This window comes from Shewanella corallii, assembly GCF_023349125.1.
Taxonomy (GTDB): domain Bacteria; phylum Pseudomonadota; class Gammaproteobacteria; order Enterobacterales; family Shewanellaceae; genus Shewanella; species Shewanella corallii.
In genome coordinates this window covers 115,344-230,686 of the sequence record NZ_JAKIKT010000006.1, presented here as the reverse complement: position 1 = coordinate 230,686, position 115,343 = coordinate 115,344, and the positions used below count along the sequence as shown (strand labels likewise).

The window sequence follows — 115,343 nt, the reverse complement described above, 5'->3', positions numbered from 1 at the left end:
CCTGAAGTATCTTTGTCAGCCAGAGCGATCAGCTCTGCCTTTTGAGCGACAACAGAATCATAGTCAAAGCCGAAACAATACTTGTCGATAAAAGGTTTAGATTTGCTGTTAAACCAATTGGTTGAAGAAATCATTACATAGGCAACCGCTTCAGCAAATGCGGCGTCAGTACCCGGACGGATAGGCAGCCACATGTCCTCTTTACCCAACATGGAGTCGGTGTAACGAGGATCAATCATCACCATTTTCTTCAAACGGGTGTTACGCTTCAGCGCCTGAACGAAGTCATAGCCTTCGCCTGAGCCGGACTGACGAATTTCATTTGGGTTATAGGCAATCCCCAGGAAGAAGTCGCTGTAATCCAAAGTTGCAGTAGCGGAGCCCATGGTACTGCCGGTACCGAAGGTGTGCTTGGCCGCTTCCATCTGCTGCGCCCAGGAGTAGTTACCATAGGCATTCAGGTAGCCACCACACAGGTTAAACAGGCGGTTGAAGTTGGCATTGGAGGCAAAGCCGTAGTAAGCACCAGAGCCATAGCTGCGGAATACAGACTTAGGGCTAACGGCGTAAGCTTCCTTCAGCTTCTGAGCAATAGTGCTGACAGCTTCTTCCCAGCTGATAGGTACGAAACCAGCCGCATCACCACGCTCACCCACACGCTTCATTGGTCTTTTCAGACGATCCGGCGCATAGGTACGCTGACGCAGAGAACGACCACGGGCACAGGCGCGAACCTGATGCAGGCCGTACACGTCTTCAACTTCGTGGTCGGTTTCAACGCGGGTGATCACGCCATCACGGCTGAATACCTTAATTGGGCAGTTAGAGCCACAGTTCACCAGACAGGAAGACCAGTTCACCTTCTCTTCGCCAACCGGAGGCTGTGGAGGTACCACGTCTGCGTCCTTCGAGCTGGAGTTACAGCCGGAGACGGTGGCGGCCGCGCTCAGAGCAGCACTCATTTTCAAGAAACTTCTGCGTTCCATTATCTTTATCCTCAAAGAATGTAGCTGAAGGACAACATCAGCTGATGGGCGTTGTAGTTATGGTTACCCAAGCCCAGAGTCGTTAAACCGGTAATTGCATCCACGCCAACTTCGCTGGCGTCGGTGTCATAGAAGCGTTCGTACTGGTAAGCCAGCTTCAACTGCATGGACTCGCTCAGGGCGTATTCACCATAGAGCTCAACACTGTGGTTAAAGCTGTAGTAGTCGCCGTAGCTGGTGCTGCCAGTCAGGTTGGCGTCGACCAGGGTTTCACCATTGGAGTTGGCAAACAGGTAGTCGGCACCGACAGTCAGGCGGTCATCCAGCAGGCCACTGTAGGCCACACCGGCACCCAGGTTGATAAAGCTGTCGTTGATATCCGCGTACCAGATATTGGCTTGATCACCCGCCTGCTCAGAGTCGATCCACTGCTGACCGGCAAAGCCGTAGGCCGTCAGGTTGTCGCTCAGGAACAGGTTCAGGTTCAGGTCATAGCCGTAGTCACGGGACTCATGAAGACCAAGAACGGTATCGTCACCCTTTCTCTCATCAAAAGAATCAATGGCGTAATGCACAGTCAGATCCAGCGACATCCAGTTGGCCGGGGTGTACTGGGTACCCAGTTCCAGCTCGGTGCGATTGCGGTCAGCCAGGTTGAACTTGCGCAGCAAGCTTTGTTCTTCGCTGGAGGTCAGCTCACTGGCTTCGTAGGCGCTGCCACCACGGATACCGTGACTGGCCTTGATTTCGAAACGAACAGTGTCGAACTTGCGAATATCCAGCTCGGCCCACAGGGTGTTGTCGCGGGTCTGCTCACGCTCGCCATAGCTGCGTTCAACCTGCTTGTAGTCGTAACCGGCCTGCAGGCGGTAGCCCTGAGCCAGACGATAGGCGGTGTTCAGCTTGACGGTCTGACGCTCGATATCCAGCACAGTGTTCTGCTTGAACGAGTTACTCAGCGGATCATAGCTCAGGCGTGGCTGCATAAACTCATACACAGATGAGTCGTTGTCGCGCTTGGAGTAATCGACACTGCCGCCAACACGCAGGCGCGGGGTCAGCATTGAGGTGGCTGCCAGTTTGGCATCCAGAGTATCGACCTGACCGTCCCAGTTTTGCAGTGGGTTACCAGCAACCTGGATCAGGTTGTCGTCCTGGATCATACGACCCGCTACCACACGGCCATTGAGCACAGTGGCATCCAGACGGTACTGACCGGCTACTGCCAATTGATGCGCCTGGTTGTCTGGCGTCGCTGCGTATACGTCATAGGCGTATGGCAGGCTCATGTGATTGATATTGTTCTTGTACTGGCTGCCGTGATAGCTGATATCCGTCATCCAGTTGGCACCGCTCAGCACCACACCGGCACTCAGCTTGTCAGTGCTTTCATCCACTGGCTGAGCAAAGTTGATTGGGCGAGGGCTCATCAGACTGGCGCTCTTGCTGCCTGTCTTGTCTTCGCGGTCGTAACGGACATAGGTGTTCAGATCTTCATTAATCTGATACTCAAAGCCGAGTCCGGCCTGCTGACGCTCCAGCTTGAGGTCAACAAAACGCACTGACTCACTTGGAGTCAGCATGCCGCCGTGATGCCACAGCTGAGTTTGAGCCTCATCCTGCCAGGTGGTGATGTTGCGGTAGTCCAGCTCAACCTTGTACTCGCCAATCTTGCCGCTGCGGGCAGAAACAAAGCCGTTGTCCATCCCCAGCTGATGGGCCTGCAACTGACTGCGGTAGCCCTCAGCGTTCAGGTAACTGACATTGGCATCAACACCGGCAACCACACCTTCATCATTAGTGCCAAAGGCGTTACCGGCATGGCTGTCGCTGCTGTCTACATAGCCCAGGCTGGCAGTCACGCTGCCGGTATGGACTGCAGGGATTTTGCACTGCTTGCACTGGTAAGCAGCCTGCTTCACCTTGGCGGTGTTGGCATGCTGAATACCAAAGTCGGCAGCAGTCACGGCACCGGTCGCAGACAGCAGTGCCAGGGTCAACAGATTCAAAGAAAATCGCATCTCTCGCACTCCTTGTTAGCGGCCAAACAGGCTGCCGCCCGGATGGTTGGAACCGTGGATCTGGTTGTGACAGTTCAGACAGCTCTTGCCACCACCGAAGGAGCTCATGCCATCCTGTGGTACCACGCGGGCACCGTGGCCATCGTCGGCGTGACACTGCTGACACAGCTGGGGCACACGCTTATCCAGCAGGTCTTCATTTACACTGCCGTGGGCGTTGTGACAGTTGGCGCAGTTTTCCACTACCGGAGCATGCTCAAACAGGAATGGACCGCGCTTGTCGGCATGACACTCGTAACAGGTGTCGTTCAGGCTTGGTTTCACCAAGGCGCTTTCTGTCATGCTGCCGTGTGGGTTGTGGCAGTCGGTACAGGTCATCTGATCCCACTTCAGCGGGTGAGATGAGCGCTTGTGCATATCCGCTTTTTCCTGGGTGTGACAGCTTACGCAGGTGTCATTCACCTTGAGTGGATTCAGCGCAGGATCTTCAGCAGCGTGGATCTGGTGACAGTCAGCACAGGCAATCTCTTCCAGATTGTGGGTGCTGTTGTGCCATGCCATCTGCTGTGGGTCGTTGTGACAGCCCAGACACACACTGTTCTGGCTTTGGGCTGGCAATTTAGTGTCACGACCAAAGGTGATCATCGGCTCTTTGCCGCCGCGGTTATGCTTGCCCATTGGGCCGTGGCAGGATTCACACTGCAGCTGTGCCATAGGCGATGCACTGCTATTGGTCGCGCCGTGCACGCCTTTAAACAGGTCCATCACCTTTTCGTTGCGCTTGTGGCACATCAGGCAGGAGTCTGCCCCTTTAGGAGAGTATTTGCCTTCGGCAAACTTCTGAGTCAGCTGCTGTTCCAGCTCTTCCCCGGTCAATTTATCCCAGGGAGCAGCAGAAACTGAAAACGCCATGGACAATCCCATGGCGAACAGTGCGCTCAGACTTATTTTTAAGCCCCGCTTTACACGCTCAATCATTCTCTGGCCTTTCACTTCTTGTTATTAATTCACGAATCGGAATTTGGGGCTGGCTACCCCGGTAGAGGTATTTTAAAAGACAGAAATATAGAAACTGGGTTTGTTATTTTTCAGAAGGGGAAAAATGCGACATCGCATACACAAAAATAATATTCGTGATTAAACACTCACTCAATGACTATAAAAAGCACTACAAATGCTTTTTATAACCTTATGTTTAGTAATGTTTTTATATTTTACGCCGGAACAACTCAAGCCAAGATTGTTAATGGCTGTGAGCAGACTTGTGAACGGGACGGGGAAATCGCGAAATATTAAAATATGACCAAGGTCAAAAATAAGTGTCATACCTCCATTGAGATAAATAAAAACTTATCCCAAAAGAGTTAATGAAAATAGTTCTCAAATGCAGTGAGAGCAGGAGCTGCAGTTAAAACAGCGTCGGCTAAATCACAATATCAGCCGACACTGAACTAAGGGAGAGTGCAACGCAATAATAGTGGTTACATTCTTAGACTCCGGAATAGCGCCTGTCCCAGTCTTTCCACACCACTTCAAAACCCGCCTGTTTTACTGTCTTTGCTACCTCGACCACACTGCGCTCATCACTGATGCTGAACTGTTCCAACGCGGGTTCGGGATTGGCGTAACCGCCGGGCTGTGTGCTGGAGGCGGCTGACAGAGCTGTTACCCCTAAAGGCAGCAAATTATCCCTCAGCCAGGGGGATTCACGGGTCGACAGAGACAGCTCCACACTGGGGTTAAATAAACGGTAGGCACAAATCAGCTGTACCAGATGCTTGTCCTCCATAATGGACTTTATCTCTGTATTACCTGCGCAGGGACGCAGACGGGGAAAAGAGATGGAGTAACGACTCTGCCAATAGTGGCGTTCCAGATACTCAAGGTGAGCAGCGACATACAGGCTGTCGGTGCGCCAGTCCTCCAAACCTATCAAGGCTCCCAAACCTATTTTGTCGATACCTGCCCGCGCCAGCCTGTCCGGGGTTTGCAGCCGATAGCCAAAGTCAGCCTTTTTCCCCCTCAGGTGATGCCTGGCATAAGTCACAGGATGATAAGTTTCCTGATACACCATTACCGCATCCAGCCCCAGGGCTTTGAGTTCGGCATAGTCATGGCTTTGCAGCGGCTGCACCTCCATCGCCAGATAACTGAAATAGCGCTTAACCACAGGCAACACCTGACGGAAATAGTCCATGCCCACCTTGGTTTCATGCTCGCCGGTGACCAGTAATATGGAGTCGAATCCCATGGTTTTAATGGCCCGGCACTCTGCCTCGACTTCGTCCAGAGTCAGGGTTTTGCGCTTGATGCGGTTATCCATGGAGAAGCCACAGTAGCTGCACACATTGGCGCAAAGGTTAGACAGGTATAAAGGCAGATACATGCCCAGGGTATGGCCGAAGCGCTGCCGGGTAAGGAAGGCACTTTGCTGCGCTATCTGCTCCAGATAAGGCTCTGCCGCAGGCGAGATCAGTGCTTTGAAGTCTTCCAGTGTGCGCTTGCCCGACTGCAGGGCGCGCTCAACATCCGTCGCCGTTTTGGCATAGATACTTAAGCGCTGTGCATCCCAGTTGAGCCCGGCAAATGTACTGGCAAAGCCCTCGGCAATGTCATGCTCATTCACAGGACAGGCTCTCCAACAGACAGAAAGCCAGTAAGCGGACTGGACGCCACCGCCTGGGTGTGCTCAGTTGCCAGACCTGACTCGAAGGCTATACGTCCGGCTTCCACAGCCAATTTAAAGGCACTGGCCATAGCAGTGGGATTGGCAGCAGTGGCGATAGCGGTATTCACCAACACGGCGTCAGCCCCCAACTCCATCGCTTCTGCGGCATGGGACGGCGCACCAATACCTGCATCCACCACCACAGGCACCCGCGCCTGATCGATAATGATCTGCAGAAACTCTCTGGAAGCCAGTCCTTTATTGCTGCCGATAGGTGAGCCAAGCGGCATCACTGCGGCGCAGCCCACCTCCTCTAAACGCTTACAGAGCACAGGGTCGGCATGACAGTAGGGCAATACCACAAAGCCCTCCTGCACCAGCTGCTTTGCCGCTTTAAGGGTTTCGATGGGATCCGGCATCAGGTATTTGGGATCCGGATGGATCTCCAGTTTGAGCCAGTGGGTCCCCAAAGCCTCCCGCGCCAGCCGGGCAGCAAATACCGCTTCTTCAGCACTCCTGGCGCCTGAGGTATTGGGCAGCAGATTGACCCTGGCAGTCAACAGAGGCGAGAGAATATCGTCGTGCTTGTTCTGGGACTCCAGTTCCAGCCGCTTAAGCGCCATGGTCACCAGCTCTGAACCTGACGCCTTCAGCGCTGCTGCCATCTGGCGACTTCCGGCAAACTTACCTGTGCCGGTAAACAGCCGGGAATGAAAGGTTTTATCGCCAATGGTTAACATGGTCAGCCTCCTGCAATTACCTGAAATACGGCGAGATCATCTCCCGGACTGAGCCGGGTATGGGGCCACTCACTTTTGGGCAGCACCATGCCATTAATGGCCAGAGCATAGCCCAGGGGGGTCAGCTCGAGCGCATCAAACACTGCGGTGACATCACTGCCCAAAGGCAGCTCAATCTGTCGGTCATTTACCTGTATCAACATATTCGCTTCTCCTTTGTGAGCTTCCCCTGTTCTGTGGACTGCTGCTCCCCTGATATCCACAAACAGGACAATCAGCATCTCTGGCAACCGCCAGCGTCTGCCACTCCATTGTCAGGCCGTTGAAACGTCTCAAGTAGGACATTCCACTGTCCGCATCCAATCCCAATATCAGCTTGATCGCCTGCAGCGCCTGCAAGGTGCCAAGGGTGTTAACCATAGGCCCCATAATCCCCAGAGTGCGACAACTGCCAATCGGCATTGCATCGTCCGGGCTTAGATTGGCATCAAAGGGGAACAGGCATTGATAGCAGGCCGCGTCAGACCGCCGGAAATCAAAGGTCATCAGTTGTCCCTGCCAGCCGGTCGCTGCACCGCTGACAAGCGGCTTTTGTCCCTCTGCACAGCTTTGATTGACCTGATATCGGGTGCTCAGGTTATCCGAGCAATCCAATACCAGATCCACGCTCGCCACCTGCTCAGCAAGCAGTTCGCCCCGCAACGCCAGAGGCAAAACCTGCACCTGAATATGAGGGTTCAGACGCGTTAACCTGGCTGCAGCGGCCTTGGCTTTATTGATACCGACGTCCCCACTTTCAAATGCCAGCTGCCGTTGCAGATTGGACAGCTCCACAGCATCCGGATCGGCAATATGTATCTGGCCGACGCCAGCGGCCGCAAGACTCAATAAGGCGGCACTGCCCAGCCCTCCGGCACCGACCACCAGCACCCTGGCCCGTTTAAGTTGCAACTGCCCTTCTTCACCCAATTCCGGCAGCATTAACTGGCGGCTATAACGCAGAAACTCGGCGGCGCTCAGCTCCTCTGTCGCGCTTGTCTCATCAATCACAAACCACCTCCTTGCGGCGTGCCAGCAGGGTGTTAAAGCGTGCCAGATCGCCTGTCAGATCACGTGACTCTGTCACCGCCCTGACCACTGCGACTGCATCAACACAGGTTTGCCAGACATCGGCGGCGCGGCCGAGATCGATACCGCCAATGGCAACTGTGGGTATCTCACCCGCGACCGTTTGCACATGCTGCTTCAGGGTTGCCAGTCCCTGTGGTGGCGTGCTCATCTGCTTGGTGGGAGTGGGAAAGATATGACCTATAGCCAGATAGCTGGGGCGCATCCTGACAGCTGCAATCAACTCATCGGCTGTCCGGGTTGATACCCCAAGACGCATACCGGCGGACGCTATCCCGCTCAGATCTGCCCCGGGCATATCGGTCTGCCCGAGATGCACGCCATAGGCACCGTGCTTCAATGCCAATTGCCAGTAATCATTGATAAATACACAGGCATTGTGCTCCCGCCCCAGCGCGATCGCCCGGCAGATCTCCCTCTCCAGTTCGCTGGGATCGCTCTGCTTTATTCTTAGCTGCACAGTGCGTATGCCCATGGGCAACAACCGGGCAATCCAGTCGGCGCTGTCCACCACAGGATAGAGATGATCCAGACCGGCTGGCTCATCACTGTTACCGTCACTGGCCTCAAAGCTGTGCCGGGCAAATTCAATATTGGCCTGAGTCATATCAGGCCTCCGCTTTGGGTCGGTATAGCTCTGCGCCGGAATCTCGAAACTCTTTGGCTTTATCGGCCATGCCCTGCTCTGCTATCCCGTGCTCTGCTATTCCGTATTGGTCGACCTGTGCCTGAGCCATGGAGGCGGCAGCCTGCTCAGCACTCATCATGGTGACTGCGTCACCCGCCAGGGTCTGCAACGATGGGTTTTCGGCGGCATACTGACGTACCTCCTGACTGATCTTCATAGAGCAGAACTTGGGGCCACACATGGAGCAGAAGTGAGCCACCTTACCCGACTCTTGAGGCAGGGTTTCATCATGGAAACTGCGGGCGGTATCAGGGTCCAGTGACAGGTTGAATTGGTCTTCCCAGCGGAATTCAAATCTGGCCTTGGACAGCGCATTGTCCCTGACCTGCGCGCCGGGGTGCCCCTTGGCCAGATCCGCAGCGTGGGCCGCCAGCTTATAGGTGATAAGGCCGGTTTTAACGTCCTCTTTGTTAGGCAAGCCCAGATGCTCTTTGGGGGTCACATAGCAGAGCATGGCGCAGCCATACCAGCCGATCATCGCCGCCCCAATGCCAGACGTTATGTGGTCGTAACCCGGAGCAATATCTGTGGTCAGCGGGCCAAGCGTATAGAAAGGCGCTTCATCACAATGCTTGAGCTGCTCTTCCATGTTCTCTTTGATTAGATGCATAGGCACATGACCCGGCCCCTCAATCATCACCTGCACATCATATTCCCAGGCGATTTTAGTCAGCTCTCCCAAAGTTCTGAGCTCGGCAAACTGTGCTTCGTCATTGGCATCGGCAATGGAGCCGGGACGCAGGCCGTCCCCCAGTGACAAGGAGACATCGAAGCGAGCACAGATTTCACAGATCTCACGGAAGTGGGTATAGAGAAAGTTCTCTTTATGGTGGGCCAGACACCACTTGGCAATGATGGAGCCGCCGCGGGAAACAATGCCCGTCATGCGTTTGGCCGTCAGTGGCACAAACCGCAGCAACAATCCGGCATGAATGGTGAAGTAATCCACCCCCTGCTCAGCCTGCTCAATCAGGGTATCGCGCATCACCTCCCAGGTCAGATCTTCGGCAACCCCATTCACCTTCTCCAGCGCCTGATACATGGGCACTGTGCCTATGGGCACCGGGCTGTTTCTCAAAATCCATTCCCGGGTCTCGTGGATATTGCGACCGGTGGACAGATCCATCACGGTATCGCCGCCCCAACGGGTGGACCAGAGCATCTTCTCCACCTCCTCCTCAATAGAGGAAGTCACTGAGGAATTACCTATATTGGCATTCACCTTCACCAGAAAGTTGCGGCCGATAATCATGGGTTCAGATTCAGGATGGTTGATGTTGGCGGGAATGATCGCCCTTCCCTCTGCCACCTCTTTACGGACAAACTCCGGGGTGATCTGCTCAGGCAAGTTGGCACCAAAACCCTGACCGGGATGCTGATGATTCAGGCTGTCATCTTTAAACCGCTGAGCCGCCCGCCCCATATTCTCGCGGATGGCGATGTACTCCATCTCCGGCGTAATCACGCCCCGGCGGGCATAGTGAAGTTGAGTGACACACTTGCCCAGCTGACCGCGGCGAATGGCAGGCAAGGCTGGGAATCTGAGTTCGTCCAGAGTGTCATCGGCCAATCGTGATTTGGCAAACTCAGAACTGACGCCCGCTGTCAGCTCAGTGTCATGGCGCTCTTCAATCCAGGATTGCCTGACTTTAGGTGCTCCGCGATAGATATCGATTTGATGGTCAGGATCTGTGTAGCAACCCGAGGTGTCATACACACGAATACGCTCATTGGGCTCAAACACAGGCTTGTCTTTATCGCCCCCCACCAGGCTGGGGGCCAATGTGATTTCACGCATGCCAACGTTAAGGTCGGGTCGTGAGCCCTGCACATACAGCTTGTTTGAGTTGGGAAAAGGTTGGGTCGACAGGGTGTCGAGGTAAGTTTTGGCTTCAAGCCGGGTTTGTTTTCTGGTCGACATAGCATCACTCCAATTTTATGGGAATTAATGCTTGTCGGATGGCGTTGATGGCAGGTGATTACTGACTGGCGTTTCAATCGCTGTTGAAATGAAACCTCAATAAAACAGCAGTTGCTAATATTGATGCGTCATATCCAATAGCAAACTGCAGATATGACACGGCCTGTCAGCCACACTTGTTCCCTTCGCAGGTATTAGCCTGATCAGGTTCAACGGATCCCACTTTCGTGGTCTCAGCCCTATGCCTGTTGATAAGACAATTAGCGGGCACTCCGACAAGTAGTAAAGACACAGCTTTCAAGCCTATGTCTCAGGGCACCCAGTATATTTACCGGCTGAAATTTAACAAGTGATGATATTTCAATTAACACCTTCGCCTGAGAATTGTTCGATTATTCCTGCCCTCTGTGCTCAATTCATTGCTCAGGTCACAGACAGAAGTAAAAAAAACGCTAAATTAGCGCCCCCGATCATGTGTGATATTGATGGAACACAATTGAAAACCACAACAACCTATTTAAATAACAATAAGATGAGAAACATTTTCAGGCTTGGTCTGGTGGCTTCTCTGACCCTGACTGGCGCTGCATTTGCAGATGACGATTACCGCAGAGTAATGGAAACCACAGATGACTTTGTTGCGGAACGGGTTTCCATCGCGCCTGTGGATGAGATCTTTTTCGGTCGTGCCAACCCCAAAAACCTGTTTGAGCCCTATGCCAATCTGACCGAATCCGATGCGGATTATACAGATGAGCCTGCGGCTGCACGTCGTAATGCTTCATACGCCTGGGGCGTGGCTCAGGTAGGTGAAGAGATCTGGTTCGGCAGCCTGAACAACGGCTGGTGTGGCTGGATGATGAAACATCTCAAGTTGCCAATGCTGGTCACCGCTTTCGACTCTGAAGTGCAAGCCTGTAACCTGGTGGATATCGACCGCCCGGGTCAGCTGTACATTTATGATGTGAGCAATCAGCAAACCAGCGTAATCAATCCATACGATATTCTAAATGCGCCGGGTCAGGATTACGCCCGGGATATCTCCCGTGGCCCAACCAAGCATCTGGGCAATGGCGTATTTGAAGGCGAAGCCAGCAAGATCTATGGTTTCCGTTCTGCCGGTGCCCACAATGGCGTGGTGTTCTTTATTGGTCATGCCAACCTGGACAGCCAGAGTGCCACTGAATCTGCCGAGGGTTTCCTGCGGGTGTTCGCCTTCGACAGTCAGACCCGCACCTATTTGGGTAAAGCTGACTTCCCATACGACTCTTCCCGTCGCATGACAGTGCTGACTCATCCTGATGGCAGCAGCGCCCTGTATACCTTTATGGGCCCGGATACCTCTTTGGGTCAGGCGGGCACTTCAGGCACAGTGGGCCTGCGCTGGGTCGGCACTAAAGACGCGCCATTTGCCGGTGGCGATACCCATGGCTTTGATCTGGTTACCCCTGACAGCTTCCAGTATGAAGGTCTGCCGGGAGAGTTTGTGACAACTCAGGATGAAAAAGGTAAAGAGCGACTGGTGGTCAGTACCTGGGCCCACCCCAAGGCGGCCAAAGATCCAGCCTATCAGGGTGGCAACCTGTTGGCGTCCAACCCTATGCCAGCTGCCGGTTTCAGCAAAGCTGAGCCTATGCAGTTCACCACTATCTTCAAGACCGAAGATTTCGATGCTGACCCTGTGATTGCCAAGACCTATGAAATGGGTGCCATGACAATGTTTGATGGCTACCTGTACTTCGGCACCATGCACGTGGGTCACTCAGGGGGTTATGACAAACTGAAAGCGGCATACCCTGAGCAGTTCCCTGCAGTACAGGATGGTGAATACAGCGCTGTCGAAGAGGAGTTGGCTATCAAGAGCTGGCGTGCGTCGTCTATCTTCCGTATGAAGATGAACCGCTTCTACAAACCTCACAAGTTCAAGCCTGAGCTGCTGTACGGTGATAAAAAACAGTGGGCTTTCAACGGTCGTAAATGGCGTAAGCAGCCCAACCGTATGGGTCTGGAACCCAAGTACGGCCCAGCAGGTTGGGGCGAGGTACTGAACGTTTATGCCTGGACTGCCGTGGTTCACGACGAGCAGCTTTACATTGGTGGCTTTGATCTGGGCAGTGGTATGCGCGATTACTATGACAATATCGAAGCGATTCAAAGTAAAGCCGCCAGGCTACCAAGACTGGCACCGGATCAGTTCTGTCTTGCCGGTAGCTGTTTCCCTGTCGATATGATGGGTGGCAACAGCTGGCAGGATCAGGCTTACAACAATCCAATGGGCTATGTGTACCGCTGGGCACAACAGGTTCGTGGCAACAGCAACCAGTCAGGTGCCGACCTGATTGTGTTTGAAGAGTCAGACGAAGCTGCCGAGCGCATCACTGCCGATGGTTTTGCCAACCCTGACAATAACGGCATCCGTAACGCCGCAGTAGTAAATGGTGAGCTTTATTTCGGAACTTCAAGCTTCTCAAACCTGGGCAATAATTCCGGCTTTGAGTATTACAAAGTCACCGAGAAATAATAACTGTTATTAATCTCATCAAGATATTTGAGTTAATTCACGAATAAAGTTCAGGGCGACATTAAGTCGCCCTGATTTTTTAGTAATTAACTAATTTAGTTATCACTTTGCAGATACCTGCTCCATGATGTAGCTCTTCAAAGCAGAAATAAGCAGAGGTGGGATTTTCTCTCTGCGGTCCTGACGACAGATAAAGCCATATTTGGGGGCTGGTACTTCTAAATGCAATTTAGCAAACTCTTCTGCAGGCAGTGCCATAGACCTCATACCCGGGAAGCGGGTAATAAACTCAGAGGCACATGCGGTACCCAACAGGGACACACCCTCAGACAGGGTCAGGCTCTCCAACAAGGTCGCTAGGCTGGCAGTACGCTGCGCCACACTCAGCGGCAGACCCTGCCTGCTACAGAACACCTCAAAGGGATCAGTTTCATCGTTAAAGCCAGGCATCTGGGTAATCACATAAGGATGCTGAGCCAGGTTTTCCAACAGCAGCTCCTGCTGCCACAGCGGATGAGATTCAGCGGCAACCACATACACGACGCTGCCATTACAGACTGGCTCTGCGGTGATCATTGAGACCCCCTGCTTGCTGCAGTCAGCAGTACGGGTGCACTCTCTGTGGGTCAAGGCAATACAGACATTGCCCTTGACCACATCTTCACAAATTCCTCTGCGGGTTGGTTTCAGCGAAAAAGACAGGCCGGGATAGATTAGCTTGAGAGTCTTATCCAGATAGTCAGGCAGGCCCACAGAGAAAGTCGGAGGCACAGCGATAACACATTCGCTGACATCCACATCCCGGCTGTTTTGCTGGATCAGTTCTTCAGTCAAAGAGACAACCTGGCTGATCACAGGGTAAAGCTGGTGCGCCCGGGCAGTAGGAACAAAACCGGTTTTTTTACGAATAAATAAAGTATCCGCGTATAAATCTCGTAAACCAGATAAATAACGGCTTACTTTTGATTGCGAAATATCATACATTTCGGCAACGAGTCGGGCGCTGCCGGTTTCATATATCGATTTAAAGACAAAGAATGCCCTGATTTCCTGATCCAACATCTCCACTACCAAGCGTCTTATAGTTATATATTTTGGGCGCTAATATAGCTCTGAATTTCAATTTATAAAATTAAAATGTTGTGAAACAAAAGCGGCCTCTTAAAAATTTAATTATAGAATTCTGAAATAAAAGTCGGCGTTCACAAACTGAGCGATATCACATTTCTTTTTTTTAGAAGTTGGCTATTATCCCGCCAGTTCCAACACCGGAGGTTCGCTCATGAAATGGATTGTCTTAGTGTGTCTGTTGTGGCTTCCCCAGGCCTGGGCCCTGGATGACTGCAGCGAGTGTCATGATGAGAAGTGGCAGGTAACACCGGCCCATGTATGGATAGAGACAGAACACCATATTGATGCTGTGGTTTGCGTCGACTGCCACCGCTGGAAAGACGGTAAGGACTTGCCGCCAGTATTGCCGAGTATGGCCAACCTCCAAAAGGACTGTGGCAGTTGCCACAACGCACCTCAGGATCTGGCTGGCATGATGGATATGGAACACTATGAACAACTGACCAATTAGTCAGAACAATTTCCCTGCAAGGTTCGTACGCTTCATCACGTACGGGCCTTTTTTCTTTTTTGCCGTAAGCAAAAACTCCCAAGTTTAAGTTAGAATCTCAAGCAACTCTTTTTACTGTCATTACGCTTGGGCGCAAGGCAGTTCGATAGATATGGTACAGACCTATGCAAACCCATCAAATCGCCGAGCTCAATCTGCTTTGGGGCGCCTTGATACTGGAAGAACTGGCCCGTCTGGGTGTTAAGCACGTATGCATGGCACCGGGTTCACGTTCAACCCCACTGACACTGGCTGCCGCCAGACAGCAAAAGCTCAAACAACATCTGCATTTCGATGAGCGCGGTCTGGGTTTTCTGGCGCTGGGGCTGGCCAAAGCCAGTCGTGCGCCGGTTGCCATTATCACCACTTCAGGTACCGCGGTGGCTAACCTGTATCCTGCAATTGTTGAGGCCTGGTTGACCCATGTGCCCTTGATTGTTCTGTCCGGTGACCGTCCGCCTGAGTTGCTAGACTGCGGTGCCAATCAGGCCATTGTGCAGCCCGCGATTTTCGCCGGTTATGCCAAACAGATGAATCTGCCAACGCCGGATATCGCCATCGCGCCACAGGCCTTACTGAGCGCCATTGATGATGCCGTCAGCAACCAGTTTCAGCCGCTGCATATCAACTGTATGTATCGCGAGCCCCTATATCCCAATGAAGCTCACACCGACACCTTTACCGACTATCTCGCGCCGCTGAATGACTGGCAGCAAGATGACCAGCCATGGTGCCGGGTTGCAACCTGTCAGCCCTCCAGCCTGCCTGCTGACCATCAACTACAGGAGTTTGTCAGGGGTAAAGGGGTGATTGTGGCGGGCACTCTGTCACCCGAACAGGATCCCGCAGAGCTGCTGGCCCTAAGCCAAAAGCTGGGCTGGCCACTGCTGACCGATGCTCAGTGTCAGCTGCGCCAGCATCCCCAAGCGATAGGGCATATAGACCAACTGCTGCAGGAGCCCAACGCCAGAGCTTTATTGGATGAAGCCGATAGAGTATTGGTGGTTGGTGGGCGTTTACTGTCAAAGCGCTTGATCAGCTATCTGGCCAACCATAAGTGGAGTGCTTACTGGCAACTGCTGTTCCGTCAGGAGCGACTGGACCCAAGCCATAACAGCAAGCAGCTGTTCACCGCACCACTGGCACAGTTTGCGGGCCTTCAGTGGCCTGAATCCAGCCACCGGCAGTGGGCTAATGCACTGAGCCAACATAATCAGGCTCTGGAGCAACTGCTGCAGCAACAGATAGATTTGGGTGAGTTTGGCGAAGCCCTGGTGATTAGAACCATAGCCAGAGCCCCGGCCCATCAGCTGTTTATCGGTAACAGTCTGCCGGTCAGAATGTTTGATATGTTTGCCCCTAGCGCTGAAGGCGACACCAGTGTAACTTACACCAACCGGGGCGCGTCGGGTATTGACGGTCTGTTGGCAACGGCCTGCGGCGTAGCAGCCCATGAGGATCAGCCAATCACTTTGGTGATTGGTGACCTGAGCCAGCTCCATGATCTGAACTCCATGGCGATTGCCCGCACTGCAAGCGGGCCATTTATATTGGTTATTCTCAACAATGATGGCGGCAATATCTTTAACCTGCTGCCGGTTCCCAATGAGGCGCTGCGCAGCCAGTACTATCGTCTCAGCCATGGTCTGAGTTTTGAGGGGGCCGCCACTATGTTTGGTCTGCCTTACCACAGGCCCACTGATGCCGATGAGTTTAAACAGACCTACCTGCAAGCGTTGCAACACAAGGGCACCACAGTGATTGAAGTCGTTGTCAGCTCAAATCAAGCCAGCGACCAGATCGCGGCTATCGGTCAACTGGTGAGACAGGGCCTGTGAGCAAAGAGCTGACGGCAACCGGGTCAGGACTGGCGCTGAGTCGACATGGCGATCCTTCGCTGCCGGCTCTGGTGCTGCTTCATGGCTTTCTGGGCAATGCCGATGACTGGCAACCCTTGCTGCCTTTGCTGACACCTGACTTTCACTGCCTGTGTGTTGATCTTCCCGGTCATGGCAACAGCGAGCAATTCAGGCTGCCGACGCCGGGTTTCGATACCTGTGCCGATCTGATTATCAGCACGCTGGACAGCCACGGCATTCATGAGTTTTCTCTGCTGGGTTATTCCCTTGGGGGCCGGGTGGCGCTGCATTTGGCCAACCGCCTGAATCAAACTGCTCCCACCCGACTCAAAGCTCTGATGCTGGAATCCTGTCATCCGGGTTTGCTGACTCAGCAGGAGAAAGATGCCAGGGCCATCAATGATAACGCCTGGGCTAATCGACTGGAGAGTAGTCAACTGGAAGAGGTACTTCAGGACTGGTATCAACAACCTGTGTTTGCCGACCTCTCTGACAGTCAAAGACAGGCTCTGGTAGCCAAACGTCGCCATGCAAACCCTCAGGCTCTGGTGAATTGCTACCGGGCCACCTCTCTGGCGCTGCAACAGGATATGTGGCAGTTGCCCACCAGGCTTGGTTGTCCGGTTTGGTTTTTTGCCGGAGAGAGAGACACTAAATTCTCCGCCCTCGCCGACAGCTGGGCCAGCCAAAGCAGGCTATGCAAACTAAACATCAGGGACGCAGGCCACAATGTTCATATTGAGCAGCCCGCGCTGCTCGCCGATGCCATCATGGAGCAGATAAGAATGACAATGGATGCCACCCATGGCGCACAGCATGAAGTTCAACCTCAGCAATCGGGGCATGAACCAACAGAGGCGCAACGGATCAGCACAGTCTCGCTATACCGTTATCAAATCCCTTTGCAGCCCAGCTTGCCCGTCGGCGCGGCCCGCATAGACAACAGACAGGGCTTGCTGCTGAGTATCAGCAATCAGATGGGCGAGACCTTCCACAGTGAGATCGCGCCCCTGTCAGGCGTGGATGTTGACGCAAATCCCCTGACTGGCTTCAGCCGCGAGTCTCTGCAGCAGGTAACTGACTATCTGCAAAGTAAACTGGCATCCTTGCCGGGACAGAGTTATCAACAACTGCTGCAACTGGCAGATGAGAGCCCCTTTCCCAGTGCCGCGCTGGGCCTTAGCCTGCTGGCAGCCAAGCTGACAGCGCAACTGCCGGAGGTGAGGATTCCACAGGTGGAGATTCCTCTGGTCTACTTCGATAAAGAAACGGCCAGTCAGGATATTCAAGCCGTTGGTGCTGAGGTCAGAGCCAGAGTCTCAGCTCTGCCGCCACAGCTGCACAGCGTTAAAGTGAAGGTGGGACAACTGCCGATGGCGCAGGAGATTGAGCTGATTCATCAAATCCTGGCCGCCAATCCCAGACTCAAACTGCGTCTGGATGCCAATCGGGCATTCAGTCTGGAGCAGGCGATAGATTTCTGCGCCTGTTTACCACTGGATGCCATCGAGTATATTGAAGAGCCTTGCGCCGATCCGGCGGACAATCCCGCTGTTTATCAAGCCACAGGCTTACTTTACGCGCTGGACGAAACCCTGAACGATCCGGACTATGAATTCGCCGCCACAGAGGGACTGACTGCGCTGGTGCTCAAACCCATGCTAATCGGCAGCCTCTATCGTCTGAGTGAGTTGATACTCACGGCCGACTCCCATGGGGTGCGCTGTATTCTGAGCAGCGCGTTGGAAAGCTCACAGGGAATCGCCGATATTGGTCGGATTGCCGCCTGGCTGACGCCACAGGAATCTCCGGGAGTCGACACTCTGTCTGCCTTTACCCAGGGCTTGATTGAGCCTCTGGCAGATAAGCCCACGCTGCTACAGGCTGATCTGACGCTGGTACGGGAGTGGAACGCCTGATGGTCAGCACTGTGCCCACCACTTTGCCCAACAAGGTGTCGCCACTGCATCTGGCAGCCCTGACAGCCCCTGACTCACTGGCGATTAAGTGTGGTGAGCTGGAGCTGAGTTATCAGCAACTGAGTGAGCATGTACTTGCGCTGGGGCAACAGCTGACCGAGAAGGGGTTAACAACTGGCGACAAACTTGGGGTTATTTGCAGTAACAGGCCGGAAGCGCTGATGCTCTATTGGGCGTGTATCGATCTGGGCTTGCTGTTCTGCCCCATCTCGCCAAAATTTCCTCAGACCCAGATATTGGCTTTGCTACAGCAGTACAATATTCGCCATCTGTGGAGTGATGACAGCAAGCTTCTGGACAGCACGGAAAGTAAACACACACTTTCACCAGAACCACTGACTGACTTAAATTTCAGTGCAAAAAGTGAACTACCGCCTGCTGAGACTGTTCCTCAAATAGATCCGGATACCCGGGCCAATATCATCTTCACTTCAGGCTCCAGCGGTACGCCGAAGGCCGCCGTCCACTGCCTGAGTCAGCACATCGCCAGTGCTAAGGGTTCGGCCTCGCTGATCTCGCTCAACAGCGGCGACAGATGGCTGGCCTCATTACCCCTGTTTCATATAGGTGGACTGGCGATATTCAATCGTTGCGCGCTGGCCACAGCCTGCGTGGTGTTTGCCACCGAGGGCCAATCTCTACCCCAGCAATTGATAACCAACAAGGTCACTCATGTGTCCCTGGTGTCGACTCAATTGCAGCGCCTGCTGCAGCACCACAGCGGCAGTCTGCAGTACAGCAAAACCCTGTTGCTGGGTGGCGGCGCCATTCCCCAGCCTTTGCTCGACAAGCTGGCCGACATGGGGATCCCGGCATTCACCAGTTATGGCATGACTGAGATGGCTTCCCAGATAACTACTGGTAAAGCGCTGGGAGATGGCAGTAGTGGTAAGTTGCTGCCAGGCCGGGAGCTGGAGATCCGCAACGGCGAGATTTGGGTTAAAGGCGATACCCTGTTCTGCGGCTACTTAACCACAGACAAACAAGGCGAAGCTGGTGAACAGCTCCAGTTGTCAATAGACCAAGATGGCTGGTTCTGCACCCGGGACAGGGGCTATTGGGATAACAAGGGTAATCTGCATATCACAGGGCGCAGCGACAATATGTTTGTGTGCGGCGGCGAAAATCTGCAGCCGGAAGAGGTAGAAGCTGTACTGAAACGCTTCCCCGGTGTAGAGGATGCCCTGGTGTTCCCAGTGGCTGATCAGGAGTTTGGCTGCTTGCCTGTGGCTGTTATCAAGGGGGAGTTACCGGATCAGCATAAGCTGGATGAGTTTGTGGCTGAGCAGATTGCCAGATTTAAACGCCCCAGAGCCTGCTTCCCCTGGCCTGAGCAAGAGCAGCCAACCGGACTTAAGGTAAACCGCAAACAGGTTATTGCGGCGGTCAGGGCTCAGTTTAACCTGGCTGAATAGCCCCAAATTCTCATTCAGTCGTAACTTGTATATACAGGTAATACGACAGCAGACGCCAGAAACAACAAAGCCCGCATCAGCGGGCTTTGTTTTAAATAGAGGTTATCAGAAAGATTCCAGACACAGCTGCTGTTTCAGCTTGTTCATGGCGTTCTTCTCCAGCTGACGAATTCGCTCAGCTGACACCTGATATTTATCTGCCAGTTCCTGCAATGTGGCCTTGTTTTCGTCCAGCCAGCGGGTCTGCAGAATATACTGACTGCGCTCATCCAGTGTCTTGATAGCAGACAACAGACGAGTCTGAGAGTCGTTTTCCCAGTTGTCATTCTCGACCTGGGCTGCGATATCAGAAGAGTGGTCTTCCAGATACAGTGCCGGGGCGAAGTCATTGGAATCATCATCATTGTCACTGGCCAGATCAAACGCGGGATCCTGAGCCGACATACGGGATTCCATCTCGGTGACATCCTGTTTGGACACGCCGAGGTTTTCGGCCACCATGGACACTTCATCGTCGGTAAACCAACCCAGGCGCTTCTTGGCTTTACGCAGGTTGAAGAATAGCTTGCGCTGCGCCTTGGTGGTCGCGACTTTAACAATACGCCAGTTTTTCAGCACGTATTCGTGGATTTCAGCTTTAATCCAATGCACGGCAAATGAGACCAGACGTACACCCACTTCAGGGTCGAAACGCTTTACCGCCTTCATCAGGCCGATATTACCTTCCTGAATCAAATCGGCCTGTGGCAGTCCATAACCTGAGTAACCTTTGGCTACATGCACAACGAATCTCAGGTGGGACATAATCAACATCTTTGCCGCCTGCAGGTCACCTGTTTCCTGCAAACGCTTGGCGAAACGATACTCTTCCTCGGCATCGAGAACAGGAATACTGTTTACCGATTGGATATAAGCATCGAGACTGGCGCTCCCCTGAGGAACCATCAGTGCCATTGATTGCGTTTGTTCAGTCATTCACGCTCCTGTAAAAAAATCGTTGTTTTAGGCTAAGTTAGACCAGCCCAAGCTCGCTAGAGCCTGCCAATTGATGCTTTTTGCAACAATTCATGCAGCTGAACTATCGTTGAATTAGTGGCCGCTGTCAACTTCACCGGCACCACATCTGCTCTGTGTAAACCAAAGTTCATCCGCATCTTCACGCTGTCAGCACACCAGCTGACAAGACAGCATTTGGTAAGCAGTTGTTACTGGGGCTCAATCGCTCTTAAATGCTGGCGAACCGAAATATATGAGCCCAGCCATCCCAGGAAGGATGCAACCCCCACCAACTGCAGTAACTCATTAAACGACAGCGCTTGCATGGACATCTGACTGCCATACAGCCCGAGGAGTTCCGCAAGCGCACCGTCCAGATACCAGACCAGCAAGTTGATAATAATCCAGGCCAGCACACCGCCAATCACACCGTACCAGATACCGGTATAAAGGAAGGGACGCTGAATAAAGCCCTCGGTAGCCCCCACCAGTTTCATGACTTCAATTTCGGTACGACGGTTCATAATCGCCAGTCGTATGGTGTTACCAATAATCAGCACTACGGCCAATATCAGCAGAGCAGCCACGGCTGAGACAGTACGCTCCAATAAACTCACTACCGCCTGTAAACGTTCCAGCCACTCGATATCCAGTCGGCCAAAGCTGACTTCAGGCTGTTGCTGCAGTTTTTGCAGCAGTTCCCTTGCTCCTTCAGGGCTGGAGTATCGGTTGGTCGGGGTAACCATCACTACCGCAGGCAGTGGATTACGATCCAGATAAGAGAGAGCATCACCAAAGCCGGACAGGGTCTGAAACTCTTCCAGCGCCTGATCCCGGCTGACGTAACTGACATCAGCGACTTCCGGGAACACCTTGATGCGAGTGATCAGACTTTGAATCGCCTGTTCGCTGCGTCCCTCATCAATAAACAGGGAAATTTGCGCGGCGCTTTCCCAGCTGCGGGTAATGGATTCGGCATTCTTCACCAGTACCTGCAGGGCGGCCGGTAAGCTGAGGCTCACTCCCAATACGGCCATGGTCATAATGGACGAGACAGGGTTGCGCCAAAGCTCTCCCATACTCGCCATCGCCTGCTGGATATGACGGATAAAGAACATCACGATTCTGCCGGTAAATGGCAGCTTACTGCGATTGAGTTGCGGCTGGCTCATCCCTGTATCCTCAATATCCCGGTCCAGCCGGCTCCAGTTCATTGGCACCCAACATACGACCCTGCTTGAGTGTCAGAGTTCGGTACTTCATCCGGGCAATCAGCCCCAGATCGTGGGTGGCGATAAGCACACTGGTACCCGCATCGTTGAAGGTTTCAAACAAACGCAGAATATCCATGGAGAGCTTGGGATCCAGGTTACCTGTTGGCTCATCCGCCAGCAGCAAGGGAGGCTTGTTCACAATCGCGCGGGCGATACCCACACGTTGCTGCTCACCGCCGGACAGCATGACAGGCGAGTGCTTGTCTTTACCATACAGGCCAACCATATCCAGCGCACCATCCACCCGCTTGCGAATCTCCCCCAGAGAAAAGCCTTCGATAACCAATGGCAAAGCCACGTTGTCAAATACGCTCTTGTCCATCAACAGATGGTGGTTCTGGAAGATCATGCCGATATGACGGCGCAGATAGGGCACCTGGTTGCGGCTGATGTCAGCAATATTGTGGCCATTAATCCACACTTTGCCGGCACTTGGCCGCTCAATCACAGTCATGAGTTTGAGCAGGGTACTCTTACCGGCCCCTGAGTGACCGGTTAAAAATGCCATTTCTCCCTGCTTGAGGTGAAAACTGACATCTGTCAGCGCTTTCTGCCCACCCGGGTAGACCTTGCTTACCTGCTCAAAGCGAATCATGGCTTTGTTACTGTTCCTTGTCGTGGCTGAATAGCGCGTCGATAAAGTCTTTGGCGTTGAACTGACGCAGATCATCAATCTGCTCACCCACACCGATATAACGAATAGGAATACCAAACTTATCGGCAATCGCAAAGATCACCCCGCCTTTGGCCGTACCATCCAGCTTGGTGATACTGATACCTGTCACGCCAACCGCTTCCTGGAACAGCTGTGCCTGACTGATGGCGTTCTGGCCTGTGCTGGCGTCCAGAGTCAGCATCACTTCGTGTGGTGCATCCGGATCCAGCTTCTTCATTACCCTGACCACCTTCTTCAGCTCTTCCATCAGATGGCTCTTGTTCTGAAGACGACCGGCGGTATCTGCAATCAAAACATCAACGTTACGGGCTTTTGCAGCTTGCAGCGCGTCAAACAGTACTGAGGCACTGTCTGCACCTGTGTGCTGGGCAATCACAGGGATATCATTACGCTGACCCCAGACCTGCAGCTGCTCCACTGCAGCAGCACGGAAGGTGTCACCGGCAGCCAACATGACAGACTTGCCTTCACGCTGATATTGCTTGGCCAGTTTGCCAATGGTGGTTGTCTTACCCACACCATTTACCCCCACCATAAGGATCACAAACGGGCCATTGGCATTGTCCGGCACCAAAGGCACATCCACAGGTTCGATAGTGTCATGCATCTCTTTACGCAGCAGTTCATACAGGGCTTCTGCATCTTTTAACTGCTTACGGCTGGCATGGTCAGTCAGGTTATTGATCAGCTTGGTGGTAGTTTCCACGCCCACATCGGCGATCAGCAGTTGCTCTTCCAGCTCCTCAAACAGATCGTCATCGATCTTCTTGCCACGGAACAGGCTGGCGAAGCCACTGCCGATGTTCTCACTGGTGCGCATCAGGCCACGTTTCAAGCGGGCAAAGAAGCCCTCTTTAACCGGCTTTTCCTGCGGTTCTGGCTGAACTTCTGCCTGCTCCGCTTGCTGGCGGGCTGCTTCCTCTTCAACCTGACGCTGAGTTTCTGCTTCAGCCTCTAAACGTGCCGCTTCTTCTGCCTGACGCTGAGCTTCCGCTTCAGCGGCCAAACGCGCAGCTTCTTCGGCCTGACGCTGGGCTTCCGCTTCAGCCTCTAAACGTGCCGCTTCTTCGGCCTGACGCTGGGCTTCCACTTCAGCCTGCAAACGTGCTGCTTCTTCTGCCTGACGCTGGGCTTCTGCTTCAGCCTCTAAACGTGCCGCTTCTTCGGCCTGACGCTGAGCTTCTGCCTCAGCCTGCAGACGTGCAGCTTCTTCAGCCTGGCGGCGAGCTTCTGCTTCTGCCATTTCACGAGCCTGAGCTTCAATGCGCTCCTGCTCGATACGTGCAGCTTCGGCAGCTAACGCCTGCTGCCGTTCAGCTTCAATACGAGCCTGCTCTTCAGCCTCCAAACGTGACTGCTCAGCCGCTATTTCCGCTTGCAGTCTGGCGGCTTCTTCAGCCTTCAAGGCTTCTGCCTCTGCTGCCAAACGTGCAGCTTCTTCGGCCTGGCGATGAGCTTCTGCCTCCACTTGCAAGCGTGCCGCTTCTTCAGCCTGACGCTGGGCTTCTGCCTCAGCTTGCAAACGTGCAGCTTCTTCAGCCTGACGTTGAGCTTCGGCCTCAGCTTGCAAACGTGCCGCTTCTTCAGCCTGACGCCGGGCTTCTGCTTCAGCTGCCAAACGTGCCGCTTCTTCTGCCTGACGTTGAGCTTCGGCTTCAGCCGCCAGACGTGCCTCTTCTTCGGCCTGGCGCTGGGCTTCTGCCTCAGCTTCCTGGCGCGCAGCCTCTTCCTCTGCCTTCAGACGGGCAGCTTCCTCAGCAGCCTGCTGTGCAGCAAGCTCCGCAGCTTTGTCTTCTTCTTTTGATTTATCTCTGCGGAACCAGGAAAAAAAACCTTTCTTTGCCATGTGTGCTACCAATACTCAAGGAGTTGTAATTCAGTGATTGCGCTGCCTAACGCGGAAACGGCTCAAGTTGCCATTCTCCGGATTAAACAGCCAAACCAAGGGCCACAGGGACTCCCCCGCCACCCTCAGTTCATGTAAAATAGCGCCCCTTAAACCAGCTGCAGACCCGTTTTTGTCGAGGTCAAATTGCCGGCTGGGCAGGAGGCTGCATAGTCTACCACTTTCTTTCTTCAGGCAAAATCACGGGGGCATGATGGCCAGAAATCGACCAGGCAGTGGCCAGGTAAGAATCATTGCAGGACAGTGGCGTTCCCGCCGTTTGCCGATCCAGGATCTTGAGGGCTTACGCCCGACAACAGACAGAGTCAGAGAGACGCTGTTTAACTGGCTGAGTGGCGAACTGTCTGGTGCCCGTGTGTTGGACTGCTTTGGTGGCAGTGGCGCATTGGCGATGGAAGCTTTGTCTCGTTATGCTGCCTATGCCAGAGTTTTTGAGCTGCAAAAAAGTGCCGTGGTGCAACTGCAGAACAACCTGAAAACCCTGAAATGTGAACATGCCGATGTGGTTGCCGGTGACAGCCTGCATCTGCTGGCACAGGGGCCAAAGGGACAGGCTGCACGTCAGGACCCAGCTTCAGGCGAGGGTTTCGATATCATCTTTATCGATCCGCCGTTCAGAAAAGGGCTGGCAGAGAACAGCATCAAAGCACTGGCGGCTCACAACTGGCTGAAACCTGATGCGCTTATCTATGTGGAAACCGAATCAGAGTTACAGGCCTTGCCTATCCCAGCTGATTGGCACCAGCTGAAAGAGAAAACCGCAGGCCAGGTGTGCTATCGCCTGTATCGCTTCGAACCCGAATCAACAGAAGAATAAGAGACACAGATGAAATACGTGATGCTACTGGGAAAATGTATGACTGGCTTTGCCTGGGCAGTGATGGTGTACAACCTGTTTATGCCATTTGAAGGCAACACAGGCCTGGCGCTGAATATCCTGTTGCTGGTCACCGCCTTTATGCACGGCATTCAGGTAATCATGTTTTACGGCATGTTCAGCCAATATATGACACTGACCAAAAAAGACTTTCTAAAGGTGTTCGGTTTCGGGGTTTTCGCCCTGCTGGAGTATCGTCAAAAACTGATGCAAAAACTGCAACAGCAAAACGCCTGATCACTGAATATGGATAGTGCCTGCAGTGCAGTGGGCACTTTTATCCTTTCTCTATCCTGCTTTTTAGGAGTCGTTCGGCGCCGTGATTGATTATCGTGTTCGGTAAAACAACAAAACTCGCCAGAGCGCATCACCAGAAGCCTGAAAACAAAAACCCCCGCCAATTGGCAGGGGTTTTTCGTATCAGGGTACCCTAAGGTCCAAATTAGTTCTTTGGATATGGGTGAGCCACGCCTTTGTGACAGTCGATACAGGTCTTTCTGTCTTCAGGTGCTTTCTTGAAGTTCATGGCGTGCATTCTTACGGCCATCTTCTTCATTTCTGGAGACGGATCTTCATAGATACGGTTGTGACAGTTCTGACAGGTAGAAGAGTCGATAGAACGCAGGTAGTTGCGGGCCAGTTCAGCCTGCTCTTTGCGGTTTTCTTCCAACCATTCCTGAGTTTCAAAACCATCAATAGTCAGGTAACCGATGATGTCTTTGGACACAACGATTTTCTTAACCAGGTAGTTGAATGGTTCCTGCGCAATGTGACACTGCTGACACTGAACCACGATACCTGCACTGTTAGCGCCGTGTGGAGATTCCAGCACTTCATCTTTCAGTGAGTGACCAGCGTGACAAGTCATACAGAAAGCATCTGTACTGGTTGCATGCAGGGTCTGTTGAGTAGCAAAAAAGCCAACCGCGCCGACAACGATACCAACGATCAGCAGGGCCAGTACTGAGTATTTTGCGCTGGGCTTTAAAAGTGCACGCCAGTTCATCACTCTTCTCCGATTTTTTCAGTAATTAGAAAACTATAGAATTCTTTTTTTTATAGTATGCGTTTTACATTTTCAGAAAATTGACTCCAGGCCAATAAACGAAAATTTATACAAACTTAGTGTAAAAATGAGATCTGGATCCTACTGCTGTCATTGCAATGACATTCACAAGCATGTGCTCTAATTTAAACATCAGGAATTTATAATGATCTCAATGCGATAATTTTATCATCAGCAATCTGGACGATATTCCACAACCTTGGTGATCCGGCTCACATTTCATTAGTCGCAGTAAAAAGTTTTCTCTCCTCTGAAACGACAACCTGCTCCCTCTGGTCTTGTTTTACAAGCCGGCCACAATTTCCGGGCCGAGAACAAAACGGACACGCTGTCCACACTCAATTATCGGGCTGTGGCACTCAAGCCGAACGGACGCTGACATACCAGCAGCAACAACTGCAATCTACGCAGAGTGGAGAAGTAACAAATGAAAGCACAACATATTGTTTTATATAGCATCCTTTTATTAATGGCTTCACAGGTTCAGGGCGCAAGCTTAAGCGTTGGCGACAACCTGAAGATAGAGTCGATTAATGGACAACGGGTTAACGCCCAGGAAGTAGAGTTAAAAGAAGGGATTCATATGGTAGCGCTTAAGTTCAGCGACTTTTACGTTATCAATGCGGAAGACTCAGGCTGGGTGCGCTCAGAACCTCTGTTTACCAGAGTCCAGATTGAGCAAGGTGAGGCAGTAATGCTGCAAACCCATCCTCTGCATTCAGAGGAAGAAGCGCAGGAGTTTTTAGAAGATCCTGTGGTGAACCTGGTGTCGAATAAACGCGCTGATGGAAGACAAATGCTGATGAATCAGTCACAGATTGTTACCCATTTGCTACAGGGCAAATAGCAGCAGCCGATAGAGGGCTGTTTTTTTGGAGCTTAAATGAAACTTTCTCCATACAGCCCCTGTCATAGTCATAACTCAGGTGATAAACCATTTTTCAATGAAACAAAACGCAGGCAAACAGCTACTACTTATCGTACTACTGTGGCAATTTTTGATTGCCACAGTGTTTGCTATGCCAGCCGCGTCACTTGAGCAGATTCATCATGCCAATTCAGGTTCACATCACACTGAACTGAAAGGATCACACACAGCTGAAGAAGACGAATGCTGTCAGCCCTCCGCAACTGAACATTGTGGTCACCATTGCGTAACTCTATGGCTAAATACAGATAAACCATTAGTTCGTTCTGAATCTCCCGGTAATGACAGAATACTCCAGCCTCATCAGCTCGCGATGACCGGATTACCTGCGGATATTAATCGCCCTCCAATTAAAAGTTAGTTCACTGCACTCTTGGTGCAGATCACTGTTTAGACACAATTAACTAACTATGATTCAACAGCAGATCGAAAATGGCAGGGCTATTTCCCCCTTCTTTTACGCCATTCGATTGCAACTTTTATTGGAGAATAATAATGAAATCAACTATCCGTTTTTTTACTGCAATCACTATGTCACTGGCCACGCTGGGCGCTCACGCCGCAACCCTGAGCGTTGGCGATAACCTGATGATCGAATCCATCAATGGCAAGGTCGTTGAAAACCTGCCTGCCACCCTGGCTGAAGGCACCCATCTGGTGGAACTAAGATTCAGTGACCGTTACTACACCAATGCCGGTTCATCCGGAACCTGGGTGCAATCTGCTCCGCTTTTTACCCAGGTTACAGTTACCCGCAATGAGGTTTTGCAACTGGCAACGCCTGAGCTCAAAACCGAGGCTGACGCGAGACAATATGTAAAACAGCCGCGTGTATTGGTTAGCTCAGACACGGGCCGTAATGAGCAGTTGCAGCTCAATACTCAGGCGCAGTTGATGACTCAACTGCTGACCCGTTCGTAATCTTAACTGTGAACAAGATCAACACCCTATGTTGATCTTGTGATAGACTCAGGTCGTCCATTACCCGGAATGATTATGATTAACAGATTCAAATCACCACTGCTGTCACTACTGACCATGCTTGCTCTTCTGGTGCAAGGCGTGGCTTTTGGTGCTCAGACGATGGACTTGAATCAACAGGTCAGTCATCAGGCCATGATGATGGACGACATGCATTGTGCCCCCCACAGCGCTATGGATATGTCGGCGATGGACTGTTGCTCGACAGACATCCAGGCCAGCAGCAACTCCTGTTGCGAAGGTCAGGGAAGCTGTAGCGGTGACTGTGTCCATTGCTTAAGCATTTCAGTGACTGGCACTCTGCTCAGCGACAGCTATTGGCCCGAGGCGCTGCCTCACGGCATATTGCTGAGCGCATATATACCTCACTTCCACTCCATATCTTTACCAATGGCACTTCGGCCTCCAATCGCCTGAAGCTGCTATTCCCTGCCTGTTGTTTAAGGCCGGGGAGCGAAACCGGTACACCACCGGACATTTCAATACTGGTAATTAATTCAAGCCGTTTTCTCTGGCGGGTTAGCTGCACATGCGCTGCCACCATATGAAGTACACGGCCATCGACTCGATGGAGTGATAATAATGAAGACCCTGATCAACCTGGTTTTAACCGCTTTTATTCTGTTCTCTGCCGCGCCTTCCATGGCGATGGACCATCATGCTGCTCATCAGGGCTATGAGTGTCCTATGCACCTTGAAGTAACCGGCGAGAAAGGCGACTCCTGCCCCAAGTGTGGTATGGACCTGGAACCGGCAGCCAAGGCAGCAACCCACCACTGTCCTATGTGCCCCGGTGTTGAAGGCCATGCCGGTGACAGCTGCCACAAGTGCGGTATGGACCTGGAGCCAAAGGCAGCCTACGCCTGCCCTATGCACCCTGAAGTAACCGGAGAAAAAGGCGACTCCTGCCCTAAGTGTGGCATGGACCTGGAAGCGACCGCTAAAGGCCATGGCCACGGTCATATGAAGCACCACAAGCATCATTAATCCCGGGTGGAAGTGAGGTATCAATTATGAAGATCATCAAACCTGCAATAACCGCACGCAGCAAACATTCGGGTAAGGCCAGTGCCTGCCTGTTGGGGCTGTCTTTGGCATTCTCTCCTGTATATGCTGTGGCTGCCCAGCAACATGAACACAATCATAAAGCCGAGGCCACGGCTGAAGCTGCTCATTACTACTGTCCCATGCATCCGCAGGAAACCAGTGACCAGCCAGGTCGCTGCTCTATCTGCAAGATGTTTCTAGTAAAAGATGAGGCGGATTCCAGTTCAGATACAGCCAAAGCTGCCGACCATTACTACTGTCCCATGCACCCGGAAGAGACCAGCCACGAGCCGGGCCGCTGCTCTATATGCAAGATGTTCCTGGTAAAGGATGAAGAGCAGGAGGAGGAGACACATTCGGCTGCAGAGCACACTGGCCATGACCATGCTACTCACCAGAATCAGAGTACTACTCCTGCCGCTGACAAGGTATTCAATACCCCTCAGCCAGAGCCTCTGGTCAAAGGCGGCGCTGCACATCAGGGTGAGGGCAAAATCAAATATGTGTGCCCTATGCATCCACAAATCGTCAGTGATGAACCAGCGTCATGCCCTATCTGCGGCATGGATCTGGAGCCAGTTACCATGGCCGCTGATGCCCAGGAGATAGAGATCAATGTTTCCGGCAGCATGCAGCAGGCGTTGGCCCTGCGCACTGAAGCGGTTAAACGCGGCACCATGTGGAAATATGTTCGCACAGTGGGTCAGGTGGATTATGACGAAAGCCAGATCGAACATGTGCACGCCAGAGTCACCGGCTGGATAGAGAAGCTGCAGGTCAGCGCCGCCGGTGAAGAAGTGAAAAAGGGCCAGTTACTGTATGAACTCTACTCTCCAGAGTTGGTCAATGCTCAGGATGACTACCTGCTGGCAATGGAGACGCTGACTCAGTCAAAGAACAGCAAGAACTATCAGGAGCTGGTGCGCAAAGCCGGCCTGCGGCTGGAACTGCTGGGCATGAGCAAAGCCCAGATAGAACGACTGGCCAAATCCGGCAAGAGCCAGTACCGGGTGCCCTTCTATGCCCAATCAAACGGCGTGGTGAAGAAGCTCAATGTTCGCGACGGCATGTATATACAACCTCAGACAGAGATCCTCTCCATGGTGGATCTGTCCAAGGTATGGGTCATTGCCGATGTGTTTGAAAACGAACAAAGCTGGCTGGAAATAGGCCAGGAAGCTGAAGTTTCGGTTCCCGCTATGGGACTACAGGATATCAAGGGCAGAGTTGATTATATCTATCCCGAACTGGACCCTGTGACCCGTAGCCTTAGAGTCCGTATCGTACTGGACAACCCCGGTGCCGATCTGCGCCCCAAGACACTGGCGAAAATAGCCCTGTTTGGCGGTGCCAAACGCAAAGCTTTGACCATCCCACAGGAAGCCCTGATCCAAACGGGTAAAGAAAACCGGGTGATCGTCAAACAGTCCGACAACAGCTTTGTCGCCCGCAAGGTCGATGTGGGCATGCAAAGCAAGGGCAAGGCTGAGATCCTCAAAGGTCTTGAAGGGGGAGAGCTGGTAGTGACATCCGGTCAGTTCCTGCTGGACTCTGAAGCCAGCCTCAAAGGCAGTCTGATGCGTTTGAGCTCAGGCCACCAGCACTAACGGGCGGGACTCATTATGTTGAAACGTATTATTGAAGCATCACTGCAGCAGCGCTTTATGGTGCTGATTCTGGCAGTGATGATCGCCGCCTGGGGTCTGTTGGAGCTGCGTAAAACGCCACTGGATGCCCTGCCGGATCTGTCTGATGTGCAGGTGATTATCAAAACCAGCTATCCGGGTCAGGCACCACAACTGGTGGAAGAGCAGGTCACCTACCCTCTGTCCACCGCCATGCTGGCAGTGCCGGGAGCGAAAACCGTCAGGGGCTACTCCTTCTTCGGTGACTCCTATGTGTATGTAATTTTTGAAGATGGCACTGATATCTACTGGGCCCGCTCACGGGTGCTTGAATATCTGAGCCAGGTCGCCAACCGCTTACCAGACGGAGTTCAGCCAGCACTGGGACCCGATGCCTCCGGGGTGGGCTGGGTATACCAATACGCCCTGGTGGACCGCAGCGGCAAACTGGATTTGTCACAGCTCAAGAGTCTGCAGGACTGGTACCTCAAGCTGGAACTTCAAAGTGTTGCCGGGGTATCCGAAGTGGCTACCGTTGGCGGCATGGAACTGACGTACCAGATAGTGCTGGATCCGGACAAACTGGCGCTGTACAAGCTGGATATTGCCTCGGTTAAAAATGCCATCAGCAAGGCTAACAGTGAAGCCGGTGGCTCTGTGGTTGAGATGGCCGAAGCCGAATATATGGTACGGGCAAAGGGCTATCGTCAGACTCTGGCCGACTTTGACCATATCCCTCTGGGTGTGACCAGTCCATCCGGAACGCCACTCATGCTGAAAGATATCGCCACTGTACGCAAAGGTCCGGCTGCACGCCGCGGCATCGCCGAACTTGATGGTGTGGGCGAAGTTGTCGGTGGCATTGTGGTGATGCGATATGGCGAAAATGCCCTGAGCACAATCGATGCGGTAAAGGCCAAACTGGACGAGCTTAAGTCAGGCCTGCCTGAAGGGGTGGAGATAGTCACTACCTATGACAGATCCCAACTGATCCTGGACTCCGTCGACAACCTGTTTAACAAGGTTGTAGAAGAGATGCTGGTTGTGGGCCTGGTGTGTCTGCTGTTCCTGCTCCATGCCCGCTCGACCCTGGTGGCTGTAGTGACCCTGCCGTTATCGATTCTGATCGCCTTTATTGTGATGAATCATATGGGGGTCAATGCCAACATCATGAGCCTGGGTGGTATCGCCATTGCCATCGGTGCCGTCGTGGATGGCGCCATCGTGATGATTGAGAACCTGCACAAACACCTTGAGCACTTTAAAGAGCAGCACGGACGTGAGCCTGACACCAAAGAGCACTGGAAGATAGTCTCTGAAGCATCGGTGGAAGTGGGGCCAGCGCTGTTTTTCTCGCTGTTGATTATTACCCTGAGTTTTATTCCCGTGTTTACCCTGGAAGCTCAGGAAGGACGCCTGTTCACGCCGCTGGCCTATACCAAAACCTTTGCCATGGCCGCTGCGGCAGTGCTGTCTATTACTCTGGTTCCGGTACTCATGGGCTACTTTATCCGGGGCAAGATACCTTCAGAACAAAGCAACCCTATCAGCCGGGTACTGATCGCCCTGTATAAACCCGTACTGAAGCTGGTTCTGCGCTTTCCCAAATTTACCGTAGTGCTGGCACTGGTCGCTTTGTTCAGTGCTTGGTACCCCTACTCCCAGATGGGCAGAGAGTTTATGCCCGAGCTGGAAGAGGGTGACCTGCTCTACATGCCAACTACACTCCCGGGGATCAGCGCGGGCAAAGCTGCGGAAATTCTGCAACAGACAGATCGCCTGATTAAAACCGTGCCAGAGGTTGAACGAGTGTTCGGTAAAGTCGGTCGGGCAGAAACCGCAACCGACCCGGCACCACTGACCATGCTGGAAACCACCATTATGCTCAAGCCACGGGATGAGTGGCGGGAAGGCATGACACTGGAAGGGATCATCGACCAGTTGCAGGCAACGGTGAAAGTGCCCGGTATGACCAACGCCTGGGTGCAGCCGATCAAAACCCGGATCGATATGCTTTCAACCGGCATTAAAACTCCTGTTGGCATTAAGATCACAGGTGCAGACGTGGAAGAGTTGCAACGTATTGGCGCTGAAGTTGAGGCGATTCTGGCACCTCTGCCTGGCACTCAATCAGCCTATGCTGAAAGGGTTGGCGGTGGTCGCTACATTGATGTGACTCCCAAGCTGGAGGTGGCTTCCCGATATGGCATGAGTCTGGCGGATATTCAGGATGTGGTGCGCCACGCCGTGGGCGGCATGAAGATAGGTGAGTCGATTCAGGGGGCTGAGCGTTACCCTATCAACCTGCGTTACCCAAGAGAGCTCAGGGATAATCTGGAAAAGCTCAGAGAGTTGCCCGTCATTACCAAAACCGGCCACTATCTGCCGCTGGCCAATCTGGCAGATCTGCAGATCACCGACGGCGCCCCCATGCTTAAAAGCGAGAACGGTCGACTCATCTCCTGGGTGTTTGTGGATATCAAAGGCATGTCTGTGGGTGAGTATATAGATCAGGCCAAAACTGCCCTTAATAGTCAGCTGCAACTGCCTCCCAGATACAGCTACAGCTTTGCCGGTCAGTATGAGTATATGCAGCGGGTAGAAGCCAAGCTAAAGACTGTGGTACCCATGATGCTGGCGGTGATATTTATGCTGCTGATGATGACCTTTGGCTCAGCCGCCCAAGCCAGCGTTATCATGCTGAGTCTGCCTTTTGCGCTTGTGGGCTCAACCTGGCTGCTGTATCTGCTGGACTATAACCTGTCAGTCGCTGTTGCTGTGGGTATGATCGCCCTCGCCGGAGTCGCCGCCGAGTTTGGTGTGGTGATGTTGGTCTACCTCAACAACGCGATTAAGCAGCACAAGGCTGAGGGCAGATTCAATACCAAAGCCGATCTCAAGGATGCCCTGATTGAAGGTGCTGTGATGCGGATCCGCCCCAAGGCGATGACAGTTGCCACCATCTTCTTCGGCCTGCTGCCCATTATGTGGGGCTCTGGCAGCGGTAATGAGGTGATGCAAAAGATTGCGGCTCCTATGGTTGGCGGCATGGTGACAGCGCCGATATTGTCACTGTTTGTGCTACCGGCCCTTTATCTGCTGATATACGGCAGAAAGCTAAGTAACAGTCAGTAACAGAAAGGCCACCCAACACGGGTGGCCTTTTGTTTAGCTTCAACCTAAAGACTGATTTGGCTTGTGGCACGTCAATCCCGTTAATTTTTGAAATATAAATGAAACAGAAGGCATCCATACTGGCTCCATCTCGCAAGCATACTTGATAGTCCACTTATCAATTTGTCGCTGAACTCCACTCCAGGGTTCGGCTTTTTTTTGCCTGCACTAAACTCAAATATCCGACTGATATCTTTTGTTATAATTCGCCAACTCTTCCCTATCCCAAGTCAATGATGAGACGTTTATTTACCGCATTGCTGCTGTGTTGCAGCTTGCCTGTTCTGGCCGCGCCGGCAACCGGCGAGTTTATCGCAGACAAAGCCTGCCCTCTGTATCAGTCAAAGAACAAGAAAACCAACCCGGGCAACCAGATGACAGCACCGGGTCAGCGCTTGGAGATCAGAGAATACCTTGGCCAGGCTCAGGCGCCCGAGTGGGTTAGAGTTAACACCAGTGCCAGCAGCTCACCAGCGCGTTGGTTGTCGACCAGCTGTGGGCAACTAAAGGGGTTCACCCCAAAAGGACAAAATGCAAAGGCTAGCAAAAGCCACAGTGGCGGCAGTTGCAACGCCCCGGATCAACATGACAGTTTTGTACTGGCATTGAGCTGGCAGCCAGCATACTGCGCCATGGGCGGCAAAAGTAAGAGAGAGTGCAGAGCACTGTCGCTCAATCCACTGGCTGACGCTCACAGTGAGTTCACCCTGCATGGTCTATGGCCCAACAAAGCATCATGCGGTACCAAATATGGCTATTGTGGACAAGTCAGTCGTAAGCCAAAGTCATTTTGTGATTACCCCAGGTTGAAGATGTCTGCAGATGTCAGGGACGCACTGGAAGAGGTGATGCCAAGTGCCGAATATGGCACCTGTCTGCAGCGCCATGAATTCTGGAAACACGGCACCTGTATGACCGACAGTGCCGACGAGTACTTTGCAGTATCAGTCACCCTGGTCAATCAATTGAATCAGTCTGAGTTTGTTCAGCAATTTATCGACAGGAATATTGGCAGCAAGGTCACCCGCAGCGCCTGGCAACAGGCATTCGATAGCAGTTTCGGTCAGGGAGCACACCGTAAACTCAAACTACAATGCCGCAGCGGCATTCTGACTGAAGTTCAAATGCAACTGCCAGTGTCATTGGACGCACCTTTGCCGCAACTGCTTAAGCAGGCAGCCAATGCACAGCGCGGCTCCTGCCCAAGCACCTTCAGAATTGGCGATTAAACCGGGTCACTCAGGGTTATAACCGAGAACACCGCGCCTTGAGGGTCAGTGATCACAGCGAAGCGGCCAACACCGTCAATCTCTGTGGGGGGAACGCAAATCTCGCCGCCAAGTTCCTGAGCTTTGGCGGCAATCTGGTCACAGTCTTCAACCCTGAAATATAACATCCAGTGACTGGGAATATCACCCCACTCCTCGGTCATAGGCATCACGCCACCAAAGGCGATATTGCCCTGCTCCAGTTCAGTGTAGGGCATGCCTTCCATATCCAACCGGCGTGATTGCCAGCCCAAAGCTTTTTGGTAAAAGGCCAGCGCTTCAGCATCCTGTCGACAGGCCAGCTCAACCCAACACAGGGTATTGAGCTCGCCAAACTGTGCTGCACCATGATGATTTCCCGCCTCCCAAAGGCAGAATGATGCTCCTTCAAGATCTGAAATCATCGCCATACGGCCCGCTTCACCTACCTGATGTGGCCCGGTCCGGATAATGGCACCACCCTCCTGCAGGGTATTGAGCACGGCATCCAGATCGTCCACCGCAAAGTAGAGGTTCCAACCGGGCACAATAAAATGCATCTCCTCGGTCACCTCATACATGGCCCCCAGTGTCTGCCCATTGAAGCTGTACATGGTATAAGCTCCCTCAGGCAGAGGAATATCCGCCAATTCCCAGCCGAGCAAAGACTCATAAAAGCGCCTTGCGGCGACCGCATCACTGGCAGCCAGCTCTGTCCAGCACGGCAACCCCTGAAGATATTGATTGATATTCATGTCAGCACTCCCTGTTGGCAATATGACTTGGTGGGACAGCCCCATCAAAATGAACGCTTTTTGTTCAACTTAAGCTAACTTAGCGGTGTTACGCCATTTTTTCCAGATTGAACTACCAATGACGGCAGCTGATTACAGGAAGAATCATAGGGTTTGAACTAGGCTGAAAGTTGGAGTGTCATTACTTGAGGAAGCCCCGTGAGCGTAACAGCACATCAAATCCGCCTGGTGCAGGAGTCTTTTATGAAAGTGGCTCCCCATGCTAACCAATTGGCGGAGCATTTTTACAAAACCCTGTTTGAAGTAGCACCAGGCGTACGACCTCTGTTCGGCTCAGATCTAAGATCCCAGCAACGCAAACTGATTGTGATGCTCAAAGCCGCTGTGGAGGGGTTAAATGATCTGGACTCTCTGGTTCCTGTGTTGAATGATCTGGCTCAGCGACATGTTAAATATGGCGCCAAACCAGAACACTTTACCCCTGTAGGCAATGCGCTGATATTCAGCCTCAAGTGTCAGCTTGGCGAAAAAGAGTTTAATTCTGAGGTAAAGGAAGCCTGGATCGCGGTCATTAGACTGGTGGCAAGTACCATGAAACAAGCAATGAGACCCGCAGCATAGGCGGGTCTCACTTCGGCAGGGCAATGCCCTTGTGACAGGGGATTACTGCTTCACACACATGACGTGGTAAACGCCATCCTCCACTTCTGTCCCCTCAGTTTCGTGCTCGAATCCGGGGAACTCCTTGTCCCAAATCTCCAGACTCTTGAGATAGCCAATCTGGGGGCTGGAGTCATCACCAAAGTTCTCACCAGACATCAACATGGGAATACCCGGTGGATAGGGGATAACCGCGTTGGCCGCCACTCTGCCCGCCAGTTTATGGCTGGGCACCATCTCAACGTTATCTTCAACAATGGCCTGGAAGGCTGAGCGGGGAGAAATATCGGCATGTGGCAGCGTGGAGTACGCCGCATTCAGCTTCTCTGAAGGATTGTGGGTTCTCAGGTAATTGAACATCTTGTCACCCAGGTCCTTCAGCCCCATACCGCCATAGGTCTCAGGATTGCCATTAACCAGATCAGGCAATACATCCTCCAGCGCTGTGTTGGCATCATAGTGCTTCTTGAACGACAGCAGGGTATTTACCAATGTCGCCCACTTACCCTTGGTGATCCCCATGGAGAACAGGAACATCACCTGGAAGTCTGTGGTACGGGTAGGAATAATGCCAAAACGCCCCAAATATTGAGTAACCAGCGCGGCAGGCACACCGCTCGACAGCAAATTGCCATCATCACCCATACCGGGAGCCAGAATACTCACCTTGATGGGATCCAACATACACCAGTCAGCCGGCATATCCTTAAAGCCGTGCCACGCATCACCCGGGTGCATCTTCCAACAATCCTGATCAGTCACCAATAACTCTGGTGGCGCCTCTTCAAACGGGTAGGTCTTTCCAGTGGCGGGATCTGTTACCGTCTCAGCGTTCCAGGGCTTGAAGAACCAGTCTTTATCATCCTGATACTCCTTGTGCAGGCGCCCCATCGCCTGACGGAAATCCACAGCCTCACGTATCACTTCTGTGGTCAGTGACAGACCACGGTTACCATCCATTTGCGACACAGCAATATCATTTGAGGCTGCAATCGCATAGAGCGGAGAGGTAGTAGCGTGCATCATGTAGGCTTGATTGAACCGTTGAAAATCAATGGCATCTTTACCATGGCGTATATGCAGTAAGGAGGCTTGAGAGAGCGCATTCAACAGTTTATGAGTTGAGTGGGTAGCAAAAATGGTTGGGCCATCATAATCAGGATCCGGCTCACCACGCATCGCAAAGTGATCTTCATAAACCGGGTTGAATCTAGCGTAACCATACCAGGCTTCATCGAAGTGAATACGGTTACTGCTTTCAGACAGGATCTCCTGCGCCCGCTTGGCGTTGTAACAAAGGCCGTCGTAGGTACAGTTGGTCAGCACAGCATAAGGCGCGACCTTGCCCGCCTCACTTTTGGTCATCTCATTGGCTTTGGCCGTGGCTTCCAGCGCAGCTTTGGTCATCTGTTCAGGGTAGATGGGACCAATAATCCCGTAACGGTTACGGGTGGGTACCATATAAACCGGCAACGCCCCGGACAGCATTAAGCCCTGCTCGATGGACTTGTGGCAGTTTCTGTCACAGATGGCCAGAGTGTTTTCCTTCATACAAATCTGCATGATGGTTCGGTTGGAGCCTGAAGTTCCGGTCACCAAAGAGTAGGAGGAATCAGCCCCAAATACCTTGGCCGCGTAACGTTCACTGTCACCAAAAGCGCCGGTGTGATCCAACATAGAGCCCAGATTACCCCGCTCTATCCCCATATCGGTACGGAACAGACCTTCACCGTAATAGCTGTAAAAACGCTGCCCCGCCGGTGTCTTGGTAAAGCCAACACCACCCTGGTGACCTGGCGCAGCCCAGGAGTACTCATGGACATCGTCATACTTCATAAAAGCAGACATTAACGGCGGCAGCTGACGCTCTCGATATCTCTGCATCGCAGCCATAGCGCGACCAGCAATGAAGTCAGGGGTATCTTCCAGAATCCACGCAAATTCATCTACATTGGCCATCAACTCGCGGCTGACCGTCAGGGTGATCTTTTTACGTTCCGCCAACAGAAACACAGGCACATTCTGCTGACGTTGGTTAAGTTTTTCGATTAGAGAAAAGAAGTGTTCATTCTCATCCTGCTGTGAACCACTCATTGACGAGGTCAACATTAAGCAGTCAACGGCGATATTGGCATTCAGAATGGAATAACAGTCGTCATAAGAACTGGCAACAGAAACCTTGGCACCGGCTTCAGACAGCTCCTCTATCAGGCGACTGATGGCATTACCTACCACCCCCTGCTTGGTTACCTCTTCCAGGATAAGGACAGTATATTTTTTCCCGTAACTTCTCATTGGCCATACTCCAGCATAATTCACTTAGATTAATCGGATATAACCCCGCCTATAGTTATAAGCGAAGAGCAATTCATATTGGCTATTCAGGGTGAAAGAACAATAATAAAGACATTATTTGTGAGGTTTCTGTATTGGAGAACTGAGAGTAAGCCATTAACTTAGAAGATCTGCAGCCACTTTGACAAATATAATTATTTATTTAAATTACATACAGATACCTACAGAAACCATATTTTAACCATCAAATTCATGCACTTAAAAACACCCTATTCATTTAACGCCATACTAAATACCTAAGCCATTAATTTTAATACTCCTTTATACTTACGCTCTGCATAAGTTAAAAAACATTTGTATTCCCTAAGGTATTTTTTCTACACTGCTGTACTTACAAAATAATTCTATTCTCTCTCCTGTGTAACTCTAGAGTCATTTATTGTTGCGACAATTGCTCATAAATAACGATTAAAACTAGATAGTTATAAATATCAGAAAGTCGGTCTCGGTAAGCACAGTGTTCAGGTGCCTTCAGCAAGTTGAAAGACTCGCACTTTCACCCTTTACATTTGGCAATGCAGTCGTTTGACGTTGCCGGGCTTATGGAACGATCTGGATCTACAGAAGGCGCTGCTCGTACAGGCAGATCTGTGGCTATCTGTCACGCCATGATGCTTTGATACGCGCCTTCCCAAATAACCTGGGAGTAAAAACGAATGGCATCTGAATCCAATAAAATGGGCTTGGTTGGCCTGACCACAATTGTCACGGTCAATATGATGGGGTCCGGGATTATTATGTTACCCGCCAGCCTTGCTCAAACCGGTGCGATATCGCTCTTGAGTTGGCTGGTGACCGCAGTGGGCGCCATGTGTATCGCCTATGCCTTTGCCAAGTGCGGTATGTATTGCACCAAAGATGGCGGTATGTCGGCGTACTCAGCCGAGGCCCATGGTAAGTCTTCCTTCTTTATTGCGTCTTACACCTACTATGTCTGCCTGGTGATCAGTGCTGTGGCCATTGCGGTTTCGGCGGCGGGATATCTTGAAGAGTTTATCCCCTGGCTGAAAGAGAAGCCCGTCAATACCTTTGTTGGCGTGGTCGTGATTCTGATTGTGACCATGATTGCCAACTTTAAGGGTCCCAAAATTACCGGCCAGATCTCTGCTTTTACCGTATGGGGCATCATTATCCCCGTGGTGGGCCTGTCGGTGATTGGTTGGTTCTGGTTCGACCCTCAGCTGTTTAAATCAGCCTGGAATCCCCATGAGATGACCACCATGGATGCTATCTCTTCCGGTATCGCGCTGACCCTGTGGGCCTTCCTGGGGATCGAGTCTGCGGGAGCCAACTCAGGCACGGTAGAAAATCCCCAGAAGAATGTCCCCCTTGCCTGTATGCTGGCAACCAGCTTCACCGCGATTGTTTATATCACCTCCACGGCCGTGATTCAGGGTATTGTCCCCAATGCAGAACTGGCCAAATCAGATGCGCCGTTCGGTTTGGTTTATACCTATATGTTCAGTAAGGAAGTGGGGCTGGTGATCACCGCACTGGCCGTGATTGCCTGTATTGGTTCCCTGCTGGGCTGGCAGTTCACCAATGCCCAGGTTTCCAGAGCTGCCGCCGACATTAAGCTGTTCCCCAAAATCTTTGGTGAAGTCAGCAAGGACAATGCGCCTATCAAGGGCATGATGATTATGCTGGCGCTGGAGCTGGTGCTTGCGGTCATGACCATATCTCCAACTCTGGTCAAACAGTTCAACGTACTGGTGAACCTGGCCGTGTTTATTAATATGGTGCCCTATATCCTGTCGCTTACCGGTCTGGAAGTTATCCTGCGAACCAATAATGCCAGCAGTAAGGAGTACAAGATTGGCTCCATCGTCGGCACACTGGCCGTGGTTTACAGCATTTATGGCGTATATGCCTGTGGCGAGGAAGCCGTGTTCTACGGTGTGATAGTGACCCTGTTTGGCTATATCTTCTATGGCTTTATCGCCGCCAGAGATGCGGTGCCAGCCAGCAAAGCCTGACGGTTATCAGATACAAAAAAGGCCCCAGCGGGGCCTTTTGTTTTATTGGGTTGAATTAACCATACACAGGCAGCAGATCCGCCATCGCCAGCAGATGACATACTCCGGTCACCACGCCAAAGGCAATAACCAGAATAATCAAAGGAGTGCCGCCGGGAACTTTAAAGCCCTGATAGTCCGGATACATCTGGCGAGTTTTGTAGGCCATCAAAGCTGGCACAATCACGGCCCAGATACAGGCGGCCAATGCAGCAAAGCCGATGGCGACCAGGAAGCCATTGGGGAACAGTACCCCCATCAAGGTTGGCGGAACAAAGGTCACCAATGCGGTTTTGGCGCGGCCACTCAAAGAATCATCAAATCCAAACAGATCAGCCAGATAATCGAACAGTCCCAGAGTCACACCGAGAAATGATGAAGCTACAGCAAGGTTGGCAAATAATGTCAGCATAGTACCCAGCCAATCAGAGGCCATAACCTGCTGCAAGGCACCGACCAGCACTCCCATATTCCCGCCCTGGGAAATAATATCCACAAAGCCGGTTCGACTGATATTACCCATGGTCGCAATCAGCCAGCACACATAGATAATCAGTCCAAGGAAGGTGCCTATAAAGATGGCTCTGATAATGGTGGTCGGGGCCTTGCCATAGTATTTCACCAGGCTTGGCACATTACCGTGATAACCAAAGCTCGCCAGGCCAAACGGTAACGCCGCCAGAATATAGGGGGCGTAGGACTGCTCACCATTGGGGCTGAACAACTTGGATGGTTCCACTTCCAGCAACAGGTTACCAATTGCCAGGAAGAAGGTGATGATCATCCCACCGAGCATTATGGTGGTAATGCGATCAACCGCCTTGGTGCTGATCAGTACAATCCCTGCAAGGATACCGGCAAACGCCAGGCCCGCGATGCTTTGGGGCAAACTGATATCCAATCCCTGCAGGCTATGATTTACCACAGAGGAGCCGCCACTGATATACGCGTAGGTCAGGATGTAGAGTACAAACGCGATAGACAGACCGCTGACAATTCGCCAGAAACGCCCCAGTGTTTCCCGGGTCAAAGTATCGAAACTGGCACCGGGCTCGAAGTGCAGATTGGCTTCGAGCAGCAGGAGTCCGGACATCAGCATAATAAACCAGATACCCAGCAAGACCATGAGTCCATAGCTGAACCACATCCCTGCGCTCACCACCGGCAGTGAAAACATACCCGCACCAACAGTGGTCCCTGCGACAATCATCGCCCCACCCAGCAGTGATTTGCCCCCGGGGGCAGCATTCATGTGATTCGCCATATTCTGTCCATTATTAATTGTAATCAGCGATAAAAAACGCCTGCGTTGGCAGGCGTTGGTATATAAGCAAGATACGCTTTTTATTGGCCGGGAATCAATGCTCGGCCGCAACTGCGTCGACTATGGTCTGGCGCACCGAAGAACGCAAGAGCCTGTTGGCATGACTGCGAACCCGGTCAATTTGCTCAGGCTCAGCCTTGCCAGCCAGATATCCAAGGTCTTTCAAACGAACACTCAAGGTACCGTAGAGTTTCTTGTCGTAGAACTCCGGTGCGGTAACACCGTGTAATGCTCCCAGGCGCTTCGCCAACAGGTGGCTGTCAGCTTCCAGCTCAGACCGTTCTATATTCGGGCGCGCCGCCAGCAGGTTAAAGATGATGGCATAACGCTGCATGGTTTCACTGATCAGCCCGCTAAGCAGGAACAGCATATGACTCTTGTCCTGATTGACGGTATAGGTGTCTTCACCTGAGATCAGTTGCTCTTCATGGAACTGAGCTAACAGCTGATCTACATAGCCGGGTAGATCCTCGATGCCCATAAAGAGTTCAGCTTCCAGTAAAGGATAAAACTCCCGGGCTACCTGATGCACCAGCTCACGAGAGCAATGCTCATAACGGGTCAGGCAGTTGGCTATCAGGGCCGGAACAATCAAAAGGTGAATAATGTTGTTGCGGTAATAGGTCATTGACAGGGTCTGTAGCGGGTCAAGGCGGATAATAGTACCCAGCGCGTCCGCTTCCTGTACCAGCTTGTTCAACTCCAATCCCTGATCAACCAAAGACGCGCCGTCCCCCTCTACCACAGACATATAGCTGGTGTAGGGAACTTCCTTGAGTAGTTTAAGATACAGATCCAACTGTTTCTCAAGCTGGCTTCTTTCCAGCGCGTTCTGCTCGGCAGCCAACAGCACTGCACTGTTGAGAGTCACAGCACTCGCTGCAGCGGCATCATTAATATTGGTCATCACACGATTAGCCAACTGATTCACCACAGGGGTCAGCCAGTTTGGCTTGCTTTCAGGGTCTTTACTGACCTGCTCACGCCAATCTTCGACATTTTCTGTCAGGAAGCTCTGCAGCGTAATGGGCTGACCAAAGTTCACATAACCCTGACCAAAGTTACCCAGCTTACGAATCGCACCGAACACCTGCCAAACAGACTCTTTTTCCTTTTTCTTACCGCTTAACTCTTTGTGGTAAGTCGCTACTTCCATCACATGGTCATAGCCAAGATAGACAGGTACCAAAGTCACCGGACGCTCAATACCTCGCAGCACACTGTTGACTGTCATCGCCAACATACCTGTTTTTGGTACAAGCAAACGACCGGTACGCGAACGTCCACCTTCGGTGAAATACTCAACTGAATAGCCTTTGGCGAACAGCTGATCAAGATATTCGCGGAATACAGCAGTGTAGAGTTTGTTGCCATTGAAGCTGCGACGGATAAAGAAAGCGCCGCCACGACGGAACATGGGGCCTGCAGGCCAGAAGTTCAGGTTGATACCCGCAGCAATATGCGGGGGCACCATGCCCTGGAAGTAGAGAATATATGAGAGCAGCAGGTAGTCCATATGACTGCGGTGACAGGGCACATACACAATCTCATGGCCGTCGTGATGTAACTGGCGGATCTGCTCGGCGCCGCGGATGTTAATCCCTTTATAAAGCTTGTTCCAGAGCCAGGTAAGGGTGCGCTCCGCAATACGAACCAGAGAGTCTGAGTAATCAGCTGCAATCTCATCCATATACTCAATGGCACGGGCCTTGGCTTCAGATTCTGAAATCTGTTTGGAACTGGCTTCTTCTGCGATGGCGCGCTGCACATTCTCTGAGTTCAACAGTGAATGGAATAGGTTCTGACGATTAGGCAAAGCCGGTCCTGTCATCACCTTGCGCTGACGACGGAAGTGAACCCGGGCTACACGGGCCAGCTTATGGGCGATGGAATGGTCTGTGCCGTGTTCTTCTGCCATATAGCGCAGTGACACAGCATTGGAAAACTGAATAAAGTTGTGTCGTCCCAGGAACAAAATCATCAGGGCCTTACGAAGCCAGCTTGGATCTTCACGCTCCAGCACTGCCGCCTTCATAGTGTCGTCATCTTTGCCCGGCGTCCGTCCCCAAAACAGACTGACAGGCACCAGCTGAACATCCAGCTCACTGTCCTGACGGTGCAGCTCAAGCAGTTGGGTAAAGGCTTCCAGGAAAGGCTCGTTACCCGCTCTTTGACCAAACAAGGGCTTGGCTCCCTCAAGGCAAACCACACGGGGAATCGTGCGACCTTTCAGGTGCAAAGGTTCATTGGGATTTGGTAACCCCAACTCCTGACTGATATTCAGCAACACGTTCATATCGCTGAAAGAAGCAGTCTTAAGGACATAAACCACAGGGCGTTCTGGATCCAGGTTCAGATCCTCAAAAGGGTGCTGTGGCACGGTAATGGTATGGACAAGTTTATCCTGAATCCATCTCAGGGACTTCAACCAAAAAGAGTCTTGTTTGGACATTATTTGCTGCAATCTACATCACATTGAATTGCACATAGAATATCAGACATAACAGGAGTTGTGCCACGGACAGTATCAGACAGTAGTTGAACAATACTTGCACTGTATAAAATACTGTATATACTGACAGGTACTGTATGAAAAAACAGGGACTGACATGAGACCGCTGACGCCGCGCCAAGCTGAAATCCTTGAGCTGATTAAACGCAACATTGCCGATACCGGCATGCCACCTACCCGTGCTGAAATTGCTTCAACACTGGGGTTCCGCAGCGCCAATGCTGCAGAAGAACATCTCAAGGCGCTGGCCAAGAAAGGCTATATCGAGATCATGCCAGGCACCTCCCGGGGGATCCGCCTTCCCCATGAAGAAGCCCAAAATGATGATGCCGGTCTGCCGCTAATCGGCCAGGTCGCCGCAGGTGAGCCTATCCTCGCCCAGCAACATGTCGAGAACTACTATCAGGTTGATCCCGCCATGTTCCGCCCCGCAGCGGACTTTCTACTGCGTGTTCGCGGCGACAGTATGAAAGATATTGGTATTCTCGAAGGCGATCTGCTGGCAGTACATAAAGTTCAGGACGCCCGTAACGGACAGGTTGTTGTCGCCCGTGTAGAGGATGACGTCACAGTTAAACGCTTCGAGAAAAAAGGCAATGTGGTTTATCTGCACGCCGAAAATGAAGCATACAACCCCATCAAGGTCGATTTAACCTGCCAACAGCTGACAATTGAAGGCCTGGCAGTTGGGGTGATTCGTAACGGAGATTGGCTATGAACAAGTTAATGGGAATCGCACCACGTCACCCTGGATTGTGGCAATCAAGCTCAACCTCACAGGCCGGTCTAATACACACTCTGCAGAGTGATAATTCCGGTCTGCAGGAATTGCAGTCCTGTGCACCTCAACTGGCTCAACTGAGTCAGCAGGGTCGCTGGGTGGTTCTGATTAACGCCCCTAAGTTTGAATATAAGCGTCTGCTGGCCCAGGCTGGTGTTCGAATGGACAGAATCCTGCTGGTGCGCACCCGCGATGAAGTCGAGACACTTTGGGCGATGGAGAGAGCACTAACAAGTGGTACGTCCAGTGCTGTAATTACCTGGTCCGCGCCCCTGGATGCCAGGGATCACAGACGATTGCAGTTGGTCGCAAAAAGTGCCCGTGCAACGGGTTGGTTAATTGAGGATGTAAATACTCACTCACATGCCAGCCATGAGCCACGCATAACAAACTGCTCTCCGGCAAGCCTGAATCTGCACAGCTTCCACTGATCTTTAGTAGCAAACTTATCCTACCAAGCCCCGAGTCCGGGGCTTAACTGTTTATATTCACCCAAGAAATTTCATTTGCGCCTTGAGCTTGATCAATATTTACTCAGCAAGTAATGTAAATTTAAAGGGCAAAGTTTTCTGCCCAACTACTCTCCTCAAAAAAACTGACCGGAAGAAGTTGGTGCCAGAATAAATAGTCGGACGTACAGCGATTAGTGTGTTGTTTGCAGTCGGTGATATAAGGCAAAAAGCCGCACCGAATACACTTGCAGTCTCGTTGCTTATTGTGGGAACCGAAGAGTTAACATAGAGCAGAGATTTACTGTGTGACTCTTCTTTGTAGTTGCGATTGCAATTATACAGAGGAGATGTCTTTTGAAGCATTGGCTGTATTTATTGGTGGGGATTTTTTCTCCCACTTTGGCGGCATCGGAATTGCCGCTCAACATGACCCAGGGGGTCACAGAAATAAGTAATCAGGTCTATGACCTGCATATGACTATTCTACTTATTTGCTGTGTCATCGGTCTGATTGTGTTTGGATTAATGTTTTACTCCATGCTCAATCACCGTAAGTCCAAAGGCGCTGTTCCGGCGCAATTTCACGAAAGCACCAAAGTTGAAATTATCTGGACGCTGATCCCATTCCTTATCCTGGTTGGTATGGCGGTTCCCGCCACCAGTACCCTGATTGCCATGGAAGACACTTCCGATGCCGATATCACTGTGATGGTGACAGGTTCGCAATGGAAGTGGCACTACAAATACTTCAACGAGGAGATTGAGTTCTTCTCGATTCTGTCGACTCCCAGAGACCAGATAGATAATAAGGCGCCCAAGGATGCCAACTATCTGCTCGAAGTCGACAAGCCGCTGGTGTTACCCATCAATAAGAAAGTGCGCTTCCTTGTAACCTCTGAAGATGTGATTCACTCCTGGTGGGTACCTGCTTTTGCGGTGAAAAAGGACGCCAACCCAGGTTTTATCAACGAAGCCTGGACCAAGATTGATAAACCCGGGACTTACCGGGGTCAATGCGCCGAGCTTTGCGGTAAAGACCATGGCTTTATGCCAATTGTGGTAGAAGCTATGCCTGAAGCCGAATTTGACGCCTGGATTGCAGGCCAGAAGCAGGCTGCCACTGAAGCCGCAGCTCAGGCTGAAGCTTCTCTGTCACAAACTCTGACCATGGACGAACTCATGGCTCAGGGCGAACAGGTTTATATGGCTCGTTGCGCCGCCTGTCATCAACCTAATGGTGCCGGTCTTCCCGGTGTCTTCCCCGGACTGCTTAAGAGCCCGATTATTCAGGGCCCTGTCGGTGACCACCTTGACATAGTGATCAATGGTAAGCCAGGCACAGCCATGCAGGCCTTTGCCAAGCAGCTGACAGCGCAGGAAATTGCCGCAGTTGTTACCTATGAGCGTAATGCCTGGGGTAATGACACCGGCGATGTAGTTCAAGCTGCTGATGTCAGCAACTTCGAAAAATAACGGGGAGACAGATAGATGAACACCACTACACAAGACACAGATGCCACGTTGGATCCGGTCTCCCATGACGATCACCATCATGATGGGCCACCAAAAGGCATAATGCGTTGGATACTCACTACCAACCATAAAGATATCGGTACGCTTTACCTTTGGTTCAGTTTCATTATGTTCCTGATTGGCGGTGCGATGGCACTGGTGATCAGGGCAGAGCTGTTCCAGCCTGGTTTGCAGTTGGTTGACCCCAACTTCTTTAACCAGATGACCACAGTGCACGGCCTGATTATGGTATTCGGCGCAGTAATGCCGGCATTTACCGGTCTGGCCAACTGGATGATCCCCTTGATGATTGGTGCGCCGGACATGGCGCTGCCAAGGATGAATAACTGGAGCTTCTGGATCCTGCCATTCGCCTTCTTTATCCTGCTCAGCTCGCTGTTTATGGAAGGTGGCGGCCCTAACTTCGGTTGGACTTTCTACGCTCCACTTTCAACCACTTATGGCCCTGACTCTACCGCCCTGTTTGTGTTCTCAGTACACATCATGGGTATCAGCTCCATCATGGGTGCCATCAACGTTATCGTTACCATAGTCAATATGCGCGCACCGGGTATGACCTGGATGAAACTGCCGCTGTTCGTATGGACCTGGCTGATCACCGCATTCCTGTTGATTATGGTGATGCCGGTGCTGGCAGGTGTGGTTACTATGGTGCTGACAGACAAGTACTTTGCCACCAGCTTCTTTGATGCTGCCGGTGGTGGTGACCCTGTGATGTTCCAGCATATATTCTGGTTCTTCGGTCACCCTGAGGTGTACATCATGATCCTGCCTTCATTCGGGATCGTCTCCTCCATTGTGCCTGCATTCAGCCGTAAAAAGCTGTTTGGCTACTCCTCAATGGTATACGCCACCGCAAGTATTGCGATTCTCTCCTTCCTGGTGTGGGCGCATCATATGTTCACCACAGGTATGCCCCTGGCCGGAGAACTCTTCTTTATGTACTGCACCATGCTGATTGCAGTGCCTACAGGGGTGAAGATCTTTAACTGGGTAGCCACTATGTGGCGGGGTGCTTTGACCTTCGAAACCCCAATGTTGTTCTCGCTGGCCTTTATTATCCTGTTCACCATTGGTGGATTCTCAGGCCTGATGCTGGCTATCACGCCTGCTGATTTCCAGTATCACGACACCTATTTTGTGGTCGCTCACTTCCACTATGTACTGGTATCAGGTGCCGTGTTCTCCATTATGGCGGCCGCATACTACTGGCTGCCAAAGTGGACCGGGCATATGTATAACGACACCCTGTCCAAGTGGCACTTCTGGTGTTCGCTCATTTCAGTGAACGTGCTCTTCTTCCCTATGCACTTTGTCGGTTTGGCCGGTATGCCAAGACGTATTCCTGACTACGCACTGCAGTTCGCCGACATCAACCAGATTGTGTCCATTGGTGGCTTCGCCTTTGGTCTGTCGCAACTGCTGTTCCTGGCAGTAGTGATTAAGTGCATCAGAGGCGGTGAAGCAGCGGAAGCCAAGCCCTGGGAAGGCGCTGAAGGCCTGGAATGGGAAGTCCCAAGTCCAGCTCCTTACCACACTTTCAGCACGCCACCTGAGGTGAAGTAATCATGAGTCAGTCAACGCAAAATCGAAAGCTGATAGGTTTGTTGCTGCTGGGTGCAGTAGGCATGTTCGGCTTTGGTTTTGCGCTGGTCCCCCTGTATGACGTCCTGTGTGATGCATTGGGGATCAATGGCAAAACCAATGAAACTGCCGTTACCTACAAGCCCATGGAGGTAGACACCAGTCGTCTGGTGTCAGTGGAGTTTGTGGCCATGGTCCCGGGAAAAATGCCCTGGGAATTTGGGCCCGAGGTCAAACGTATGCAGGTTCATCCCGGTGAACTTATCAGGACCAAGTTTCTGGCAACCAATAATACCGGCGCCACTATGGTAGGTCAGGCTATCCCCTCTGTTTCTCCGGGAACCGGGGCCGCCTATTTCAATAAGACAGAGTGCTTCTGTTTTAACCAACAAACCCTGATGGCCCATGCCAGTGCGGAGTTGCCTCTGATTTTTTATGTTGACCCCGACCTGCCAGAAGAAATCAACACCCTGACTCTCTCATACACCCTGTTTGATATTACTGTCCAGATGGACAGTACAGGGGGGAGTGAGCAGGTGAAACAAGATAACCAAAAGACAACCAAGCATTCTGATTTCACCGCCCGATACTCCTTGGGCGGCGGGAATGCAGAGCAAGGAGTCGCTAGATGACAACCAAACATGAAGCCTACTATGTACCGGCCCAAAGTGCCTGGCCCATTGTCGGCGCGATAGGTCTGTTTTTAATTGCCTGGGGTGCAGGCACTTTTGTATCTCAGCTGGAAACGGGTGGCGGTGTAGGCGGTTACGTATTGCTCGCCGGCATCTGTGTAATCTTATTTATGCTGATTGGCTGGTTCCGAAATGTTATCGATGAGTCGATGCAGGGCCTTTACTCTGCACAAATGGACAGATCCTTCAGACAGGGGATGAGCTGGTTTATCGTCTCTGAAATTATGTTCTTTGTGGCCTTTTTTGGAGCCTTGCTCTACGCCAGACAATTCTCAGTGCCCTGGCTTGGGGGAGCTTCCAATAACGCCATGACTCACGAGATTCTCTGGCCGACTTTTGAAGCCTTCTGGCCGCTGATTAAGACACCTGGTGGGACAGAAACTGAAGCCATGGGTTGGCAGGGATTACCATTGATGAACACCATACTTCTGGTGATCTCTTCAGTAACACTGCACTTCGCCCACACCAGTCTGGAAAAAGGTAAGCGCGGCCCGCTCAAATTCTGGCTGGCAATTACCATAGCCTTGGGTCTGGCCTTCCTGGTCGGTCAGGTCTACGAATACAAGTTCGCTTATCAGGATATGGGGCTACGTCTGGATTCAGGTATCTATGGCAACACCTTCTTCCTGCTTACCGGTTTCCACGGCATGCACGTGACGCTGGGAGCGGTATTCCTGATTGTACTGCTGATGAGAGTACTCAAGGGACACTTTACCCCTGAGCACCAATTTGCGTTCCAGGCAGGCAGTTGGTACTGGCACTTTGTCGATGTGGTATGGCTGTGCCTGTTTGTATTCGTCTACATCCTGTAACGCTAGTAAGGGCGCGGATTTGGAGTAACCAATCCGCTGCCCAATGCGATCAACAGCAGGATAATTATCAGAGCTGAAAACAGTACCCGGCGACCAAGAAACTGACTCATGGATTGCTGACTGTCACCTCTGAGCATAATGAAAAGTGCCCGTCCCAGGTTGAACAGGACAAAGAGTAATAAGAGCACTAACAGAATTTTAAACAGCAACACGAGATTCATTGGCAGTCCTTGCATCGAGGTAAGATGATTAGAGCGATTTTTGTACTGCTCACTTTGGGGATATTTGTGCTGATGGTCAAGCTTGGCTTCTGGCAGCTGTCCAGAGCAGAAGAGAAGACCCAGTGGCAGGCACAGCTTGAGTCCAGAATGAAGGAGCGACCACTGGGCTTCAGTGAGCTGTTGATACTGGCTGAGAATGATGACAACCCGAGTGGTTACCGTTTCCAGCTAAGCGCCTCCGCCCTGGCTGAGCCTCTGATATTGCTCGATAACCAGGTGGTTGATGGCAGGGTTGGATATCTGGCTTATCAGTTATTTGAGGTCACCCAATCCGGCCCCAGAATTTTAGTTGAACTTGGCTTTGTACCTGCGCCGCGCCAGAGATCTCAGTTGCCGCAGGTACCAAGCGTACAGGGCGAAGTCCTGTTACAGGGAAAGGTGTATCGCAAGGAGGCAAATCCCTTAAGCCACAAACTGCTGGCAGATACTCATTCCCCTTTAAGAATACAAAACCTCAACTTTGACGAGTTGAACGAGCATTTGGGTTTTCCGGTCATGGCGCTGGCATTGCAACCGGATAATTTGGCGGGAGTATCGCTGCCCAGATCCTGGCATCCCATTCCTATGCCGCCAGAAAAGCATATGGGATATGCCGTACAGTGGTTCTCCATGGCCACGGCTTTATTTTTACTGAGTGTCTTTTTTGTGCTGAGACAGAGGTACAGAAAAGCGAACTGAAAAGATGTCATTTCGCATCATAACCAGAGGAGCCAAGATGAACTCCCTATTTAAAAGCCGCTTAAGTCTGATACTGGTGCTCGTCGCCTTTATCTTGCCGGTCATACTGGCCAAGTTGGTACTGGATAATCACTGGTATCAGGGTGGAGTCACCAATAAGGGCGTGTTAATCAACGAGCCCGTCAACTACTCCACTCTGGGCATGGAAAATCCCCATAAAGGCCTGTGGCAGGTGATCTATATGCCTCCTGCAAACTGCAACACCCAGTGTCAGGATCGCCTTTATGTCATCAAACAAAGCCATACCGCACTGGGCAAATACAGGGACAGAGTCACCCCTGTTGTCATGCAGCCTCAGGCTACAGTACCGCAGACAGCTCAAGACATGCCGGTTATGACTCCCTCTTCAGCGATGGCGTCCCAATTGGCGGGAGGCGAGATCGTAATCGTCGACCCCATGGGTAATCTGGTGATGCGTTATGCCACAGTATCCGGCAAGGATGCACAAATTGCACAGGGCAAAGATCTGCTGGCAGATCTCAGAAAAATGCTCAAGTTGTCGAGGATTGGCTGATGACACTGAAATCTCTGCTTAAACTCACCCTGATCTTTACCCTGTTCGTTATCATCATGGGGGCCTATACCCGCCTTGAGGATGCAGGTCTGGGCTGTCCTGACTGGCCTGGGTGCTACGGCCACCTGACTGTGCCCGATGAAGCCCATGAGCTGGCTAAAGCTGACAATCTCTTCCCAGATCAGGAGGTCGAACCCTATAAAGCCTGGCTTGAGATGATCCACAGATATGTTGCCGGTACCCTGGGTCTGCTGGTGCTGTGGATTTTGATCCGTTGCCTCAGAGATCCTGAAGCTCCCAACAAACTTCCTATCTTTATCTCTGCTCTGATTATCTTTCAGGCGCTGTTAGGGATGTGGACAGTCACCATGAAGCTGATGCCCATAGTGGTGATGAGTCATTTGCTCGGGGGCTTTACGTTACTGTCACTATTGCTGTTGCTCTATTTAAGAACCAAACCCCTGAGAATCCCCGGGGGCGACAGCACTGCACGCAAGCTGGCACCGCTGGCCATGGCAGGTCTGGTAGTAGTGGTTTTGCAGATACTCCTTGGAGGCTGGACCTCATCCAACTATGCCGCCCTCGCCTGTACCCAGCTCCCTGTATGTGAAGGTGACTGGATGGCTAATCTGCAACTGGCCAAGGCATTTTCCCCATTCCAGGGCGACCACCCCAGTTTTGAATTTGGCGTACTCGATTATCACACCCGCATGACTATCCACGTGGTGCACAGGTTCGGAGCAGTGGTCACTGCAGGCATTTTGCTGTGGTTAGCCTTCAAGCTATGGCGCACCGCTCAATCAGGCTTGCTTCGCAGTAGCGCGGTACTGCTGGTACTGGTGCTTGCCGTACAGATCGGACTGGGTATTTCCAATATCGTGCTTCACCTGCCTCTGGGCATCGCAGTTTCCCACAATGTTGGCGCAGCGCTCCTGCTGTTGACCATGGTTTATATCAATTACGCCCTGTGGCGCAAGGCATAACAAGGAGTTGAGTATGGCGAAATCAATACAGGTGGCGACCCCACAAACAAGCAATGCCTCGCGTCAACCTATGACCTTTCAGTGGCGGGCCTACTACGAAATGACAAAACCCAAGGTGGTGGCACTGATGCTACTCACTGTATTGGTGGGTATGTGTCTGGCGGTGCCGGGTAGTGTTCCGCTGCGGCCAATGATCTTTGGTTTGATTGGCATCGCCATGATGTCGGGTGCCGCTGCCGCACTGAACCATTTGATCGACAGACGTATTGACGGGCAAATGGCCCGCACCTACAACCGACCCCTGCCCAAAGGAAAAGTCAGCGCGGGTCACGCTCTAACCTTTGCCTTGCTGCTGGCTGTATTGGGCTTTGTCATCCTGTATACCCTGGTGAATGCCATTACCGCCTGGCTCACCTTCGCCAGCCTTATTGGTTATGCCATTGTGTATACGGCTTATCTGAAGCGGGCTACGCCTCAGAATATTGTGATCGGTGGTCTTGCAGGCGCCATGCCTCCGCTGCTTGGCTGGACCGCAGTCACAGGTGAGTTCCATGGTCACAGCTTGCTGCTGGTCATTATCATATTCACCTGGACTCCCCCTCATTTCTGGGCCCTGGCGATTCACCGCAAAGCGGATTATGCCAAAGTGGACGTGCCCATGTTGCCCGTGACCCATGGTACAGAGTTCACCAAGACCTGCATTCTGCTGTACACCTTCCTGCTGGCGATCGCCTGTTTGTTGCCCGTGCTGGTTGGCATGTCCGGGCCTCTGTACCTGGTCAGCTCCACCCTTCTCAGCTGCGCCTTTATCTATAAAGCCTGGCAGTTAAAGTATGCAGATGAGCCAGGATTGGCGATGAATGTGTTCAAGTTCTCTATCTATCACCTGATGCTGCTGTTCCTGGCTCTGCTGGCCGATCACTATCTGTGGGGCTAAGCATGATGAAGCGACCCTTTATCATAGTCGCTGCGGTACTGCTGATGACTCTGGGAGTGTTGGCCGCCTCCCAGTGGCGTCAACATCAGTCACCGCCGGACTTAAAGACCAGCTATCTGTTCCCGGAAGCGAGAGCCATGGCGCCCTTCGAACTACAGGATCAGCACGGTAGCTCATTCAATAACGACAGCCTCAAAGGAAAGTGGAGCCTGATCTTTATTGGCTTTACTTCCTGTCCGGATATCTGCCCAACCACCATGGGAAAATTGGCAGCTGCCTATGCAGACCTCAATAAGGAAGCCCCGCTGCAAGTGGTGTTTATATCTGTGGATCCCGAGCGTGATACTCAGGATAAACTTGCCAGTTATATAGAATTTTTTAACCCTGAGTTTGTTGCTGCAACAGCGCCTCATTCCGAGCTGTTTCCCCTCACCCGTCAACTTGGGATGATCTATGCCATGGTCGGCGAAGGGGAGGATTACACGGTCGACCACAGCGCATCTATGGTGCTACTCAACCCAAAAGGGGAAAAGGTCGCAGTGGTCAAACCCCGCAGCGAAGGTAAATCCCTGCCTCAAATTCGTCTGCAAGAAATGGTTGCAGACGTCCAGGCAATCCAATCACTTTGATCATCAACGAACCCGGCGTTCACGCCGGGTTCAGCATACTCAAGACTTCCCTCCGCTGAATCTGCAACCTTAGTTGCAGCCCCTGACAGCCCTCAGACCTAATCCTCAGTCACCCAAGCTAAAAAAATTTTTTCCATCGCAGGCAATACTCTGAATTGACGACTATCTTTTGTTGATAGAGGGAGACGTTGGCTCAAGTTCAGGGGATGACTAATGCCAGATTACACAGAGACTTTCGACACAGAACTCACCATCAGATCCGTACAGGATGTGTATACCAAATTGCATGAACATCTGGCTCAGGGAGATGCCCTGACATTGGATGCAGGCAAGCTGATTCAGGTTGATACTGCAGGAGCACAACTGCTGCACCTGCTGTCCAAACTTGATGAAAGCGACTCTCACCGACTCACCTGGCAAAACGGGACAGTTGAGTTGCAGGCACAACTTCAAAGCTTGGGAATTGAAATCCCTGCGCTATTTTCCGACATCTGAAAGGAACACAGCATATGAAGAAAATACTTGCAGTTGATGATTCGGCATCAATGCGTCAAATGGTGGGCTTCACGCTTAAGACGGCAGGTTTCGATGTTACCGAGGCCTGCAATGGCGATGAGGCTCTCAAGGTGGCACAACAGGGACAATATGATCTGGTGATATCAGATGTAAATATGCCCGTGATGGATGGCATCACCCTGATTAGAAATCTTCGGGATCTACCCGCCTATAAATTTACCCCCTTGCTGATGCTTACTACTGAATCCGGTGGTGACAAAAAGCAGGAAGGCAGAGCTGCCGGCGCAACCGGCTGGATTGTAAAACCATTCAATCCAGATCAATTGTTGGCGACAGTACGCAAAGTCTTGGGTTAACAACAGCATCACGGAGATCAAAGGCATATGGATATCGATCTCAGCCAGTTCAGTCAGGTTTTTTTCGAAGAGAGTATCGAAGGTCTGGCTGCGATGGAGGCAGAGCTACTGAATCTGGATGTGGATAACCCGGATGATGAAGCCATTAATACCATCTTCAGATCAGCACACTCCATCAAAGGTGGCAGTGGTACCTTTGGATTCACTGCTGTGGCCAACTTTACTCACCTGCTGGAAACTCTGCTGGATGAAATCCGCGATGGCAGGCGCAAGATGTTGCCGGACCATGTCGATATTTTGCTGCACTCCGTGGATGTGCTGAGGGGGATGCTCGATGCCCTGATGGCGGAAACAGAGTATTCCGACCCCAAGTTGCAAGAGCTTGAACAACGACTAAATGAAGCGCTCGGCGCCGACAGTCAGACATCTTCTGAGGCTACTACAGACGCAGAACCGGTTGCAGATACTTCGGCAAACCAAATCTGGCGGATCCGATTCATTGCGGGCGAGCACATCATGCGCTGTGGCAATGATCCTATGCTGATGTTCAATGAACTCAGAGATATAGGCTCACTCAATGTCACGCTACTCACCAAAGAGATGCCAGCTCTTGATGGTTATGATCCTGAAGCCTGTTATCTCAGCTGGGAGCTCGAGCTGGAAACGGACCAGCCTCAGGAAAAGATCAAAGAAGCTTTCGAGTGGGTCGAGGATGAATGTGAAATCAGTTACGAACAGGTCACCACTGAGCCTGCCGAACAAGAGCAAGCTGAAGCCAAAACTTCGGCGGTCGTCCAGACTGTTACCTCTAAACCTCAAGGCACAGCCAAACCCAAGAACACAGATGGTGGGTCTATCCGGGTCAGCACCGAAAAGATAGATATGCTTATTAACATGGTAGGCGAACTGGTGATCACCCAGGCAATGCTGGGCCAGATAGGCCAGCAGGAAGAGATCTCCCAGGAATCTGTGCTCATGCTGCAACAAGGGCTGGAACAGCTGGCGTCCCACACCCGGGATCTACAGGAAAGCGTTATGCAGATCCGTATGATCCCCATCAGTTTCGCCTTTAACCGATTCCCAAGGCTGGTGAGAGACACCAGTCAGCAACTCGGCAAGAAAGTCGAACTCATCATGAAAGGTGAGGAGACTGAATTGGATAAAACCGTGATGGAGAAGATTGTCGACCCAATGGTACACCTGGTTCGCAACTCCCTTGACCACGGTCTGGAATCACCGGAAGACAGAGTTGCCAAGGGCAAAACTGAAACCGGCTCCATTACCCTCAACGCCTATCACCAGGGCGGCAACATTGTGATTGAGATTATTGACGACGGCGCAGGCCTGAATACAGAGAAAATTCTCAACAAAGCTGTCGAAAAAGGACTGGTTAGCCCAGATGAAGATCTGTCTGATGACGCTATCCATCAGCTAATCTTCAAGCCCGGATTTTCTACTGCTGATGCCGTCTCTGATCTTTCAGGCCGGGGCGTAGGCATGGATGTCGTTAAACGGAATATTCACGAGCTTAACGGCACTATAGATCTTCGCTCCCGCAAAGATGAAGGCAGTCGTTTTACCATACGTTTACCGCTGACATTGGCCATTCTCGACGGTCAGTTGGTGCGCATTGGCGATCATGTCTATGTGGTACCACTGGTTTCTATCTATGAATCGCTGCAGGTCTCTCAGGACAGAATCAACCGCCTCAGCGATGAACACGAACTCATTCGGCTGCGGGATGAATACGTCCCTGTGGTCAAAGTGTTTAAAGAGTTTGGCCATCACGCAGAGGCACAGAACATAAAAGATGGCCTGGTGATGGTGGTAGATAACAGCAACGAAAAAGTCGGCCTATTGGTTGATGAGTTGCTCGCGCAGCAACAGGTTGTCATCAAGAACCTGGAAGACAACTACACACGCATACCTGGCGTATCTGGTGCCACGATCCTGGGCAACGGCACAGTAGCTCTGATTATCGACGTTGCCGGCTTGGTCAATCTGGCAGGAATTGGCCATAGCAACGAGCATGCAGCGTAAGGAAGCTGACAATGGAAAATATTGCCACTGAAGAAAATATGGCGGTCGCGGAACATGAAGGACAGCAGTTCCTGAGTTTCATCATGGCCGAAGAGGAATATGGAGTAGACATACTCTCAGTGCAGGAGATCCGCGGATGGGAGCCGACGACGGCTATCCCCAACGCCCCTGAGCATGTCAAAGGGGTAATCAATCTGCGAGGCACCATAGTGCCCATCATAGATCTCAGGCAAAGATTCGGTATAGCCTCGCTGGAATATGGCCCAACCACAGTGGTTATCGTGGTCAAGGTTTCAGTGGAAAACACCCAAAAAGTCATAGGCATAGTGGTGGATGCTGTATCAGATGTGTTCAGCATTAACCATGGCAGCATCCGCTCAGCTCCGGACTTCGGCCAGGAAGCGGATCTCAGGTTTATCAAGGGGCTGACCAATGTAAACGATAAAATGGTCATCCTGCTGGATATCAACCTACTACTGGGTTCAGAGGTGCTGCCGGATGCAGCAAAGCTATCACAAATGATTGAAACACTGGATAAAGCACAGCCCACTGAGGCAATCGCGTAACAGGGTCTTAAGAGGACGGACGAATGGAAGCAAGCAAAATGACTGCAGCGTCCACTGCAGAAACTTCGACATCACTCGGGGCTGCCCCCCTCGCTGGCGCGGGTATAGCCATTAGTCTGCTGGGCCTGGTGCTCAGTTTGGCCAGTGTGCCCTCAGTCTGGGTTGCCGCTGCTCAGGTTGGCGCCATTGTGGTGTTCGCACTGGCTTACGCCAAAATCAACCAGATGGATCAACAAGTCTCGCTGGCGTTTCAGGAGCTGTCACTGGCACTGGATGGCAATTCCACAGGTTTCTCCAGATTGGCCCTGCCGGGCTGGATGGCGTTAACGGCCAAATTCAAGCAGCCCAAAGCTGGCAACGACCTGTCAGAAATTACCAGCCAGGCACTGGATATCTGTCAGGCCAATGTGATGCTTGCCAGCCCTGATGGTGAAATCCTCTACCTCAACGAGTCTCTGCAAAAAGCACTGGATAACGCTGAATCAGATATTCGCAAGGAACTGCCTGAGTTCAACAGCAAGCGACTCGCAGGTGCACACATGGATATGTTCCATAAAAACCCTGCTCATCAGCGAGGTCTGATTGCCGGTCTGCGCAGTGCGCACAACAGCGAAATTACCGTGGGTGGCCGTACCTTCAGCCTGATTGCCTCTCCTGTGTTCGATAATGACCATGAACGTATTGCTACTGTTGTTGAATGGAAAGATCTGACCAAAGAAAAAGCGATGCAAGCCGAGAGCGAGCATAACCAGCGGGAAACAAACCGTATTAAGCAGGCGCTGGATGTCTGTCAGGCTAATGTTATGGTGGCAGATGCTGACCTGAATATTATTTACCTGAATGACTCACTCGAAGAGATGCTCAGCAGTAATGAGGCCAAACTCAAACAGAGTCTGGTGCACTTTAATTGCCAAACTCTGATTGGCACCAATATCGATGTATTCCACAAAAACCCCGCTCACCAGCGAGGCCTGCTGGCGAATCTGACCAGCAGCTACAAGACCCGTATTGAAGTCGCGGGCCTGAAGTTTAACCTTATTGCCACACCTATCTTCGATAAGGGGGTACGTACAGGCACTGTGGTGGAATGGGCTGATGTAACAGCTCGCCTGCAACGTGAGGAAGAGGAAGCACGCCTGGCGGCGGAAAATGCCCGAATCAAGCAGGCATTGGATAACGTGACCGCCAATACCATGGTGGCAGATGCTGACCTGAACATCATCTATCTGAACCAGTCAGTAATGAATATGTTCCGCAAGGCACAATCGGACATAGTGAAAGATCTGCCGAGATTCGACAGCAATACGCTGATTGGCACCAATATCGATATTTTCCACAAAAACCCTGCTCATCAAAGAGGTCTGTTGGCAGGTCTGAACAGCACCTTTACCAGTCAACTGAATGTGGGTGGGCGTACCTTTAAGATCATTGCCAATCCCATTATTGGCGACTCAGGTGAACGTATTGGCACCGTGGTTGAGTGGGCAGACCGCACTGCAGAAGTCGCGATTGAACATGAGATCGATGACATCATCTCTGCGGCCAATGCCGGTGACCTCAGTTGCCGTATCTCCACCGCAGATAAAGAAGGCTTCTTCCTCAACCTGTCCAATGGTCTGAATAAGCTGGTCAGTATCGCTGACGATGTGATTTCAGATGTGGTGGATATGTTTGATGGTCTGGCCAAAGGGGATTTGACCCGTCAGATTCAGGGAGATTATCAGGGTCAGTTTGGCAAGCTCAAAACAGACGCCAATGCAACCGTGTCACGCCTGACCGAAGTACTCAACGGTATTCTGGAGTCAGCCAGCACAGTGACCGCCGGAGCTGAAGAGATAGCTAAAGGTAACGCAGACTTGAGTCAGCGTACCGAAGAGCAGGCTGCATCGCTGGAAGAAACTGCCTCCAGCATGGAAGAGATGACCACTACAGTGCGTCAAAGTGCCGACAACGCCAACCTGGCTGATGACCTGGCCAAGGAGGCCAGCGACAAGGCCAACCATGGCGGTAAGGTGGTCAAGCAGGCTGTCAGTGCCATGGAAGCCATCAATGAATCCAGCAAGCGTATCTCGGATATTATCGGTGTTATCGATGAAATCGCCTTCCAAACCAACCTGCTGGCACTGAATGCCGCAGTAGAGGCGGCCCGCGCAGGGGAGCAGGGCAGAGGCTTTGCTGTGGTCGCAGGTGAGGTTCGCAATCTGGCGCAGCGCAGTGCCGGTGCGGCCAAGGAGATTAAGGAGCTCATCCGCGACAGTGTCAACAAGGTCACAGATGGGACCTCTCTGGTTAACCAGTCGGGTGAAACCCTACAGGAAATCGTCAATGCCGTGTCCAAGGTTGCTGAGATGATCAACCAGATCAGCATCGCCTCAGAACAGCAATCCTCAGGCATCAGTGAGGTGAACAAAGCCGTATCCCAGATGGATGAAATGACCCAGCAAAATGCTGCTCTGGTGGAAGAAGTTTCCGCCGCAGGAGACGCTATGGCAGAGCAATCCCGCAATATGCGCCGTCAATTGGGCTTCTTCAAGATGGATAAAGCTGTAGCTTCTGCTGCGCCTATGATGGAGCCTAGTTCCGCACCACTGGCACTGGTTTCAGGTGAACCTGCCAGTCAGCCCAACATAAGTAATGAAGAGTGGAATGAGTTCTAGGAGTACAGATATTGGAACTGAGCGAAGAAAAGGAATTCTTAATGACGTCAGCGGACTTCCGGTTCATCCGGGAGCTCGCTTACAGGCAGACAGGGATAGTTCTACCTGAGCGCAAGCAGCATATGGTGTACTCCCGCTTGTGCCGTCGGCTAAGAGCACTCAAATTGACGACATTTAAGGAGTACTGTCAGTACCTGTTGGATACCCCGGACGAACTGGGCCAATTCATCAACGCACTGACAACCAATCTGACCTCATTTTTCAGAGAAAAGCACCACTTCGACTATCTGAAAAATACTCTGGTGAGTTCCTGGCAGCAACAACAAAAGCGTCGAATTCGCATCTGGTCTTCCGCATGTTCAACCGGTGAGGAGCCATACAGTATGGCCATGTCCGTGGCGAGTCTGTTTGGCAACGCCAGTTGTGATACCAAAATACTGGCCACAGACCTGGACACCAATGTGCTGCAAAAAGCTCAATCCGGGGTATACCCCATAGAGGCATTGGAGAATATCCCCAACGAGTATCAGGAAAAGTTTCTGATGCGCTCTGGAAGTCAGATAAAAATCAAAGACAAACTGCAACAACACATTCATTTCAAGCAACTTAACTTGCTGAACGACTGGCCGATGCAAGGCAAGTTCGATGTGATTTTTTGTCGCAATGTCCTGATCTATTTCGATAACGATACAAAAACACAAATCATACGTAAGTTCCGGCGCTTACTGGCTGATGATGGCCTGTTATTTATCGGTCATTCAGAGACGCTACACCAGATCTCCGATGACTTCTCCCTGATAGGTCAGACCATCTATAAGCCTATATAACAGGACTGCCGGGAACCAACGACAAGGAAATCGATATGATCAAAGTTTTGGTAGTAGATGACTCAGCGTTAGTCAGACAACTGCTCACTCATATGTTGTCTCAGGCTCCGGATATTAAGGTGGTGGGAAGCGCTGAAGATCCCTATGAAGCAAGGGACAAAATTAAATCCCTCAACCCTGATGTACTGACACTGGATGTCGAGATGCCGAAAATGGATGGCATCGCTTTTTTGCGAAACCTGATGAAGCTTCGTCCTATGCCGGTCGTCATGATCTCCACCCTGACGGAAAAAGGCGCGGCCATTACATTGGAAGCCCTGAGCCTGGGTGCAGTGGACTACATAGCCAAACCCAAAAATGATCTCAGCAACAAACTGGTTGAGTATCAGGATGAATTACTGGACAAGATTCGTCTGGCTGCCCGCTGTCGTATCAGAGCCACCCCGATACTGCCAAGCCAGCCTGAACCTCAACCCGGGCTGAAACTCAAAAACCGTCTTATCGCGATCGGAGCCTCTACCGGTGGAACGGAAGCGATTGCCCAGGTAGTGTCTCAGCTACCGGAAAATTTTCCCCCTATTGTAATAGCCCAACATATTCCTGCTGCCTTCAGCGCATCATTTGCCAGACGGCTGGACTCAAAATCGGCCATGACAGTACAGGAAGCCTCAGGCAATGAAATGCTAAAAAATGGCAACGTCTATGTGGCCCCTGGAGACAAACATTTGGTGGTGGTCCGTCGTGGAGCTCACCTCTACACCATGTTGCAGGACTCAGAGCCGGTCAATCGCCACAAACCTTCGGTAGAAGTATTATTCAACTCCATTGCCGACTGTGCAGCCAAAACCACCATAGGCGTTATGCTGACAGGCATGGGTAAAGATGGTGCCGATGGCATGTTGAATATGCTGAATCAGGGGGCTTATACCCTGGCGCAGGACGAAGCCAGCTCAGTGGTATGGGGTATGCCAGGCGCCTCGGTGGATGTAGGAGCCGTTCAGGAGCAGCAGCCCCTCAGCCGTATCGCATCACGCCTGCTGGAGCTGCTGAAAGTAGATTAAGACCTATTCCTTAATCCACTCACCATTATTCTTGGGCCTGACCCAGGCCTGAGAGAACCAATAGTACCGCCCTTTAGTCTTGCTCGGGGCGGTACAGTTGTATCTGGAGCGCCCTGCAGGCAGGTCCAAATCAGCCTGAATCACGAACTCATTTGCCGATAACCAGGTCGGCTTCTTGGCCCCCTGCCCCTGCACAAAGCACATCAGCTGATGAGGGTAGATATCCGACGTATCCAGTGTCACTCTCAGCTCAGGACGCCAGCCACCGGCTTTAAGCTCAGGGTTGGTGGTATTCTGCGCCAGCACAGGCATATTCAGACTGTGCATTTTGACCTTGAGGCTGGACATATCCGCATAGGGGCCAGCCACAGGAAAACGAGGCAGCGCAGTCAGCTCTGAATATACACCGGCGGCACCGGATTGCTGACCAACGGCAATATAACCATGACGTTCCAACAGCGCCTGGATCTCCGCATTGTACTCTCCATACGGATAAGCCAGCATCTTGAAGTTGTGGCCCGTCGCCTTGGCAATCGCCGCTTCGGTATCAAGAATATTCTGCTCCACCCGTGCCAACCAATCTGCGTCAGTCTCGCCAGCTAACTTTCTGACCAGGTGCTCATGGCCCCAACTGTGGTTGGCAATATCGGCGCCCTCTGCCGCCAACTGCTGTAACTGTTGCCAGCTCATCATCTCCCCATAGCCTTTCTCTATAGGTTCTATGGCAACAAACAGGGTGTAGGGGAAGCCATACTCCTTTAGAATAGGGTGCGCTGACTCGGCAATGTTTTTGTAGCCATCGTCGAAGGTGATCACTATGGATTTTTCCGGCAGTGACTCATTTGCTCTGATTGCGGCAACCAGTTGAGTCAGAGAGATCACATTGAAGTTATTCTCGGCCAGATAGGCCATCTGCTCGCGGAACTGAGCAGGAGTTACGCTGGTGATGGCCGGCGTTTTATCAGATACATGATGATACTGGAGAATCACTGCGCCATTTACAGGGCCTGAACTCGCTTCAGGTTTGGCGCTTACACTGAAGATCAGTGAAGTCATGAGCGCAAAAAACACTCTCAACATAAATAAACCTCTATAAATATGACTAAATCAGTCCTGATGTTCGACGCCCAACGAAACCGGCGCATGCTGGCGTTAGCGCTGCCCATGATCCTTTCCAATATCACAGTCCCCCTGCTCGGGTTGGTGGATACTGCCGTAATAGGTCATCTAAGCAACGCGTATTATTTAGGCGGTGTTGCCGTCGGGTCAACGATTATCACTTTGATTTTCTGGCTGTTAGGCTTTCTGCGCATGGCCACTACCGGCCTGGTTGCCCAAGCCTGGGGCGCCAATGATACCCAAAGACAGTTCCAATTGCTCCTGCAGGGTATCAGTCTCACTCTGCTGCTCAGCGCCCTGATACTTATTTTACAAAGACCACTGCTGGAACTGGCCCTGTCAATGACAGAAGCCAGCGCTGAAGTTATTCGTTATTGCCGTGAATATTTCAGCATTCGTATCTGGTCCACGCCGTTCGCCCTGCTCAATCTGGTATTGCTGGGTTACCTGCTTGGCAGGCAACAGCCCAAGGCTGCCATGTGGCAGCTGATTATTGCCAACAGCGTTAACATCCTGCTGGACGTCCTGTTCGTTATTGGCCTTGGTTGGGGCGTTAAAGGCGCAGCAATGGCCTCGGTGATCGCCGACTTCTGTGCCATGTTGGTGGCACTGACCATGGTGAAACGTCAACTCAGCTTGCAAGGTGGATTTCATTTGGGAGAGCAGCTGAAACGTCTTAACCCTGCCGGTTACGGCCAACTGCTTCGACTCAATGGTGATATTTTTGTTCGCAGCCTGTGTCTGCAGGCCACATTCGCCTTTATGACATTCCACGGCGCCAGCCTGGGCGATGATACGGTCGCAGCCAACGCGGTATTGCTGAATCTGCTGTTGCTTATCTCCTACGCCCTGGATGGTATCGCTTACTATGCCGAGGCGGAAACAGGCAGAACCTGGGGCAAACGGGATATGCCGGAATTGCGCAATACTGTCACCCTGGCGTTTCAGTGGTCAGCAGTGTCGGCGCTGGGATTCAGTCTGCTGTTTTTCCTGACCGGAGAGTACATTATTCAGCTACTGACCGGGATTGAAGCGGTTCAACACCTGGCTTTCCAATATCTGCCCTGGCTTATCGTCATGCCTGTGCTGGCCTTTGGTTCCTACCTGTTTGACGGTGTCTACATAGGCACGGCGCAGGGCAAGATAATGCGTAACAGCATGCTGTTCTGTACCCTGATGGTGTTCTTCCCGGTGTGGTGGAGCCTGCAAAGCTGGGGCAATGGCGCACTGTGGGCTGCCATGTCTGCCTTTATGCTGTCCCGCAGTCTGTCCCTTGGACTGCACTATCGCCTGTCACTTTCCAGAGGTTAAAAAAATACCCCGCTCAAGGATATTGGGCGGGGTATTTATCTCACCAGTCGTTGTTACTGGTAAGAGTGGTCACCGTGCTGGTGATCTGTGATATCGCGTACACCGGTCAGCTCACCGCTGAAACGCTCCAGCATCTGGGTTTCGATACCATCTTTCAGGGTGACATCAACCATGGAACAACCGTTACAACCGCCACCGAACTGCAGCACGGCAACACCATCTTCAGTCACTTCCACCAGCATAATATGACCGCCGTGGCTGGCCAGCTGAGGGTTGATCTCTGACTGGATCATATATTCGATACGCTCGTTCAGTGGTGCATCATCAGCCACTTTACGCATCTTGGCATTTGGAGCTTTCAGGGTCAGCTGAGAACCCAGCTGATCCGTCACGAAGTCAATGGTGGCATCTTCCAGGAAAGGCGCGCTTTTCTCATCAACCATGGCGCTGAAGCCATTGAACTCGATCTCTGTATCATCATCTTCCACCGCATCCGGTGGGCAGTAAGATACGCCACACTCCGCCTGAGGTGTGCCCGGGCTGATAACAAACACGCGAATATTGGTGCCTTCAGGCTGATCCGCCAATAGCTTAACGAAATGGGCCTGAGCCGCTTCGGAAATGGTAATCATGACAACCTGCTCCCTCAGGCTAAACCTGAGTATTTTGGTAAGAATTAGCCGTATGATACTCATAAGCCGACTCTGTGTGTAGTCCCAAGGCCCGGTGATTAAAGGTTTTTTTACTGTTTTTTCGACACATATTGAGCATCATTTTTTTAACACCCATGTAGCACGGGCAGCGGCAAGATGATAATTTACGTGAAAATTCAATAATAAAAATACGACTCATGTTGAAATCACTGACCCTGGCCACCGCTTTGGTTCTCAGCCCTCTTGTTTCTGCTCAGGCGCCTGACTGGTATCCCCCGCAGTCGAGTAGTAATGCCACTATCACCACACCAGCAGAGTTCCTTGGCTATCCTCTGGGTGAATGGCATCTGCGCCATGACCAAATCAACTTCTATCTGAAGCAACTTGCAGCCCAAAGCCCAAGAGTCAGTCTGGAAGACACAGGCCTGAGCCATGAAGCCAGGCAGCAGTTGACCGCAGTGATTACCTCCCCGACCAATCAACAAAAGCTACCGCAAATCCTTGCGCAGCGAGCTAAAGTCAAACAGGGTCAGGCGGAAAACTCACCTCTGGTGATCTGGCTGGCTTACTCAATCCATGGAGATGAAGCCAGTGGTGCCCACGCCGCGACAGCGCTGGCCTATTACCTGAGTGCCAGTGAAGAAGCCTGGGTAAAGGAGCTGCTGGAAAAAGCCGTGGTATTGGTCACCCCAACCCAGAACCCGGATGGCCTGGACAGGTTCTCAACCTGGGCGAACAACAACAGGGGTAAGGTGCCGGTAGGCGACAATCACAGTCGCGAGCATACTCAGGACTGGCCACGGGGTCGATTCAATCACTACCTGGCCGACCTTAACCGGGATTGGTTATTCCTGGCTCATCCGGAAAGTCAGGGCCGGGTCGCCCTGTTCCACAAATGGCAGCCCCACTATCTGGGAGACTTCCATGAGATGGGGCATGAACAGTCTTACTTCTTCCAGCCCGGTGTACCGGATAGAACCCATCCATTAACACCGGCAACCAACCAGGCGTTGACAGATAAGCTGGCGGACTTTCACCGAGACGCTCTGGATGCCAAAGATCAGGCCTACTTCAGCCGTCAGGCATTTGATGACTTCTTTTACGGCAAAGGCTCCACCTACCCGGATATCAACGGTGCCATTGGCGTACTGTTTGAACAGGCAAGTGCACGGGGTCAGCTGCAGGACTCAGCCAACGGACCAGTGGTATTGAGTGAGGCCATTGCCAATCAATTCGCCACTTCCCTGTCCAGCCTGAGAGGTGCCATTGCGCTGGAAGATGAATTGAAGCAGTACCAGACTGAGTTTTTTAAGGGTAAAGCCAGCGATGACAGCCGCCGCTTGAGTGGCACCCTGCTGAGAGCCCCCAAAGACCCCGCCCGCCGGGATGCTCTGGCCAGCCTGCTTGCACAACACAAGGTGGAACACTTCTTCCTGAGCAGAGATATTGAGGCAGATGATCTGGTATTCGGCGCCGAAGACAGCCTGTTTATTCCGGCCAATCAACCTCAACAGGCGCTGGTAGAGGCCATGTTCGACAAGCGCACTGAATTTAAAGATGCCACTTTTTACGATGTTTCCAGCTTTGCCCTGCAATCAGCCTACGACCTTTTGAAAGCTGATAAGGTTAAGGTAAGCCGTAATCAGCTGACGGCGGACACCGCGCAATCTCCTGACCAAGCCCTGCCAGACAATGCTGTCGCCTATCTGGTGGATTGGCGTCACAGCAATGCTGCGCCTATGCTACAGCAGCTTCTAAATGCAGATATCCAGGTCAAAGTCGCCACTACGGACTTCAGCGTGCGTGGCATCGAAGCTATCAACTGGCCCGAAGGCAGCCTGTATATACCCGCCAAACAAGCTCATGTGAGCAAGCAGCAACTCAGGGAGTTGCTGTCCCGGCAAAGCCAGGAATGGGGTGTCAAAGTCGTCCCGGCTTCCACCTTTGCGGGTGCCGGAGGAATCGACCTGGGCAGTGACGATTTCCGGGTCATCAAGCCGGTCAAACCTCTGCTGATCGCTGGTAGAGGCACCAGCACCACAGAAACCGGTCAGCTGTGGAACTTCATGGACAGCAGACTGGGTATCGCCACCCCGTTAATTGATGCCTCACGCCTGAGCAGAGTCGATCTTGGCAACTACAGTCACCTGATTTTTGCCAGCGGCAGCTTCAGCACTCTGGACGCTGAATTGGCAAGGGATATCGCCAGCTTTGTTGAACGTGGTGGCACTGTGATTGCCCAGAAAAGTGCCCTTAACTGGCTCAGCAAGAACCGACTTATGAGTGCTGAACTGATCTCTTCCAAGGAGTTTGCTCAGGCCTTCGACACTAAGGGGCTGACTTTTGCGGACAGGGATTCACTCAACGCCCGCAAAGCAATAGGCGGTGCCATTGTCGAACTGACCCTGGATGCGGGTCACCCCTTGAATTACGGTATGACAGACGACAAATTGCCCGTCATGAAAAACCGTGCCATAGGCTTCAAATCTGTGGATAAGCCCTTTGTTGTCGCCGCCGAGTACAGTGAACAGGTACTGAAGAGTGGTTATATGGCACCTGAATATCAGCAGAAGCTGGCCTCAACTCCCGCGATCTTGGTGGAAACCAAGGGTAAAGGTGAGATTGTCGCCCTGGCGGATAACCTGATGTTCCGTAATACCTGGCTGGGAACAGAAAGAGTGTATGCCAACGCCCTCTACTTTGTACCTGTCTCGATGAGGTAATTCAGTCCAACAGGCCCGGCGCTTCAGCCCGGGCCAGACACCAGACCTGCAGATCCGGCGCCTGCACACGTATCTGTGCGGCAATCTCAGAAACAGTGGTGCCCGTGGTCACCACATCGTCGATTATCGCCACCCGCGGATAAGGCAGAGCCTGTTGCAGTTCAAAGGCCTGTTTCAGATTTTGTCTGCGTGCTTTGCCATCCAACCCGGCCTGTGCCAGAGTGTGCTGGGTACGAACCAGACAATCATCCACCAGCGGAATACCCAAAATCACTGACAGTCGGTTGGCGATCATCCAGGCCTGGTTGAAGCCGCGCTCTCTCAGCCTGTCGGGGTGCAAGGGTACCGGCAACAAAGCCTGGGGACGGGACACCAACCCCAACGCCTCCAACTCTTGGAATCGCTCCACCAGTGCCCGGCACAGAGACTCCAGCGCCGCCATCTGCCCCTGATATTTAATCCCGCTGATAACAGGCCCCAATCCCTGGTGGTAACTGGCGGGTGCCACAACAGGCAGAGGCCGGGACTGCTGACATGAGCCACAGTACTTGAGTTGCAACATCATGCCGCGACCGCACCCCAGACAAACCGGCTGCTGATATAAACTGGCATCCAGGCACGCACTGCACAATCCTGTCTGTCCCCTTGCCACACCTTGATGACAGAGCAAACATCGGTTGGGTAAACTAGCCCCAAGCAAGTTAACTATTTGACTGAAAACCTGTCTTATCAATTTGTATACCTAAGGCCTGACAAACTGTGACTCAACTTCATATCGATATTCGCGGACAGGGTCCGGAACTGATCCTGCTCCATGGCTGGGGGGTAAACAGCGCCGCCTTTGCGCCCCTGTATGAGCATCTGTCTGAGTATAGGGTCTACTATGTGGATTTGCCGGGCTTTGGCCACAGCCAGCAGGGAGACAATAGTCTGCAGGGTTGGGCCAAACAGCTGGCAGAGCAATTACCTGATGGTGCTATCTGGGCCGGTTGGTCTATGGGGGGCCTGGTTGCCAGCAGAGTTGCGCTGGATTATCCCGAAAAGGTCAAAGGACTCATCACTATCGCCTCCTCTCCCTGCTTTATGGCCCGGGAAGATGAAGGCTGGTTTGGTATTCCGCCTCAGGTGTTGACGCAATTCAGCGATCAACTGGGTAAAGACCTGCCCAAAACCATTGAGAGGTTTCTGGCGATACAGGCCATGGGCAGCGTGACCGCCAAAGAGGATATCAAGCGCATACGTGAACTGGTACTTGCCCGCCCTCTGCCGACACCCGATGCACTTGCAGCCGGGTTACAGATGCTGGAGCAGCAGGATCTCAGAACTGAAGTTGCAGGGCTGACTCTCCCCTGGTTGAGGGTGTGGGGTCGTCTGGATGGTCTGGTGCCCAAGCGGGTAATCCCGGCCATGCCTGCAACACCACAGAGCCAGGATGCCATTATTGCCAAGGCATCCCACGCGCCGTTTATCTCTCATACCCAAGAGTTTGTAGAGCTTGTTGGCAACTGGCTGAAACAGCACACAGGCTGAAAGGCCTTTAACCTCGCGGCACAATTGACTATTATTTAAGCAGAGAGCTTAAAGCAGGGTTAACTATGCAGCTGGTGTCCAACTATCCCAATGTGCCTGTAGCCACAACCAATGTGGCTACTGACAGCGCGCGGGTGGATAACCAGCAACGTCCGCCATTACTGCCGCCACAGCAGTTGGGTAAAACCTATCAGGAACGCGGGCTGGAGCAGCGCCAGGAAAGGGCGACAGAGCAACAGCAGGAGCGCCAGGACCGAATCCAACAGAGACAGTCGGGTCAACAACAGCAGCAAACCAGAGAGCAGCAACAGGGAACCGAGAGGCAGTTACCTCGCACTGAGCAGGCAGCCCTGGCTAAGTTGGCCACCAAAGGCGGTGGACTTAACAGACGGGATATACGGGACAGGACTCAAACCACAGAGGCTACGGGTAAGCAGATGCAAGGTGACTCCAGCCATCCCTTCCCCAACGAAGCCCCCAGGTTCTATCGGCAGATAGGCACCATCATCAAGGACACTTATCAGTCCACCAGCACTCCAAGAGATCTGCCCAGGCTGGAACTGCAGGCCTGATACTTCCCGCTGAAAGCCCAATTCAAAATCAATGCAAATAAAAATCCCCCACGCCTTATAATAGGCTGTGAGGGATTGATGTCTCTGTCGGTCCCAGCTTGTATATACAAGCCAGAGTTCAAAGCAGACTTACTTCTTCAGCTTGGCAAATGCATCAGCGAAAGCATTACCCATAGCAGCATTAATGGGTTGATTGGACTGCTGACGGCCACCCTGTTTGGGCTTGTTGCCACCTTTGTGCTGTCCCTTGTTACCACCATGGTTATGGCCTTTGTGTTGTGGTTTGCTGCCAGCAGGCTGAGGTTTTTCATCCAGACGCATGGACAAACCGATACGACGGCGCTCCACATCCACTTCCATCACCTTCACCTTCACCACATCACCCGCTTTCACCACGGTATGAGGATCAGACACGAACTTGTCGGTCAGGGAGGAGATATGCACCAAACCATCCTGGTGTACACCGATATCCACGAAGGCACCGAAGTTGGTCACATTGGTCACCACGCCTTCCAGGATCATCTCAACCTTCAGGTCTTTCAGCTCTTCAACACCATCTTTGAACTTCGCGGTTTTAAACTCACCTCGGGGATCGCGACCCGGTTTGTCCAGCTCGGCCAGAATATCTGTCACAGTTGGCAGACCAAAAGCTTCTGTCGTGAAGTCAGCAGCATTCAGGGTGCGCAGCAGTTCTGTGTTGCCGATGAGAGCATCAACCGGCACGCCTTTGGCAGCGGCAATCCCCTCTACCAGAGTGTAGGCTTCCGGGTGAACCGCTGATCTATCCAGTGGATTGCTGCCTTCGCTGATACGCAGGAAGCCTGCGGCCTGCTCATAGGCTTTGGGGCCAAGGCGGGACACCTTCAACAGCTCTTTACGGGTATTGAAGCGGCCATTGGCGTCGCGGTAATCCACCACGTTCTTGGCCAGTGTCTTGTTCAAACCGGCAACCTGAGCCAGCAGTGGTGCAGACGCCATATTCACATCCACACCAACACGGTTTACACAGTCTTCCACCACAGCTTCCAGTGATGAGGACAGCTGGCTCTGACTGACATCGTGCTGGTATTGACCCACACCGATAGACTTGGGTTCAATCTTCACCAACTCTGCCAGTGGGTCCTGCAAGCGACGGGCGATAGAGACCGCACCACGCAGGCTGACATCCAGATCCGGGAATTCAGCGGCAGCCAACTCGGAAGCGGAATAAACAGACGCACCGGCTTCAGACACCATTACCTTGTTGATATTGGGTGCAGTGTCTTTAACATAAGCCAGCAGCTCGGCGGCCAGCTTATCGGTTTCACGGGATGCGGTACCATTGCCCACAGCCACCAACTCAACCTTGTGCATTTTTGCCAGATTGGCCAGGGTGCGAACTGATTTTTCCCATTGGTTCTGCGGTGCGTGGGGGAAGATGGTGGTATGAGCCACAAGCTTGCCTGTGGTATCGACCACAGCCACTTTCACACCGGTACGCAGACCGGGATCCAGACCCATGGTCGCCTTGGCACCGGCAGGCGGCGCCATCAGCAGGTCGCCCAGGTTACGGGCAAACACCTTAATGGCTTCATCTTCTGCCTGTTCACGCATGCGGGCAACAAACTCGGTTTCCATCTGTAGAGCGATCTTGATGCGCCAGGTGGCGGTCACCACTGCCCGCAGCCACTGATCGGTTTCACCTGACCCCAGGTTCAGTTTCAGATGGTCGATAATGGTCTGCTCGCATACGCTGCCGCTGGCTTCAGAGCCAGGGTCAGCATCCAGCGACAGGCTCAGAATGCCCTCATTGCGACCACGCAACATGGCCAGCGCACGGTGAGAAGGCACCTTGGTAATGGCTTCGTTGTGCTCAAAATAATCGCGGAACTTGGCACCTTCTTTCTCTTTGCCAGCCATCACCTTGCTCACCAGCTCAGCCTGGCTTTGCAACTGCTCACGCACCTTGCGGATCAGCTCGGCGTCCTCGGCGAAACGCTCCATCAAAATATATCGGGCACCATCCAGCACAGCCTTGGTATCAGCAAACCCTGCTTCAGCGTTGATAAACTCGGCGGCTTTAGCTTCGGGAGACAAGCTGCGATCTGCCAACAGCATATCGGCCAGAGGCTCAATACCCGCTTCGACCGCGATTTGGCCTTTGGTACGGCGCTTGGGCTTGTATGGCAGGTAAAGATCTTCCAGGCGGGTCTTGGAATCGGCACTGTTCAGAGCCTCGGTCAGCTCTGGCGTCAACTTGCCCTGAGCCTGAATGCTGGACAGGATCACCTGTCTGCGGTCATTCAGCTCACGCAGGTAGCCCAAACGGCTGAACAGGTTACGCAACTGAGTGTCATCCAGACCTCCGGTCACTTCCTTACGGTAACGGGCAATAAAAGGCACGGTCGAGCCTTCATCCAGCAGGCCAATAGTGGCATTTACCTGCTGCTCACGAACATTGAGTTCCTGAGCAATAATCCGGGCAATATTTTGCATAGTCTTGGTTTCGATATTCAGTATGGCTTTGAGGCTGCCAGTCAAGATATCACAGCGATGGAGCAGGGGTTAACCCTGGCTGGATTTCTGAACTCAACAACATTATTCGGTTTCTTCAAAAGGCTTGTAGCGAATGGCATTGACGTACCACTCTTTTGGACCTGAAGGAGTCTGGACTGTCACTTCATCATCGACCTGTTTGCCAATAAGGGCTCGGGCCATAGGCGAATCTATGGTGATATAGCCCAGCTTGGTATCCAGCTCATCTTTGCCGACAATACGATAGCGCACCACATCACCCTCTTCGTTTTCCAGCTCGAACCAAGCACCGAAGAAAATCTTGCCCTCTTGCTGAGGGTCGTAGTCGACGATTTTCAGCTCCTCCAATCGCTTCACCAGATAACGCACCCGGCTGTCTATTTGGCGCAGCAGGCGTTTGTTATAGGTGTAATCAGCGTTTTCGGAACGATCACCCTGAGCGGCAGCTTCCTGCACTTTTTTGGTGATCTCAGGACGATACTCTTTCCACAGGTACTTAAGTTCCCGGTCCAACTCTTGCCAGCCGGCGCGGGTGATCAGATGGGCTTTCTTCATAGGGTGTGCGTGTTGCCAACAAGCATTTGCAATAATTTCCCAGTTTGTATCACTTAAGCCCTTGTTCCTCAAGCCGTGCGGACACTATGCCACCGCTCTGATCGACATATTCCGCAACACTGCTCAGATTGTGTTCTGCCGTCAGTAAGTTATGCTGCACAAGAATTTAACAAAAATAATGTTGCTGATGACTACCCTGAATCGATTGCTGGCCACAGGCCTTATGCTGCTTGCGCCACACACCATGGCCCAGACCACCTACCTGACCGCTGATGCCATGCTGGATGTGGAAAATGGCAAACTGATCAGTAAACCCGCTATCATCATTGAAGATGGCCGCATCACCGCAGTCGGTAAACAGGGGGAGCTGAAACAACCTGCCAATGTGGACAGTGTGCTCCATCTGCATCAGGAAACTCTGGTACCGGGCCTGATGGACATGCATGTACACCTGAGTGGCGATGCCGACGATAACTTTCTCGCCTCCCGCAACTACTCCATCCCCCGCCAGACTGTGATTGCAGCCAAAAATGCCCGTAAGACACTGGAAGCAGGATTCACCACAGTGCGAAACCTGGGGGCTGCCGGTTACAGTGTGATTGGCGTGATGGAAGGCATTAATAACGGTGATATTCCAGGCCCGAGGATCTGGGCAGCAGGGCATTCAATCTCTGTCACCGGAGGGCACTGTGACGATAACTTCAGTGCACCGGAGAAGAAGGCAAAGTCAGGTGGTGTTGCCGATGGCCCCTGGTCGGTGCGGGAAAAGGTTCGGGAGAACATCAAATACGGTGCCAACACCATTAAAATCTGCGCCACCGGTGGCGTGTTCTCCAAGGGCACCAAAGTGGGCATTCAGCAATACACCTTTGAGGAGCTGAAAGCCGCGGCTGAAGAGGCTCATATGCGCGGCCTGGTGATAGCGGCACACGCCCACGGTACCAGTGGTATTAAGGATGCCATCCGCGCCGGTATCGACAGTATTGAGCACTGCAGCTTTATGGATGATGAGGCTATCAAGCTGGCAGTAAAACACGGCACTTACCTTTCCTGCGATATCTACAACACCGAATACACCCTGGCCTTTGGTGAGGCCAATGGCGTACCCGAAGAGAATATCAATAAGGAAAAGCAGGTCTCCAAAGCCCAGCGGGAAAGCTTCCGTAAAGCGGTGAAAGCCGGTGCCAATATGGTGTTTGGCTCAGATGCTGCCATCTATCCCCACGGGGATAATGGCAAGCAGTTCTCCCGTATGGTGACCTTTGGCATGACGCCACTGCAGGCAATTCAGGCCGCCACTATCAATAGCGCTGCACTGATGAAGCAAACCGATGTGGGCCAGATAAAACCCGGCTATCTTGCCGATATTATCGCCGTAAAAGGCAACCCGCTTAAGAACATCAGCCTGTTGGAAAACGTCAGCTTTGTGATGAAGGATGGCAAGGTCTACAAGCAGCAATAGTCCTTTTTCAGACAACAAAAAACCGGCCTTTAAAGCCGGTTTTTTTTGCGTGTATTCCCTGGGAATTATTTCAGCATTTCAGCCGGGCGGATCACCTGGGCGCGATAGCCGGTGGCAAACAGGTCATGGCTGTCGATATCAATACGCACTGCCGGTTCCTTCTCACCATATCTGTGCTCAACCAGAATCGAGTGCACTTTACCTGTGGTGTCATCCAACTTCATATTGCCGTAACCACCGCCCAGCCCAAACAGGCCCGCTGAGGCGAAGTAGCTCATCATGCTGTTTTTATCAGCCTGGTACTTCACAATCGAAGTCACCGGGGAATAGCCGTCATAGCCCAGCTCATCCTTGCCATACTCCCACACCTGCTGAACTGTCATCTTGTCTTCGTCAATCTTGTACTCCACTGCCCGGCTGTACTTGCCGGTAGGGAACATAGGCTGGGCCAGATGACGGCCATCACCATTGTCGAATACAGTCCAGGTGCCCTTCTCATCCACCTTGTAACCTGTGTGCGGCGTGTAGGAGAAATCGAAATCAGTGCCGCTGCAGAAACCACGTACAGTACAGGTCAGGGGGTTGCCTTTAGCATCAACCGGTGTCAGCAGCTTTTCTGCCAGTTTTCCTTCCCAGCCCATATAGGGGCTCAGGATCCACTTAACCTCTTTATCGCGGCCAATCTTGATCACAGCCGACTGATGACGGGAGGTCACAATAATGCTGTCATCCACAGGGTCATAATCCACGGCGTTAACGTGAGCCCAGTTACGGCCGGTTTGTACGCCATGAATATCGCCATAAGGCGCCTTTCTCAGTTCCTCTTCGGTAGACACTTTGCCCGCCTGCTTCAGGTCGATATTCAGGCAAACGGCACCTGCGTCCAGCGACAGCAGGGCCGCATCACGCATAGGGTCCAGAATCTCATTCAGGTCCCAGTAATCCACCAGCCTACCGTTGGCGTCCACCTCGACAATGTGATCGCGAACCGTATTGACCACCATGCCGTCGGCGCGGGTGTAATCTTTGGCAGCAACCCGCAGCAGGAAGTTACCGTTCTCCACCTGAATACCTTCATGGGAGGCATCGATAAAGTTACCCGGCAGGGAATGGGAAGCGATCATGCGTCCCATCAGGGTCATATGTTTCCAGCTTTGTCCCTGAACCCACGCCATGTTGCCATCATCGGTAATGTTCATACCCATGGCATAACCGGCATCATCATAGTTTTTAGCGTTATGGGTGGTGTAGGGATTCATATACCAGCGAATGTCACCGGCAGTATCGATAATAAAGAAACCTGGCTTGCCATCCCATGAGAAGGCCCCAGGGGCGGCCGGGTTGTTGTGCATCAAAGGAGATGCCTTGCCGTCAGCATTGGTCCAGTTCAGAAAATAGAGGCGATCCTTAAACTCAGGGTCCACATGTTTTACCGTTACCTTGGGCGCTTTAGCCCACTGAGACTCAGAAAAGCCCATGTCCACATCCGGCGTCATCATCCGGTATTCATGGGATTTACGCTCGCCCTTCTCAGACCAGCTCACGGTAAAGGTGTTGAGGTAATCAGGGTACAAACCAAACACGGGTACGCCGCCTTCATCCATCACCCGGATATCAGACACCTTATAACTGATCGGCACGCCTGCTTCGCCTTTGGCATGTACTGTGACTTCAACATCTTTAATCTTGTGTCCACCCAGAGTGACCAGTGCGGTCAAAGGTGCATTCTCATAAGGGTTGTGGATCAGATATCCCAAAGGCGCATCGTCTGCAGGCATGGGTTTCATGCCGGTCAGCGCAGCCAGAGAGTGACCGGAAAAAGACAGGGCCAGGGTTAGAAGGCCAAGACGACAAAGCGGTTTGAACATGGATAACCTGCTACTCAGAATCAAATTCGGCGGCAGTATACCCTCGCTCCACTGAGCCCCCCAGCATCCTGATCACCAAATGTGAATCAGCACAGGAAACCGACAATCACCATGGTGCAAACGGTCAAATTGCTCAACAAAGATGAACTTTTTCAGTTCAGCCCGGTCACCCTGCCCCAGCAGTCCACTTAAAACCTCTGGTAAATCAGCAAAAAACTCCATGAACAAAATTTAAGCTGCCCTTAACCCCGTGACTATGGGCATTCTGCTACTTTTTTAACTTTCCCGCCTTTTACTTCCTACTCAATACTCAGGGGTATCAAATGACCCAAGCCGGTTCCAAAATCGCCCGTAATTTACTGGTTCTGGCCCTGCTGGCCGCTCTGCTCGCCACCGCCGGATATTTCTACATTAATCATCAGGAGCAGTATCCCAGTACAGAAGATGCCTATGTCCATGCCAATGTCCTGTATGTAGCACCACAGATCAGTGGTGAGGTTATCCGGGTCAATGTTGAGAACTATCAGCACGTCAACGCAGGAGACCTGTTGGTGGAGATCAATCCGGCGCCCTATCAGGCAGCCTATGAGCAAGCCAAAGCAGCCTATGAGGTTGCAACTCAGGAGAACAAGGCAACAGACGATGCCATTCTGGCCGCCAGTGCCAACGTCAACAGCACTGTGGCCCAGCTGACCGATGTGCAGCAAAACTACCGCCGCACCATGGATCTTGTCAGCAAAGGCCTGCTGCCACAGCAACAGGGTGACGATATCAAGGCTCAGCTGGCCGCCGCTCAAACTGCAGTAGAAGCCGCACGTGCCAAGATGTCTCAACTGATCACCCAGCAGGGTGCCAAAGGCGATGAAGCCCCTCAGGTCAAACAGGCTGCGGCCGCGTTATCAAAAGCGACACTGGATCTTTCCTACACCCATATCAGCGCGCCACACAGCGGTAATCTGGGCAAGGTCAGCGTTCGTCCCGGCAGCGTAGTCGCGCCGGGTACCGCCATGATGCCATTGGTTGAAGACAACACTTTCTGGGTCGAAGCCAACTATAAAGAGAGTGCTGTGGGTAAGCTCAAACCCGGTATGAAAGCGGACATAGTCTTGGATATGTATCCCAACGTGACCTATGAAGGTCAGGTGATTGCTATCTCCCCTGCCAGCGGTTCCTCTTTTTCTCTGCTGCCTCCGGAAAATGCCACAGGTAACTGGGTCAAAGTGCCACAACGTTTCCCTGTCAGCATCAGTATTCAAACCCTGGCCGGGGAACCGGCATTACGGGTTGGTGCCAGTGCCGAAGTGACAGTTGATACCCTGACCGGAACCAACAGCAAATGAACCAGAATGCTCCGGTGGAGGGTACTGCCAGACTGCTGATCGTATTGGCTGTAATGCTGTCAGCCATCATGGTGTTGCTGGATATGACCATTGCCAACGTTGCCCTGCCACATATGATGGGCGCGCTGGGAGTGACCTCAGAGCAGATAACCTGGGTACTGACCTCTTACTCCATGGCAGAAGCGATATTTATCCCTCTGGCCAGTTATCTGTCTCTGAAGTTTGGTATTCGTAACCTGCTGCTGGTGTCTGTGGCGGGTTTTATTACCACTTCAGCACTCTGTGGTCAGGCAGACACACTAACGGAAATGGTCACTTTCAGAGTGATGCAGGGGGCATTCGGCGCTTCTGTGATTCCACTGTCGCAGTCGATTATGGTGCAAATCTTCCCGCCGCAGGAGCGGGGGAAAGCAATGGCACTGTTCAGCGTCGGTGTGCTGCTGGGACCAATTCTCGGCCCTACCGTGGGCGGCATTATTACCGAATATATGGACTGGCGCTGGATCTTCTACGTCAACCTGCCGGTAGGTCTTCTTTGTCTGGCTCTGCTCTACTTTTTCGTCAAACTGGACGGCAAGGGTCAAACCTCAGTCGACTGGCCTTTGGTTATCGGCATGGCCATAGGTATCGGCTTGCTGCAGATGGTGCTGGACAGGGGTAATGAGTCCGGCTGGTTCAGCGACAATCTGATCCTTTTCTCAGCCATCATCTCAGCCATCGCCATTATCTTCTTTGTGACCCGCTCCTTTATGACCAAGGGGGATATTGCCCCCATGTGGTTGCTGAAGGACAGAAACCTGGCCGTCTCCTGTCTTATCATGGCGTGCTTCTCCATGGGCATGTTTGGTATTACCCAGTTGCAACCCATGATGATGGAGCAACTGCTGGATTACCCAGTTGAAACTACCGGCTTTCTGATGGCGCCACGGGGGCTTACCTCAGCCATAGTGCTGCTGATTATGTCGCGCTTTATGGACAGACTGGATGCCAGAATGCTGATTCTGGTCGGTTTGTCACTCAATGCCGCAGGCACCTGGTTTATGACCCAGTACTCACTCAATGTGGATATTTTCTGGATGGTGCTGCCCAGTATTATTCAGGGCGCGGGAATGGGTTTGGTGTTTGCACCACTGAGCCAGCTTGCTTACGCCACCCTGAGCAAAGATGACACAGTTGGCGGCGCGGTGGTGTTTAACCTGTGTCGAACCATTGGTGGCTCATTCGGTATTTCCATCGTCAATACCTATTTCAGCCGCAGTGAACAGGCCAATTGGCACAATCTGGGGGCCACCCTGAGCCCTGATAACCCACTGCTTCAACAGGCTGCCGCGATAAAGGACACCACAATTACCGATCCCGGATTTATTGCCTGGCTCAGTCAAATGCTGCATCAGCAATCCACCATGCTGGCATTTGTTTATACCTTTGGTTTTATCTTTATCTCTTACCTGGTGTTGATGCCTTTGCTGGCACTGTTCAAGCCCAGACCCAAGCCTGAGCTCAGTTAACCGATATCCACGGGGAACCTGCGCTCTCCCCGTGGAAAGATTGTGCCCATGACTTCTATCAAGACTTGGTTACAATTTTTCCCGCTCACGACCACCAGCCAAAACCCATTAAAATCAATACAGTAACTTACTGACTTAGCGCTAAAGCCATAGCTTTTCGTCTACTGCCCCCCTGTCCCCTGTATTGCCGTTGCCAATAAAGCTATATTACTGAGATATTAGAGACTTAAGCTCAGCAAGTAACGGACATGCCCATGGGACAAGAAACCTCAAAAATTCTGGTTGTAGATGATGATATGCGCTTGCGCTCTTTGCTTGAACGCTACCTGGTTGAACAGGGGTATCAGGTTCGGGCTGCCGGCAACGCTGAGCAGATGGATCGCCTGCTGGAAAGGGAAAACTTTCACCTGCTGGTGCTGGACCTGATGCTGCCCGGTGAAGATGGCCTGTCTATCTGCCGCCGCCTGCGCCAGCAGGGAAACCAGCTTCCCATCGTTATGCTGACCGCCAAAGGGGACGAGGTTGACCGTATTATCGGCCTTGAACTGGGTGCCGATGATTACCTGCCCAAGCCATTTAACCCAAGAGAGTTGCTGGCAAGGATCAAAGCGGTAATGCGTCGTCAGATCCAGGAAGTACCGGGCGCTCCATCGCAGCAGGAAGAGATGATCACCTTTGGCGATTTCAGCCTGAACCTGGCCACCCGCGAGATGTCCCGTGGTGATGAGGCAATCGCCCTGACCAGTGGTGAATTTGCGGTACTTAAGGTACTGGTGTCGCACCCTCGTGAACCTCTGTCCCGTGACAAACTGATGAATCTTGCCCGTGGTCGTGACTACTCTGCGCTGGAGCGCTCCATCGATGTGCAGGTATCCCGCTTGCGCCGACTGATAGAAAACGATCCCGCCAGCCCAAGATATATTCAAACCGTATGGGGTCTGGGCTATGTCTTCGTACCGGATGGCAGCGCACGCAAATGATGGGAAAGTGGTGGCGGCAGTTTCTGCCGCGCAGCGCCTTCAGTCAGATTTTCCTGTTGATCGCCTGCCTGCTGTTGATCAACCAGATAGTCTCCTATGTGACTGTCGCCTTTTACTTTATTAAGCCCACCTATCAGCAGATCAATCAGCTGATCGCCCACCAGGTCAACTTCCTCTTCTATGATGGCGTCACCATAGACAGAGACAACCTGACCGTGGTTGATGCCCTTAATAACAAGATCCGTCAGGATGATATGAAGGTGTTCAACCTGCAGCAGGCCCAAAGAGCCGGGGTGGAGCGGGCAACCTACTACAGCACCCTGTCAGCACAGATGTCCGAGTATCTGGGTGGCAACGCCGAGGTCAGAGTCGATCAGGGTAAGCACTTTTATATCTGGATTAAGCCCCCACAGGAGCCATCAGTCTGGATCCGGGTGACTCTGACCAGCTTCAACGAATATGAACTCTCGCCGCTGACACTCTATCTGGTGGTGATTGGCGCGCTCAGCGTACTGGGTGGCTGGCTGTTTGCCCGCCAACAGAACCGTCCGCTCAAGTCACTGGAGAAAGCCGCGATCTCAGTATCCAGTGGCAATTTCCCGCCCCCCTTACCATTGCAAGGGTCAACGGAAATCATCGAGGTGACCAATGCCTTTAACCAGATGTCCCACAGCATGCATCAACTGGAACAGGACAGAGCCCTGCTGATGGCCGGTATTTCCCATGACCTCCGTACGCCGTTGACCCGTATTCGGCTGGCCTCGGAAATGATGGTTAAAGAAGATGAATATCTGAAGGATGGCATTATCAATGATATCGAAGATATGGATGCCATTATCGACCAGTTTATTGCCTATATCCGCCGGGATCAGAAACCCAACCTGCAGCCGGATCAGGTCAATCGAATCATTCAGGAAGTCGCGCAAGCCGAGTCGGCCCGCTGTGACAATATTGACCTGGAGCTGGCCGATTGTCCGGAAGTGCCTATGGCTCCCATCGCCATTAAACGCGTGGTCAGTAACCTGGTAGAAAACGCGCTGAGATACGGCAATGGCTGGGTTCGCATGAGTACTCAACACCTGCCGGACAGAGTTGGCTTTTGTGTTGAGGACGACGGCCCAGGCATAGACCCTTCCCAAATCGAAAATCTGTTCCAGCCATTCACCCGAGGTGATACCGCCCGGGGCAGCCTGGGCTCAGGCCTGGGACTGGCGATTATCAAGCGGATTGTGGACATCCACAAAGGTAAGGTTGTGCTGACCAACCGTCCCGAAGGCGGCCTGCGCGCACAGGTTTGGCTGATGAAGAAGCCAAGGGTTGATTGAGTTGAACACATAAAAAACGCCCCGCAATCAGCGGGGCGTTTTTGTCAGAAGCTGTTTTAAAGTTGCGCCAGCACGTATTCAGCCTTGCTCACTTCAAAGCTCTTGGCCTGCTCTATGTTGAGCTTCTCAACCACACCGTCACGGACGATCATGGCATAGCGAACCGAACGCACACCACCGAAGCTGCCAGTGTCCATTTCCAGACCCAGTGCCCGGGTAAAGCTGGCATCTCCATCGGCCAACATGCGCAGCTCACTGGCATTGTGCACCTTACCCCAGGCGCGCATTACAAAGGCATCGTTTACCGCCAAACAGACGATCATATCCACGCCCCTGGCTTTGAGCTCATCTGCCAGCACCACGTATCCGGGCAGGTGAGCCTCGGAGCAGGTTGGGGTAAAGGCGCCCGGTACCGCAAACAGTACAACAGTCTTACCGGCGAAAAGTTCGCTGGTATTCAGATTTTGCATCCCCGCTTCCGTTAACTCAGTGAGTACGGCATCAGGTAACTTGTCACCTTGAGCAATCATGGCAGAACTCCTTTGGTTGGTTACCAAAACAGCATAGCCGGAAAACCACGGAACAAACACAGTGGATCAGTAAGGACTTAACCAGAGACAGACCACCACTTTTGGCGCAGGCAACAAAGCCAATAAACCTGTGTCAGGACTTCATTGCGGCTTTGACATAAACATCGAAGCGGTTTTTCTTGGTGGCGATAACTGCGCTTGGCTTCACCCCATCCAGGTCTTCGGCATAGTCAGGGCGTTTAACTACAACTCGCTTACCCGCCAGCGTCAGAGCCGGTCCCAACAGGCCATCGGCATCCAAATCAGCGCCTACCAATGACTGGAATACCCGCATCTCTTTTTTCACCAGCGCGGACTTTTCGCGATGGGGATACATAGGATCCAGGTACACGACATCCGGTGCCAGTCCCAGCTCAGGCAATGCCTCCAGGCTGGATGCATGCACCATAGACAGCCGCTGCTGCAGCCAATCGCCAATCTCGCTGTCTTCATACCCGCGACGCAAGCCATCTTCCAGCAGGGCTGCCACCACAGGATGACGCTCAACCATGATGACCTTGCAACCTAGGCTGGCCAGCACAAACGCATCACGACCAAGGCCGGCGGTGCCATCAACCACGCTTGGGTTTTCACCCTGCTTCAGACCTACCGCCTTGGCAATCGCCTGGCCACGTCCACCGCCAAACTTACGCCTGTGAGCAACTGCGCCGGAAACAAAATCGACAAAGATGCCGCCAAGCTTAGGTTCATCCCGCTTTTTCAGGGTCAGGCAATCGTCCTCAAACACCAACTCAAACAGTGCCTCGGTATCAAAAGTCAGCTGCTGACGGGCGCAGATATCTGCAATACGGGTATCAGATGAATCGAAGAAAATGCTCTGGGTCACGGGATAAAAGTTTCAATCGGAAAGTGCTCATATTATGCCTGCGCCAGGAGAGATTGACCATCCGCCTAACGCGCCTCAGGTCTCTCACTCACTGGCTTTTCACATCTCAAAAGGCCCTCAAAAAACCTCAAACCCGCTGATTTTGCCCCAATCGGATTGAAAAAAGCTCACTCAACCAGCTGCTTCACAACAGGCACCGCCGGGATTTCCGACAATCCCCTCATAGCTGCCGGTCAATAGCCGGAGGCCAAAGGAGATGATGAATGATGATAACCAAAACCAAACTCGCCATGGCGATTCTGCCAATAATGCTGCTCAGTGGCTGTGGCGGAGAAGATGGTCAGGATGGACAACCCGGCGGGCTGGTCAGCACCACAGCCAAAACCCTGTCACTGGAAGTCGCTCAGCCACAGATCAGTGACGGTAAGCTGTCGCTGGAGTTCAGTGCCACCAACGAACAGAATTTAGGCGTGATCAATATTGACCATATCAAACTGGATATGGCGCAACTTATGCCTGCAGTGGACGGCAACGCCAGCGCCTGGCAAACCCTTAATCGCGAGCTTTGTAATCAGGCAGAGTCCTGCGCTGGAAAACTCACGGACAAGGGTGATGGTAATTATCGCTACGAGATGACGACGGCACTGACCGGCGTTAACGGCGTTGAATTTAACGCTGAGTTTACCCAGAGACTCAACCTGACCGTAATGGCGTCAGATCTGCTGCCCCAGACCTCCAGCCTGATCGACTATATGCCTGACGGCAGTGAAGTCACAGATAATCGCGCCATTGTGGACGCCAGCCAATGTCTTGCCTGTCATGACGATATCGCATCCATCAAACATGGTGGCGATCAGCTGGAGAACTGTGCAGCCTGCCATACCGGCAACAAGATGGACGATGCCAGCAAGGTTTGGCCTGTACTGGCCCACACTGCTCATATTGGCGTCAGCCCAGAGCCTGTAGGCAACTGCCAGACCTGTCATGCCATGGATACCAGCGCAGAACTGATGCAGGGCCTGAACTGGCAACAGGTGCCCACCCGCGAAGCCTGCTCCAGCTGTCACGATATGACCAAGAGCCCGGTTTACGACCACAAGACCCAACTGGATAACAGCCAGTGTCTGACCTGCCACCAGCCTCAGCACACTGAAGATGTGCACTTGGGTAAGTACCTCAAGGCTCAGGCTGAAGATCAGCGCGGCCTGATCAGTGTCGACATGCGTGAAGCCAAACTGGTTGAGGAAAATGGTGAGCACTACGCCATGGTCAGCTTTGCCCTGTTGGACAAAGAGGGTCAGGAGATTACTCTGCCTGAAAACAATCCGGCCAATGCTGACTGGATTGTGAACCTGCAGTTGTATGTTAACTGGGGAACCTCAGTGGACTTCACCAACTCCCGCGGTTACACCATCTATGTGAAGAGTAACAAGAAAGATATCACCCAGGATGGCAGCGACGGCATTACCCCTGCCGGTGAGCGTGCCCGTACTCCTCTTCATTCAGCTGAAGGTAATGTGTTTACCTACAAGCTGGGACCTGTTGTGGTTGAAGACACCATTTCCGGCAGCACTCTGGATGATGCAGGCTTTATCTCTGACCGCCTGATCTTCTGTTTCGATGAAAACCAGCAGAGAGTGAAGTGTGGCAGTGCCGGTCATGCGAAAAATGCCGCCTGGAACAACCGTTGGTTCTTCACCAAGGATGGCCTGACAGATGACCCCTTCTATCAACGCCCTGCTATTGTCAGCAACGCCAAATGCGGCAGCTGCCACGGCTATGATGAGATCCGTGACAATACCCAACTGGCCTGTCGCAGCTGCCACAGCCAGCCAACTGAGATCAACAAAGAGCTGGCCAACACCACCTGTTTCTCCGGTCATGACCACGGCCCCAACGGCGAGCACCTGCGTCCGTTTGAGATGAAACAATTCAAGCCATCAGGTAAACCCGGTTTTATCAGCTCTACCGCTGATGTGGTTGACCCTTGTTTGGCCTGTCATAACCCAAACACCCCTCCGACTCAGGCTATCCGCGAGATGCACACCAAGGCCGGTGACTGGGATTACATCGAGCAGCTGACCGTCAGCCACCCGGATCACAAGGTATGGATGCACTCACTGCACACCAACCAGCGTGCCACCCAAAGTGACGAAAATGGCGTACGCAGCATTGATTATCCTGCCGACAAGGCCAACTGCTACCGTTGTCACGAAGGGGATACCTTCGGAGTTGAACGACTGACTGAACGTGGCCGCCCGCTGGCGCTGGATCTGGACTATAACCCTGACTCCCGTGCCCACCCAGCCACTGACATCACAGTAGATGCTTACACCTCGCCAGTGTCCGCAACCTGTTATGCCTGTCACGCCAACACCACCAATGGTCAGGGCGAGCGCGTCATCAACAAGAGTGTGCGTGCCCATATGGAGCAGCATGGCGGTCGTTTCGGTGTGTCAGCTGATGAACTGGAAGTCGAGTCCTGTGCCGTTTGCCACAGCATCGACAACCTGAAGCAGGTTCACGGAATCTAATTCCTAACTCCTCCCAAGCAAACAGGCCTTCATAGTGAAGGCCTGTTTTTTCATCGCGTTGGGTCAAATTTTCAAAGATAAGCAATTGAGTCTGCTAAAACCGGAAAAATATAATCCAGAGTTCTGATAACACTTTGTGGGTAAAGCCAGTGCAGCTGAATAAAGATTGCAGATTGGAAGCGGGAAAACAGCAGCTGATATTCAGCCGCTGCAACGAACCAGTCTCTTTGAGCTTTGCCGAAACAGCCATTCTTGAATGTCTGCTGCGACACCAGGGCGAAGTGGTATCTAAAGAAGCGTTGCAACAGGCGGGCTGGCCCGGCCGGGTCGTAGCCTCCTCATCCCTGATGCAATGCATCAGTCAACTGCGTAAAAAGCTGGAGTCAGAGCAGGATATTGAGCTGAAGACCATCCCCAGGCATGGCTATGCCCTGCACCTGAGTAGTGACTTCAATCCTCTGCAACCCAATGCGCCTGACCAATCGACCTCGAAAACAAAGCTGTGGTGGTTATTGCTACCAGCGCTTCTGACGGTCGCCCTGCTCATCTTTTGGCAACGTCCAGTCATTACGCCTGTGTGGTTGTCATCTACTGCAGATATCAAGGTCAACAATACTTCTGCCCATGTGCAGGTATACCGTACACCGGATATGAAGACGCCTTCCGACAGCCAGTTGCAATCATTGGCGAATCAACAGATCACCCCAGAGCCCAATTGGCAGTCGCCCTTCGACAACTATCAGGGGTTCGCCCTGCTCAGTGCTGACAATCAGAGCTTTGCCCTCTGTCCCAATTATCAGGGCAGTCAGTGCCCCGGAGATAAGTTGATCAACATCAGCAGTGACTCACTTAAAGGCGGCCATGTTGAGCTGTCAGATTTTCTCGCCACCAAAATCCGTATGGAGCAGAAAACCTATAACAAGCTGTTACTGCCTGAGTTAACCGCCTCAAGCGGTGAGCTCAAAGAAGAGGTTTACCACGCCGATCTCTATTTCAAGATTCAGGATCACTTGCTGGTACGCAGTGATTTCCGTATCTCTCTGGTGCATCTGGAGCAGGATTCAGGTCTGTTTTACTTTGCCGCCTGCGTGACAGATGAGGCCTGTTCCAGCTCCCCTATTCGCTTCGAGATCCGCGGTGACTTCAAGCAGAGCCACCAGCAATGGCAGGGACAGAAGATTGATATCTTTACTGTGGATATCAACAAGACAGAGCTGAGCTCGCCCAACGCTCTGTCTGCAGCCGCCCAGAGCCTGTACCTGACACTGCGTAAACAACACCTGACCCAGGAGCAGATGACCTTCTATCGCCTCTATCAGGATGATGACACCTCTGTCTGGCTGGTACCTCTGCAACAATACAATATGGTGTGGATGCAAAAGCTGGAACTGCATTACTGAAAAGCATCTGGCTTGCTGCTGTTACAAAGCCTTTGCTGTGGGATTCGGGTATACTCTGGCCAATTTAGACTTCCCGGAACCAACCACAATGCTGAGTTACCGCCACGGCTTCCATGCCGGCAACTATGCCGACGTTGTCAAGCACACCATGTTGCTGCAAGCAATTAAGTCGCTGCAAAAAAAGAACAAACCTTATGTGTATATCGACACCCACGCCGGTGCCGGTGGTTACAGTCTGCAGGATGATTTTGCTCAGAAGACCGGAGAGTACCTGGATGGCATAGCTAAAATCTGGGGCCAGACAGATCTGCCCGAACCCCTGGCTGACTATGTCGAGGCGGTAAAAGCATTCAACACTGAATCGGACGATCTGGATTACTACCCTGGCTCACCGGCATTTGTGGATATGACACTGCGGGAAAAAGACCGCATGGTACTGCACGAACTGCATGGTACCGACTACCCAACTCTGGCTCAGGGCTTCGCCGGTGACCGTCAGGTTAAAGTGCTGAACAAGGATGGTCTGGCGGGTTTGATTGCCGCAGTTCCGCCGATTGAACGTCGTGGCCTGATCCTTATCGACCCCAGCTATGAGATTAAATCTGACTATCTGGATGTGGCCGATACTGTGATTGACGCCTACAAGCGTTTTGCCACTGGTATATACATGATCTGGTATCCGGTAGTTGACCGTGACCGTACTGAGGCTATGTTTGACCGCCTGAAAGCAAGCGGCATTCGCCGCCAGCTGCGTATCGAACAGGGGGTTCGCCCTGACACCAACGAAAAGGGTATGACTGCTGCCGGTCTGTGGATAATCAACCCACCATGGCAGCTGGATGAGCAAGCCAAAGCCACTCTGGATTATCTGGATGCCAAACTGAACCAGGGTGGCGGTTTTACCCGGATTGAATGGGAAGTGGGCGAGTAAGCCAAAAGCGAGAACTAGCCTGCAGCTGTTCGAGGACGCTTCGCTGCGAGAGCAGGAACAAGTTCCCTTCTAGGACGCCGACAAGTCGGCTTCGAGAAGGCGAGAAAAAGCATACCAAATTCCCCTAGCAGCAAATCTCCGATTTGCGGTCTCTAATGCCGCAGGCCGCTCTGGCGTTGAGCGCAGCGAACGTCCTGGAAACAACGAAGTTGTGCCCTGGAAGGCGCAGCCGCCCTGACACCTTATATCTCATTACGGTATCGTTTTAGCAGTATCTTGACCCGCTCCACATAGGCGCGGGTTTCTGCGAACGGCGGAATGCCCTGATATTTCTCCACATTAGAGGGTCCGGCATTGTAGGCGGCCAGCGCAAAGTCCAGGTCACCATTAAAACGGGTCAGCATTTTAGACAGGTAAGCACTGCCGCCCTGGATATTGGCATCGGCTTCAAAGGCATTGCTGACACCCAGCTCTTTGGCTGTGGGTGGCATAAGTTGCATCAAACCCATGGCGCCACGACGGGACAGCGCCAGAGGATTAAAGTTGGACTCTGCATGGATAACGGCACGAATAAGCGCCTTGTCGAGCTTATGGGTGTTGGAAGCCTGTTCAATGGCATGACTGAATCTGTGGGTTTCCAGTGCCAGACTGCGCCAATCTACTTTGGAGTCAGGCTGACAGGCAAAACAGTCAAACAGCAGGATCTCAAACTGGCCGTCCCCTGGCGGCTGATCACTGAACACTACGCTGCCATCTGCCTTATAGTGTCGATAAACCTTTAATTTATCTTGATTTCCGGTGATACCCTGCTCAGAAAAACGGGCAACAATGACCGGCTTCTCCGCCGTTGATGCCACGGCTCCCTGGCATACCAGCAGTGTCAGTATCCATAGACAAGGCGCTTTCAATCATCCCTCCAGTTAAGCTGTGATTTTTTAACCACCCAGACAAGAGTCTCGCGGTTAAACAGGCATAATCCCTTGTTGACAAAGCAGTTTTACAGCAATTCTCTAGCCATTGCCGCTAAGAGTGCCAAATCTTGTCCGAGCTGCTGCAAAATCGGTCAACGCCTGCAAATATCCACTTAATATTCAGCAGGTAACATCAAAAACCAAATGGTAATTATTGAGCAGTATGACACTGACGCAGTTAAAAAACCGCTAATTTTCAGCAAAATAATTATATAAAATTCAAGCCTGATACAAATTTGCAGTTAAATAACTAAAAATTTTAACTTTATACCTTTAACCCATAGTGTCCTGTGAGTATTATGGTTCGCCGGGACAGGGTAGCCCTCAGCCAAAAAAGCACAATAATCCGCAGCTGATGGTTTGGTCAGACCCCTCTTAAGTCAGGCTTAACACGACAAGTTTAGCCTTTCACCCACGGGCACTGAGCAGAAAATGCCGCGCCCGGACTCACTTGTCCCGTGAAAATAATTATTAGAAGTCAAGGAATCAGCATGAGTTTACCCTCCAACCAGGGCAGTGCCGCACCGGCCTCTTCGCCCACAGACCTCAGCAAAAAAGGCTGGTTTATCAAGTTCCTCAACATAGTTGAGCGCCTGGGTAACCTGTTACCCCATCCCATTACCCTGTTCGCCATGTTCTGTCTGGCCGTCATCCTGATTTCAGGTGTAGCAGGTTATTTTGAGCTTTCCGTTGTCGACCCCCGCCCTGAAGGCGCAGCCGGTCGTAGCCCTGACGGTCTAATCCATGTGATCAGCCTGATGAATGGCGAAGGTCTGCGGATGATCGTCTCCAACCTGGTGACCAACTTCACCGGATTTACCCCACTGGGCACAGTTCTGGTGGCCCTGTTGGGTGTGGGTATTGCCGATCGCTCCGGCATGTTGTCAGCGGCTATGCGCCTGCTGGTTATCGGCGCTTCCAAACGTCTGGTAACTGTAGTTGTCGTATTTGCGGGTATTGTTTCCAACACGGCTTCTGAGCTGGGTTATGTGGTACTTATCCCCATGGCGGCCATGATATTCCACTCGCTGGGACGTCACCCGCTGGCCGGTCTGGCGGCAGCATTTGCCGGTGTATCCGGTGGTTATAGTGCCAACCTGCTGCTGGGTACCGTTGACCCACTGCTGTCCGGTATCACCGAAGCTGCTGCCCAGATGATCGACCCTGATTACATCGTTGGCCCTGAAGTGAACTGGTACTTTATGTTCGCCTCTACCTTCCTGGTATCTATCATGGGTGCCGTGGTCACCGAGAAGATTGTTGAGCCCAACCTGGGCAAATACAACCCGGAAGACGCAGCCATCGACCTGTCTGCCCAGCAGATGGAAACTGTTACCCCTGAAGAAAAACGCGCCCTTAAGCTGGCAGGTCTGGCTGCACTGGCTGTGACTGTGGTCATTGCCGCTCTGGTTGTGCCTGAAGGTGCGCCTTTGCGTAACCAGACGACCGGTGATGTATCCGGCTCGCCTTTCTTGAAGGGCATTGTGGCCTTTATCTTTATCGGCTTTGCCATCCCCGGACTGGTATACGGCAAGGTGATTGGCGTATTCAAAAAAGACAAAGACATCATCGATGCCATGTCTGAAAACATGAGCTCAATGGGCATGTATATCGTGCTGGTGTTCTTTGCTTCTCAGTTTGTTGCCTTCTTCAAATGGACCAACCTGGGTGCAGTAATGGCAGTAGCCGGTGCCGATGCCCTGAGCGCTATCGGTCTGACAGGACCACTGGTATTCGTTCTGTTTATCGCCATGTGTGGCATCATCAACCTGTCGCTGGGCAGCGCTTCAGCCCAATGGGCAGTGACCGCACCTATCTTCGTGCCTATGCTGATGCTGATTGGCTACGCCCCGGAAACCATTCAGGCGGCTTACCGTATTGGTGACTCTGTCACTAACCTGATCACCCCAATGATGAGCTACTTCGGACTTATTCTGGCGGTGGCCTGTCGATATAAGAAGGATTTGGGGATAGGCACCCTGATCGCCACCATGCTGCCATACACCCTGGTGTTCTTTGTTGGCTGGGTAAGCTTCTTCTTTATCTGGGTGTTTGCACTCGGCTTGCCTGTCGGCCCTGGCGCAGCAACTTACTACACGCCTTAAAGCCCGATTAATCAGATAGTTATTAATCAAACAAAAAACGCCCTCCCATGAGGGCGTTTTTAATAAACGAAACACTTTAAAACTAATCACCACGAAGGACACAGAGAACACGGCGAATATGACAAAGTCATACGGTCATGAGCGAGAACCAAGGAAGGTGAACTGGCTCAAGTCCAGGGACGGGCTTGAAAAAGCAAAAGCCTAATCCTATTCGACGGCAATGTTCGCAAGCGCCACGTCTTCGTGCCCTTCGTGAAGCGCAGCGCCTTCGTGGCTATAACCTTATCCGAAAGAAAACAAGCAAAACAAAAAACAACTAACACAAAGATCTTAAAAGCATTTTCTCAAAGGCTCTTTGGCTTCGCTTTCCCTTCGCTTTCAAAGGCCTTGCAAAGGTGTTTACCGGCGCTATATTGAGCCCCTAAATCTCCATTCCGGCCCCTTGTTATGACCCTGTTTTTTGCCTCCGATCTTCACGGTTCCCTGACCGCCACCGAAACCATGCTTGATAAGTTTGAGCAATCCGGTGCCCGCTATCTGGTCCTGCTGGGCGATATTCTTAACCATGGCCCACGCAATGCGATTCCTGAAGGTTATGCCCCTGCTGAGTTGGCCGAACGCCTGAACCAATATGCCGACCGTATTATCGCGGTGCGCGGTAACTGTGACAGTGAAGTGGACCAGATGCTGCTGGAGTTTCCCCTGACCGCCACTTACCAAAATCTGCTGCTGCCGCAGATGCGCCTGTTCCTCAGCCACGGTCATATCTATGGCCCGGACAAGCTGCCTAAACTGCTGCAGGGCGATGGCTTTGTATATGGTCACACCCATATTCCGGTAGCCGAATACAAAGAGGGTATTCTGCATTTCAATCCCGGCTCCACCACAATTCCACGCAATGGTGGTCGTGCTTCCTATGGCCTGATCAGCGAGACTGAGTGTCAGGTACGGGATCTGCAAACAGATGAAGTGATAGCCAGCTGCAGCCTGCACCATTCCCTGTAAACAAGTCGCGCAAGCCTGATAGTTGTCAGGCTTGCCATTAATGCGTTTAAGCCCTCACCACTGCACAACTAAAACAGCCGGGACCCGCATTGTGGATGTGGATATACTCGACTTGTGGCATTTCAAACAGTTTACATATCGAAACCTCGGTATCCACGCCAGTTGTCACCAGCGCGTCCAGCATGACTCCCTGGCTGTCGTAGGCTCGAAATGATAACTGACGATGTCTGAGCATAGTAGGCACTTCACAGTTCGACAGATTTGCCGTTAACGCCTTTTCTCTTACGAAAATGGGTCCGCAAGCCCTGTACGGGGAGTCGACCTTATGATGCCAATAGTTGATCACCAGTACCCTCTCACCCACCCTGGCATCCTCTAAAGACACCCGGCAAGGAAATCCGGGAGATGAATCTGCAATCATCCAGTAAGCGCCTAGTTCATCCAGCTCAGCGTCCGTCAACGCTGCAAAGCTATCGCCGTCCAAACCTCGAATTAAAAAATCTGTGAGCATCCTGTCATCTCCATCCAGTCAGTGGGATGACAGTACAGCCCATCAAGGAATGCCAACAACCGAAAAATAGACAATTAATTCCTGCTACCCAGTGATATCCAGAACGATAAAATCACAAAATACATGGATCAGCTAAATACGACCCCATGTCTACTCAGGTCATGATTGCAGAGGAGGCTCAAATCGATCGCAGTCGTTTATGGAGTGTCTACAAGGAGTCACTGTACCGATGAGAAGAGCCATGCAATGCAGACCTCTGTAGTTGCACAAAGCCGATTAGCAGTGAGAAAAACTGTCCGATTGCGGTACCATTCAAGTCGAGTACAGCCAGAATTTGATAGGTTGAGGCTGCCAGTTCATAGGGAGGAAGCTTTGCTCAGCATTCTTATCACTCAGTTCGTTGTTCTGTGGGCCGTGATCGATCCGGTCGGCTCAGTCCCTGTTTACCTGTCGCAAACCCAGCATCTGTCAGCTAAACAAAGACGCCTGGTGGCGCTCAAAGCCGTCGGTATTGCCACAGGTGTGTTGCTGTTCTTTCTGATTGCCGGACAATTGTTACTGGAAGCCATGCAGATCCCTTTGCCTGCATTTCAGGCCGCGGGTGGGCTGGTGTTATTGCTGTTCGCCCTGACCATGATCTTTGGTGAAAGCAAACCTGAGCAGGAAACCAAACTGAGTGAAGAGGTCAGCCATTCAGACCTGGCAGATCTTGCTGTGTACCCACTGGCCATCCCCTCCATCGCCTCCCCCGGCGCTATGATGGCCATCGTCATGCTCACCGACAACTCCCGCTATGCCGTGATGGATCAGGCAATTACCGCAGGCATCATGATTGTGGTCATGGTCATCACCCTGCTGCTGTTACTGGGCGCTACAAAAATCCAGAAGGTAATCGGCAACGTCGGCGCCGCCATCATCAGCAGAGTGATGGGGTTAATTCTGGCCGCCGTGGCAGTCAGCAATCTATTGCAAGGCATCAGGGATTTTTATCTGTAGCTAAGACAAACTGTGCAGCCGAGTAGAGGTCTCTACTTGGCTGACTTAGGAGCAGGGGTTGAATCTGAGATTGGTACAAGCAGCAATGTCCTCGACCGCCTCCAAACAGCTGACCATTTTGACTATCGAGAGCATGCCTGATGATGACCTTCAGTCTACTGGAACTGAGGCTCGTACTTACTTTCCGCTCGGGAGTCGTATTCAAAAAAGCCGAGAAAAGCCATATAGGGATCGTCGTTGATTCCTGTCACCGATGTGGAATATGACCAATCATAAAGACATCGAACCCATGATACTGAATCCAGCCCTCTCTTCCTCCCCATTGAAACTGCATGATCCACGAACGACTTTGAAAAAGAACATTCACCTAGAATTCGATCTAAAGAGTCACTTCCTTTTGCTACGCCATTGTCCTCTATTTGATCATGGTCGTAGTATCCAAAACCGAAATTCTCGCACCACTGGCTAAGAGAAATATCCTCATATTCCTCCCCGTACCTCTCCTCAAAATAGTCTTCAGGAATCTCATCCAGAGTAACTTTGCTTACCCAAATCGAAACGTATCCTTTTTTCTCGAAGTTTGGACCACCGTATCTCATTCAATTCTCTTTAGGCTATAGCGCCCAGGTATTGTTTTGATTGTGTATAAATATATGGACATTATCACTACGGTCTTGTGCGACGCCAACCTTACCCCACTGATAAGAAGTGTAAGTGTCCTGTCCCTTACCCAGTTTTGACTGCAACCAATCAAGATGCATTTGCTTACGTTCAGGTGTGCTTGAGTAGAAATCAGCGGCTTCTTTGTAGCTTTTAGTTAAGTCCGTCAGGTGAATAAAAACACTAACCAGTTTGTCACGCTCAAATCTTAAGTTTACTTTGGTCTCAAGACTATCTGTGGCCTCAATGAATGATGAAAACGTACAGGGGACTTTCTCTCGTATCACTTGTACGGTCATCTCCTGACCTGTCATGAATGATTCAGGGAGCTCGGCCAACTTCGTGCTCGGCTTAATCTGATAACCGTCCACATTTACCGTTCCTGTCATTTTATCGATCGTTATCATCATTCCACTCATCTAACGCCCGCAGCTGCGGACGATTTGTCGCGATGAAGAAGCGAAAAAGTGTTCCGGCAGCCTGTGCTGATTGTTAGTTAAACTACGATAAAGCATCAAAGACAATCACTGTATAATACTCATGGGATACGCCCAGAGTGTAGCCACCAAATTCAACTTGGGAGTCCTCAGACTTTTCTACCCAAAGTCTATCTGCGCTCAATATTTCACATAGACCGTCAGGATCCCGAACTCCAATGAGGTTTACATTAACAATCTCATCAGAAGCAATAAAAGAAAAAGAAACTAGGAATGAATCACCCTCACGCCTTACGTAAAACTCGTTAACGGACACCCCTTTATATATTTTTCCTAGCTCCATATGCTAATACTCTTTGACTAATAACATTTGTGGCAGACGCATCAGTAGCAAATTCCTTGGAGGCAATTGTTATGAGTTAAGTTGCGGGGAAGCACTTACTGCACTCAAGCCAAATAATGCCGAAATCGCCGACAATTTCGAAACCCTTATCAATACGATTAATAGCTTCGAGCTCACCCAGTGAAACAGTATTTCCGTCGTGATCATAGATTATATTCAGAGATATATGAGAGAAGTCTACTCTCATCTTTGTACCATCATCATTGGCAAAACGGATATTTCTGATTTCTCTATTTTCACCAATTAGTCTAACTGTAAATTCACTACGATCTTGAGGTGCCGATATAGAAATTACATCTAAGCCGATTAACTCTTCCATTACTTCAGACTCATAGCATGTTAATAACGCGGCTGCCCGTTTTCCCATCCTGTCCGGGCGGAACAGCAACTGAATTCAACCAATAAAATCATAAATTTAAAAACCGAAAGATAGCAGGCTCGTCGAAGTAAATTTGGGGTAACTCTGAGCTTGAGGAATACACCGGTCCCCGTCCGACGCTGCCGAAGGTGATTGAGAAAATGGTGTAGCAAGGCATGGATGCCGAAGCAGCGACATCGAATCATGGACGAGCGTTTGTCGCGTTAGCCTATTTTCGAAATGAGCCTCAGGAGTTTTCAGCGTTGGTTGGGGTGTCCTTGAGGTTGTTAGGGGTATTGGACGAGCAATACCCCTAACCCGGGTGTGGGTCGGAGACCCACGACTTCGGCCAAGCGTAGCTTGGCAAACTAAATCCCCCTGCACCAGCAGCCCACCAGGGCACCCTTTCGTTGCCAAAACGAAAACAAAAAACCCGGCATAAAAGCCGGGTTTTCATCAATCAACAACTTGTATAGACAAGTTATTCCGCCTTACCTGCCTTCTTGGCATCGCGCTCACGCTTGCTGAAGATACGCTCAACAATCACGAAGAACAGCGGCACGAAGAAGATACCCAGGAAGGTGGAGCTGAGCATACCGCCCACAACACCGGTGCCAATGGCGTTCTGTGCACCAGAACCTACACCTGTACTGATGGCCAGAGGTACAACACCCAGACCGAATGCCAGCGAGGTCATCAGAATTGGACGCAGACGTACACGCACCGCGTGCAGGGTTGCATCCACCAGGGTGGCACCCTTCTCGTAGTATTCCTTGGCGAATTCCACAATCAGAATGGCGTTCTTGGTCGCCAGACCTACCGTGGTCAACAGACCCACCTGGAAGAACACGTCGTTGTTCAGGCCACGACCATAGGTCGCCAGCAAGGCACCGATAATACCCAGCGGGATCACCAGAATGACCGAGAATGGTACGGACCAGCTCTCATACAGAGCTGCCAGAACCAGGAACACGACCAGCACGGACAAGGCATACAACATAGGAGCCTGGTTACCGGACAGACGCTCTTCATAAGAGAGGCCGTTCCATTCGATGCCGAAGCCAGGAGGCAACTGCTTAGCCAGACGCTCCATGGTTTCCATGGCATCACCGGTACTGTAGCCAGGAGCTGTCGCACCCTGAATGTTCACCGCAGGCAGACCGCCGAAACGCTCCAGACGAGGCGCACCAAATTCCCAGCTGCCGGTGGCAAATGCAGAGAATGGCACCATCTCACCCTTGGTGTTGCGAACATACCACTTATCCAGATCTTCAGGCTGCATACGGTACTGGTCTTCACCCTGTACGAATACCTTCTTCACCCGGCCGCGGTCGATATAGTCGTTCACATAGCTGCCACCCCATGCGGTTGCCAGCACTGAGTTCACATCATTAATGCTCAGACTCAGGGCGCGCAGTTTGGCGTGGTCGATATGCAATTGATACTGAGGCGCATCTTCCTGACCGTTTGGACGCACACCCACAAGGTTCTTGTCCTGAGCGGCCATACCCAGCAGCTGGTTACGAGCTGCAATCAATGCGTCATGGCCCTGACCGTTCTTGTCCTGCAGGAACAGGTCGAAACCATTGGCTGTACCCAACTCCAGTACCGCTGGCGGTACGAAGGCGAATACAAAAGCTTCCTTGATAGACATAAAGTAGCCCATGGCGCGGCCCGCAATCGCCTCTACGCTCTGGCTTGGCTCAGTACGCTCATCCCATGGTTTCAGACCGATAAAGGCGATACCCATGTTCTGACCCATACCCGCGAAGCTGAAGCCGGATACTGCGAATACAGACTGTACGTTCTCTTTCTCAGATTCCAGCAGGTAGTTGGTGACTTTATCCATCACCTTCTGGGTGCTTTCCTGGGTCGAGTTGGCCGGCAGGATTACCTGAGTAAAGATAACGCCCTGATCTTCGTCTGGCAGGAAGGCGGTAGGCAGGCGCATAAACACCCAACCGGTTGCCACAACCAGCGCCAGATAGATAACGAATACACGGCCGGTACGCTTGATAATGGCACCAACACTGGACTCATAACGGTTGGTCCAACGGTCGAACCAACGGTTAAATGCACCGAAGAAGCCTTTATCCGTCAGCGCGTGACCTTTGGTCACAGGCTTAAGCATGGTGGCACACAGGGCCGGGGTCAGGATCACAGCCACCAGCACAGACAGCGCCATGGCCGATACGATTGTGATAGAGAACTGACGGTAGATCACACCGGTAGAACCGGACATGAAGGCCATAGGAACGAATACCGCAGACAATGTCAGACCGATACCCACCAGGGCGCCGGTGATCTGATCCATCGACTTACGGGTGGCTTCCAATGGGCTGCAGCCCTCTTCCGCCATAATACGTTCCACGTTCTCCACCACCACGATGGCATCGTCCACCAGCAGACCAATGGCCAGTACCATGGCGAACATGGTCAGGGTGTTAATGGAGAAACCAGTGGCCGCCAGAATACCGAAGGTACCCAGCAATACCACAGGCACTGCGATCATAGGGATCAGAGTGGCGCGGAAGTTCTGCAGGAACAGGTACATGATCAGGAATACCAGTACCACGGCTTCCAGCAGAGTGTGCACTACGCTTTCAATGGATTTGCCTACGAATGGGGTGGTATCAAACGGCACCACTACATTCAGCCCCTGCGGGAAGAAAGGCTTCATCTCATCGATTTTGGCCATAACCGCTTCAGCCGTTTCCAGTGCGTTGGCACCGGTTGCCAGCTGAATTGCCATACCGGCAGCCTGGCGACCATTGTAGAAGGAGGTCACCATATAGTTTTCAGCGCCTACTTCAACCTTGGCAACATCACCCAGGAAGACCTTGGCACCGGAAACATCAGACTTCAGCACGATCTGCTGGAACTCTTCAGGAGTCTGCAGACGGCTTTGGGCCGAGATAGTGGCGTTCAGCTCCTGGCCCTTCACAGAAGGGGTACCACCCAGCTGACCCGCAGAGACCTGAGCGTTCTGCTCACGAATCGCCATGATCACATCATTGGTGGTCAGGTTGTACTGGTTGAGTTTCAGCGGATCCAGCCAGATACGCATGGCGTACTGGGCACCGAACAGCTGAATATCACCCACACCGGCAACCCGGCTCATAGGGTCCTGAATGTTGGCAGCCACATAGTCGGAAATATCCGCCTTATCCATGGAGCCATCTTCAGACACAAAGCCCAGAACCATCAGGAAGCCGGCACTGGTCTTGGCCACGCTGACACCCTGGGCCTGCACTTCCTGAGGCAGCAAAGGCATCGCAAGCTGCAGCTTATTCTGCACCTGTACCTGCGCAATGTCAGGATCCGCTTCCGCGTTGAAGGTCAGGGTAATTTCCGCGTTACCGAAACTGTCACTGGTAGATTTGATATAGCGCAGATGGTCCAGACCCGTCATACGCTGTTCAATCACCTGGGTAACCGTGTCTTCTACCGTTTTGGCAGACGCACCCGGATAGTTAGCCGTAATTGCCACCGTCGGCGGCGCAATACTGGGATACTGGGACACGGGCAGGCCTTTAATGGCCATCACCCCCGCCAGCATAATAATAATGGCGATCACCCAGGCAAAAATTGGGCGATCAATAAAATATCGAGCCATAAAACTGCCTTAAATTATTCTGCTTCTGCCTGAGCCTTGGTCACCAGCGCTGGTGCAACCGGAGCACCCGGACGGATCTTCTGCAGACCAGCCACAATCACCTGGTCGCCTGGCTGCAAGCCTTTGGTTACCAACCACTGGTTGTTGATCACTTCAGCAGTTTCAACCATACGTGGCTCGGCCTTGTTCTCTGCATTCACTACCATGGCAACACCCTGCCCCTTAGGGTTACGGGTAATGGCCTTTTGAGGAACCAGAATGGCGTTGGGATCAGTACCTACGTTCAGTACTGTGCGAACAAACATACCCGGCAGCAGCAGGCCATCAGGGTTAGGGAACTCAGCGCGCAGGCCAACAGCACCTGTGTCTTCGTTTACTGTCACTTCAGCAAACTGCAGCTTGCCCTTGTGCTTGTACTCAGTGCCATCTTCCAGGATCAGGGTCACGCTGGTGTTATCCGGCTGTACCAGAGAACCATTGGCAATACGCTGCTTCAGACGCAGCATTTCGGTACTGGACTGGACGATATCCACATTGATTGGATCCAGCTGGGAGATCATCGCCAGTGCCTGCGCCTGACCGGCACCAACCAGGGCACCAGGCGTCACGTTGGATTTGCCGATACGGCCAGAGATAGGAGCCTGAACCTTGGTATATTCCAGGTTGATCTCAGCAGTGTTGATAGCGGCTTTCGCCATGGCAACACTGGCCTGAGCTTCCAGATAGGCGGCCTGGGCCTGATCAAAGTCCTGCTGACTCACAGATTTGCTCTTCACCAACTCTTTGAATCGGGAAGCCGTGGCCTTGGTAGATGCCAAAGCAGCTTCAGCACGCTTGAGTTCAGCTTTAGCTGAAACCAAAGCGGCCTCATAAGGAGCAGCATCAATCTGGTACAGAGACTGACCTTCCTGCACCTCACCACCTTCAACAAAGGTGCGGGCTTCAACAATACCGTTTACCTGTGGACGAACCTCAGCTTCCATATAGGCGCGGCTGCGTCCGGGCAATTCAAGAGTGATCGCCTGCGGCGCTGCCGCCACTTTGATCACATCCACAGGCACACTTTGAGGGCCTTTCGGCGCCTGTGCCTGCTGTTCCTGTGAATCGCACCCTACGATCCACAGCGCCGCAGCAATAACTGTGGCAATTGTAAGCATTTGCCGCATCTGAACTCCTGAGTTTTAAGCACCAATACTCCCGCCTGAGTCCAAGCAAGAGTATGAAAATTTGATATGGATAAAAATTAGCGAGCATTTATCTCATACCCAAAAGGTATCAACAAGCGGATATAAGGATGAAAAGTGTAAACGAATGAAAATATTAAATTATTTCAACAGCACTTGTTAAAACATTGTTGTGACAGGCTTTGGCGGGCATGGTGAATTAAAACAGCGTTTATTTTACAACACCTTGCCAAAAGCAAAGGGCTGGGAACATTCAGTTAAAACATCTCATTTAACCTCAAGTCGACTCAGCACAAAACGCGACTTAACAGTTTGGCAACAGAAGATCTCACTTGCCACAAACACCCTTTCGGGGAATGGAGAAAGCCAGCGTTCCCATCTATCTTTTCAGTAGTGGATATAAGGAGAGTAAAGGGATGGATTGCAAATGGATGCTGGCGGCCCTGATCACCGCACTGCCCTGCACTGTATTGGCGGCAGAAACCGATGAAAACAGGGTGGCGGGTGGCACAGTCGGGGGCAAACTTACCTTCGCGACAGATTATGTATTCCGGGGTGAGTCGGAAACCCTGGACAGCGAAGTGCCAGTGGTTCAGGGCACGCTGGGCTGGACCCATGATAACGGCTGGTACCTGGGCGCATTTGCATCCAACATCAAATTTCAGGATCCCAATCTGGAGATAGTTACCGCCCCCTATATCGGCAAGTTTGGTGAAATAGGGAACTCCGGCTTCAATTACGACATCATGTTGTTCGCTTATCTGTACCCGGGGGCTTCATATTCCAATTACACAGAGCTATGGCTCAGGGTCAGTCGTGCGTTCGATGACCTCAACCTGCAATTGGAAGTGACTCCCACTCTGGATGACTGGTTCGGGGTCGAAGGCTGGAAAGGGATCAACTATGCCCTGCACCCCAGCTATCAAATCAGTGGCTGGACAGTATCTGGATCTGTGGGCTATCAGGATTTGTACGACTCAGATGATGCGGCAGAGGGCTGGGCGCACTGGAATCTGGGGGTCAACAAGCGCTTTATCGGTCTGGATTTCGACCTGAGATACCATGGCAGTACAGTGGATGAAGACCATAAGGTGTATGGCACTCAGACCATTATTTTTGATGACCGATTGGTGTTTGGCGTCAGCAAGAGTTTCTGAGGTTACCAAGCAAGCTCACAATCAACCACGAAGCCGCTTCGTTTTGAAAGAACACGAAGAATAGCCTTGAACCAGCTCATGCTTTTCTTCGTGTCAGATGCTTTCAGGCTTTTCTCTCAAAGAAAGTTATCGCCAACCCCACAGGCCAGAATGCGGCTGATCTCAGCCAACGAACGCCCGGACTCCTGCTGCCACTGATTAAATGCAGCCTGGATCTGCGCCATGCCCTTTTTGGATGTGGCGCTGGCATCCAGCAACTTATGTCCTTTAAAGTAAGACTCCACATCACCGGTCAGCAAAAAGGTGTCCTTGCCAATGGTGCGCAGAAAATAGGGCCCGGTATTGCCACCCAGGCGGGTTCCCCGTTTTTTCAACTCAGCCCACAGGCCAATAATATTGTCTTCGGGCCAGTCTGCGATAAAACGGGCAAAGCTGCCGTGCTTATCGGCCAGCTCCTGCACCATCAGAGCGTTATCGTAGATGGCCTGAGTTTTTTTAGCGTGGCGGATAAGGTTTGGATCGGATGCCCTTTGGGATAACTGCTCCGGAGACATCATCAATACCTTGAACGGCACAAAGCCAAAGAAAGCCTCTTCATAGGCGGGCCATTTGTTGTCGACCACCCGCCAGACAAAACCGCTTTTCATCACCTGCATGCTCATGGCAGACAGCAGCCTGTCATCTCCCAGCGCCGCGATCTCCTCATGGCTGCGCCCGGATGGTAACAGGGCTTCCAATGCTGCCTTGCCGCCTTTGCGCTCTGCCGCTCTTTGATAAATCTGCTTGAATGACTCCATTCAGGCCCCCGAAATGTCTTTGATTGTCGCCTGTTATATCAAGTCCCTGCGCCACTGGCTAATCAGTTTGTTCGATAGACAAAAACTGGATTGGAATTAGATAATTCTCGATTATTCAGCTAGTTTGTTAATCAGGAATAACAAATAAGGGCAGATATGGACGCTTCTCAACTCTATCGAATGCTGGTGTTTGCCACAGTGGTGGAACAGGGCTCCTTTACCCGGGCAGCCGACAAACTCGGCGTCAGCCGCTCCATGGTCAGCCAGCATCTTAAAAAGCTGGAAACCCGACTGGATAACAAACTGCTGGAGCGTACCACCCGCAAAGTCAGCCTGACTGATGCAGGCCGCCAGTTTTATCAATATTGCGCCGAGCTGCTACAGCTCGCAGAACAGGCAGAAAATGCCGCCCTGCCCAGCAGCGCAGAGCTTCAGGGCAGCCTGAAAGTGTGCGTTCCCCATGCACTGGGGCAAAGCCATCTGCTGCCCCGATTAGGCGAGTTCGCCCGCCAGTATCCCAAGCTCAAAATTAACCTGCAGCTTGAAGATATGCGTCTGAACCTTGAAGAACACCATATCGACCTCGCTATCTATGCCGGTCAGGCCCGGGGGGCGACCAGCTCGGGACTGGATCAACAATGGCAACACCTCAAACTGTCGGAGTATCGTGAGATTCTGGTAGCTTCACCTGAATACATTGCCGGACACGGTCGCCCGATTCATCCCGACAATCTTGAGCAACATCATTGGATCTGCAGTGGCCATCATCTGATGCCCCGCCCTATGGTACTGGCCAACAGTGACAACGAAGAGTTCCGTATCCGGATTACCCCGGCTCAGGTGTGCAATCAGGCGGTGGGCATACTGCAAATGGTCATGCAGGGTATGGGCATGGCCCCCATCGCTGAGTCATTGGTTAAGGGCGAACTGGCAGCTGGCAGACTGGAGCGGTTATTACCTGACTACCATTTAAATCAGGGAGGTGTGTTTCTGACCCACAGATTTGAAGAGGGCATGCCACCAAAAGTCAGGGCATTTGCAGAGTTTCTCAGCCAAAAGGTGTACAGCTGCTAGAGTTAATGTAAGACCATTACTCAGGAGTTGTACCTTTGGAGCTGTATTACTTCCCGCTGGGGCGTTTTTCCCAGAAGGTACTGATAGCCCTGTATGAAAAGCAGGTGAACTTTAATCCCAGAGTCACAGACTTACGGGTACCGGAAGTTCACCGCTTATATCTCAAACTCTATCCCCACGGCAAACTGCCACTGCTGCGAACAGACACAGGCAATGTGCTGCCTGAGTCAAGCATCATCATCGACTTCCTGGATAATAAGTTTGATTCAGGGACCTGCCTGTTACCGGTTAATCACCCCCGTGAACTGGAGGTCAGATTGTTTGATCGACTGATCGACAACGACCTGAACCATGCGTTGGGGCAGCTGGACAGCGCGATTGGCGAGCAGGAGACACTAACCGTTGTAAGACTGCAAAAGCAGCTGACCGAGTTTTTGCAGGAGCTGGATAAGCAATTGGCCGGACGTCACTGGCTGTGCGGTGACAGTTTTACCCTGGCAGATTGCGCACTCTTACCCTGCCTGCGTCACCCCTGGGTAAGCCATCAACTCAGAGAGTTGAGCCACCTGAGTCGTTATCGGGATCAGGGAAATCTCAGGGGCTCGTGGAGATTGGTACTGGACGAGCTGGAACTGTTCGAGACCAACGAGCCTTCACAGCAGGACTGTAGTTACCTGACTTAAGCCGCAGACTTAACCGGCAAATTACACTGCTTCTTTAACTCCAGAAATTGCTTCCACTTCACCACCTCAGGTGGCATCTCAGGGGTATCACCCTTGTAACCGGCAGCTTCAATCAACTGCTCAATGGCGACCTGCTTACCTTTGCAAACAAACACGCCACGAACGTGCACTATGCAGTGCAAACCACGCTCAGATACAAACCTCTGTTCGATATAGAAATACTTTTCATCCCAGGCAACCACTTTGCTTTCTACATCAAAGGTCTGCAGGGGTTTGATATCCTTGATATAGGTAAATTCGGAGGCGTTGACGATTGGCATCCAGCCTCGTTTGAGGAAGGATTTGAGCAAGCCCATTTCCGCCAACATATAGGTGCGGGCCAGATCCATAAAAGAGGGATAGCGGGAGTTGGTGAGGTGCATATTGATATCACAGTCGGTTGGCAGCGCCCGATAACGGATCACACTGGTGTCCAGAAACCCAATACGACGACAATGACGCACCCGCCACACAAACAACCAAAACATCCTGAATATCAGATTCATCTTTCCCTGCTTCCTGTTTGACCTCTGTAATCCGCCTTGCGGATTGATGCCAAAAGGCTAGCAGAGGTCATACCAGATGGAAAGAGTGAAGTGAGTCACACTCCTCAGACTTTGGGCGTCGCAATTAACACCACGAAGCTGGATTGCTTGTCATCACTGGCCTCGCGGCTGTAGCTGAACACAATATCTTCCCGGTCATCGCCATTAATATCATCCGTTACCACGTAGTCTCCAGAGTCCGGTAAAGGTAACTTCACCTCTTTGCTGCGACTGCTGAACATGGTCGTACCGGCAACCCCGGGGAAAATCTGCAAACTGTCTTCATCGGCTGATAACATGAGTTCCTTGTAGCCATCGCCATTGACGTCGGCCAGCAGAATCACTGGCTCTCCCGTCTGACCGGATGACAGGGAAAAACTCAGCTCAACGGTTTCTTCAAAGCCGGGACGTTTACTGAATTTATCCTCGTTATCCAGGCGAAACAGATAAACATCCACATCAATACTGCCCGCCAACAGGGCGCTGATAATCTGTGATACACCAATATCAAAACCGGCTACCAGCACCTCGAGTCGCTCGTCACCATCCAGATCCTCAAATTCGAATCCTGTCAGTGTACCTTCACCGCTGATCACTGTATCGGCTTCTCTGGCGAAGCTCAGCTTGCCCTCTTTGTTACGTCGGCCGTAATAGATCTCATAGTCATTGACTCTGTCCAACACCCCTGAACTTTTGGCATAGCGAACCACCATGTCACTGATGCCATCCGCATTGACATCGTCAATATGCTCAACGAAGCGGTAGACCATATTGCTTTGATCCGGATCTTCTCCCCAGGCATCCCGGTGAAACCACCACTCAAGGCCGTTAATCGGCTGGCTGACAGGCAGATAATCAGGCAGTTCAGTAAAGCTGCCATCCAGGCGTTGCCAGAACACCTCCATATCGCCTTCACCCACCTTGAGCAGATCTTTCAAACCATCAAAGTTGGCATCGACCGGATACAGGCGCGCCTGCATATATCGTGCACCATTGCTGTAGAGCAGCATATCCGGTGTCACAGGCAAAGTGTGCGTCACCAGGCCTTTACGCCCACCGACGTTACTCAGTACAGTCACCCCATTCAGCCCCTGAACCACCAGTTCCGGCCAGGGATTTTTATCGAGTTGATGCACCAGCCCTCCCCGGGTCAGAAAAGGAACGCGGGACTTCAGAGACAGAGAATCGACCTCGGCTACAGGTTCAAACAGCTTGTCCTCAGCTGGGATCCCCAAAAAGTGCTCAGGCCTGAACTGATAAAGGGTATCGTTGGACAGAAAAAACACTTGGCCCTGTCGATCATTGTCAGGCTCGTGGATATCGAATCGATAAAAGTTGGGAGGAATCTTTACCTTGCCGAGCAAACTGTAGGTACCCGGAGCATTTGGGTCCCGCTGAAAAAACAGCGCCAACCATTTTTGCTGCAGCTCATCAACCCCAAGCACCATCAACTCTTTGCCAGGATTGTTCAGCAATTCAACCGGCACCACTTTATGAGTCAGCTTAAAGGGCACCTTAAGGGTTTGCTCATAGAAATCGATACCGTCATCGGCATGGGACATTGCCGATATCAGTAGAAGCAGGCTAACAACAAGCGGCAGCAAGGGCATGAACGACATCCTGTATCCGTTATATTTCAGGCCTTCAATCTACCCAGCAATGATTAAAAAAGAAACACAGGTTGACGCTTTGTAACAATTAACCGGGAATTGCCACCGGGACAAGACACAAAAAAGCGGCCTGAGCCGCTTTTTGTTTCACTCCAGAGAGTTAGGCTGCAATGCCTGAGTGACGCAGCAAAGCATCAATCTGCGGCTCGCGGCCACGGAAGCGTTTAAACAGCTCCATTGGCTCCTCACTGCCGCCCATCTCAAGGATGTTATGCAGGAAGTCGGCGCCGGTTTGAGGGTTAAAGATCCCCTCCTCTTCAAAGCGGGAGAAGGCATCGGCCGACAGCACTTCAGCCCACTTGTAGCTGTAGTAACCTGCGGCATAGCCACCGGCGAAGATATGGCTGAAACCATGTTGGAAGCGATTGAAGTCAACCGCCTTAACCACAGCAACCTGCTCACGCACCTGGTTCAGGGTCTCCTGAATGCGGGCTCCCAACTCTGGCTTGTACTCCAGGTGAATGCGGAAGTCGAACAGAGAGAACTCCAACTGACGCAGCATCATCATGCCGGACTGGAAGTTCTTGGCCGCCAGCATCTTATCCAGCATATCTTTAGGCAGAGGCTCACCAGACTCATAGTGACCAGAGATTTCGGCCAGAGCCTCTTCAGACCAGCACCAGTTCTCCATAAACTGACTTGGCAGCTCAACCGCATCCCAGGGCACACCGTTGATACCGGACACACCAGCCACATCAATACGGGTCAGCATATGGTGAATACCATGGCCAAACTCATGGAACAGAGTCGTCACTTCATCATGGGTAAACAGCGCAGGCTTGCCATCAACCGGCCCGTTAAAGTTACAGGTGAGGTAAGCCACTGGCTGCTGCAAACCTGTGGTGGTAGTGCGACGAACGCGACATTCATCCATCCAGGCTCCACCACGCTTACCACTGCGGGCGTAAAGGTCCAGATAGAAGCTGCCACGCTGTTCACCCTTATCGTCATAGATATGGAAGAAGCGCACATCTTTGTGCCAGCGATCGAACTCTTTTTGCTCTTCGATCTTCAACCCGAACAGGCGGGAAACAGTGTAGAACATGCCGGACAGCACACGCTCTTCAGGGAAGTATGGACGCAGAGCTTCCTGAGATATTTGATACTTGTGCTGCTGCAGCTGCTCGCCGTAATAGCCCACATCCCAGGGTGACAACTCATCGACACCAAATTCAGATTTGGCAAAGGCTTTCAATTCCGCCAGCTCAGCTTCGCCCTGCTTTTTGGAGCGCAGTGCCAGTTCGTTCAGAAATGCCATCACCTGAGCCGGAGATTCGGCCATTTTGGTAGCCAGTGACTTATCCGCATAGCTGTCGAAGCCCAGCAGATTGGCCAGCTCGTGGCGCAGCGCCAGGATCTCATTCATCACCTCTGAGTTGTCGAACTCACCGGCATTGGGACCAACATCAGACGCACGGGTCACGTAAGCGGTATACATCTCCTGACGCAGTGCACGGTTTTCGCTGTAGCTCATTACCGGCAGATAAGACGGGAAGTCCAGAGTGAACAGCCAGCCCTCTTTTTCTTTAGCCTGCGCCATGGCTTTTGCCGCCGCCCTGGCGGAATCCGGCAAACCAGCCAGCTCAGCTTCGTCTGTGATCAATTTTTCCCAGGCATGGGTCGCATCCAACACATGGTTGGAGAAGGTGCTGGTCAGCTCGGACATACGCTTGGCAATTTCGCCATAACGCACTTTCTGTTCATCTTCCAAACCGATACCGGACAGCTCGAAGTCACGCAGACTGTGCTCCAGATAAGTTTGCTGCGGCTTGGTCAAAGTCGCGAATTCGTCGGACTCAGCCAACTCTTTGTAAGCCTGATACAAGCCCTGATGTTGACCGACCCAGGTGCCGTATTCAGACAGCAGCGGCAAGCATGCATCGTGAGCGGCGCGCCACTCCTCAGTGCTGAGCACAGAGTTCATATGGGAAACCGGAGACCAAATGCGATTCAGTTCATCATCGACCTCATCCAGCTGTGCCACCAGGTTATCCCAGGTGTACCCCTGTCCACGGGCAGTCACCTCTTCCACTTTATCGCGGCAGCGTTTGATTGCTGTTTCCACAGCTTCCTGAATATGTTCCGGTTTAATCTGGGAAAAAACCGGCAGCTCGGTACTGCTCAGCAAAGGATTGGTCATATGATTCCCTCAAAAAAATGACAACTTCTCTGCAAGTATAGATAAGGGTTGATTAAGCGTTATTCAAGGTGGCTTATGTCGATTGCATCAATGGATTTTCAGCATTGGAGGAGTACACTCGTAAAAAACCTCTGAGCATGGACGCAATGAAGCTTTATCTAACACCTCTACTGTTCGCTACATTTGTACTCCCTCTGCAGGCCAAGCCTGTAGCACCTTCCAATACAATAAAAGATTCCGATGGCAACCCAATCCTTTGGGGAGATAAACCGGAGGGCGCTTTTGATGCCGATGGAAATCCAATACAGATACGTTCTGATGGCGCCAGCATCATTAATATTTCGCCGCAAAAGCAGACTGCCAAACCCATAAACACAGGCCTGTCACCTTCAAACAGAAAGTATGTCAGCGTTGGCAAGCCTGCAGTCAGCCGTCGTCCATTTGTTGCCAATGACCCTTCATGCCGCTGGCTCGACCAAAGAATGACCCAGCTTGAGAGTGCGCCCTTCCAGAAATATGGCCACCACCAAAGGGAGTTGCAGACACGGGAATGGGAGTGGAGATGCCTCAAGTGCTACTCTGATGGCCCTGGGCGAAGCGATCTGGACAGATGCAGAGGCAAGTAATCCTATCTCACGCCAAGTGGCAGCCTCCAAAGCTGAGAACTACACTCAAAGCACTGTTTTTATTCAATCATGGATGACAAATGCGACGCTTTGCCCCTCTCGCCGCACTCATAGCATCAACCACTGGCTCAATCTCAGCAGCACAGGCTGTCCCCACAGACTCTGAAATCATTGCCGCCTGGGACAGCAACTATGTGCAACAGGGCCGGGACACACTTGATGACACAGGCCGTTTCTGGGCCTTGCTCAGCGCCAACTGGCAGTCAGTTACTCTGTATAGCGAGCTGATCCGCGGTGACAGTCTGGATTATTCAGAAGCCAAATTCGGAGTCGAATATGGCTTCGATACGCCTGACAATATTGAGCTGTCAGCCGGATACCACAGAATAGAGTTCTACGGCTTGGAGCGGACCCACGACAATGAGGTGTTCGCCGACCTGGCCTACACGGGCTGGGATTGGTTAACTCCTTCGGCCAACTATACCTATGCTACCGAAAACTCAGGTTATTTCATTGAGCTCGCTCTGGCCCATGAGTGGCAGCTCAGCGAACAATGGGTACTGGTTCCCTATCTGCTGCAAGGATTTGATTATGGCTATGTGACCGAGGAGCATGATGGCAATAATCACACCCAGATAGGGATTGAGGCCAGCTGGCAATGGAGTGACAAACTGAGTGCGACCTTGCATCTGCATCATGCCTTTATCGGCACAGATATCCGGCGTGAGTATGGCGGCGCCGATCAGGTACCGGACGGCAGCGATATCACCTGGGGAGGGGTACTTCTTACCTGGGTGATTGACTGATGAAACTGCACTTGAGTATCGCCGGGTTACTGCTCGCCCTGCTGAGCTTTCACTCATGGAGCAAAGACCCTCTGCCTTTGGACACTGTGCTGGATGAGCATGGCAACCCCATAGCCATTCCAAAACAGCAAAGCGCGCTTGAGATGCCTGCTCCTGCAACACCAAGTCCCGAAGCCCACCGCAATAAATCCAACGAAAAGCAGGTCTCTGACAAAGCGAAGAAATCCAGGAAGCTGAGCCGGAAACAGCAACTGGCCAATCGTACCAGCGTTGCCAATGACCCATTTTGTCGCTGGCTTGACCAACGTCTCAAACAGTTGGAAAAAGCCGGCACGCAAAAATATGGACACCATGCGCAGGAGCGTAAGGTCAGAATGCAGGAGTGGCAGTGTCTGAAATGTGGTGCTGAGGGCCCGGCTACAGGTGATCACCATAAGTGTCAGGCACGCTAAAGTTTCTCTATTGCGACGCCTTAACATTTAAGGCTGTCCCTGCGTCACAGTTTTTGGCAGTATTCGGCACAACAACAAGAAAATTGCGGCACCGAAATCTGGACAGTGGCCGTGACTGAAATGGAGACCGAAATGGCACAACACTTTGATTATATCTGCCTCGGCGCAGGCAGCGGCGGTATTGCATCAGCCAACCGGGCAGCCATGCGTGGCGCTAAGGTTTTGCTGATTGAAGCCAAGCAACTGGGTGGTACCTGTGTAAATGTAGGCTGTGTCCCCAAGAAAGTGATGTGGTACGGCGCTCAGGTGGCAGAAGCCATGAACCTGTATGCCAAAGATTATGGTTTCGATGTCACCATCAATAAATTTGACTGGCAGACACTGGTCAGCAGCCGCTGTGCCTATATCGATCGTATCCATGGAGCCTATGAACGTGGCCTGGGGAGCAATAAGGTCACTGTGGTTAACGGTTACGGCCGCTTTGTGGACAACAACACCATCGAGGTCAATGGCGAGCATTACACTGCCGACCATATCCTGATCGCTACCGGCGGTCGTCCAAGTATCCCCAATATTCCCGGTGCCGAATACGGTATCGACTCAGACCGCTTCTTTGAGCTGACTGAGCAGCCAAAGCGTATGGCTGTGGTTGGCGCAGGCTATATCGCGGTGGAAATCGCCGGCGTGATGCATGCTCTGGGTACAGAGACCCATCTGTTTGTACGTAAGCACGCGCCACTGCGCAGCTTCGATCCTATGCTGGTTGAAGCATTGACCGGCTTTATGGAGAAAGAAGGTCCAAACCTGCACACCTTCAGCACACCAAAAGAGGTGGTGAAGAACACCGATGGCAGCCTGACTCTGACGCTGGAAAATGGCGAGAGCTTTGAAGTGGACTGCTTGATCTGGGCAATTGGCCGCGAGCCAGCCACAGATAAAATCGGCCTGGAAAATACCGATGTGACCGTTGACGAGCGTGGCTTCGTGTTTGTCGACGCCCAGCAAAATACCTCTGCCGAAGGCATCTATTGTGTAGGTGACATTATGGCTGGCGGTATCGAGCTGACGCCGGTAGCCGTAAAAGCCGGTCGCCTATTGTCCGAGCGCCTGTTCAACAACATGCATGACGCTGCCATGGATTACGCCAATGTGCCAACAGTGGTATTCAGCCACCCGCCAATCGGCACCATGGGCCTGACCGAACCTCAGGCTGTTGAACAGTATGGCGAAGACAATGTGAAGGTTTACACCTCCACTTTCGCGTCCATGTACACTGCCGTCACTGCCCACCGTCAGGAGTGTAAGTTCAAGCTGGTGTGTGCCGGTGAGGATGAAACTGTGGTCGGTATCCATGGTATTGGTTTTGCCATGGATGAGATCCTGCAGGGCTTTGGTGTCGCCATGAAGATGGGTGCCACCAAGAAGGACTTTGATGCCGTTGTCGCCATTCACCCAACCGGGGCTGAAGAGTTTGTTACCATGCGGTAATTGGCGCGCTCATGCGCTTAAGCATAGCTAAAAGAAGCCGCCCACTTTCCAGGCTGAAGAGTGGGCGGTTTTTTCTTTGCAGATGTAAGTCGAACGTCACTCAAGGGCTTATGCCTGCTGCATTGGATTAGTTAAGCTTCGCTTAGCAAAACGTCGTGGGCTTCCAGCCCACACCCGGGCAAGAGGGGATCAACAGCAATTCCCTCTTGCATCTCCCTTGCCGCCCCAACTGAAGTTGTGACCCATCGTAAAATGGCTTCACTACACGCAACCACCACCGATTCCACATCCCTGTCTCAACGGTGTCTGTCCCGTCATCCATGACGGGACTTGCTATTGAAGTCATTTCCCTCCGGCAACTTCAGACGGGGACAGGTGTAATCTTTAACTATGGAGAATTTAAATAGTTATGGGGGCCACGCCAGTTATAAAATCCTTTCCGACTATAAGATAAAAGCCGCTTACTCATTCAGAGTTAGCGGCTTTTTTATACCGATAATTTACCTGAGTCTTAGGCCAGCGTCATAAACAATCCGGCAATGGTAGCTGCCATCAGGTTGGACAGGATACCTGCTGCCAGCGCTTTCAGACCCAGAGTCGCGATTTCAGATCGGCGCTCAGGTACCAGGCCGCCGATACCGGCGATGGCGATAGCGACAGTACCAAAGTTGGCAAAGCCACACAGGGCGAAGGACAGAATCACCTGAGTACGCTCAGACATTGGCTGACCAGTGGCTTCGACAATCGCCTCACCGGACAGGTAAGGAGCCAGGTTGATATAGGCGAAGAACTCATTGATTACGATCTTCTGACCTATAAAGGAACCTGCCAGCATAGCTTCATCCCAGCTGACCCCCATCAACCATGCGATTGGAGCGAACAGATAGCCCAGAATCATCTGCATACTCAGGCTTTCAATGCCAAACCAGCTACCAATACCGCCCAGCATACCGTTCATCAAGGCCACCAGGCTGACGAAGGAGAACAGCATAGCGCCAACCGCCAATGCCAGTGACAAGCCACTCATGGTACCGGCTGTCGCTGCATCGATAACGTTCTTTGGCTTATCCTCTTCAACCACTTCCAGCTCTTCGTCAGACACGGTTTCAGTCTGAGGGATCAGCAACTTGGCAAACAGCAATCCGCCCGGAGCCGCCATAAAGGAAGCCGCCAGCAGATATTCCATCTTGATACCCAGCTGGGCATAACCGGCCAGCATGGTACCTGCGATGGACGCCAGACCACCACACATCACGGCGAACAGCTCGGCGCGGGTCATCTTTGGCATATAAGGTTTGATCAGCAGTGGCGCTTCGGTTACGCCCACAAAGATATTGGCACTGGCAGACATGGATTCCGCTTTACTGGTTTTCAGCAGCTTTTGCAGTGCGCCACCAACCCAGTTCACCACCAGCTGCATTATGCCCAGATGGTAGAGCACGGCAGATACAGCAGAGAAAAACACAATAATTGGCAGTACTTTGAAGGCGATAACGAAACCACCTGGCCCAAACAGCTCATACATCTTATCGCTGACCAGGCCACCGAACATAAAGGACATACCTTCATTGCTGTAACCAATCACAGTGGATACGGCACCTGCCATGGAGTAAATCACCGACTGACCGAAGGACGAGTACATCACAAAGGCACCCAAAGTCAGCTGCAGCAGGAAAGCGACTCCCACAGTGCGGTAATTAATGGCTTTACGGTTTTCAGAAGCGAAATAGGCAATAGCGAGCAGGGTTACAATACCCAGAATACTAACTAAGATTTGCATTTTATATATCTGTCGTTAATAAAAGAGACGAGTTAAACCCCGGACTCTGACATTAATACAGAGTCCGACATTATATTTATTGGAACAGTTGTTTTTAATTAATTTGGATGAGGATATTTATATACCCTGAAATTAATTACTGAGCCTTGATTAATTCATCAATGACATTCAACACAAAGTGCTGACAATCAATTGCAGTTTGTGGCTCAAAGTCCTGACCGTGTTGGTCTGTGTTGGACAGCACCCGAATACTGACGAACGGGATCTTATATGCTTCAGCCACCATAGCTGCTGCGGAGGTTTCCATCTCTTCAATGGCTGTATTAAAGTTCTCATGGAACCAGTTGATGCGGTCAACCTCACGGTTCCACTCATCACCGGTACCAATCACACCTTCCACTACCTGCCCCTTGTCATAGCTCGATGCCAGAGACATGGTCAGCTTAACCAGCTCAGGGTCAGCTTTAAAATGGTTGTGTTTAACCACTTCGCCGTTTTCACGCAGGTACATGGTCATATCAAAGTTCTGCCATTGGGTCGGGTGCATACCCTGACCTTTTTCAGTGAACTCAGTCTTATAGGAACCCATGTTAAAACTGCTGGTGCCCACAACAATATCACCGCGGAACAGCTTGGGGTCGTGACCACCGGCAGTCCCTTGGTTGATAACAAACTTTGGCTTGTAATGCTCAATACCCAAAGTGGTTGAAGCTGCAGCGTTGGCCAGACCGATTTCGGTGCGGGAAACCACTACTGGATAGCCCTTGATTTGACCTTCCCAGAAAGTCCATGACCCAAACGTTTTGACTCTTACGTCAGACAGGGCTTCAACAAGAGTTTCAATTTCTACGTCCATCGCACCCTGAACAAGAATAGGATTCAGTGAGGCAGTTTGATCATGATTTTGCATATGGATTAATTCAAAGCTGAAAGTGCGCGAATATTAACAACGGTCAATCTTTGGAACAATGAAACAAAGCGTAAGCACAATGTTATAAATATTCAGATTATTCTTTTTGGATATTTTAATAAAATTGGCAAGCAAAAACGTTAGACATTGTTTCTCAACGACTTTAGTTTTCACTTATTTAAACGGTCAGAAGAAGTAATTTTACAACGAGTTTATTCCGGAACACTGTATTCAGAATACCGTGCTATTGAGAGGACACCAATGT

The 115,343-nt window shown here is 51.9% G+C and carries 97 protein-coding genes, 3 pseudogenes and 1 riboswitch (1 of these 101 only partly in view); of the genes and pseudogenes, 57 read left to right on the top strand and 43 right to left on the bottom strand.

All coding sequences use genetic code 11. From position 1 onward, the window contains the following. The 9 genes from L2725_RS15810 to thiC all read right to left on the bottom strand — a co-directional run. Nucleotides 1–986, bottom strand: partial view of a DMSO/selenate family reductase complex A subunit gene (locus L2725_RS15810; RefSeq protein ID WP_249249808.1) — the start only. The gene continues 1,564 nt to the left of window position 1, outside the view; only the first 986 of its 2,550 coding nucleotides appear in the window; its start codon is at nt 984–986; its stop codon lies beyond the left edge, outside the window. A gap of 11 nt (nt 987–997) precedes the next feature. Then, nucleotides 998–3,007 (bottom strand): MtrB/PioB family decaheme-associated outer membrane protein, encoded by a 2,010-nt coding sequence (locus tag L2725_RS15805; protein ID WP_249249807.1) that lies wholly within the window; start codon nt 3,005–3,007, stop codon nt 998–1,000. Nucleotides 3,008–3,022: 15 nt separating this feature from the next. After that, complete coding sequence (locus L2725_RS15800; protein ID WP_283164342.1) at nt 3,023–3,931, bottom strand: DmsE family decaheme c-type cytochrome; 909 nt, start codon at nt 3,929–3,931, stop codon at nt 3,023–3,025. A 565-nt stretch (nt 3,932–4,496) separates the two neighbouring features. Then, nucleotides 4,497–5,633 carry a 2-iminoacetate synthase ThiH gene (thiH, locus tag L2725_RS15795; RefSeq protein WP_249249805.1) on the bottom strand — a complete coding sequence of 379 codons (1,137 nt, stop codon included), beginning with the start codon at nt 5,631–5,633 and terminating at the stop codon, nt 4,497–4,499. Continuing rightward, on the bottom strand, nt 5,630–6,415 hold the full coding sequence (locus tag L2725_RS15790; RefSeq protein ID WP_249249804.1) for a thiazole synthase: 786 nt from the start codon (nt 6,413–6,415) through the stop codon (nt 5,630–5,632). Before L2725_RS15790 ends, thiH begins: the two co-directional genes overlap by 4 nt. A 2-nt stretch (nt 6,416–6,417) precedes the next feature. After that, nucleotides 6,418–6,618: a sulfur carrier protein ThiS gene (gene thiS, locus L2725_RS15785; protein ID WP_249249803.1), complete on the bottom strand. Its 201-nt coding sequence runs from the start codon at nt 6,616–6,618 to the stop codon at nt 6,418–6,420. Continuing rightward, the gene (locus L2725_RS15780) at nt 6,599–7,465 is read right to left on the bottom strand and encodes a HesA/MoeB/ThiF family protein (protein ID WP_249249802.1); all 867 of its coding nucleotides are present in this window, start codon (nt 7,463–7,465) and stop codon (nt 6,599–6,601) included. The genes thiS and L2725_RS15780 overlap by 20 nt, the downstream gene beginning before the upstream one ends. Then, complete coding sequence (gene thiE / locus L2725_RS15775) at nt 7,458–8,150, bottom strand: thiamine phosphate synthase (RefSeq protein ID WP_249249801.1); 693 nt, start codon at nt 8,148–8,150, stop codon at nt 7,458–7,460. The genes L2725_RS15780 and thiE overlap by 8 nt, the downstream gene beginning before the upstream one ends. Before the next feature lies 1 nt (nt 8,151). After that, nucleotides 8,152–10,152 (bottom strand): phosphomethylpyrimidine synthase ThiC, encoded by a 2,001-nt coding sequence (thiC, locus tag L2725_RS15770; RefSeq protein WP_249249800.1) that lies wholly within the window; start codon nt 10,150–10,152, stop codon nt 8,152–8,154. 163 nt (nt 10,153–10,315) lie between these two features. Continuing rightward, nucleotides 10,316–10,437: riboswitch (TPP riboswitch) on the bottom strand. A gap of 247 nt (nt 10,438–10,684) precedes the next feature. On the opposite strand from thiC, the gene L2725_RS15765 reads away from it, so the two are divergent. Beyond that, entirely contained in the window at nt 10,685–12,673 is a 1,989-nt protein-coding gene (locus L2725_RS15765) for a hypothetical protein (RefSeq protein ID WP_249249798.1), read from the top strand. 102 nt (nt 12,674–12,775) lie between these two features. Here L2725_RS15765 and L2725_RS15760 read toward each other — a convergent pair whose 3' ends face one another. Then, nucleotides 12,776–13,507, bottom strand: coding sequence for a LysR family transcriptional regulator substrate-binding protein (locus tag L2725_RS15760; protein ID WP_249249797.1), 732 nt, complete (start codon nt 13,505–13,507; stop codon nt 12,776–12,778). A 48-nt stretch (nt 13,508–13,555) separates the two neighbouring features. Next, nucleotides 13,556–13,735, bottom strand: a pseudogene (locus tag L2725_RS23365) (helix-turn-helix domain-containing protein); the annotation flags it as partial. Nucleotides 13,736–13,955: 220 nt separating this feature from the next. On the opposite strand from L2725_RS23365, the gene L2725_RS15755 reads away from it, so the two are divergent. The 5 genes and pseudogenes from L2725_RS15755 to menE all read left to right on the top strand — a co-directional run bounded on the left by L2725_RS15755 (nt 13,956) and on the right by menE (nt 19,547). Beyond that, nucleotides 13,956–14,255, top strand: coding sequence for a cytochrome c3 family protein (locus tag L2725_RS15755; protein WP_115136440.1), 300 nt, complete (start codon nt 13,956–13,958; stop codon nt 14,253–14,255). 164 nt (nt 14,256–14,419) lie between these two features. Next, entirely contained in the window at nt 14,420–16,132 is a 1,713-nt protein-coding gene (menD, locus tag L2725_RS15750) for a 2-succinyl-5-enolpyruvyl-6-hydroxy-3-cyclohexene-1-carboxylic-acid synthase (RefSeq protein WP_249249796.1), read from the top strand. Further along, a pseudogene (menH, locus tag L2725_RS23360) lies at nt 16,129–16,917 on the top strand (2-succinyl-6-hydroxy-2,4-cyclohexadiene-1-carboxylate synthase); the annotation flags it as partial. The gene menD and the pseudogene menH, both read left to right, overlap by 4 nt. Before the next feature lie 102 nt (nt 16,918–17,019). After that, nucleotides 17,020–18,072, top strand: coding sequence for an o-succinylbenzoate synthase (gene menC, locus L2725_RS23355; protein WP_428985297.1), 1,053 nt, complete (start codon nt 17,020–17,022; stop codon nt 18,070–18,072). Beyond that, complete coding sequence (gene menE, locus L2725_RS15740) at nt 18,072–19,547, top strand: o-succinylbenzoate--CoA ligase (protein WP_249249910.1); 1,476 nt, start codon at nt 18,072–18,074, stop codon at nt 19,545–19,547. The genes menC and menE overlap by 1 nt, the downstream gene beginning before the upstream one ends. 105 nt (nt 19,548–19,652) lie before the next feature. Here menE and rpoH read toward each other — a convergent pair whose 3' ends face one another. The 4 genes from rpoH to ftsY form a co-directional block, all read right to left on the bottom strand. Continuing rightward, nucleotides 19,653–20,522, bottom strand: a complete 870-nt coding sequence (rpoH, locus tag L2725_RS15735) for an RNA polymerase sigma factor RpoH (protein ID WP_248936922.1) — start codon at nt 20,520–20,522, stop codon at nt 19,653–19,655. Nucleotides 20,523–20,752: 230 nt separating this feature from the next. Continuing rightward, a complete protein-coding gene (gene ftsX / locus L2725_RS15730; RefSeq protein WP_249249794.1) occupies nt 20,753–21,715 on the bottom strand; it encodes a permease-like cell division protein FtsX in 963 nt (320 codons plus the stop codon). A 10-nt stretch (nt 21,716–21,725) separates the two neighbouring features. Next, a complete protein-coding gene (ftsE, locus tag L2725_RS15725; protein ID WP_115136444.1) occupies nt 21,726–22,412 on the bottom strand; it encodes a cell division ATP-binding protein FtsE in 687 nt (228 codons plus the stop codon). Between the two features lie 7 nt (nt 22,413–22,419). Then, nucleotides 22,420–24,339 (bottom strand): signal recognition particle-docking protein FtsY, encoded by a 1,920-nt coding sequence (ftsY, locus tag L2725_RS15720; protein ID WP_249249793.1) that lies wholly within the window; start codon nt 24,337–24,339, stop codon nt 22,420–22,422. Between the two features lie 253 nt (nt 24,340–24,592). On the opposite strand from ftsY, the gene rsmD reads away from it, so the two are divergent. Beyond that, nucleotides 24,593–25,216 (top strand): 16S rRNA (guanine(966)-N(2))-methyltransferase RsmD, encoded by a 624-nt coding sequence (gene rsmD, locus L2725_RS15715; RefSeq protein ID WP_249249792.1) that lies wholly within the window; start codon nt 24,593–24,595, stop codon nt 25,214–25,216. Between the two features lie 9 nt (nt 25,217–25,225). Continuing rightward, complete coding sequence (locus L2725_RS15710) at nt 25,226–25,513, top strand: DUF1145 domain-containing protein (RefSeq protein WP_115136446.1); 288 nt, start codon at nt 25,226–25,228, stop codon at nt 25,511–25,513. Between the two features lie 205 nt (nt 25,514–25,718). On the opposite strand, the gene L2725_RS15705 is transcribed toward L2725_RS15710, so the two are convergent. Continuing rightward, nucleotides 25,719–26,282: a NapC/NirT family cytochrome c gene (locus tag L2725_RS15705; RefSeq protein ID WP_115136447.1), complete on the bottom strand. Its 564-nt coding sequence runs from the start codon at nt 26,280–26,282 to the stop codon at nt 25,719–25,721. A 487-nt stretch (nt 26,283–26,769) separates the two neighbouring features. Between L2725_RS15705 and L2725_RS15700 the strand changes: the two genes are divergently transcribed. From L2725_RS15700 to L2725_RS15670, 7 genes are all read left to right on the top strand, one after another. Beyond that, nucleotides 26,770–27,189: a DUF2057 family protein gene (locus tag L2725_RS15700; RefSeq protein ID WP_249249791.1), complete on the top strand. Its 420-nt coding sequence runs from the start codon at nt 26,770–26,772 to the stop codon at nt 27,187–27,189. Between the two features lie 576 nt (nt 27,190–27,765). After that, nucleotides 27,766–28,191 (top strand): DUF2057 family protein, encoded by a 426-nt coding sequence (locus L2725_RS15695; RefSeq protein WP_249249790.1) that lies wholly within the window; start codon nt 27,766–27,768, stop codon nt 28,189–28,191. A 75-nt stretch (nt 28,192–28,266) separates the two neighbouring features. Beyond that, entirely contained in the window at nt 28,267–28,668 is a 402-nt protein-coding gene (locus tag L2725_RS15690) for a hypothetical protein (RefSeq protein ID WP_249249789.1), read from the top strand. A 165-nt stretch (nt 28,669–28,833) separates the two neighbouring features. Then, a complete protein-coding gene (locus L2725_RS15685; RefSeq protein ID WP_249249788.1) occupies nt 28,834–29,238 on the top strand; it encodes a heavy metal-binding domain-containing protein in 405 nt (134 codons plus the stop codon). 26 nt (nt 29,239–29,264) lie between these two features. Beyond that, nucleotides 29,265–30,905, top strand: a complete 1,641-nt coding sequence (locus L2725_RS15680; protein WP_249249787.1) for an efflux RND transporter periplasmic adaptor subunit — start codon at nt 29,265–29,267, stop codon at nt 30,903–30,905. A 15-nt stretch (nt 30,906–30,920) separates the two neighbouring features. Continuing rightward, a complete protein-coding gene (locus L2725_RS15675; RefSeq protein ID WP_249249786.1) occupies nt 30,921–34,058 on the top strand; it encodes an efflux RND transporter permease subunit in 3,138 nt (1,045 codons plus the stop codon). A 272-nt stretch (nt 34,059–34,330) separates the two neighbouring features. After that, nucleotides 34,331–35,326 carry a ribonuclease T2 family protein gene (locus L2725_RS15670; protein ID WP_249249785.1) on the top strand — a complete coding sequence of 332 codons (996 nt, stop codon included), beginning with the start codon at nt 34,331–34,333 and terminating at the stop codon, nt 35,324–35,326. On the opposite strand, the gene L2725_RS15665 is transcribed toward L2725_RS15670, so the two are convergent. Beyond that, on the bottom strand, nt 35,323–36,099 hold the full coding sequence (locus tag L2725_RS15665) for a VOC family protein (protein WP_249249784.1): 777 nt from the start codon (nt 36,097–36,099) through the stop codon (nt 35,323–35,325). The genes L2725_RS15670 and L2725_RS15665 overlap by 4 nt on opposite strands. Before the next feature lie 198 nt (nt 36,100–36,297). Here L2725_RS15665 and L2725_RS15660 point away from each other — a divergent pair, with 198 nt between their 5' ends. Next, complete coding sequence (locus L2725_RS15660; protein ID WP_249249783.1) at nt 36,298–36,720, top strand: globin family protein; 423 nt, start codon at nt 36,298–36,300, stop codon at nt 36,718–36,720. Between the two features lie 42 nt (nt 36,721–36,762). On the opposite strand, the gene adiA is transcribed toward L2725_RS15660, so the two are convergent. Next, on the bottom strand, nt 36,763–39,054 hold the full coding sequence (adiA, locus tag L2725_RS15655; RefSeq protein WP_249249782.1) for an arginine decarboxylase: 2,292 nt from the start codon (nt 39,052–39,054) through the stop codon (nt 36,763–36,765). A gap of 716 nt (nt 39,055–39,770) precedes the next feature. Between adiA and potE the strand changes: the two genes are divergently transcribed. Then, nucleotides 39,771–41,090 (top strand): putrescine-ornithine antiporter, encoded by a 1,320-nt coding sequence (gene potE, locus L2725_RS15650; RefSeq protein ID WP_249249781.1) that lies wholly within the window; start codon nt 39,771–39,773, stop codon nt 41,088–41,090. Between the two features lie 55 nt (nt 41,091–41,145). On the opposite strand, the gene mtr is transcribed toward potE, so the two are convergent. Further along, nucleotides 41,146–42,393 (bottom strand): tryptophan permease, encoded by a 1,248-nt coding sequence (gene mtr, locus L2725_RS15645; protein WP_249249780.1) that lies wholly within the window; start codon nt 42,391–42,393, stop codon nt 41,146–41,148. A gap of 94 nt (nt 42,394–42,487) precedes the next feature. Next, a complete protein-coding gene (plsB, locus tag L2725_RS15640; RefSeq protein WP_249249779.1) occupies nt 42,488–44,905 on the bottom strand; it encodes a glycerol-3-phosphate 1-O-acyltransferase PlsB in 2,418 nt (805 codons plus the stop codon). Nucleotides 44,906–45,062: 157 nt separating this feature from the next. Between plsB and lexA the strand changes: the two genes are divergently transcribed. The 6 genes and pseudogenes from lexA to L2725_RS15610 all read left to right on the top strand — a co-directional run bounded on the left by lexA (nt 45,063) and on the right by L2725_RS15610 (nt 50,819). Then, nucleotides 45,063–45,683, top strand: coding sequence for a transcriptional repressor LexA (gene lexA / locus L2725_RS15635; RefSeq protein WP_115136461.1), 621 nt, complete (start codon nt 45,063–45,065; stop codon nt 45,681–45,683). Beyond that, nucleotides 45,680–46,177 (top strand): cell division inhibitor SulA, encoded by a 498-nt coding sequence (locus L2725_RS15630; RefSeq protein WP_249249778.1) that lies wholly within the window; start codon nt 45,680–45,682, stop codon nt 46,175–46,177. Before lexA ends, L2725_RS15630 begins: the two co-directional genes overlap by 4 nt. A gap of 375 nt (nt 46,178–46,552) precedes the next feature. After that, nucleotides 46,553–47,659: pseudogene (gene coxB / locus L2725_RS15625) on the top strand (cytochrome c oxidase subunit II); the annotation flags it as partial. A 27-nt stretch (nt 47,660–47,686) separates the two neighbouring features. Continuing rightward, nucleotides 47,687–49,297: a cytochrome c oxidase subunit I gene (gene ctaD / locus L2725_RS15620; RefSeq protein WP_249249777.1), complete on the top strand. Its 1,611-nt coding sequence runs from the start codon at nt 47,687–47,689 to the stop codon at nt 49,295–49,297. 2 nt (nt 49,298–49,299) lie between these two features. Next, nucleotides 49,300–49,947: a cytochrome c oxidase assembly protein gene (locus L2725_RS15615; RefSeq protein WP_249249776.1), complete on the top strand. Its 648-nt coding sequence runs from the start codon at nt 49,300–49,302 to the stop codon at nt 49,945–49,947. After that, the gene (locus L2725_RS15610; RefSeq protein WP_249249775.1) at nt 49,944–50,819 is read left to right on the top strand and encodes a cytochrome c oxidase subunit 3; all 876 of its coding nucleotides are present in this window, start codon (nt 49,944–49,946) and stop codon (nt 50,817–50,819) included. The genes L2725_RS15615 and L2725_RS15610 overlap by 4 nt, the downstream gene beginning before the upstream one ends. Nucleotides 50,820–50,821: 2 nt before the next feature. On the opposite strand, the gene L2725_RS15605 is transcribed toward L2725_RS15610, so the two are convergent. Then, nucleotides 50,822–51,040, bottom strand: coding sequence for a DUF2909 family protein (locus tag L2725_RS15605; protein WP_249249774.1), 219 nt, complete (start codon nt 51,038–51,040; stop codon nt 50,822–50,824). Between the two features lie 24 nt (nt 51,041–51,064). Here L2725_RS15605 and L2725_RS15600 point away from each other — a divergent pair, with 24 nt between their 5' ends. The 12 genes from L2725_RS15600 to L2725_RS15545 all read left to right on the top strand — a co-directional run bounded on the left by L2725_RS15600 (nt 51,065) and on the right by L2725_RS15545 (nt 62,924). Then, complete coding sequence (locus L2725_RS15600; protein ID WP_249249773.1) at nt 51,065–51,778, top strand: SURF1 family protein; 714 nt, start codon at nt 51,065–51,067, stop codon at nt 51,776–51,778. 37 nt (nt 51,779–51,815) lie between these two features. Beyond that, nucleotides 51,816–52,352: a hypothetical protein gene (locus L2725_RS15595; protein ID WP_249249772.1), complete on the top strand. Its 537-nt coding sequence runs from the start codon at nt 51,816–51,818 to the stop codon at nt 52,350–52,352. Beyond that, nucleotides 52,352–53,335 (top strand): COX15/CtaA family protein, encoded by a 984-nt coding sequence (locus L2725_RS15590; protein ID WP_249249770.1) that lies wholly within the window; start codon nt 52,352–52,354, stop codon nt 53,333–53,335. The genes L2725_RS15595 and L2725_RS15590 overlap by 1 nt, the downstream gene beginning before the upstream one ends. A 13-nt stretch (nt 53,336–53,348) precedes the next feature. Further along, the gene (gene cyoE, locus L2725_RS15585) at nt 53,349–54,272 is read left to right on the top strand and encodes a heme o synthase (protein ID WP_249249768.1); all 924 of its coding nucleotides are present in this window, start codon (nt 53,349–53,351) and stop codon (nt 54,270–54,272) included. 2 nt (nt 54,273–54,274) lie between these two features. Further along, nucleotides 54,275–54,901 (top strand): SCO family protein, encoded by a 627-nt coding sequence (locus L2725_RS15580; protein WP_249249766.1) that lies wholly within the window; start codon nt 54,275–54,277, stop codon nt 54,899–54,901. A gap of 213 nt (nt 54,902–55,114) precedes the next feature. Continuing rightward, the gene (locus L2725_RS15575) at nt 55,115–55,396 is read left to right on the top strand and encodes an STAS domain-containing protein (protein WP_115136473.1); all 282 of its coding nucleotides are present in this window, start codon (nt 55,115–55,117) and stop codon (nt 55,394–55,396) included. Nucleotides 55,397–55,410: 14 nt separating this feature from the next. Beyond that, nucleotides 55,411–55,773, top strand: a complete 363-nt coding sequence (locus tag L2725_RS15570; RefSeq protein WP_115136474.1) for a response regulator — start codon at nt 55,411–55,413, stop codon at nt 55,771–55,773. 27 nt (nt 55,774–55,800) lie between these two features. Further along, nucleotides 55,801–57,813 (top strand): chemotaxis protein CheA, encoded by a 2,013-nt coding sequence (locus tag L2725_RS15565; RefSeq protein ID WP_249249764.1) that lies wholly within the window; start codon nt 55,801–55,803, stop codon nt 57,811–57,813. Nucleotides 57,814–57,824: 11 nt separating this feature from the next. Next, nucleotides 57,825–58,379, top strand: coding sequence for a chemotaxis protein CheW (locus L2725_RS15560; RefSeq protein ID WP_249249763.1), 555 nt, complete (start codon nt 57,825–57,827; stop codon nt 58,377–58,379). Nucleotides 58,380–58,402: 23 nt separating this feature from the next. Continuing rightward, complete coding sequence (locus L2725_RS15555) at nt 58,403–61,036, top strand: methyl-accepting chemotaxis protein (RefSeq protein WP_249249762.1); 2,634 nt, start codon at nt 58,403–58,405, stop codon at nt 61,034–61,036. Nucleotides 61,037–61,077: 41 nt separating this feature from the next. Continuing rightward, nucleotides 61,078–61,863, top strand: coding sequence for a CheR family methyltransferase (locus L2725_RS15550; protein ID WP_249249761.1), 786 nt, complete (start codon nt 61,078–61,080; stop codon nt 61,861–61,863). 35 nt (nt 61,864–61,898) lie between these two features. Further along, a complete protein-coding gene (locus tag L2725_RS15545) occupies nt 61,899–62,924 on the top strand; it encodes a protein-glutamate methylesterase/protein-glutamine glutaminase (protein WP_249249760.1) in 1,026 nt (341 codons plus the stop codon). A gap of 3 nt (nt 62,925–62,927) precedes the next feature. Here L2725_RS15545 and L2725_RS15540 read toward each other — a convergent pair whose 3' ends face one another. Then, a complete protein-coding gene (locus L2725_RS15540) occupies nt 62,928–63,980 on the bottom strand; it encodes a polysaccharide deacetylase family protein (protein ID WP_428985296.1) in 1,053 nt (350 codons plus the stop codon). 36 nt (nt 63,981–64,016) lie between these two features. On the opposite strand from L2725_RS15540, the gene L2725_RS15535 reads away from it, so the two are divergent. After that, on the top strand, nt 64,017–65,354 hold the full coding sequence (locus L2725_RS15535; protein WP_428985295.1) for an MATE family efflux transporter: 1,338 nt from the start codon (nt 64,017–64,019) through the stop codon (nt 65,352–65,354). 53 nt (nt 65,355–65,407) lie between these two features. Here L2725_RS15535 and nfuA read toward each other — a convergent pair whose 3' ends face one another. Further along, a complete protein-coding gene (gene nfuA / locus L2725_RS15530; protein ID WP_249249757.1) occupies nt 65,408–65,986 on the bottom strand; it encodes a Fe-S biogenesis protein NfuA in 579 nt (192 codons plus the stop codon). A 218-nt stretch (nt 65,987–66,204) separates the two neighbouring features. Between nfuA and L2725_RS15525 the strand changes: the two genes are divergently transcribed. Further along, on the top strand, nt 66,205–68,730 hold the full coding sequence (locus L2725_RS15525; RefSeq protein WP_249249755.1) for a M14 family zinc carboxypeptidase: 2,526 nt from the start codon (nt 66,205–66,207) through the stop codon (nt 68,728–68,730). Between the two features lies 1 nt (nt 68,731). On the opposite strand, the gene L2725_RS15520 is transcribed toward L2725_RS15525, so the two are convergent. Continuing rightward, nucleotides 68,732–69,430 carry a ComF family protein gene (locus L2725_RS15520; protein WP_283164338.1) on the bottom strand — a complete coding sequence of 233 codons (699 nt, stop codon included), beginning with the start codon at nt 69,428–69,430 and terminating at the stop codon, nt 68,732–68,734. Nucleotides 69,431–69,489: 59 nt separating this feature from the next. On the opposite strand from L2725_RS15520, the gene bioH reads away from it, so the two are divergent. After that, nucleotides 69,490–70,260, top strand: coding sequence for a pimeloyl-ACP methyl ester esterase BioH (gene bioH, locus L2725_RS15515; protein ID WP_249249753.1), 771 nt, complete (start codon nt 69,490–69,492; stop codon nt 70,258–70,260). A 65-nt stretch (nt 70,261–70,325) separates the two neighbouring features. After that, nucleotides 70,326–70,832, top strand: coding sequence for a hypothetical protein (locus tag L2725_RS15510; protein WP_249249752.1), 507 nt, complete (start codon nt 70,326–70,328; stop codon nt 70,830–70,832). A 129-nt stretch (nt 70,833–70,961) separates the two neighbouring features. Here L2725_RS15510 and L2725_RS15505 read toward each other — a convergent pair whose 3' ends face one another. After that, nucleotides 70,962–73,307, bottom strand: a complete 2,346-nt coding sequence (locus L2725_RS15505; RefSeq protein ID WP_249249909.1) for a Tex family protein — start codon at nt 73,305–73,307, stop codon at nt 70,962–70,964. 102 nt (nt 73,308–73,409) lie between these two features. Beyond that, on the bottom strand, nt 73,410–73,901 hold the full coding sequence (gene greB, locus L2725_RS15500) for a transcription elongation factor GreB (RefSeq protein WP_115136486.1): 492 nt from the start codon (nt 73,899–73,901) through the stop codon (nt 73,410–73,412). Nucleotides 73,902–74,088: 187 nt separating this feature from the next. On the opposite strand from greB, the gene L2725_RS15495 reads away from it, so the two are divergent. Beyond that, on the top strand, nt 74,089–75,363 hold the full coding sequence (locus tag L2725_RS15495) for a Xaa-Pro dipeptidase (RefSeq protein WP_249249908.1): 1,275 nt from the start codon (nt 74,089–74,091) through the stop codon (nt 75,361–75,363). A gap of 65 nt (nt 75,364–75,428) precedes the next feature. Here the strand turns inward: L2725_RS15495 and L2725_RS15490 are convergent, their stop codons facing one another. After that, nucleotides 75,429–77,231: an aryl-sulfate sulfotransferase gene (locus L2725_RS15490; RefSeq protein ID WP_249249751.1), complete on the bottom strand. Its 1,803-nt coding sequence runs from the start codon at nt 77,229–77,231 to the stop codon at nt 75,429–75,431. Between the two features lie 323 nt (nt 77,232–77,554). On the opposite strand from L2725_RS15490, the gene L2725_RS15485 reads away from it, so the two are divergent. The 4 genes from L2725_RS15485 to envZ all read left to right on the top strand — a co-directional run bounded on the left by L2725_RS15485 (nt 77,555) and on the right by envZ (nt 82,384). After that, entirely contained in the window at nt 77,555–78,571 is a 1,017-nt protein-coding gene (locus L2725_RS15485; RefSeq protein ID WP_249249750.1) for an HlyD family secretion protein, read from the top strand. After that, nucleotides 78,568–80,079 carry an MDR family MFS transporter gene (locus L2725_RS15480; protein ID WP_249249749.1) on the top strand — a complete coding sequence of 504 codons (1,512 nt, stop codon included), beginning with the start codon at nt 78,568–78,570 and terminating at the stop codon, nt 80,077–80,079. Before L2725_RS15485 ends, L2725_RS15480 begins: the two co-directional genes overlap by 4 nt. Before the next feature lie 254 nt (nt 80,080–80,333). Further along, nucleotides 80,334–81,059: an osmolarity response regulator transcription factor OmpR gene (ompR, locus tag L2725_RS15475; protein WP_248936877.1), complete on the top strand. Its 726-nt coding sequence runs from the start codon at nt 80,334–80,336 to the stop codon at nt 81,057–81,059. After that, on the top strand, nt 81,056–82,384 hold the full coding sequence (envZ, locus tag L2725_RS15470; RefSeq protein WP_248936876.1) for a two-component system sensor histidine kinase EnvZ: 1,329 nt from the start codon (nt 81,056–81,058) through the stop codon (nt 82,382–82,384). Before ompR ends, envZ begins: the two co-directional genes overlap by 4 nt. Before the next feature lie 56 nt (nt 82,385–82,440). Here the strand turns inward: envZ and L2725_RS15465 are convergent, their stop codons facing one another. Together L2725_RS15465 and L2725_RS15460 are read right to left on the bottom strand one after the other, a co-directional pair. Continuing rightward, nucleotides 82,441–82,914 carry a peroxiredoxin gene (locus L2725_RS15465; protein WP_248936875.1) on the bottom strand — a complete coding sequence of 158 codons (474 nt, stop codon included), beginning with the start codon at nt 82,912–82,914 and terminating at the stop codon, nt 82,441–82,443. A 133-nt stretch (nt 82,915–83,047) separates the two neighbouring features. Next, nucleotides 83,048–83,800 carry a class I SAM-dependent methyltransferase gene (locus L2725_RS15460; RefSeq protein ID WP_428985294.1) on the bottom strand — a complete coding sequence of 251 codons (753 nt, stop codon included), beginning with the start codon at nt 83,798–83,800 and terminating at the stop codon, nt 83,048–83,050. Nucleotides 83,801–84,063: 263 nt separating this feature from the next. On the opposite strand from L2725_RS15460, the gene L2725_RS15455 reads away from it, so the two are divergent. The 3 genes from L2725_RS15455 (at nt 84,064) to L2725_RS15445 (ending at nt 88,665) form a co-directional block, all read left to right on the top strand. Further along, a complete protein-coding gene (locus L2725_RS15455; RefSeq protein WP_249249747.1) occupies nt 84,064–86,334 on the top strand; it encodes an OmcA/MtrC family decaheme c-type cytochrome in 2,271 nt (756 codons plus the stop codon). Nucleotides 86,335–86,483: 149 nt separating this feature from the next. After that, a complete protein-coding gene (locus L2725_RS15450) occupies nt 86,484–87,734 on the top strand; it encodes a winged helix-turn-helix domain-containing protein (protein WP_249249746.1) in 1,251 nt (416 codons plus the stop codon). Between the two features lie 88 nt (nt 87,735–87,822). Next, a complete protein-coding gene (locus L2725_RS15445) occupies nt 87,823–88,665 on the top strand; it encodes a 23S rRNA (adenine(2030)-N(6))-methyltransferase RlmJ (RefSeq protein ID WP_249249745.1) in 843 nt (280 codons plus the stop codon). 242 nt (nt 88,666–88,907) lie between these two features. Here L2725_RS15445 and L2725_RS15440 read toward each other — a convergent pair whose 3' ends face one another. Continuing rightward, nucleotides 88,908–89,573, bottom strand: coding sequence for a lytic transglycosylase domain-containing protein (locus L2725_RS15440; protein WP_248936873.1), 666 nt, complete (start codon nt 89,571–89,573; stop codon nt 88,908–88,910). A 554-nt stretch (nt 89,574–90,127) separates the two neighbouring features. Between L2725_RS15440 and L2725_RS15435 the strand changes: the two genes are divergently transcribed. Beyond that, entirely contained in the window at nt 90,128–91,741 is a 1,614-nt protein-coding gene (locus L2725_RS15435) for an AbgT family transporter (RefSeq protein ID WP_249249744.1), read from the top strand. A 447-nt stretch (nt 91,742–92,188) separates the two neighbouring features. Continuing rightward, nucleotides 92,189–92,746, top strand: a complete 558-nt coding sequence (yfcE, locus tag L2725_RS15430) for a phosphodiesterase (RefSeq protein ID WP_249249743.1) — start codon at nt 92,189–92,191, stop codon at nt 92,744–92,746. A gap of 46 nt (nt 92,747–92,792) precedes the next feature. Here yfcE and L2725_RS15425 read toward each other — a convergent pair whose 3' ends face one another. Continuing rightward, entirely contained in the window at nt 92,793–93,257 is a 465-nt protein-coding gene (locus L2725_RS15425; RefSeq protein WP_249249742.1) for a DUF1203 domain-containing protein, read from the bottom strand. 372 nt (nt 93,258–93,629) lie between these two features. Here L2725_RS15425 and L2725_RS15420 point away from each other — a divergent pair, with 372 nt between their 5' ends. Beyond that, entirely contained in the window at nt 93,630–94,253 is a 624-nt protein-coding gene (locus L2725_RS15420) for a MarC family protein (protein ID WP_248936870.1), read from the top strand. Between the two features lie 155 nt (nt 94,254–94,408). Here L2725_RS15420 and L2725_RS15415 read toward each other — a convergent pair whose 3' ends face one another. From L2725_RS15415 to L2725_RS15390, 6 genes are all read right to left on the bottom strand, one after another. Continuing rightward, a complete protein-coding gene (locus tag L2725_RS15415; RefSeq protein ID WP_249249741.1) occupies nt 94,409–94,852 on the bottom strand; it encodes an immunity 22 family protein in 444 nt (147 codons plus the stop codon). 15 nt (nt 94,853–94,867) lie between these two features. Next, on the bottom strand, nt 94,868–95,332 hold the full coding sequence (locus tag L2725_RS15410; RefSeq protein ID WP_115136499.1) for a hypothetical protein: 465 nt from the start codon (nt 95,330–95,332) through the stop codon (nt 94,868–94,870). Between the two features lie 82 nt (nt 95,333–95,414). Next, nucleotides 95,415–95,693, bottom strand: coding sequence for a hypothetical protein (locus tag L2725_RS15405; RefSeq protein WP_248936867.1), 279 nt, complete (start codon nt 95,691–95,693; stop codon nt 95,415–95,417). A 76-nt stretch (nt 95,694–95,769) separates the two neighbouring features. Beyond that, the gene (locus tag L2725_RS15400) at nt 95,770–96,072 is read right to left on the bottom strand and encodes a hypothetical protein (protein ID WP_162807139.1); all 303 of its coding nucleotides are present in this window, start codon (nt 96,070–96,072) and stop codon (nt 95,770–95,772) included. A 520-nt stretch (nt 96,073–96,592) separates the two neighbouring features. Further along, nucleotides 96,593–99,727 carry an efflux RND transporter permease subunit gene (locus L2725_RS15395; RefSeq protein ID WP_249249739.1) on the bottom strand — a complete coding sequence of 1,045 codons (3,135 nt, stop codon included), beginning with the start codon at nt 99,725–99,727 and terminating at the stop codon, nt 96,593–96,595. Nucleotides 99,728–99,741: 14 nt separating this feature from the next. Next, the gene (locus L2725_RS15390; protein ID WP_249249738.1) at nt 99,742–100,893 is read right to left on the bottom strand and encodes an efflux RND transporter periplasmic adaptor subunit; all 1,152 of its coding nucleotides are present in this window, start codon (nt 100,891–100,893) and stop codon (nt 99,742–99,744) included. Between the two features lie 434 nt (nt 100,894–101,327). On the opposite strand from L2725_RS15390, the gene L2725_RS15385 reads away from it, so the two are divergent. Then, entirely contained in the window at nt 101,328–102,068 is a 741-nt protein-coding gene (locus L2725_RS15385) for a TorF family putative porin (protein ID WP_249249737.1), read from the top strand. A gap of 116 nt (nt 102,069–102,184) precedes the next feature. Here the strand turns inward: L2725_RS15385 and L2725_RS15380 are convergent, their stop codons facing one another. Next, a complete protein-coding gene (locus tag L2725_RS15380; protein ID WP_249249736.1) occupies nt 102,185–102,865 on the bottom strand; it encodes a DNA-3-methyladenine glycosylase I in 681 nt (226 codons plus the stop codon). A 156-nt stretch (nt 102,866–103,021) separates the two neighbouring features. Between L2725_RS15380 and L2725_RS15375 the strand changes: the two genes are divergently transcribed. Together L2725_RS15375 and L2725_RS15370 are read left to right on the top strand one after the other, a co-directional pair. After that, nucleotides 103,022–103,939, top strand: coding sequence for a LysR family transcriptional regulator (locus tag L2725_RS15375; protein ID WP_248936862.1), 918 nt, complete (start codon nt 103,022–103,024; stop codon nt 103,937–103,939). Nucleotides 103,940–103,974: 35 nt separating this feature from the next. Next, nucleotides 103,975–104,622, top strand: a complete 648-nt coding sequence (locus tag L2725_RS15370) for a glutathione S-transferase family protein (protein WP_249249735.1) — start codon at nt 103,975–103,977, stop codon at nt 104,620–104,622. Here L2725_RS15370 and L2725_RS15365 read toward each other — a convergent pair. The 3 genes from L2725_RS15365 to prlC all read right to left on the bottom strand — a co-directional run bounded on the left by L2725_RS15365 (nt 104,619) and on the right by prlC (nt 109,016). Continuing rightward, nucleotides 104,619–105,167, bottom strand: a complete 549-nt coding sequence (locus L2725_RS15365) for a thioesterase family protein (RefSeq protein ID WP_249249734.1) — start codon at nt 105,165–105,167, stop codon at nt 104,619–104,621. The genes L2725_RS15370 and L2725_RS15365 overlap by 4 nt on opposite strands. Before the next feature lie 104 nt (nt 105,168–105,271). Then, on the bottom strand, nt 105,272–106,825 hold the full coding sequence (locus L2725_RS15360) for an FG-GAP repeat domain-containing protein (protein WP_249249733.1): 1,554 nt from the start codon (nt 106,823–106,825) through the stop codon (nt 105,272–105,274). Nucleotides 106,826–106,976: 151 nt separating this feature from the next. Then, nucleotides 106,977–109,016 (bottom strand): oligopeptidase A, encoded by a 2,040-nt coding sequence (gene prlC / locus L2725_RS15355; RefSeq protein ID WP_249249732.1) that lies wholly within the window; start codon nt 109,014–109,016, stop codon nt 106,977–106,979. Between the two features lie 146 nt (nt 109,017–109,162). Here prlC and L2725_RS15350 point away from each other — a divergent pair, with 146 nt between their 5' ends. The 4 genes from L2725_RS15350 (at nt 109,163) to gorA (ending at nt 112,388) form a co-directional block, all read left to right on the top strand. Further along, nucleotides 109,163–109,642, top strand: a complete 480-nt coding sequence (locus L2725_RS15350; protein ID WP_249249730.1) for a hypothetical protein — start codon at nt 109,163–109,165, stop codon at nt 109,640–109,642. A gap of 80 nt (nt 109,643–109,722) precedes the next feature. Then, the gene (locus L2725_RS15345; RefSeq protein ID WP_249249729.1) at nt 109,723–110,448 is read left to right on the top strand and encodes a hypothetical protein; all 726 of its coding nucleotides are present in this window, start codon (nt 109,723–109,725) and stop codon (nt 110,446–110,448) included. Next, on the top strand, nt 110,448–110,900 hold the full coding sequence (locus L2725_RS15340; protein WP_249249728.1) for a hypothetical protein: 453 nt from the start codon (nt 110,448–110,450) through the stop codon (nt 110,898–110,900). The genes L2725_RS15345 and L2725_RS15340 overlap by 1 nt, the downstream gene beginning before the upstream one ends. 132 nt (nt 110,901–111,032) lie before the next feature. Further along, nucleotides 111,033–112,388, top strand: a complete 1,356-nt coding sequence (gorA, locus tag L2725_RS15335; protein ID WP_249249727.1) for a glutathione-disulfide reductase — start codon at nt 111,033–111,035, stop codon at nt 112,386–112,388. 511 nt (nt 112,389–112,899) lie between these two features. Here the strand turns inward: gorA and L2725_RS15330 are convergent. Both L2725_RS15330 and L2725_RS15325 read right to left on the bottom strand, forming a co-directional pair. Further along, entirely contained in the window at nt 112,900–114,168 is a 1,269-nt protein-coding gene (locus L2725_RS15330) for a NupC/NupG family nucleoside CNT transporter (protein WP_248936853.1), read from the bottom strand. Nucleotides 114,169–114,304: 136 nt separating this feature from the next. Continuing rightward, nucleotides 114,305–115,078: a 5'-methylthioadenosine/S-adenosylhomocysteine nucleosidase gene (locus L2725_RS15325; RefSeq protein ID WP_249249726.1), complete on the bottom strand. Its 774-nt coding sequence runs from the start codon at nt 115,076–115,078 to the stop codon at nt 114,305–114,307. Nucleotides 115,079–115,343 lie beyond the last annotated feature (265 nt).

Coding starts and splice junctions, on each gene's coding strand:
- L2725_RS15365 (WP_249249734.1), bottom strand. CDS start 105,167: ATGAATCTGATATTCAGGATGTTTTGGTTGTTTGTGTGGCGGGTGCGT.
- L2725_RS15575 (WP_115136473.1), top strand. CDS start 55,115: ATGCCAGATTACACAGAGACTTTCGACACAGAACTCACCATCAGATCC.
- L2725_RS15540 (WP_428985296.1), bottom strand. CDS start 63,980: ATGACTTCACTGATCTTCAGTGTAAGCGCCAAACCTGAAGCGAGTTCA.
- menD (WP_249249796.1), top strand. CDS start 14,420: ATGCAAACCCATCAAATCGCCGAGCTCAATCTGCTTTGGGGCGCCTTG.
- L2725_RS15595 (WP_249249772.1), top strand. CDS start 51,816: ATGAACTCCCTATTTAAAAGCCGCTTAAGTCTGATACTGGTGCTCGTC.
- L2725_RS15570 (WP_115136474.1), top strand. CDS start 55,411: ATGAAGAAAATACTTGCAGTTGATGATTCGGCATCAATGCGTCAAATG.
- ctaD (WP_249249777.1), top strand. CDS start 47,687: ATGAACACCACTACACAAGACACAGATGCCACGTTGGATCCGGTCTCC.
- L2725_RS15805 (WP_249249807.1), bottom strand. CDS start 3,007: ATGCGATTTTCTTTGAATCTGTTGACCCTGGCACTGCTGTCTGCGACC.
- L2725_RS15800 (WP_283164342.1), bottom strand. CDS start 3,931: ATGGGATTGTCCATGGCGTTTTCAGTTTCTGCTGCTCCCTGGGATAAA.
- ftsX (WP_249249794.1), bottom strand. CDS start 21,715: ATGAGCCAGCCGCAACTCAATCGCAGTAAGCTGCCATTTACCGGCAGA.
- L2725_RS15680 (WP_249249787.1), top strand. CDS start 29,265: ATGAAGATCATCAAACCTGCAATAACCGCACGCAGCAAACATTCGGGT.
- L2725_RS15490 (WP_249249751.1), bottom strand. CDS start 77,231: ATGTTCAAACCGCTTTGTCGTCTTGGCCTTCTAACCCTGGCCCTGTCT.
- L2725_RS15360 (WP_249249733.1), bottom strand. CDS start 106,825: ATGTCGTTCATGCCCTTGCTGCCGCTTGTTGTTAGCCTGCTTCTACTG.
- L2725_RS15600 (WP_249249773.1), top strand. CDS start 51,065: ATGATTAGAGCGATTTTTGTACTGCTCACTTTGGGGATATTTGTGCTG.
- L2725_RS15630 (WP_249249778.1), top strand. CDS start 45,680: ATGAACAAGTTAATGGGAATCGCACCACGTCACCCTGGATTGTGGCAA.
- ompR (WP_248936877.1), top strand. CDS start 80,334: ATGGGACAAGAAACCTCAAAAATTCTGGTTGTAGATGATGATATGCGC.
- adiA (WP_249249782.1), bottom strand. CDS start 39,054: ATGAGAAGTTACGGGAAAAAATATACTGTCCTTATCCTGGAAGAGGTA.
- lexA (WP_115136461.1), top strand. CDS start 45,063: ATGAGACCGCTGACGCCGCGCCAAGCTGAAATCCTTGAGCTGATTAAA.
- L2725_RS15615 (WP_249249776.1), top strand. CDS start 49,300: ATGAGTCAGTCAACGCAAAATCGAAAGCTGATAGGTTTGTTGCTGCTG.
- L2725_RS15325 (WP_249249726.1), bottom strand. CDS start 115,078: ATGCAAAATCATGATCAAACTGCCTCACTGAATCCTATTCTTGTTCAG.
- ftsE (WP_115136444.1), bottom strand. CDS start 22,412: ATGATTCGCTTTGAGCAGGTAAGCAAGGTCTACCCGGGTGGGCAGAAA.
- L2725_RS15580 (WP_249249766.1), top strand. CDS start 54,275: ATGATGAAGCGACCCTTTATCATAGTCGCTGCGGTACTGCTGATGACT.
- yfcE (WP_249249743.1), top strand. CDS start 92,189: ATGACCCTGTTTTTTGCCTCCGATCTTCACGGTTCCCTGACCGCCACC.
- menE (WP_249249910.1), top strand. CDS start 18,072: ATGGTCAGCACTGTGCCCACCACTTTGCCCAACAAGGTGTCGCCACTG.
- greB (WP_115136486.1), bottom strand. CDS start 73,901: ATGAAGAAAGCCCATCTGATCACCCGCGCCGGCTGGCAAGAGTTGGAC.
- L2725_RS15480 (WP_249249749.1), top strand. CDS start 78,568: ATGAACCAGAATGCTCCGGTGGAGGGTACTGCCAGACTGCTGATCGTA.
- L2725_RS15395 (WP_249249739.1), bottom strand. CDS start 99,727: ATGGCTCGATATTTTATTGATCGCCCAATTTTTGCCTGGGTGATCGCC.
- nfuA (WP_249249757.1), bottom strand. CDS start 65,986: ATGATTACCATTTCCGAAGCGGCTCAGGCCCATTTCGTTAAGCTATTG.
- plsB (WP_249249779.1), bottom strand. CDS start 44,905: ATGTCCAAACAAGACTCTTTTTGGTTGAAGTCCCTGAGATGGATTCAG.
- L2725_RS15525 (WP_249249755.1), top strand. CDS start 66,205: ATGTTGAAATCACTGACCCTGGCCACCGCTTTGGTTCTCAGCCCTCTT.
- mtr (WP_249249780.1), bottom strand. CDS start 42,393: ATGGCGAATCACATGAATGCTGCCCCCGGGGGCAAATCACTGCTGGGT.
- L2725_RS15560 (WP_249249763.1), top strand. CDS start 57,825: ATGGAAAATATTGCCACTGAAGAAAATATGGCGGTCGCGGAACATGAA.
- L2725_RS15765 (WP_249249798.1), top strand. CDS start 10,685: ATGAGAAACATTTTCAGGCTTGGTCTGGTGGCTTCTCTGACCCTGACT.
- L2725_RS15705 (WP_115136447.1), bottom strand. CDS start 26,282: ATGAACTGGCGTGCACTTTTAAAGCCCAGCGCAAAATACTCAGTACTG.
- L2725_RS15330 (WP_248936853.1), bottom strand. CDS start 114,168: ATGCAAATCTTAGTTAGTATTCTGGGTATTGTAACCCTGCTCGCTATT.
- rsmD (WP_249249792.1), top strand. CDS start 24,593: ATGGCCAGAAATCGACCAGGCAGTGGCCAGGTAAGAATCATTGCAGGA.
- rpoH (WP_248936922.1), bottom strand. CDS start 20,522: ATGACTGAACAAACGCAATCAATGGCACTGATGGTTCCTCAGGGGAGC.
- L2725_RS15435 (WP_249249744.1), top strand. CDS start 90,128: ATGAGTTTACCCTCCAACCAGGGCAGTGCCGCACCGGCCTCTTCGCCC.
- thiE (WP_249249801.1), bottom strand. CDS start 8,150: ATGACTCAGGCCAATATTGAATTTGCCCGGCACAGCTTTGAGGCCAGT.
- L2725_RS15610 (WP_249249775.1), top strand. CDS start 49,944: ATGACAACCAAACATGAAGCCTACTATGTACCGGCCCAAAGTGCCTGG.
- L2725_RS15605 (WP_249249774.1), bottom strand. CDS start 51,040: ATGAATCTCGTGTTGCTGTTTAAAATTCTGTTAGTGCTCTTATTACTC.
- envZ (WP_248936876.1), top strand. CDS start 81,056: ATGATGGGAAAGTGGTGGCGGCAGTTTCTGCCGCGCAGCGCCTTCAGT.
- gorA (WP_249249727.1), top strand. CDS start 111,033: ATGGCACAACACTTTGATTATATCTGCCTCGGCGCAGGCAGCGGCGGT.
- L2725_RS15545 (WP_249249760.1), top strand. CDS start 61,899: ATGATCAAAGTTTTGGTAGTAGATGACTCAGCGTTAGTCAGACAACTG.
- L2725_RS15685 (WP_249249788.1), top strand. CDS start 28,834: ATGAAGACCCTGATCAACCTGGTTTTAACCGCTTTTATTCTGTTCTCT.
- L2725_RS15425 (WP_249249742.1), bottom strand. CDS start 93,257: ATGCTCACAGATTTTTTAATTCGAGGTTTGGACGGCGATAGCTTTGCA.
- L2725_RS15400 (WP_162807139.1), bottom strand. CDS start 96,072: ATGGAAGAGTTAATCGGCTTAGATGTAATTTCTATATCGGCACCTCAA.
- L2725_RS15510 (WP_249249752.1), top strand. CDS start 70,326: ATGCAGCTGGTGTCCAACTATCCCAATGTGCCTGTAGCCACAACCAAT.
- L2725_RS15405 (WP_248936867.1), bottom strand. CDS start 95,693: ATGGAGCTAGGAAAAATATATAAAGGGGTGTCCGTTAACGAGTTTTAC.
- cyoE (WP_249249768.1), top strand. CDS start 53,349: ATGGCGAAATCAATACAGGTGGCGACCCCACAAACAAGCAATGCCTCG.
- L2725_RS15565 (WP_249249764.1), top strand. CDS start 55,801: ATGGATATCGATCTCAGCCAGTTCAGTCAGGTTTTTTTCGAAGAGAGT.
- L2725_RS15710 (WP_115136446.1), top strand. CDS start 25,226: ATGAAATACGTGATGCTACTGGGAAAATGTATGACTGGCTTTGCCTGG.
- L2725_RS15505 (WP_249249909.1), bottom strand. CDS start 73,307: ATGCAAAATATTGCCCGGATTATTGCTCAGGAACTCAATGTTCGTGAG.
- L2725_RS15350 (WP_249249730.1), top strand. CDS start 109,163: ATGAAGCTTTATCTAACACCTCTACTGTTCGCTACATTTGTACTCCCT.
- L2725_RS15410 (WP_115136499.1), bottom strand. CDS start 95,332: ATGAGTGGAATGATGATAACGATCGATAAAATGACAGGAACGGTAAAT.
- L2725_RS15790 (WP_249249804.1), bottom strand. CDS start 6,415: ATGTTAACCATTGGCGATAAAACCTTTCATTCCCGGCTGTTTACCGGC.
- ftsY (WP_249249793.1), bottom strand. CDS start 24,339: ATGGCAAAGAAAGGTTTTTTTTCCTGGTTCCGCAGAGATAAATCAAAA.
- L2725_RS15665 (WP_249249784.1), bottom strand. CDS start 36,099: ATGAATATCAATCAATATCTTCAGGGGTTGCCGTGCTGGACAGAGCTG.
- L2725_RS15465 (WP_248936875.1), bottom strand. CDS start 82,914: ATGATTGCTCAAGGTGACAAGTTACCTGATGCCGTACTCACTGAGTTA.
- L2725_RS15390 (WP_249249738.1), bottom strand. CDS start 100,893: ATGCGGCAAATGCTTACAATTGCCACAGTTATTGCTGCGGCGCTGTGG.
- L2725_RS15495 (WP_249249908.1), top strand. CDS start 74,089: ATGACTACCCTGAATCGATTGCTGGCCACAGGCCTTATGCTGCTTGCG.
- L2725_RS15690 (WP_249249789.1), top strand. CDS start 28,267: ATGATTAACAGATTCAAATCACCACTGCTGTCACTACTGACCATGCTT.
- L2725_RS15695 (WP_249249790.1), top strand. CDS start 27,766: ATGAAATCAACTATCCGTTTTTTTACTGCAATCACTATGTCACTGGCC.
- potE (WP_249249781.1), top strand. CDS start 39,771: ATGGCATCTGAATCCAATAAAATGGGCTTGGTTGGCCTGACCACAATT.
- L2725_RS15550 (WP_249249761.1), top strand. CDS start 61,078: ATGACGTCAGCGGACTTCCGGTTCATCCGGGAGCTCGCTTACAGGCAG.
- L2725_RS15385 (WP_249249737.1), top strand. CDS start 101,328: ATGGATTGCAAATGGATGCTGGCGGCCCTGATCACCGCACTGCCCTGC.
- L2725_RS15380 (WP_249249736.1), bottom strand. CDS start 102,865: ATGGAGTCATTCAAGCAGATTTATCAAAGAGCGGCAGAGCGCAAAGGC.
- L2725_RS15700 (WP_249249791.1), top strand. CDS start 26,770: ATGAAAGCACAACATATTGTTTTATATAGCATCCTTTTATTAATGGCT.
- L2725_RS15485 (WP_249249750.1), top strand. CDS start 77,555: ATGACCCAAGCCGGTTCCAAAATCGCCCGTAATTTACTGGTTCTGGCC.
- L2725_RS15755 (WP_115136440.1), top strand. CDS start 13,956: ATGAAATGGATTGTCTTAGTGTGTCTGTTGTGGCTTCCCCAGGCCTGG.
- L2725_RS15590 (WP_249249770.1), top strand. CDS start 52,352: ATGACACTGAAATCTCTGCTTAAACTCACCCTGATCTTTACCCTGTTC.
- thiS (WP_249249803.1), bottom strand. CDS start 6,618: ATGTTGATACAGGTAAATGACCGACAGATTGAGCTGCCTTTGGGCAGT.
- L2725_RS15415 (WP_249249741.1), bottom strand. CDS start 94,852: ATGAGATACGGTGGTCCAAACTTCGAGAAAAAAGGATACGTTTCGATT.
- L2725_RS15345 (WP_249249729.1), top strand. CDS start 109,723: ATGCGACGCTTTGCCCCTCTCGCCGCACTCATAGCATCAACCACTGGC.
- L2725_RS15670 (WP_249249785.1), top strand. CDS start 34,331: ATGATGAGACGTTTATTTACCGCATTGCTGCTGTGTTGCAGCTTGCCT.
- L2725_RS15555 (WP_249249762.1), top strand. CDS start 58,403: ATGGAAGCAAGCAAAATGACTGCAGCGTCCACTGCAGAAACTTCGACA.
- L2725_RS15375 (WP_248936862.1), top strand. CDS start 103,022: ATGGACGCTTCTCAACTCTATCGAATGCTGGTGTTTGCCACAGTGGTG.
- L2725_RS15445 (WP_249249745.1), top strand. CDS start 87,823: ATGCTGAGTTACCGCCACGGCTTCCATGCCGGCAACTATGCCGACGTT.
- L2725_RS15455 (WP_249249747.1), top strand. CDS start 84,064: ATGATGATAACCAAAACCAAACTCGCCATGGCGATTCTGCCAATAATG.
- L2725_RS15675 (WP_249249786.1), top strand. CDS start 30,921: ATGTTGAAACGTATTATTGAAGCATCACTGCAGCAGCGCTTTATGGTG.
- prlC (WP_249249732.1), bottom strand. CDS start 109,016: ATGACCAATCCTTTGCTGAGCAGTACCGAGCTGCCGGTTTTTTCCCAG.
- L2725_RS15340 (WP_249249728.1), top strand. CDS start 110,448: ATGAAACTGCACTTGAGTATCGCCGGGTTACTGCTCGCCCTGCTGAGC.
- thiC (WP_249249800.1), bottom strand. CDS start 10,152: ATGTCGACCAGAAAACAAACCCGGCTTGAAGCCAAAACTTACCTCGAC.